This window comes from Sinorhizobium sojae CCBAU 05684, assembly GCF_002288525.1.
GTDB classification, from domain to species: Bacteria; Pseudomonadota; Alphaproteobacteria; order Rhizobiales; family Rhizobiaceae; genus Sinorhizobium; species Sinorhizobium sojae.
In genome coordinates this window covers 1,265,740-1,379,322 of record NZ_CP023068.1, presented here as the reverse complement: position 1 = coordinate 1,379,322, position 113,583 = coordinate 1,265,740, and the positions used below count along the sequence as shown (strand labels likewise).

Below are 113,583 nucleotides of genomic sequence, written 5' to 3'. Positions count from 1 at the left end.
GCGGACGTATTCCGATCGCTTCGGTGTGGACGCAGCCGCCATTCCGCGCTCGGAAGCATTCGGCGTCACCGTTCAACTGCGTGACTTCGGTTCCCAGAGGCTGTGGCGAGGTGGCGAGTTGGTGCATGACGGCGGCGGTGCCAAGGCCTCGCTTGCGATCACCGATCTTCGCGATCGATGGCAATGCCATTCACTCTCTCCGTTCGACAACGTTCGCTTCCAGATTCCATTTGCTCGCCTACGCGCCTTTGCTGAGGAGGCCGGGCGCAGCGCATACGTGGCGCTTTCTTGCTTCGCGGGCCGCATCGATCCGGTGATGCACGGGCTCGCGCAGGCATTGCTGCCGTCGCTCGACAACCCGGAACAGGCCAATCCTCTGTTTCTGGAGCAAATCAATCTAGCCATGCTGGCGCATCTCAGCCAGACCTATGGCGGTCTGCACTTCCCGGTGGACAAGAAAGGCACCTTGGCGCCTTGGCAGGAACGGCTCGCTACCGAATTTCTAGCTGCTCATTTCAATAAGCCGTTCTCGATCGGAGATCTGGCTTCTCGCTGCGAATTGTCGCGCAGCTATTTCAACAAGGCTTTCAAAGAGAGCTTTGGGCGTACCCCATCGAAATGGCTTGCCGAGTACCGGGTCTCGCGGGTCAAGGAACTGTTGTTGCATGACCTGTCGATTGCGGAGGTCGCGATCAGTTGCGGCTTCGCCGATCAGAGCCACATGACACGGGTCTTCACAAGTCTCACGGGTGAGCCACCGGCACGCTTCAGACGAAAGAACAAGACTTTCAGCGTGGCCTTGGATCTGCTCAGGGTCTAATCGCCTCCATCGGCTCACATCGTTCAAAACGCGTGAGTTTCGTACAAGAACGTTATCCAGGTCGCGGCGATGATGCGGCGATTCAGGGCGGCTCCGCGCGCCGGCGTGGAGGCTGCCTCTTGGAACCGCGATCCGTACAGGGCCTCGGTCCTATGCCGATGTTTGTGGTCGAGAGGTTCTCGCTACAGGTAAGCTCAAAGTACGGGACCCAAGGCATGACGGACTTCTCTTCCATCGCAGCAACCAACAGACATGACAGTCTCGGTTGCTCCATGGACAGGCTCGACGACGACCGAACGATCGAGGGCCGCGACATGACGTTCTATCGCAAGAGGTCGGCTTCGGCGCCGCCAGACAGGGTCACGACACCAGCGACCGGGCGCGGATATCTGCTCGGGCTATCCGCAGCAGGCGGACACAGTCGCCGGATCTTCAGAGAGCATCATTCGACCGTCCATGAATTCGAGCAAAGCGCCGTCTACCTGCGGAATTTCGCCGATGATTATCGCGCCGATCTCAGCGGTTCCTTCGACTTCATGCTGCTCGAAATCAATCACAACGCGCTCGAGCGGATCGCCGACGCGGCGGACTTGAGAAGTGTCAGCGAATTGCGCCCGGTTGCCGCGCACGCAGATCCTGTACTCGGTGGCATGCTCGGCGCTTTGTTTGCCACAGTGGATGGGAGCGCGGACAGGAGCGCCTTGTTTGTTGACCAGCTCTCGGTCGCAATCGGAGTTCATGTTGTTCAGCAGTACGGTAACGGTCGCGGCGGTGCGGCCGCCAGCGGACGTCGGCTCTCCTCGCGTTGCCAGGCCAAAGTCAAGGACCTCGTCCAGAGCCAGTTGAATGGTGACCTGACCGTCGAACAGCTCGCTTCGGCCTGCAATCTGTCGCAGGCGACGTTTCTTCGGGCCTTCCGCGAAACCATGGGGAAGACGCCGCAACGGTGGTTGCAGCAAAAACGCATCGAAAAGGCCGTTGATTTGCTGCAGTTCTCACAAACCCCGTTGAGCGAGATCGCCATCATCTGCGGCTTCTCCGACCAAAGCCACTTCACACGTGCGTTTGTACAGGCGATGGGCGCCACTCCCGGCGCCTGGAGACGAAGCCGGCAGTCCTGAGCAAGGCTCGACAACAAACAGCAGATCAAACAACGAGTGCCTCGGGGAAGGGCCAAGAGCGCCCTCTGCCACCGTGCGGTTGAAGCGTGTCTCGCTGGCTCAACGCCGGCACGTGATCTCGCATCGGCCTCAGTCTTAGCGGCGATTAAAAAATACAAAAATCCGTCGTTGGCTACAAGAACCGCGCCCTCATCATCGGCATAGTGGCGAACATCGGCAACCAACAGAAAGAGGCCAGTACCATGACGCTGAACGCAACTCCGACCCCCGGCAACCTTCTCGTCTCGCCCAAGGACCACGCGCTGATCATGATCGACTTCCAATCGCAAATGTCGTTTGCGACAAAGTCGATCGACGCTGTGCAACTGCGCAACAATGCGGCGCTGGTCGCCAACGCGGCCGCCGGCTTCAAGGTCCCCACGATCCTGACGACGGTCGCGGAAAAGAGCTTCTCCGGCCCCATGTTCGCCGAGATCACCGATGCCTTCCCCGGACAGCCGCTTCTCGACCGCACCTCCATGAACACCTGGGAAGACGCCGCCGTGATCGAAGAGGTCAACCGCATCGGCAAGAAGCGCCTCGTGCTCTGCGGGCTTTGGACATCGGTCTGCATTGTCGGTCCGACCCTGTCGGCGCTCGATCAAGGCTTCGAGGTCTATGTAATCGCCGACGCCTGTGGCGATGTGTCCGACGAGGCGCACGAGCGCGCAATGGACCGTATGGTGCAGGCCGGCGTTCGGCCAATGACCTCGCTGCAGTACATGCTCGAGCTGCAGCGCGACTGGGCACGCACTGAGACCTACGACATGACGACTGGCATCGCCAAGAAGTTCGGTGGCGCCTATGGCCTCGGCATCATCTACGCCAAGACCATGTTCGGCGCTTCCGAAGGCCACTGACATCCACTGGGCTTGCTCAGCCGAGCACCCGCTCCGGCCGCTCGCATGCGGTCGGAGCGGCGACGACCATTCGTTAAAGGGATTGACGATGAAGATGTATCTCCTCTCGCTCGGGGCCGGCCTTCTCGTCGGCGTTATCTACAGCCTGCTCAACGTTCGCTCCCCGGCTCCGCCGGTGATCGCGCTGGTGGGGCTCCTAGGCATCCTCGTCGGCGAACAGGCGGTGCCCCTCGTCAAGCGCCTGTTGTCAGGCAATCCGGTCACCGTTTCCTGGTTCCATAGCCGCTGTGTCCCGCACGTCTTCGGGGAACTGCCGACCGGGGCCGTTCATGACCATGCTGGTGTGCCCGACCGGACTTCGACGCGGGAGATCAGCTAATGCCGACCCGCCGCGGTTTTCTAGGAGCGGCGTCTGCCCTGGCGCTCCCAAACCTGTTTTCACCGGCGCGCGCCGCCAATTCCGCTTCGACCTTAGGAGACAAGCCAATGAGCGCTGATCTGATCCTACACCATGGTCTGCTGACAACGCTCGACCGCACGAATCCGAACGCGACGGCCGTCGCCATCAAGGACGGCAAGTTCCTCGCGGTTGGGCAGGATCAGGAGATCATGGCTCTTGTCGGGCCCGACACCAAGGTCGTTGACCTCAAGGGAAAGCGCGTCCTGCCGGGCCTCAACGACAACCACACCCACGTCGTCCGTGGCGGGCTGAACTTCAACATGGAGCTGCGCTGGGACGGCCTGGGCTCGCTTGCCGACGCGATGGATATGCTGAAGCGTCAGGTCGCGATCACGCCGCCGCCGCAGTGGGTGCGCGTCGTCGGCGGCTTCACCGAGCACCAGTTCGCCGAAAAGCGGCTGCCGACGATCGAGGAGATCAACGCGGTCGCTCCCGATACGCCGGTGTTCCTGCTGCATCTCTACGACCGGGCGCTGCTCAACGCCGCCGCACTTCGCGCTGTTGGCTTTACCAAGGAAACTCCGAACCCTCCCGGCGGCGAGATCACTCGCGATGCCGAGGGCAACCCGACGGGGCTCCTGCTTGCCAAGCCGAATGCGGGCATTCTCTACTCGACGCTTGCCAAGGGGCCGAAGCTCCCCTTCGAGTACCAGGTCAATTCGACGCGTCACTTCATGCGCGAGCTCAATCGCCTCGGGGTCACCAGCGTCATCGATGCGGGCGGCGGCTTCCAGAACTACCCGGACGACTACGCCGTCATCCAGAAGCTCGCCGATGAAGGGCAGATGACCGTCAGGCTTGCCTACAATCTTTTCACGCAGAAGCCGAAGGAGGAGAAGGAGGATTTCCTCAAGTGGACCTCCTCGGTCAAATACAAGCAGGGCGACGATTTCTTCCGGCACAATGGTGCCGGCGAGATGCTGGTCTTCTCGGCCGCCGACTTTGAGGACTTCCGCGAGCCGCGCCCCGATTTGGCGCCGGAAATGGAAGGTGAGCTCGAGGAGGTGGTGCGCATGCTCGCCGAGAACCGCTGGCCCTGGCGCCTGCACGCCACCTATGACGAGACGATCAGCCGTGCGCTCGACGTCTTCGAGAAGGTGAACCAGGATATCCCGCTTTCCGGCATCAACTGGTTCTTCGACCATGCCGAGACGATCTCCGACCAATCGATCGACCGGATCGCCGCGCTCGGGGGCGGCATCGCCGTGCAGCACCGCATGGCCTATCAGGGCGAATATTTCGTCGAGCGCTACGGTCATGGCGTCGCCGAGGCGACGCCGCCAGTCGCACGCATGCTGGAGAAGGGCGTGAATGTCTCCGCGGGCACCGATGCTACGCGCGTCGCGTCCTATAACCCCTGGGTCTCGCTTTCCTGGCTGGTGACCGGCAAGACGGTGGGCGGCATGCAGCTCTATCCGCGCGCCAATTGCCTCGACCGCGAAACGGCGCTGCGCATGTGGACCGAAAAGGTGCAGTGGTTCTCCAACGAGGAGGGCAAGAAGGGGCGCATCGAGAAGGGCCAGCTCGCCGACCTGATCGTTCCCAGCAAGGACTACTTCGCCTGCGCCGAGGACGAGATCTCGTTCCTGACGTCCGACCTTACGATGGTTGGCGGCAGGATCGTCTATGCGGCGAACGATTTCGCCAGCCTCGATGAAAATCCGTTGCCGCCGGCAATGCCGGACTGGTCGCCGGTCAGAACCTATGGCGGATACGCCGCCTGGGGCGAGCCGGAAGGGGCCGGCCGGCATTCGCTTCGGCGAACCGCGATCGCGTCCTGCGGTTGCTCCAGCAGTTGCGGCATGCATGGTCATGACCATGCCGCGGCCTGGACGTCACGCCTGCCGATCGCCGATCTCAAGGGCTTCTTCGGCGCGCTCGGCTGCTCGTGCTGGGCCGTGTGAAGACAGCGGAAAGGGACTTCATCGACAGCCGAAGCTCTCGGTAAGGATCAAGAAATGAAAAAGATGACTGTCGCAGCCGCGATAACGGTAGTCTCAAGCTTAATCAGCTCGTCGTTCGTTCTCGGCCAAGACCTGGGCCAATCAACGGCTAGTCCCCGCCACCCGTGGGCGATAGTCGTTGTGAACCACCCACTGCCGAAGCATAGCGCCTATTACAAAGGGGTATCCCGGACAGCCCTACGCAAAGTTGAAAGGCCGCCTGAGAAAGAGCCAAGATGATGAGCCTGTTTTCCCTCGAGAAGCATCTAGCCGGCCGCTTTCGGCCGGGCCTCGCCGACAGACGCATTCTGTTCATCGGCCTGCTGGCGCTCTGCTCGGCCTATATCCAGGGACCGCTGACGAAGATATTCGACTTTCCGGGTGCGATCGCCGAAATGGAGCATTTCGGCCTGCATCCGGCGCCGATCTTCGCCGTCGGCGTGATCGTTTTCGAGCTTTCGATGTCCGCACTCATCCTTGCCGGCATCTTCCGCTGGGCGGCCGCGCTTGCGCTTGCCGTCTTCACGCTCGCCGCGACTTTCATCGCGCTTCGCTTCTGGGAATTGCCGCCTGGAATGGAGCGATCAATGGCCATGAACGGCTTCTTCGAACATGTAGGCCTCGTTGGCGCGTTCACTCTGGTGGCATGGCACGAGCTGCGTGAACATGGCGCATCCGGAAAGGGACGGACTTCATGAGTTCTCTATCTGAAACCCCGGCGGCTTCCGGCGGGTTCGCACCGCTTCGCCAGAAGACCTTCGCCATTCTTTGGGTGGCGACCATAATCGGCAATACCGGCAGCTTCATCCGCGATGTCGCAAGCTCGTGGCTTGTCACCGACCTCTCGAACGCACCTGCAGCAGTCGCGGCGGTTCAGGCCGCGGCGACGCTCCCGATCTTTCTCCTCGCGATACCTGCAGGTGTACTGTCGGACATTCTGGACCGCCGCAAGTTCCTGCTCGCCATACAGCTTCTGCTTGTCGCGGCCAGCGTTTGCCTCATGTTGCTGTCTGCCATGGAGTTGCAGACCATCACGTCCCTGATTGCGCTCACTTTCGTCGGCGGCATTGGAGCGGCGCTGATGGCCCCGACCTGGCAGGCCATCGTTCCCGAACTCGTCCCAAAGCAGGATCTCAAAGGTGCCGTGGCGCTCAACTCGCTGGGCATCAATATCTCCCGAGCGATCGGCCCGGCAGTCGGTGGCCTGCTGCTTGCCTGGTTCGGCGCGGCCTTTACCTATGGCGTGGACGTCATCAGCTATGTTTTCGTCATCGCTGCCCTCATCTGGTGGAGGCGCGCGCCAGATGCAGACGATGGCTTGTCCGAACGCTTCTTCGGAGCCTTCCGCGCTGGTCTGCGCTATGCGAGGGCGAGCCGCGAACTGCATGTCGTGCTTCTCCGGGCGGCCGCCTTCTTCGCTTTTTCGAGTTCTGTCTGGGCGCTTCTGCCCCTGGTCGCCCGCAATCTTCTCGGCGGTGACGCCGGTTTTTACGGGATCTTGCTGGGCGCGGTCGGCGCGGGGGCGATCGGCGGCGCACTGGTCATGCCGAAGCTTCGTGCACGGCTCGATGCGGACGCGCTGTTGCTCGGTTCGGCGCTTGTCACGGCTGCCGTGATGGCTGGGCTGTCCTTCGCGCCGCCTCGATGGCTCGCCATTCTGGCTCTGCTTGCGCTAGGGGCCGCCTGGATCACTGCGCTCACAACACTGAACGGGGCCGCACAATCGATCCTGCCAAATTGGGTTCGGGGACGTTCGCTCGCCGTCTATCTCACGGTGTTCAACGGTGCGATGACTGCCGGCAGCCTCGCCTGGGGCGTCGTCGCCGAGGTCGCCGGAGTTCCGACGACACTTGTCCTCGGCGCCGTCGGACTTGCTCTGGCAGGCCTCATATTCCATCTCGTCAAGCTGCCAAAGGGTGAGGCGGACCTGATTGCATCCAACCACTGGCCGGAACCCCTGACGGCTGCGCCCGTCGAACATGATCGCGGTCCCGTGCTCGTTACGATCGAATACCGGGTCGACAAAAACAACCACAGCGATTTTCTGAAGGCGCTCGCCAGGCTTTCCGGGGAGCGTCGCCGTGATGGCGCGTATGGCTGGGGCGTCACCGAGGACGCCGCCGATCCGGAGAGGATCGTCGAGTGGTTCATGGTCGAATCCTGGGCCGAGCACCTTCGCCAGCACCGGCGTGTCTCGAAGGCCGACGCCGACGTTCAGCAGCAAGTCCGCCGCTTCCACAAGGGTCCGGAGGCGCCGGTGGTGAACCATCTCTTGTCGATAAATCTCCCCCATCTCGGCCGTAACTGAACGCAAGCATCCGCACGCGGCGCGGGCGCTTTTATCCAAAACACAACGGGAACCGACAAGACTTATCCGGGGGCGTCCTTAGGCTTCAAGGTGGGGCGGCGAGGAGGCGCAGAGCAAGCTTCGCCCACCCAGCGTCTCAGACGACTCTACTTTCCGGCGCATCTGTTGTGCCGGATCAAGGTGCAGTCGGTCCCGCGGCGGCAACCTCCATTTCGAACCAAAGCAAAGGAACGGTTCCCATGACCCAGAACTTCATCAAGACCGAAGACGGCGTCGAGATCTTCTACAAGGATTGGGGCTCGGGCCAGCCGATCGTGTTCCACCACGGTTGGCCGCTTTCCTCGGACGACTGGGACGCGCAGATGCTCTACTTCCTGAGCACGGGCTACCGCGTGATCGCCCACGACCGGCGCGGGCACGGCCGCTCGACTCAGGTCAGCGACGGCCACGACATCGCCCACTATGCGGCGGATGTCGCCGCGCTTGCGAAACAGCTCGATCTCCGCGACGCCATCCATATCGGCCACTCCACGGGCGGCGGCGAGGCACTCGCTTATGTCGCCCGCCACGGTGCCGGCCGCGTCGCCAAGCTCGTGATGGTCGGCGCCGTTCCTCCAATCATGCTCAAGACGGAACCTTATTCGGGCGGTCTTCCGATGGAAGTGTTCGACGGCCTGCGCGCCCAGCTCGCGGCCAACCGCGCCCAGTTCTTCCTCGATCTGCCCAGCGGGCCTTTCTATGGATTCAACCGCCCCGATGCGAAGGTCTCGACCGTCGCGATCCAGAACTGGTGGCGGCAGGGCATGATGGGCAGCGCCAAGGCTCATTACGAGGGGATCAAGGCCTTCTCCGAAACCGACTTCACCGAGGACCTGAAAAAGGTCGAAGTGCCGACGCTGGTGATGCACGGAGACGACGACCAGATCGTGCCGATCGACAGTTCCGCGCGATTGGCCGTCAAGCTTCTGAAGAACGGCACGCTCAAAGTCTATGAGGGCTACTCGCATGGCATGCTGACGACCCATGCCGATGTGATCAACCCTGACCTGCTCGCGTTCATCGAGGCCTAGCAACAAGGGCCGGCGGCGGTCAGCGCCGCCGGCTCCCGAAGCAGCGCTGCCTGGCATTCGCGACCACGCGAACCGTTGCGGAGTCGAGGAATCATGTTACCCCATCTCTTGATCTCCTTGAGTGCGCTTACGAGAGATCGCCGGCAACGTTGCAATGGACCGAGTGGCTGCAATGGGGCTGAACGAGCCATTCCTGCGCCTGTTTTCAAATGACTGCATTGGGTCGTGACCGGAAGTTCACTGCGATGCGACTGGATTGCCGCTTTGCGGAAGGAAGCGGTCATCGGCGGTATCCTTCGCTCCGTAGGCGGCCGTCAATGCAGAACAGCGCGCATTCGGAGGGCAGGACGCTGATCTAAGCCGTTCGTTGGCTTCGACGTGGGGGACTGAACCGCTCCTTCTGAGACTTTTCGCGAGGCTGCAGCGATGGCAGCCTTCTCAATCCGAATTGGTCTGAGAAGAATGCCAGGTTCACAGCGTGCGCACACTGTCGGGGCTCGATTCGGTTCACTCGGACTGGTTGCCCTACGACATGATCAAGCCGCCATCGACATTAATGGTCTGGCCGGTGATGTAGGCGGCATCGTTCGACGCGAGAAAGGCGACAAGCGCGCCGACTTCGGCGGGGGTGCCGGCGCGGCCCATGGGGATGCCTTCGACCCATTCGGCCATGAGTTCGCCGGGGCCGTATTCACCGAGCATCTTCCCCCAAACACGGTCGTTGTAGTCCCACATCTCGGTGTGGATGATGCCGGGGCAGATTGCATTCACTGTTATGCCCTCGCGCGCGAGTTCTTTGGCAAGGCTCTGTGTCAACCCGACGACACCGAATTTCGAGGCGGCGTAGTGCGGCGTGTAGATGAAGCCCTGACGCGCCTGGCCGGAAGCGGTGTTGATCAGGCGACCCTTCGTGCCACTGGCACGGAAGCGGCGGATTGCCTCCTGGCAGCAGAGGAAGACTCCCTTGGTGTTGACGTCGAGGTTGAGGTCCCATTCGCTCTCGGTGAGGTCCGCGACCTTGGCGATGGTGATGACGCCGGCATTCTGCACAGAGACGGAAATGGCGCCGAGCTTCGCCTCGGCCTCGCCGTACGCCCCCTGAACGGCCTTTGCGTCCGTCACATCCAGTGTAAGGCCCAGCACCTCGGCGCCCGTTTCCTGTGCCAGCGTTTCGGCGGCCGCTGGCGTGTCCTTCTCGATCGCGGCGATAGCGATCTTTGCCCCCTCTTCGGCAAATCGCTTGGCAATGCCGCGCCCGATGCCCTTGTTTCCCCCGGTGACAAAAACCGTCTGGCCTGCGAAACGTCTCATGTCTGTCTTCTCCATAATACGCAGCAGGCCGAGGGCTGATCTCGGGTAAGATCAGGCCGTGAGCCGAGCTGCAGTGAACTTGTCGGTGACAAGCACATCGATGATGCCCAGCTTCAGGGCGCCGGCGATGGCCTGGGTTTTCGATTCGCCGCCCGCCAGTGCGATAACCCGGTCAGTCTTGCGCAGGTCCTCCAGCGAAATACCGATGACGCGCTCGTTGAGGGGCGTTTCGACCGGTTTTCCGTCCTTGTCGTAGAACCGGTAGGAGATCTCGCCAACCGCGCCCGCCTCGTGCAGCATCGCCATTTCCTGACGGGAGAAGACGTTGCCGGAGCGGGCGAGGAGTTCGGACGGTTCGACCGCGCCGATACCGACGATGGCAAGGCTGAGACGTCCGAACAGGTCCATCGTCTCACGTACAACAGGGTCGGCCAGCATGACGAGCTTTGCCTCGCGCGAGGAGGTGATGCCCTGGACGAGGAGGAGCCGCGGCTCACCGCCGGTGAGCCGTCCCAGTCGCGCCATGAGCTGTGTGGCATGGGTCTGTACCGAGGCGTCGCCCATCCCCCCGAGGATCTGGACGATATACTTGGCCTTTGCGTTCTTGAGCGGGTGGATATTGTCCACCATGCGCAGAATGGTCTGGCTCCAGCTCGAGACGCCGACAATCTCGTCCTGCTGCAGGGTGACTTCGAGGAAGTGGGCTGCGGCCTCGCCGATGCGGGCCATGATCGCCCCGTCGCGGTCCTCGGAACAGTCGATGACAATGGCTTCCGTTAGGCCATAGCGTTCGCGCAGCGCCGATTCGAGCTCGGTAAATGTTCCCGGCGGCGGGATGACTGTCGTGCGCACGATGTCTTCCTGCTCGGCCCGCTTTAGCATGCGTGAAACGGTGGCCTGCGACATGCGCATGCCCTCGGCGATTTCCGCCTGCCGCTTGCCTTCGATATGGTACATCTGCGCAACTCGGGCGATCAGTCGCAGCTCGTTGAGCCGTCCCATGGGGTCCTCCGGGGTGAATTTTTATTCACTCATAGTTGAAGAACCCGGAGCGGTCGAGCGGTAGATCGCGTCCTGCCAAACCAGAAGGCGATCTGTAGCATCGCAAGCACGCGGCACGATGGGATTGCCGGGGCGGGGCAGGGCCGCAATCGCGGCAAGATCGGACCAGATACCAAGCGAGAGGCCAGCGAGGTACGCTGCACCAAGGGCGGAGGCCTCGGGCGCGTCGCATTGGATGATGACGTGGTTCAGCGTGTCGGCCACGCATTGCATGAGGAAAGTATTCTGACTTGGCCCGCCATCGACATAGAGGCGGCCGAGCGGCGTCGGCGATTGATCGGACATCGCCTTGAAGACATCATGGACCTGGAAGGCCATGGAATCGGTTACCGCTCGGGCCATCTGGGCGCGGGTCGTGTTGAAGGTGATGCCGGAAAACAGTGCTCGTGCATCAGCATGCCAGTAGGGCGCACCGAGGCCGACAAAGGCCGGCACGAAGCCCGGCCCGCCGGGCTCAGCGGTTGCGGCGAGATCGGTGAGGGCCTGTATATCCGGGAGGCCCAGCATCTCGGCCATCCAGGGCAGGGCGGCGGCCGAGACGAGGATGTTGCCCTCGAACGCATAGGTTGGTTTTCCGGCGATCGACCAAGCGATCGTCGTAGTAATGCCCTGCTCTGGGGCGATGAACCGGGGCAGGGTCGTCATGACCGACGAGCCGGTGCCAAAGGTCACCTTGCTATCGCCGGGATTGAACGCACCGTGGCCGAAGAGGGCGGCATGGCTGTCGCCGATGGCCGAGGCGATCGGAATTCCGTCGCGAAGGCCCGGCACGTTCTTCGTCGTTCCGAAACGCGCGGCGCTGTCGCGTACTACGGGCAGGGCGGATTGCGGCACACCGAAAAGGCAACACAGTTCGTCACTCCAGACCTGTGCGTTGAGGTCGTAGAGCTGGCTGCGGGCGGCGTTCGCGGCATCGCATGCATGGACCGCGCCGTCCGTGAAGCAATGAATCAGCCAAGCGTCGATCGTTCCGAGCCGGACCCTGTGACCGGCGGGCACGCGGTCGAGCAGCCACTTCATCTTCGGGCCTGGGAACATCGGGTCGATGGGAAGCCCGGTAAGCGCCTGAACGCGCGCGCCATGACCCGCCGCCATCAGTTCGGCGCAGGCCGGCGCGCTGCGGCGGCACTGCCAGCTCACCACCGGGCCGAGCGGTTCCCCCGTGGCGGCATCCCACACCGTGACGGACTCGCGTTGATTGGAGATTGCAATGCCGAGGACATCCACAACAGGGCCGGCTTGCAGGCAGGAAGCGATCGCCTCCTGCACCGATTCCCAAATGCGCAGCGGACTCTGTTCGACCCAGCCGGGCTGGGGATGTTCGATGCCAACAGGAGAGGAGCCGCGTGACAGGATTTCCCCGCTGGTGGAAACGAGCACGGCCTTGGAATTCGTGGTCCCCTGGTCGATGGCGAGAATGGCGGTTGTCATGGTGGCTCCGGCAGGCAGAAATTGGGGGCGCGGCGACAGGGAGGGTTGGCCGCGCCCGGCACGAAATCTAAACCCGCACAATCATGCGCGGGAAGATTTGCGTGCAATCAATGCGACGGCCGCCTTGGCGATGGCGGCGGGGGACATGCCGAATTCGTCAAGCAGGAACTCGGCCGAACCGGTGGGGGCAAAGATGCCCGGAACGCCGAGGATCTTCATCGGCACCGGGGCTTCGGCCACCACGAATTCTGCAATTGCCGAGCCAAGGCCGCCAAAGGTGGAGTGTTCTTCGGCTGTCAGGATGGCGCCGGTTTCGCGCGCGGCACCCACCACGGCATCGACATCAATCGGCCGGACTGTCGCCATGTTGAGGACGCGAGCCTCGAATCCCTGTTCGGCCAAGATATCGGCCGCCTTGAGCATGCGGTGGGTCAGTGTCCCGTTGGCGACAAGGGTGATGTCGTCGCCGTCGCGTAGCAGGTTGGCCTTGCCCAGCTCGAACTTGTGGTCCGGCGGAAGCAGATCCGGGACGCCGACGCGCGACAGGCGCAGGAAGACCGGACCCTCGTAATGAGCCGCCCATTCCACGGCCGCGGCCGTTTCGATTGAATCACAGGGCGCAATCACGGGCAGATTCGGCAGCACGCGGGTCCAGGCGAAATCCTCGATGGAATGGTGCGTCGGGCCGAGTTCGCCATAGGCCATGCCGGAAGAAATGCCGATGAGCTTCACGTTTGCGTTGGAATAGGCGATGTCGGCCTTGATCTGCTCCAGCGACCGGCCAGTCAGGAAGCAGGCGGCGCCGCAGACGAAGGGCAGCAGCCCGCCATTGGCAAGGCCCGCGCCGACGCCGACCATGTTCTGTTCGGCGATGCCGACATTAACCAGCCGCTCCGGCCATTTGGACTTGAAGCCGCCGAGCTTGGACGAGCCGACGGAGTCGTTGCAGACGGCGACGACCTTGGGATTGTCCGCGCCGAGGCGCTCCAGCACGGCAACGAAGGCGTCTCGGCAATCGTGCAGCTTGGGGGAGGTTATCACGTCCTTCATCACAGGACCTCCGAAAGCTCAGCCACGGCTATTTCGTATTGTTCCGCATTGGGCACCTTGTGGTGCCAGTCGACCTTGTCCTGCATGAAGGAAATGCCGTGGCCCTTGTTGGTATGGGCGACGATGCAGTGCGGGCGTTCGCCGCGGCGCTCCAGCGCGGGCACGATCTCGTCCATGGCGTTGCCGTTGATCTCGGTGACGTCCCAGCCGAAGGCTTCGAGCTTGGCGGGGAAGGGAGCAAGGTTGTTGGTGTCCTTCAGCGCCGCGCCCTGCTGGAAGCGGTTGTGGTCGATGATCAGGGTCAGGTTGTCGAGACCGAACTGCGCGGCGGATGCGATCGCCTCCCAGTTCGATCCTTCCTGCATCTCGCCGTCGCCGGTCATGACATAGGTGCGGTAATTCGCGCCGGTCAGCTTCGCGGCCTTCGCCATGCCGACTGCAACCGGCAGGCCATGCCCGAGCGGGCCTGTGTTGGTCTCGACGCCCGGAACCTTGTTGCAGTTCGGATGCCCGTTCAGGCGGGAATGTGGCTTCAGGAATGTGCCGATTTCTTCTTCCGATATGAAGCCGCGCTTGGCGAGCGTCACATAGAGCGCCAGCGCCACATGGCCCTTCGACAGCACGAAACGGTCACGCTCCGGATGCTTCGGCTGGTCAGGCCAGATGCGCAGCACGCGGAAATAGAGCGCCGTCAGAATGTCGATGGCGGACATTTCCCCGCCGATATGGCCGGCGCCGGCTTCGAAAACCGCTTGCAGATCGCGAAGGCGTATCTGTCGTGCGATCCGGTCGAGATCGTTCGGCTGCATGTTACCTCTCATGAATATTTATGCGATATCAAATATGTTTGCAGATTGAGCGGCATTGTCAAGCATCAAACCCCGCCGGCAGCCATTTCCCTCCGCAAACAAATCTCCGTTGACACGCCGATTAAGGCTCATGTATGAATTTGAACACATGAGTGAATATTTATGCTCGCCTCAGCGGGAGGAGCCTGCAGATAGCTGGAGAAGGAGGATTTATGGCGGCGCTAGCGAAAACACACGATGTGGTCGGCCGAAGGATGCTGCCCTCGCTGCGGGGTGCAACCGGGCCCTTGATTGGTCTCATCGTCCTGTGCGTCTTCCTGACCTTCGCAAGTGACAAGTTCCTGTCGGTCCGGAACTTCCTCAATGTGCTCGATCAGATCACGGTGCTTGGCGTCATGGCCGTAGGCATGACACTGGTCATCCTGATCGGCGGGATCGATCTTGCGGTCGGCTCCGTCATGGCGTTGGCGATGATGGTCCTCGGCTATTTGAACATCATGGCCGGCGTGCCGATGTGGTTGGCCATCCCACTCGCGCTGCTCGTTGCCTCGCTTAACGGCCTTGTCGCGGGGCTGCTCATAACGCGCTTCAACGTGCCGGCGTTTATCGCGACGCTCGCCATGATGTCGATTGCGCGCGGCCTTGCAAACATGATCACCGACGGACAGCAGCTCATCGGCTTTCCCGCCTGGTTTAATACAATGGCGATCGTTCGTTTTGGCGGCTTTCTGACGCTGACCGTAGCCGTGATGCTGGTGGTCTTTATCGTCGGATTGCTCTATCTCCGCTACCGCCATGGCGGGCGCTCGCTTTATGCGATCGGCGGCAACGCCGAAGTTGCTCGACTCGCGGGCATTAATGTGAACCGCGCAACCGTGCTCGTCTATGTCGTGTCGAGCTTGCTCGCCGGCCTTTCCGGCATGGTGCTCGCGGCGCGACTCGACTCGGTGCAACCGTCTTCGGGCGTCTCCTATGAACTCGACGCCATCGCGGCGGTTGTCATCGGTGGCACCTCTCTCTCAGGCGGCACTGGGGGCATCGGCGGCACCATCATCGGCGTGCTGATCATCGGCGTTTTGCGCAATGGTCTCAACCTACTCAGCGTTTCCCCGTTCATGCAGCAAGTCATTATCGGTGGCGTCATCGTCCTCGCCGTGACCGCCGAGACCTACCGCAAACGGAAGTAGCGATACTCGCCCCGCCTGCGCGCATGCGGCTGGGCATCGAAAACGGTCAGCAATGGTGCGGGCCGACAAAAAGGGTAGGTGGTCCCCTCTGCCAGGACAGGAAGCCACCAAACAACTCGGAGGAGAAACTATGAAGTTGTCCAAATTACTGATGGCAGCAACCACGGCTGTGGTGCTTGCGTCTCCAGCCGCCGCTGCGGAGGTAAAAACGATCGGCCTTGCCGTTCCGAACCTCCAGGCTGACTTCTTCAACCAGATCAAGCTCGGCGTCGAAAAGCACGCCAAGGACAAGGGCATTGATGTGGTCGTCGTCGACGCGAAGAACGACACGAACACCCAGGTCAGCCAGGTGCAGGACCTGATGACCCAGGACATCGACGCGTTCATCTACATCCCGGCCGGTGCCGCTGCCGCTGCCGTGCCGACCCGCCTTGCCCGCGAGGCTGGCATTCCGGTGATCAACGTCGACCGCGTTCCGGAAGGCGCGCCGGGTGATACCTTCATTGCCGGCGAAAGCGTCGAATCCGCCTACGCCGTCTGCAAGTACATCATCGAGAAGGCCGGCGGCTCGGGCAAGATGGCGATCATCCACGGCCAGAAGGGCACGACGCCGGAAGTCGACCGCTTCACCGGCTGCAAGCGCGCAATCGACGAGAACAAAGGCGTCGAGCTTGTAGCCCAGCAGTGGAGCAACATGTGGTCGGCAGACGAGGGCTTCTCGATCGCGCAGAATATGCTGCAGGCCAATCCGGACATCACGATCATCTTCGGCCAGGCCGACGGTCTCGCCATGGGTGCGGCCAAAGCCGTGGACGTCGCCAACCTCTCTGACAAGGTAATCATCGGCGGTTATGACGGCGACGTCTCGGCTCTCGAATATCTCGCCAAGTGCAAGGGTCCGTTCATCGCCACCGCGACGCAGAGCACGCAGAAGATGGGCGTTCTCGCCGTCGAATCCGCGCTTGCCGTCGCCGCCGGCCAGAAGGTCGAGGAGCGCCAGACGCCGAACGCCGTTCTGACGACCTGTGAGAACGCGCCGGAATTCGTGAAGAGCCATCCGTAACCCGGATTCAGCCCCGAAAGGCAGCAGCGCCATGACGACCCGCTCTCCCATCCTGTCGCTCCGTGGAATCCAGAAGTCCTACGGCCCGATCAAGGTTCTTCACGGTGTCGATCTCGACATCTATCCGGGAGAAGTCGTGGCGCTGCTCGGTGAAAACGGTGCCGGAAAATCGACCCTGTCGAATATCATTTCCGGCGCCGTACAGCCCTCGGCCGGAGAAATGACCTGGCTCGGCAAAAGTTACACCCCCGCCGATCCCCGCGCCGCCATGGACGAGGGAGTGGGCATGATCCATCAGGAACTGAAACTGCTTCCGAAGCTCTCCATAGCGGAGAACGTGTTTGTCGGCCGCTACCCGATGAAGGTGGGCCGGATCGACCGCAAGGCGATGGAAGATCGGGCACGCAGCGGCCTTCACCGGCTCGGCCTCGACATCTCGCCTGATCGGCTCGTCGAAGGGCTTTCGACCGGCAAGCAGCAGCTCATCGAAATCGCCAAGGCGCTGACGCTCAATGCGCGCCTCCTCATCCTCGACGAACCGACCGCTGCGCTCGGTGGCGAGGAGACTCACCTTCTCTTCCAGCAGATCGAACGGCTGAGGGCGGAAGGGGTCGGCATCATCTACATTTCACACCGACTCGAGGAAATCCGCCAGATTGCTGACCGCATTGTCGTCATGCGTGACGGCGCTAAGGTGCAGGAGTTCGACAGCGGCGATGTGCCGATCCGCACCATCGTCGAGGCGATGGTCGGTCGCTCCCTGGAGCGCATGTTCCCGGCGCTTCCGACACCCACGGATGAGGTGACACTGGAGGTGCGGAGCCTTTCCTCGCCCTCCAAGGCTTTCCGCGACATCAATTTTTTCGTACGCAAGGGCGAAGTCTTCGGCATTGCCGGCCTCATGGGCGCCGGTCGCACCGAATTGGTGCGCGCCATCACCGGCGCCGACGCCATTTCCGGCGGGGAAGTGCTCCTGCGCGGCAAGGCCATTACGCCTCGCTCCCCCATCGACGCGATCCGCAATGGCATCGTTCTCGTGCCGGAGGACCGCAAGCTTCAGGGAGTGGTGCTCGATCATTCGATTGCCGAGAATATCGGCTACGCCAATCTCGGCGAGATCGCCCCCAGCGGCTGGCTCTCCTCCCGCCGCATCCAACAGTTCGCCGAGGGCTATATCAGAAGGTTCGGCGTCAAGGGCCGCGGCGGGCAGAATGCGAGCGAGCTCTCCGGGGGCAACCAGCAGAAGGTAGTGCTTGCCAAGTGGCTGGCCCGCAAGCCGCAGGTCGTCGTGCTGGACGAGCCGACGCGCGGCATCGATGTGGGCGCCCGCTCGTCGATCTACGACCTCATCATGGACCTCGCCCGGCAGGGTGTCGCCGTGATCGTGGTCAGTTCGGACCTAGAGGAGATACTCGGTGTGTCCAGCCGTATCATGGTCATGGCCAAGGGAAAGCAGGCGGGCGTCCTGAACCGCGAGGATGCAAACGACGTCTCGGTCATGGAACTGGCGACGATCTGAACAGGGAAGAATGTTATGTCTGAAATTACTCTCAACGCGCCGAAATTGTTCGATCTTTTCGGAAATGTCGCCTTGGTGACCGGTGCCGGCAGCGGCATCGGCCAGCGCATCGCCATGGGCCTCGCACAATGCGGATCGGACGTCGCGTTGCTCGACCGTCGTACCGACGGTGGCCTCGCGACGACCGCCGATTTCATCGCGAAGACAGGACGGCGCAGCATCCAGATCGCCGCGGACGTGACCAGTGGCACGGCACTCAACGAAGCGGTCGCCCGCACCGAGGCGGAACTTGGGCCGCTCAGCCTCGCCGTTAACGCGGCCGGCATCGCCAATGCCAACCCGGCGGAGGAGATGGAGGAAAGCCAATTCCAGACGATGATGGACATTAATCTGAAGGGCGTTTTCCTCTCCTGCCAGGCGGAGGCGCGCGCCATGCTTAAGAACGGCCGCGGGTCGATCGTCAATATCGCCTCGATGTCCGGCGTGATCGTCAATCGTGGTCTCAGCCAGTGCCATTATAACGCCTCAAAGGCCGGCGTGATCCACCTGACGAAGTCGATGGCGATGGAATGGGTCGGGCGCGGCATCCGTGTCAACACGATCAGTCCCGGCTATACGGCCACGCCGATGAACACCCGACCGGAAATGGTGCACCAGACCAAGCTGTTCGAGGAGCAGACGCCGATGCAGCGCATGGCGACGGTCGATGAAATGGTTGGACCAGCAATATTTCTGCTCTCGAACGCTGCAAGCTTCGTCACCGGTGTTGATCTGCTGGTCGACGGCGGCTTCTGCTGCTGGTGATCCCAATGCGCAGGAAGCTGGTTGCGGGAAACTGCTAAATGAATGGCCATCATTTCCGTCGGGGAGACCCAATACGACCGAGATGCGAACCAAACCTCGCGGTCGTCGAGCGCAAGCTCGACGGTTCGGTACCGCGTACCGCTATGCCATCATCACGAGAGCAAAGGCCGTTATGGCCAGCAAGGAGACTATCCAGTGCAGTTTTTCGTAGACACCGCCGTTGTTGCCGAGATCAAGGAGTTGAATGACTACGGACTTCTGGACGGGGTGACGACCAATCCTACTCTGATCGCCAAGTCTGGCCGGGAGTTCAAGGAAGTCATTGCCGAAATTTGCTCGATCATCGACGGACCTGTTTCTGCGGAGGTCGCTTCGACGCAGTCTGAGGGCATGATCAAGGAAGGTGAGCTGCTTGCCAAAATCGGCGCAAACGTCGTGATCAAGCTTCCGCTGACCCTCGATGGTCTAAAGGCGTGCAGGCACTTCTTCCAGACGGGCATCCGTACCAACGTTACGCTCTGCTTCTCGGCAAACCAGGCGCTCCTGGCTGCCAAGGCGGGAGCTACCTACATCTCGCCGTTCGTCGGCCGCCTCGATGACATCAACATCGACGGAATGGAACTGATCCGCGACATTCGCCAGATTTACGACAACTACGATTTCGAGACGAAGATCCTCGCTGCATCGATCCGATCTGCCAACCACGTCAAGGACGCTGCCTTGGCGGGCGCTGACATTGCGACGATTCCTGCCACCGTCATTAAGGGCCTCGCGAACCACGTACTGACGGACAAGGGCCTTGAGCAGTTCACAAAGGACTGGACCGCCACCGGGCAGTCGATTGTGTAAGCCATCTATCGGCATCCGGGATAGGCGGGCGAGATCGACGCAATGGTTTCGATTTCCGCCGAGCAAATGAACTCCGCCTACATCACCGGTCAGACCATAAATGTCGACGCGGACTGCTCCGTGAGTTGTCGACCTATCCGGGATGCTTTTGCGCATTCTGGATACTTGTTGGCGGATTCATTCTTGAAATTCTATGCGCGTCGCGCTTATTTTCGACTTGTTCTCAGGGCGGGGCGAAATTCCCCACCGGCGGTATCAGGAAGTTTCCTGGAGCCCGCGAGCGCTTTCGTCGCCAGACGAAAGGTCAGCAGACCCGGTGAGATGCCGGGGCCGACGGTATAGTCCGGATGGAAGAGGACAACGTGGCTCGTGCCCCGCTATGGGGCAATGTCACTTGTTCGCCCAAGGGAAAATTGCGCGCATTTCCGAATGCGCTGACCAGTGCCTCGAAAGCGGCATACCCTTGAAAGGCAGAAGAATGACCTTTGCGAAAATTGAAGATGCAGTTCAGGCAATCGCCCGAGGTGAAATGGTCGTCGTGGTTGATGATCAGGATCGCGAGAACGAAGGCGACATCGTTGTTGCTTCGCAGGCCGTCACACCCCAGCATATCGCCTTCATGATGAACCACGCTCGTGGACTTGTCTGTGTGGCCATGGAGGGTGAACAGTTGGATGCTTTGGACATCCCTCTGATGGTCGGCAACAACACAGACTCGTTGAAGACTGCTTTTACGGTTTCGGTCGATTACATCCCCGGCACAACGACTGGCATCTCCGCAGCCGACCGCGCTGCCACCGTTCAAGCTCTCCTGAACGAAAAATCCCGTCCTGAAGACTTCGCGCGTCCAGGACATATTTTTCCGCTGCGTGCTCACCCTAGGGGTGTTGTCGCGCGTCCTGGGCACACCGAGGCGGCTGTAGAACTTGCACGACTTGCGGGATTGAAGCCTTCTGGTGTCATCTGTGAGGTCGCAAATGACGACGGTACAATGTCGCGTTTGCCCGATCTGGTCCGGTTCGCGGAGAAGCACAATCTGCTGCTCGTGACCATCGAAGACCTGATCAGCTACGTGAGCCTTGAAAAGGCCGCGTGACTACCCTGACCAACAACTTATCGCTGATCGACATTTCGAACGAAAAGAGAGGCGGCTCGAAGCCGCCTCTCTCATGAATCGCGGTCAGCCGCCGCAGAGTCCTGCAGACACGCTGCTGCCAACGTCTTGAAAGGGAGCTCAATCAGGCCATTTGTGCTCCGGACGCCAATGACAACAATGGGTGGTGACCGGTCGTCTGCTGCGCTTAGCCGAATGGCCGAAACGCGGACTTTCGGACGCTTGGGGACACCACGTCGAACGTCGTGAGTGGGGCCGGAAGGAGAGGGTCCGCTTCTGGGCAATAGACCAGCCAAAGCAGACCTCCCCTACGCCGCACACAACCGCGAGACCAGGAGTCCTGCACGATCGAGCAGACGCGCCCCGTGCACAAGTTCGTTGAGGTTCTCGGCTTTTCTCTTTTCAGGCGGTTCAGCCGAAGGCGGTCACGATCAGGCCTTCGGGCAGGCGGAGGGACATGGCAGTGGTGATGCTGTAGATGAACGCCAGCGCCGAGGCGGTGAGGATCGCGGCCCGAATCGGCGAAGCCTTTCCGGCGATGATCAGGAAGGCCGGAAGGAAGAGCGCCATAGCGCCGAGGAACCCGATCATCCAGATGCCCAGGACCACGCCGATGAAGACGCTGAGGTAGAGCTCCCGCCCGGACCAGCGCCCCTCGAGGGCGAGGGCCGCGTCGTCGTCGTGGACCGCCGATGCATGCGATCCGTAGAGATGAGTCAGGACCCAGAGCGCGCCCCCGGCTGCCAGAAGCCCGACCGTGAGCGGGAAGACCTGGCCCAGGAAGCTGAGGCCAAGCGCCGTTGCTATGCAGGCAACGGCGGCCGAAAGGAACAGCGCGGCGAAGGCGAACTGGCGGGGACGCGTTGCAGCGGCGGCCGGGTCAGTGTGCCCCTCGCTCGAAATCTCCGAGCCGTACCGCAGCCCGAGCACGACCGAGGCCGCAGTGATGCCTGCGATGATCAGAACGCCCGGCCGCCAGATCCAGCCCCAGTCATAGAATTGGACGGCTTGATAGAGATAGTTTTCCGCCCCCGGCGCCAGAACGAAGCCGATCAGCAGCGCCGGGCGCGGCCAGCCGAAGCGACGCATGTAGAGCCCGACCGCACCCATGACGATGAGCGCGACCAGATCGGCGATCGACCGGGTCGCCTGATAGGCGGCGAACATAGTGATCATGATCATGAACGGCGCAAGATAGACAAAGGGGATCTGCGTCAGCCGCGCGACGTAGCGGGCCAGAAGGACGCACAGCCCGGCGCCGACGATGTTGGCGAGGGCGAGCGACCAGATGATCGTATAGGTGAGGTCGAGCCGCGTCTCGACCAGCGTAATGCCGGGCTGGATGCCCAGCAGCACCATCCCGCCCAAGAACACCGCCATGGACCCCGAGCCCGGCACGCCGAACAGCAGCGTCGGCACCAGCGCCCCGCCCTGGCAGGCATTGTTGGCCGATTCCGGCGCGATCACGCCGCGGATGTCGCCCTTACCGAACTGCGACCTGTCGCGGCTGGTCTGCACGGCATGGCTATAAGCGATCCAGTCGACGACCGCTCCTCCCAGACCCGGCAGCGCGCCGATGACACAGCCCAGCCCCGCGCAACGGGTGACGAGCCAGGGGTGGCGCAACACGTCGCGAAGGCCCTTGCCCCAGCCGCCGCCGAGGCCCGTGGTCTCGGAAATGGCGGCGCCGCGTTTCAGGAGGTCGATGATTTCCGGGATGGCGAAGAGCCCCATCGCCACGACGACAAGGGGAATGCCGTCGTAAAGGTAGTCGATGCCGAGCGTCATGCGCGGCTCGCCGGTCGCAGGCGCGGTTCCGACGATGCCGATGATCAGCCCGAGGCCCGCGGCCGCCATCCCCTTGGCGAGGCTGCGGCCCGACAGGACCGCCACCATGGAAAGACCGAAGAGCGTCAGCATGAAAAGCTCTGCCGAGGAGAACGACAGAACGAGGGGACGCGCCATGACGATGGCGACGGACAGCACCAGCGCCCCGATCACACCGCCGAGGAGGGAGCTTGCGAAGGCCGCCGAAAGCGCTCGCGCCGCCTCGCCCTTCTTGGCAAGCGGAAACCCGTCGAGTACCGTCGCCTGGCTCGCGCTCGACCCCGGTATCCCCATCATCACCGAGGTGAAGGTGTCCCCCGTCGGGATCACCGCAACCATGCCGATCAGCATGCCGAGCGCAGAGGTCGGGTCCATGCCGTAGAGAAATGGCAAGAGGATCGACATGCCGGCGATCCCGCCAAGTCCGGGCAAGATACCGACGATTAGGCCGATAAGGACGCCGACCACCAGAAACGCGATATGGTGGCCGGTAAAGACGTGGCCTAGCGCAAGAAGTGCTGCGTCGAGCATGTTTTTCCTCCCGTTGGATAGATGTCGGCGGGACCTCCTCGAGGACCCGCCGATGGGATGTCAGAGGCTGACGTCGAACTCTTCTCTCAACCAATTGACGAGGTATTCCCGGACCGCAGGGTCGATCTGCAGCGCCTTGGTCAGGGCGGCGTCGGCCTCTGCCCCCACCAGCTGGACGTAGACGCCGAGTTCCTCGCCCGCCCGTTCACGGAAATCGGGGGCGTCGACGATCGCTTGGGCGGCGGCACCATAGGCGGCGATGATGTCTGCCGGGACATCCCGCGGCAGGACCATCATCTTCTGCAGCGAGAAGCCGGCGAGCATCAGCGACTGCCAAGCTTCGTAGGACTGACCCTCCGGGGCAGCCCCCGTCGCCTGTTCAAAGAACTCAACGAAGGTCGGCAGGTCCGGGAAGGACGGATCGCGCGAAACGCTGCCATCGGCACTGACCACGCCGAGCGCGAAGAGCGGCACCGCCTTGCCCGCCTCAACCAGCGGAGCCACGCTGCTAAGGTAGGCGGGCGTGGTTTGGAAATCGATCCCGGCCTCGCCGCGCTCGAAAGCGAGCCGCCCGGCGCCACGGCTTTCCATGCCAAAGACCGGCCGGATGTTCAGGCCCAGCATCTCGAAGGCCAGGAGAACCGGCATCTCGAGCCCTGTCGCGCTTTGTGCCGCGAAGCGGATCTCGGCGGTCCGCAGAGCCTCGATGTCGGCCGGGCCGGTCACGCCGTATTGTGGCGAGACATAGACCACCCCGCCGGTGGGCGAGGCGAGGACAGCAGTCCATTTCGCATAGTCGTACCGGACGCGCGGGTCGCCGAGGATCGCCGGGAACTGGGTCGATGCCGAGGTGCCGAGGACCTCGAGCCCGTCCGACCCGGCACGGGCGGCAAACTGGTTCGCGCCGGTGATCGAGCCGCCGCCGGGCACGTTCAGCACGACGACGTTGGGGTTGCCTGGAAGGCTTTTGCTGAACTGCGGAGCGAAGAAGCGCGCCCAGACGTCGGTTCCGCCGCCGACGCCGAACGGGATCGTCCATTCGATGTTCTTGCCGCTGAAGTCCTGCGCGAATACCGGCGCTGCGACGAGGCCGAGGGCGGTCGCGCAGACAAGCGCGGCGCGAAGGGTAATTGTTTTCAGAATGCTCACAGTTTTCTCCTCCTTGGTAGGCATGGGTCAGGCAGCGGTATCGCGGACATGCACGATACCTTCAAAGATCCGCCTTGCGGTACGGATTAACGAGACACGGGCAATCTCGCCCGTGACGAGGTCCTGCTCGATCTCGATCGGCGTGGAGCCCGAGGGATGCTCGATCTGAAGCATCCGCCGTCCGCTGGCGTCGGGCCCGGGCAGATCGGCGACGGCATGGGCAACCGTTCCGGGGGTGCAGCAGGCCGCGGCGATGCAAACGGCGCCGGTCACGGCGACCGCCGTGTGGCAGGCGTGCGGCACAAAATAGCGGGCACGGATCGTCCCCCCGGCCTCAGGCGGCGACACCAGGATCGGCTTCGGCACCACGAGGCCCGAGACATCGCCAAGACCCATGGCTTTGCCGGAAAGGAGTCTGACCTGCTCGAGCCGGGCCATGAAGGCGCGGTCGGCGTCGAGTTCGGCCGGGCGTTCGCCGCCGCTCTTGCCGAAGCTCTGCGCATCGGCAAGCATCGCCGCGACGGCCATGTCGATCAGGCTGACCTCTTGGCCGTCGAGCACATCCCGGGCCCGACCGCTGGGCAGGAACTTCCCCGTCTTGGACCCGGCGGCATCGAGGAACGCGAGCCGGATCGGCGCGGCGGTCCCCGGCACACCCGCGATGGTCGTTGCGCCGTCATACGTGACCCGCCTGTTTGGGGTTTCTACCGTGGCCTCGATCAGCTTGCCGGTGTTGACGTTGTGGATGACAAGCCGTGTCAGGGGATCGGCCACGGCGACGAGGCCGCATTCGATCGCGAAGGGCCCGACGGCAGCAAGCATGTTTCCGCAATTCGGTGCGGTATCGACGAGCGCCCGCTCCACGTTCACTTGGGCGAAGAGATAATCGACATCGGCACCCGGTACCGAGCCCGGGCCGACGACAGCTACTTTGCTGGTCAGGGGATTGCCGCCGCCAATGCCGTCGATCTGCAGGGGATGTCCCGAACCGAGGGCCGAGATCAGGGTCGCATCGCGCACAGCAGGATCGGCCGGAAGGTCAGAGGCGAGAAAGAATGGACCGCGAGATGTGCCGCCGCGCATCAGGACGCAAGGAATCTTGTTCATCGGTGGTCCTCCTCCTATCGGCCGGTGTGCCGACCGTTGGAAAGAGGCTTGCCATTCGAGTTCTATTGTGTGAAATGCATTTTTCACACTTATTAATGCGTGGTGAACATGAACATTGATTTAGAGGACCTTAGCGCCTTCGTTGCGACCGCCGAGATGCGCAATTTCGGAGCCGCAGCCGAGAGCATCCACCTCTCGCAGCCCGCGCTAACTCGCCGAATACAGAAACTGGAGGCCGCACTTGGCGTCACGCTGCTCGAGCGGACCACCCGCCGGGTCGAGCTCACGGTGGTCGGTCGCGACTTTCTAGGCCGGGCACGGCGGCTCCTTGACGACTTCGAGTCCTCGCTCCTGTCAGTGCGCGAGATCGCCGAGAGGCGGTCGGGACTCGTCAGTATCGCCTGTATCCCCACGGCCGCGTACTACTTCCTGCCCGACGTGGTGCGCGCCTTCAACCAGGCCTATCCGGCTATCCGCATCCGCATCGTTGACGACGGCGCGAACGAGGTGCTGCAAAGCGTGCTGAAGCGCGAGGTAGATTTCGGGATCACCTTGCTTGGCGCCGACGATCCCGATGTCATGTTCGCGCCTTTGGTCGAAGAACCGTTCATGCTCGCCTGCCGCACGGACCACGAGCTTGCGACGCGCCCATCGGTCACCTGGCGAGACCTGGCAAGCCATCGCTTCATCACGGTCGGACGATCGAGCGGCAACCGTCTAATCATCGACCTCGGCCTCGGCCGAGCCGGCATCCGGCCAAAATGGTTCTACGAGGTCCAACACCTATCGACATCGCTGGGTCTAGTCGAAGCGGGTCTTGGAATTGCGGCACTGCCGCGCATGTCCCTGCCGCTCGGAGACCACCCAACAATTGCAATTAGGCCGTTAGTCGATCCGGTCGTGACCCGAACGGTGGGACTCGTTCGACGCGTAGGGGCAACCCTCTCCCCATCGGCAGAACGCTTCTACACGATGATGATGGAGCGGTGGCAGGACAGGTAGCCTGTATTCTGGTCCTTGCAATCCATTCCACCAGGAGCCGAAGTAGAACATCCGCTTTCAAGCATTACCAACTATTGTTTCAACGTCCACCACCGGGCGCACAGCGGTCGTGATCGTGTCCCATCCGGTGGTGTAGGTCCCGAGGTTTAGGCGGCCATCAGTGTTTTCCATTTAAGGGTCGGGTTGTTCAAGACCAGCCTGATGGAAAGATCATCGATGACCAATGACATGATGAACGTGCGCTCGCTTGTTGAGAAGAGCGCCGATGCGGATTTGTTGCGCGAGATGATCGGCTTTGCGGCCGAGCGGTTGATGGAGCTGGAGGTTGGCGGCGCGACCGGTGCTGGTTTCGTGAGAAGAGCCCGATGCGGCTCGCCCAGCGCAACGGCTACCGTGACCGCGATTGGGAGACGCGCGCCGGAACCGTCGAGCTGCGCATTCCGAAGCTGCGCAAGGGCAGCTATTTCCCAAGCTTTCTAGAGCCGCGTCGAATGGCGGAGAAGGCTCTGACGGCCGTCATTCAGGAAGCCTACATTCAGGGCATCTCGACGCGCTCGGTTGATGATCTGGTCAAGGCCATGGGCATGAGCGGTATCTCCAAGAGCCAGGTGTCGCGGCTATGCGAGGAGATCGACGTCAAGGTGAAGGCGTTCCTCGACAGGCTGATTGAAGGTGACTGGCCCTACATCTGGATCGATGCCACCTATCTGAAGGTCCGCCGCGGCGGGCGCATCGTTTCCGTTGCCGTCATCATCGCCGTCGGCGTCAACAGCGACGGCCGGCGTGAGGTTCTGGGCATGGAAGTCGGCACGTCCGAAGCCGAGCCGATCTGGACGGAGTTCCTGCGCCGGCTGACCCGCCGAGGATTGCGCGGTGTGAAGCTCGTCGTTGCGATGAAGGCGGAGACGACCCGCCGGCCGCTCTTGCCGGCATGCGCCAGAACGTTTCTCATGAAGTGGACCCGGGGGCTGTTGAAGAAGTGCTATGTATCTGATTCAATTGAGCAGTCGTTGATTCTCTGGAGCCTCCACGATGCTCGGCCGTAAGGAACGCGATCAGCTTGAACTGTACATGTGCGGCTCGCTTCGGGATCTGGTCCCTGACGATCACGTATTGGTAAAGGTCGATCGAGTTCTCGACCTCTCCTGGCTACACGAGGAGGTGGCTGAGCTTTATGCGGCGGGCTTCGGCCGACCCGGCATCGACCCGGAAGTAGCAGTCCGGCTGATGCTTGCAGGCTTTCTTCTCGGAATTGTCCATGACCGTCGGCTGATGCGCGAGGCTCAGGTAAACATCGCTATTCGCTGGTTTATCGGCTTCGGTCTGCACGAAGCTCTCCCGGACCATTCGTCGTTGACCCGTATCCGTCAGCGCTGGGGTGCAGAACGTTTCCGAACTATCTTTGAGCGGACGGTAAAGGTCTGCGTAGCGGCCAAAGTCGCCAAGGGTGAGGTCGTTCATGTCGACGCCTCACTCATTCGGGCCGACGTCAGTTGGGAAAGTCTTGCGGTCCGCCATATAGATGCGGTCACCGACGCCAACGAAGCCGCTGAGAGCGAACGAAAAAGCCGCAAAACAGGCAAATACAAGAAAGTCTGCGTCACCGACCCTGACGCGTCCATGGCGACCAACGGGCGTAATCGGAGACTGGAGCCGGCCTACAAGCAACATGCCGTGGTGGATGATGCTTGCGGCGTAATTTTAGATGTGGAGGTCACCACAGGCGAGATTAATGAGGGGCAAGTCATACTCAGTCGTCTCGACGCGGTCGCCGCGATGACCGGCACGATAATCAAAACGGCAACGGCCGACGCCGGCTATGCGTATGCTAAGGTGTTCGCAGGAATGGAGCAACGCGCGATCGAAGCGGTTATTCCGGCAAAGGCAGAGCCAATCCGTAGCCCTGTGCCTATGCGCCGCTTTCGTTATGACGCCAAGCACGACACCCTTAAATGTCCGCGTGGCAAGATGCTGAAGGCGGGCCGTGCCGTTAAACATGGGCGCTTCTTTACATCTCGCGCGGCCGACTGTCGGCACTGCGATCTGGCGCGACTTTGCCTTTCCAATGGCCGTGTGAACAAGGCGGTAGTGCTCGGCGATGACTATCCGGCACTCCTGCGAGCTCGTCGCCGAAGAGAACGATGGTCGGACGAGGACCGAGCTTTGTACCAGCGTCACCGCTGGCGCTCAGAGGGATATCACGGCGAAGCGAAGACTTGGCACGGGCTATCGAGAGCGATCCGGCGCGGCCTCATAAATATGAAAATCCAAGCCTATCTGACGGCTGCGGCAGTCAACTTGAAACGACTGGCGAGTGCTTTTCTGTCAATTTTGCTGTTCGTGTACAGCCAAGAAGCTACCAGTTCAGCCCGACATCCCTTCAGGCAAAGGAAAGTTTTTGGAATTGGCTTGTCGGTGGCTTCCGCATAGCTCCGCCGACGATTGGTTCTTCAACAGCCCCACCCGGCATCTTTGCCAGGTGGCGCTGAGAACCTTGGTGACAGCCGCCTTGAGGCCTTCATGCGCATCGGAAAGCGACGCACCGAGGTCGTTTGCATCTTTCCCAACGACGAAGCCATCGTCCGTCTCGTCGGCGCACTGCTGCTCGAACAGAATGACGAATTGGCCGTCCAACGCGCCCGGTACCTGACACTTGAGACCATGGCGCAAATGAGCGATGATCCGCAAATCAGTCTGCCCGCTGTGGCCCGCTGATATCCCTCCGGCTCTATGTCGGAAAGCACGGCCATCAGCCGCGACCTACACCACCTCACGGGACACGATCGCGGTCGTTCGTGAACCGTGGCTGGAAAGTCGTTTTCGGGCTCAATCGAGCCATTCCCGGTCCTCGTCCCCTATGACCGCAAGGGGTGGAGAGCTTAATTTCGCTGCGGGATGCATGAACGAAAGAAAGCGCCGGATGCCGTCGTTGGGCCGCCGAGACGAACCCCCACCATAGGCAAGATGCGTTCAGACAGTAAAGACGCCCCGGATATGGTCGAAAGCGCGGGCGACGGCCGGCCGCGGCGGGGCTAGTGCAGGGTCCTGCTCGGCTTCGACCACCAGCCACCCGCGGTAGCCGTTTTCCCGGACAAAGCGGGCAATCGGGTCGAAATGGACAATGCCGTCGCCGGGCACAGTGAACATGCCGCTTCGCACGCCGACATTGAAGCTCAGGTCACACGCCCGAACGTTTTGGAAGCACCGGGCCACGGACGTCCTTCAGATGGATGTGGACGATGCGATCCCCGAAGCGCTCGATCAAGCGGGTATAATCAAAGCCGCCGGCGACAGCATGTCCAGTGTCGAGAAGCAGGCCGGCTTCCTCCCCCGTTCTGCCAAAAATGTCCGAAATCTCATCGAATGTCTCTGCCACCATCATCAGGTGATGGTGATAGGCAAGTTTGAGATCGTACTCGCCCGCCAGACGCTTGGCGAACTCGGTGAGCCGGGCGGCATAGGCGACTACCTCCGTCTTCGGCATGGTCAACCGCTCAGACATCGGTGCATCGAGCGGCGATCCTGGTGTCATCATCGCGACCTCGCCATAGGCCATGACCTTGCACTCCATCTCGCGCAGAAGTTCGGCATGGCGGGCAACGGCTTTCATTTCTTCGCCGACGCCGCGTTCAGCCAGTTCTCCCGAATGCCAGACGGACGCCAAGGCGAGGCCATGGCTTGCAAGAAGCGGTCGCAATGTTGCGGCATCTCGTGGGAATTTCCGTCCGAGTTCGACGCCTTGGTAACCGGTCTCGGCTGCGTCGCTCAGGCATGTCTCGAGCGAGATGTCGGCGCCAGGGTCCTCAAGCACGTCGTTGGCCCATGACAGCGGACCGACGGCAAGACGCAAGCCGGCGGGCAAAGTGATGGCTTTCTGGGGGATCATGTTGTTCTCCGGATGGTGGATTTCTTTGAGCGGCAGCGTGTTCGCCGTGCCCAAGAGATGACGGTCTCGCCAATGACGGCAGCTCATGTGGACTTGCGCACGATAAGGGTGCCCGGCAGTGTCACGGTCTCGGGCTCCAGCCGTCCCGTGATCATCCCGACGATTATCTGAACCATCTCGTGCCGCGGCTGATCATATGTTGTGAGGCTGTAGGCGGACGACCCGCAGAGCTCGTAGTTGTCGAAGCCGACGACGGCCATGTCTTCCGGGACCCGCAAGCCGAAACGGCCGCGGATTTCATCCATCGCTCCGAGCGCCAGAATGTCGTTTTCGCACATCAGGACGTCGACCCGGTCTGCGGCGTCGGTCTGCTCGAGATAGCTGCGGATGGCTTCGGCTCCGGCTTCGGCACTGTATTTCTCAGCCGAGAACACCGAGACGTCATTCACACCCTTATGTTTCCAGAAATCGACGAAATGTTGCCGACGTCTAAGCGCTGTCGACAGGACGGTCGCACCTGTCATGAAGCCCGGACGCCGGTAACCTCTTTCGAAGAGGTGATCGACGATCTCCCGTAGCGCCAGTTCGGCATCACATGTGACTGCCGGCACGCCTTCGATCTGGCTGTCTCTCGCCAGAACGAACATGGGGGGCGTTCCCCGGCCCAATTGCAGATCGCTCAGCGTCTCGCTGCGAAACGCCGTTCCGAACAGGATGACGGCATCGACCTGGCGCTGGTCAGCGTGAAGCAATGCGTGCACATGGTCGAAGTGCGTGTTGATATTGATGAGCACGGCGACCAGCCCCTCGGCCTGCAGTCGTTCGGTCAATTTCTCCAGGAACGGTAATTTCTGAGGATTGGCGAAATCATCGACGAACACAGCCACCTGATGGGTGGAGTTGGTCGCGAGGCTGCGGGCAAGCAGGTTCGGAGTGTAGTTGAGCGCCGCAGCCGCTTCGAGAACCTTGCGTTTGCTTTCCTCCGCGATCGAGGCGCCCGGCGTGAAGGCCCGTATGACCGTCCACTTCGAGACACCGGCGACATCCGCCACTTCCCTCGCTGTCGCCCGCTTGCGCTACAGCGTTGGGTCGCGAATTCGCCTTCATCCGCGTCGTGGGTGGGTGGGGAGCGGAAGTTCGAGCGAACGAGCGAATCGGCCGCTAAGCGGGACCTTTCGGCCATTCGTGCCGGCCCGTACTAGCTCGCGGCGGCGGCGGGGCGTGGCCGACGCGCGGGCACATCCCACGCGGTCGTCAGGACGCCGAATGGCAACGACTGCGGCAAGGACTTGCTGCGCCAGCACCACGAAGCCCACGCCCATGAACCAGGGCACGGCCACCGCCAACCCTTAGGAATAAGAGTTGCTTGACATTGTACCCAAAGGCTCAACGAAACATGAACTTCCGAGTCGGTACGCATGAGAGGGAAGAGGATTCCAATTGACTATTCGGGGAAGTGTCGCGTCCCCTCGACCTGGCTCCCCCCCATGTCCCGCCAACTGCTTCAATTGCTCGGCTTACCCGCACTGCAATGCTGCTGGATGAAGTCCGACAGGAAGGTTGAAGCGTGAACGCACCTCCGATGCACAGCGATCGCCTGAGGCACTTTCGAGAATGTCCCCTCAACAACGCGGAAACCTGGATTCTCTTCGCAGAAACGTGACAGGGACTCGGTCAAGCCCGCAGCCGCATCGCACTGGGAGGATACAAGCATGTCCAGGGCGGATGCGGGATTCTCGGTATGGAGGAGGATTGCATTTCTAACCTGTCGCTCAAGCTGCTTTGTATACGCAGCGGTTCTGGCGGCGGCAATGCGTACCCCTTCGACGTCGATATGCTCGACGCTGCCCAGCGGGCTACTGTCTGACACCAGAAAGCTGGCGGTCACCATGGTATAGGGGGGCGAGAAGGAGAACCTGTCGGCACGTGACGGATCAGAAGCAATGAACGCAACGTCCCACTCGTTGCCTTCGGCAGCCGCAAGAATGTCAGCGGCCGATCCGTATCGAACCAGCGACAAACCGCAGTCGAGTTCTGCCGCAAGTGCGATCGCGATCTGCGCGCTCGGCCCTGTTAGAACGCCTGTCACTTGATCGAGTTGGACAAGTGCGGCATTCGACATGTTGACCGCCGCTCGGACGACTCCCGTCGGTGCGATTTCAGTGAGGAGCTCATCACGTTCCGGCATTGCGGTCACGCTCCCTGAGATGCAAATCGTGCCGCGAGTGCTTCCGATCCCCTTGCCAGAACAGCGACATCGACACCAACAGCAGTAAACAGCGTTCCCAGCGAGAGGCACCGTGCCGCGAACGTCTCATCCGGGGTAAGAATGCCCGCGGGCTTGCCCAACGCTTTCAGCCGTTCAATCGCGTCGATAATGGCATCGACCACCTCGGGGTGGCTCGGTTGGCCCCTGTGTCCGAAACTCGCAGCCAGGTCTGCCGGTCCTACGAATACGCCATCCACTCCCTCTACCGACGCAATCGACTCGAGGTTGCCAAGCGCTTCCCGCGTCTCAACTTGCAGCAACAGGCAGATTTCCCGTTCCGCATTTTGCGCATAGTTCGCAACTCGGCCGAACCGAGTGGCGCGCGTCAGGGCCGAAACACCACGAATTCCATCCGGAGGATATCGCACTGCCGCGGCTGCGGCTTTCGCCTCTTCCGCGTTCTGAACGTAGGGAATGAGCAGTGTCTGAACGCCGATATCCAGGAAACGTTTGATGAGAACGGGGTCGTTGCTGGCCGGGCGGACGACTGCGGAAACGTCGTATGGTGCGACCGCTTGCAATTGTGGCAGGACGGTTAGAACGTCACCTGGAGAATGTTCCGTGTCGAACAGGAGCCAATCGAAACCTGAAGGCGCGACGATTTCCGCGGCGTAGTTTCCCGGCAGGCCACACCACAAGCCGATCTGACTTTGACCAGCAAGAAGCTTCTGCTTGAACCGATTGACAGGATGTTCCATCGAGCACCTCACACGAACGACACGCCGATGGAGCCAACAGGGCCATAGTCGGCCTGAATGACATCACCTTTCGCGATATCGACAGGACGCGTGAAGGAGCCGGCCAGGACTATTTGTCCCTTCTTCAGGCCACCGCCCACAGCATGAAGTTTGTTGACCAGCCACGCGATGCCGGCTGCCGGATGTCCCATGATCGCCGCCGACACGCCCGACTCCTCGATGATGCCGTTCTTGGAAAGAGTCGCTCCGACCCAACGTATATCAATGTCCATCGGGCGAATTATACGGCCACCCACGACGAGGGCGCCGAAAGCCGCGTTGTCCGCAATGGTATCGGTGATCGCTCGAGGGACTTCGGTCCGGTAGTCGATAATCTCGAGCGCCGGGACAACGAACTCGGTCGCACGCATGACGTCATAGATCCTGGTGCCGGGCCCGACGAGATCCTCACCCATAACAAAGGCCAGCTCGACCTCGAGGCGCGGCTTGATAAACAAGTCAGCCCTGATCTGCGCTCCGTCATTGTAAAGCGCATCGTCAAGAATGCAGCCGTAGTCCGGCTCCGTCATCTTCGACGCCATCTGCATTGCGCGTGACGTCAGGCCAATCTTATGCCCGACGATCCGTGCGCCCTTGGCTACCCTCGCCTCCGCCCACAAAGCCTGAATTCGGTAGGCGTCCTCGAGTTCAAGGTTCGAGTAGGTCTCGCTAGGCTGTATGATCGGCTTGCGCTCGATTTCAGCTTTGAGCAGCGCGTCTGCCGCGGCCCGGCGTTCTTCTTCGGTGATCATATCGTTTGCTCTGCTGATCGTGATTTATTTGATCGGGGGACGCGGCAAAACGGCTTCGCCGGGCTCCATGACATAGGTGTAGTCGAGCGAGAACCAGGGACCAGGAATATCCGTTTCGGTCGGATGGGGCTCCTCATGACGAATGAAGTCGCCGATCAGCGCTGCCGTGACACCGAACTGAACATCGGAGTCGATGTTCGGGTCGCTGGGGTCGAAGACCTGGGAAATCAGCGTCTTGTATCCGTGCTTGAAGATCAGTGCGTGCAGGTGCGCTGGTCGGTACGGATGGCGTCCCTGAACTTTGAGCAGGCGTCCGACTACGCCGTCGACCGGTATCGGATACCCGACCATCTTGACGGTCCTGAACCAGAACCGACCTTGCTCGTCGGTCATGAATTTACCGCGCAAGTTCATCTCGGCCTGGTCCGGGTCCTGGTTTTCATAAAGACCGACGGGAGATGCATGCCACACATCCACTTCGGCGCCGGCGATTGGCTTACCGTCGCGGTCAACGACCTTGGCGTGCACGAACAAGGGAGTGCCCGGCGTCTCGGATCGGATGATCGACCCGCCATTTTCGACACGCGGAGAGTTGAGGCGCCAGAATGGGCCCAACAGCGACTGGGAGGTCTCAGTCTGTCCTCTGTCGCCATTGTTCAGCAGGCAGACAAGTGAAGACACGCCAAGAGAACCGGCCATCAGCACAAACTCGTTGTGGTGATCGGTATGCAGCTTCCCGATCTCGTTCAGAATGGCTGTCGCCTCCCGAAATTCGACCTCGGTCAGTCGAACGTCGCGCACGAAGGCATGAAGATGCTTGACCATCGCGACAAGGATTTCTCGCAGGCGGGGGTCTTCAGTGCGATTCATCGCAGCGAGAACGGCTGGCGTCAGATCGCTTTCAGTTTTGATCACCATGTGGGCTACCTCCCGATTTCCCCGACTATCAGGATAATCGATTATCTGTCAAGGCCGCCGAACATTCTCGCGGCGCCAATAAGCCAAATGAAACAGGATGGCGGAATGTAACGTGTTGATTTAAGTTACATACCGCTTGCGGAGAGGGAGCTGAGGCTTAACTTTGTGCAGATTTCAGCGCTCTGAAGTTGACACGAATAATCGTTTATTGTATCGATCATCGACAACCAGTTGGGGAGCCTTGGGAGGAACAATGGTACCGGATGACGACGGCGCATTTGCTCCGACGACAGAAGATGCTCCATCGTCTTCTGGCTTTCTCGATGATGGCAAAAACACAATTGGGAGCCAGCTTGCATCCCGCCTTCGTGAGGCGATCATCTCCGGCGAGCTTCAGGCCGGCAGCAAGATCAATCTCGACAAGGCGCGCAAGACGTTCAACGTAAGCCTCAGCCCGCTGCGAGAAGGGTTGGCGCGGTTGATATCGGACGGTCTAGTAGAGTTCGAGGACAATCGCGGCTACCGCGTTTCATCAATTTCCTTGGCCAATCTCGAAGAGATCACCACCCTGCGCGAAGAATTTGAAGTCTTCGCGCTTCGCGAGTCGATGCGGCTCGGCGATGTGGAGTGGGAGGGCAACGTCATGCGCGCGCTGCATCGCCTTAACCGCACCGAGCGTGACGCGGCTCGGCCGGAGACGCTGGAGCGCTGGGAAGAGCTTCACCGCGAATTTCATCTGACACTCATATCTGGCTGCGGGAAGCCGATCCTGCTCCATTTCTGCAGATTGCTTCTTAATCTCAACGACCGGTATCGCCGGGTGTTTCTGACTCGCACGTCGGGTGACCGCAACGTCAGCCAGGAGCACAGTGAGATTGCTCAGGGAGCCGTCGCGCGGGATCTGGACTATGCGTGCGACATGTTGCGTCAGCATATTCACCGCACGGGAACCAATCTGCGCAAACACCTGGCGACAAAGGGGATCTTGTGATGACCGTCGCGACGCCAAGACCGGGGCTTGAGCTGGGCGTGGCGCATTTTTCATCCATCGCGCTGCCGCCCAAGGAATTCGCCGTGATAGCTGCTCGGTCGGGTTTTGCGTCGATAGGTCTGCGTCTGCACCCCGCCTTTTCCGGAGCCCCTTTCTACGAGTTGCCGGTGGGCAGCCAGAATGCCCAGGAGTTCAAGACAGTTGCCGATGGCGAAGGCATCAAGGTGTTCGATATCGAGTTCTTCGTGATTGACGAGAACTTCGTTGCGGCCTCACATGAGGCGACCGTGGCAGCGGCTGCGAACATAGGGGCGCGCCGGCTGAGTGTTTGCGGCGATGATCGAGACGGCGGCCGTCTTGCTACGAACCTCTCGGAGTTTTGCGCCTTGGCGGCGCTATATGGCATGTCAGTCGACATCGAAAACATGGGCTGGCGGACGGTAAGAACCTTTGGCGACAGCGTTTCGGTCGTGAATTCCTGTGGAGCAGAGAACGCCGGTGCCCTCGTTGACGGGATTCACTTCTTTCGAAACGGCGCCTCCATCGACGAGCTTCGCGGACATGCAGATAAGGTAAAACACCTCCAGCTTTGCGACGTCCGCGGGCCTGCTCCCAAAACATCGGACGCAATGATCGCCGAGGCAAGAAGCGGTAGGCTCGCGCCTGGAGAAGGCGAATTGCCGCTGAAGGACCTCTGGGCGGCAACCGAATACGGCGCCGCTATCTCGGTTGAAGTGCCACTCGTCGGGCCGGTGGACCCGGAGGCACATCTAAAACATCTGCATGAAAGCGTACTGCGGATTTTGAAACCGGATCATTGATCCGGCGCCGACCCGGCGTAGGCCGGTCGGAGGGAGGAAGTCATACATGACTTATACGCTTGATTTCGGTGCGGTCCTCGACCGCGCCCCGGAATTGCTATGGGGTTCGCTTGGAACGCTTGGCCTTGCGTTGGCTGGGATGCTTCTCGCACTCGTGATCGGACTCCTGGGCGTTGTTGCAAGGACTTCCAAGAGCGAGATCACGCGCACTCTCGTGATGGTCTTCGTCGAGGTCGTGCGTAATACGCCATTCCTGGTGCAGATCTTCTTCATATATTTTGCGCTTCCTCTCATGGGCATTCGCCTCAATCCGACCGTTACGGCAATCATTGCCCTCGGCATCAATGGTGGGGCGTACGCAATCGAGATTATCCGAGGTGGGGTCGAGAGCGTGTCGCGCGGCCAGATCGAGGCAGGTTTCGCACTTGGACTGTACAAGGCGGACGTCTTCCGGCTCATCGTGCTCAAGCCGGCGCTGCGGGCGATATATCCCTCGCTCACAAGCCAGTTCATCATGCTGACACTGACAACGTCTGTCTGCACGTCAATAGCCGCCTACGAACTGACCTCGGCCGCTCAGCGCATTGAGTCTGACACCTTCCGCAGCTTCGAAGTCTATTTCACGGTGACGGCTATCTATCTGGTTATCTCGACCCTGATGATGGGCCTCTTTGCCCTCATTTCTCGCCACTACTTCAACTACCCGACGCGATAGGAGGCAGCCATGGGTCCCATCGGCGAAAATGAATTCTTCTTTTTGATGCAGGGTTTGAAGTGGACCGTGCTGCTCGCGATCGTGGGCTTCATCGGTGGGGGGATATTCGGAATCCTGATCGCGCTGCTGCGCACCTCGAAGACGAAGGCCGCCCGGAGGATCACCGCAGGCTATATCGGCGTCTTCCAGGGCACGCCCCTTCTGATGCAGCTCTTCGTTGTCTATTACGGCGTTGCGCTGTTGGGCATCGAGGTCAATGCGTGGATCGCGGTCGCAATCGCCTTCACGCTCCATGCCAGTGCTTTCCTGGGAGAGATCTGGCGCGGCTCCATCGAGGCAGTGCCGAAGGGCCAGACGGAAGCCGCCAACGCCCTCGGTCTGCATTATGTCTCGCGGATGAAAGACGTCATCCTGCCGCAGGCCCTGAAAATCTCGATGCCGGCCACGATCGGCTTCCTTGTCCAGCTCATCAAGGGCACGTCGCTGGCAGCAATCGTCGGCTTCATTGAACTCACTCGCGCCGGCCAGATCATTTCAAACCAGACCTATCGTCCGCTGCTCGTCTTCGGGATCGTCGGCGCAATCTACTTCATCATTTGCTGGCCGCTCTCCCATGCCGGAAGTGGCCTCGAAAAACGGATGGCGAAAGCTGCCCGCTAATCGCTTCGCTCGAAGCAAAACTCTTGAGGAGGAGAATAAGCATGCATAACAATCGTAGGAATTTTCTCGGACTTGCACTGGCAACCGTTGCCTTCGCTACCGTTGGCGCTGCCACCGCCTCTGCGGCAAGTGTGGAGGAAATCAAGGCAAAGGGCACGCTTGTGGTCGGCATCCAGGGCGACAATGCCCCATGGGGGTTCGTCAACACAAGCGGCGTGCAGGACGGCTTCGACGCTGACGTCGCCAACCTTTTTGCCAAGGAATTAGGCGTGAAGGTTCAATTCCAGCCGCTCGCCGTTGCCAACCGAATTCCGGCGCTTACGACCGGCAAAGTCGACATCCTGTTCGCAACGATGGCGATGACGGAAGAACGCGCGAAATCGATTCAATACAGCAAGCCCTACGCCGCCAACGCGATTTCGCTTTATGCCGCGAAGTCCGACACGGTTACGAAGCCTGAAGACGTTGCGGGATGGGAGATCGGCGTTCCGAAGTCCAGTTCGCAGGATAAGGCAGTAACGGACGCCGTCGGGTCCACCGCAACGGTTCGCCGCTTTGATGACGACGCCGCAACCATCCAGGCGCTCATCTCCGGACAGGTAAAGGCAATTGGCGGCAACCAGTTCTATGGCCAGCGTCTGGACGCGGCGAGTCCCGGCACCTATGAGCCCAAGATTAACTTTCTGACGACCTACAACGGCGTCGGGACCCGGCTCGGCGAGAAGGACTGGAACGAAGCCGTCAACGCCTTCATCGACAAGATCAAGGCCAATGGTGAGCTCGCCGCCATCACGAAGAAGTGGATGGCGATCGATTTGCCGCAGTTCCCTGAATCCATTCCGAACATCCCGTTCACCGTCAATTAGAGCGCGTGTCGATCTGACTGGATCAGATCGGCGCTCTAACGCTTTCTTTCTGACGCATGATCTTATCGATCCTCGTTTCACTCCGGTCGGATCATGCTCTAAAGCCCCATATGGAGAGTTCCGTGCTCAATTCCGCAAACGATCAATCGACGCTGATTTCCCTTGAGGACGTGCAGAAGTGGTACGGCGCTTTCCATGCCTTGAAATCCATCAGTCTGTCGGTTCGCAAGGGCGAAAAAATCGTCCTCTGCGGGCCGTCAGGCTCCGGGAAATCAACGTTAATCCGCTGCATCAACGCCCTCGAAACGATCGAGGACGGCAAGATCGTCGTCGAGGGTCAGGTACTGGACGGAAGCACCAAATCCGTCGATGCGATACGTCGCGAGGTGGGAATGGTCTTCCAGAGCTTCAATCTCTTCCCGCACATGACCGTACTTCAGAACTGTACACTCGCCCCGATGCGTGTTCGAGGCACAAGCCACACTGACGCAGAGCGACTGGCTCGAAAATATCTCGAGCGCGTTCGAATCCTGGATCAGGCGGAAAAGTATCCTGCGCAGCTATCCGGCGGACAACAGCAACGCGTTGCCATCGCTCGCGCGCTCTGCATGGAGCCGAAGGTCATGCTCTTCGACGAACCGACCTCTGCCCTCGATCCTGAAATGGTGAAGGAGGTGCTCGACACCATGATCGGGCTCGCCCGTGACGGCATGACGATGATCTGTGTCACGCACGAAATGGGGTTTGCCCGTCAGGTCGCTGATCGCGTCATCTTCATGGCCTCCGGAGAAATCGTCGAAGAGGCCGAACCGGAGGTCTTCTTCAAGTCTCCCAAGCACCAACGCACGAAAACCTTCCTCGGCGAAATCCTGGCCCACCACTGACGTTCGAAAGCGATGCAATGCACGACAAGAAATTCCTCGTGGGACTGATCGGTGCCGACATCCAAATGTCAAAGTCGCCCGCCCTCCACGAAACGGAGGCTCGACACCAGGGCCTCGATTACCGTTACGAGCTTCTCGATCTGGCCGAGCGAGGCCTTCGCGCCTCGGCGCTACCGGACCTCCTCGACGAGGAAGAGCGGCGCGGTTTTGCCGGGAGCAACATTACACATCCGTGCAAGCAGACGGTGATCGCCCACCTCAATCGCCTTTCCGAGGATGCAGAGATGCTCGGTGCGGTCAACACCGTGGTCTTTCGTAACGGCGAGAGGATCGGCCACAACACTGATTGGTACGGTTTCTACGAGAATTTCCAGCGCGGCCTTCCTGACGTCGCGACGTCGCATGCCGTCCTGCTTGGCGCCGGCGGCGCCGGTGTCGCCGTGGCGCATGCCGCAATCAAGCTCGGTATTGAGAGATTATCGATCTTTGACCAGGAATCGAAACGGGCAGAAACCTTGGCTGGGCATTTGAACGATCGGTTCTCAAGGGATTGTGCTCGTGCCACGACGGATGTCGGCAGCGCCCTGCGCTCCGCGGACGGCCTCATCCACGCGACGCCGACGGGTATGAAGAGCCATCCTGGTTTGCCGATCGACGCGGAATGGCTTCTGCCACGGCATTGGGCCGCCGACATCGTCTATATGCCACTCGTCACAGAGCTCCTTGCTCTCGCCGAAAGAAAAGGCTGCCGGACCCTTCGTGGCGGCGGCATGACCGTCTACCAGGCAGCAGCGGCTTTCGAATTGTTCACCGGGATAGCACCCGACGCAGAGCGCATGTCCCGTCACTTTATGGACTTGTGCCGCCTGTCGGCTTGATGGGGAGATCCCAAATGCCGCATATCATCATCGATTATAGCCGGGGCGCAGGCGAGCATGTGGCCATCGACCGGCTGACGCTCACCGTGCATCGCTGCGTTCGCGATGGCGGCCTTGTGAAACCGTCCGCCGTGCGCACGCTTGCGCGGGAGGCGACATACTCCTGCGTGGGCGATGAGCATGTCGACAATCATTTCATCCAAATCATCGTGCGAATGGCACCGGGTCGTACTGCAGAGACCAAGCAGAAGCTTCTCACTGCCGTTCTCGAGGCCGCGCGGGCGATCGCCGCGCCTGCTCTCGAAGGGGGAAGGCTCGGCTTGCGCGCAGATCTTTACGAGTCGGACCCTGATTTTGCTGTTCAAGCAATCGCGTTCGTCTGACCAGGACGACGTGCTCAAGAAGGACACTATGCCATGAGCCTGATCTACGTTCTCAATGGACCAAACCTCAACCTGCTTGGCAAACGCCAGCCGCACATCTACGGGCATGAAACGCTCGCAGACGTGGAGGCGGACTGCCGCAAACTGGCAGCCGAACTCGGCCATGAAATCCGCTTTCATCAGAGCAACCGGGAATACGAGATCATCGATTGGATTCATGAGGCGCGCGAGGACGGTGCGGGCATCGTCATCAATCCTGCGGCCTTTACCCATACCTCACTCGCCATTCTCGACGCTCTGAACACATTTGAAGGGCCTGTGATCGAGATCCACATCTCCAATGTGCACAAGCGCGAAAGCTTCCGACACAATTCGTTCGTTTCTCACCGCGCGGACGGGGTGATCTGCGGCCTTGGAACAGAAGGATACCAGCTTGGCATCCGACGCGCGGCGACAATGATCAAGGCGGCGGGCAAGGGCTGAGGGAGCATGACCCAACGGGCTGGCCGTAGTTGGGGCAGGCCTCATCGGTAAGCGCCATATTCAGCACGTCCTGGCCGAGCCCTCGGCGCAACTCAGTGCCGTGGTCGATCCCACGTCGGTTGGCGAGAATATTGCCAAGGAAGCCAGCGTGAAGTGGTTTCCAATCTTCGCGGACATGATTGCCGCAGACCAAGCCTGAGGGGATCATCGTGGCTACGCCCAACCAGGCTCACGTCCAGAACGGGTTGGAAGCCGTTGAAGCCGGCGTTCCCGCGCTGATCGAGAAGCCTATCGCCGACGACATTATATCCGGGGAAAAGCTGATCGCAGCGGCTGAGGCAAAAGGTGTTCCTCTTTGACCGGCCATCACCGCCGACACAATCCGGTGATGCATAAGGCAAAGGAAATCATCGAAAGCGGGAAGCTCGGCCGCGTTCTTGTTGTCAATGCGATGTTCTGGCTATTCAAGCCCGACGATTACTTCGACATCTCGTGGCGTCGTGAGCGCGGTGCGGGGCCGGTTTTCCTCAATCTCATCCACGATGTCGATAATCTGCGCTACCTTTTCGGCGATGTGGCCGCCGTTCAGGCACGCGAGTCCAACGCGGTGCGCGGCAACGCAGTTGAGGAAACAGCAAGGGGTCGACAGCAGCCGCACCTTGCTAACATCTGGTGCAGCTTAGCGGTCGAGTGTTCCCGCTCTGGGCTTAAGAGATCGCATAACTGGAATCGCAAAGAATGACAGGGTCGCAACTGCGGCCGACGCGGGCAGCTTATCGCTGATGCACATAAGTGCCGGGCGCATCCCCGATCGGGGGATAGCCTTTCTTCCGGGCGCCGATAGCTGGAGGAGCCACCCGTTCCCGCGCAGAGTGACTGGCGAGCCACTCGACCCAATCCGGCCACCATGAGCCGTCCTTCGATAAGGCTGCCACGGCCCATTCCTCGGCACTGACGCCAGAATCGACCTCGCGCGTCAATGCGATGCGAAAACGTCTGCCGGGGTGGTCTGGTTCGGAGATGATGCCGGCGTTGTGGCCCCCGCTTGTCAGCACAAAGGTGACGTCGGTATCGGTGAGATAATGTATCTTGTAGACCGAGGGCCATGGTGCGACATGATCTCGCTCCGTCCCGACGACGAACATGGGAAGCCGGATGTTTTGGAGGTGAGCCGGGCGCCCGTCAACGATGAAACGGCCGGAGGCAAGTTCGTTGTCGAGATAGAGGCGCTGCAGATATTCCGCATGCATCCTGTAGGGCATGTGGGTCGAGTCTGCGTTCCATGCCATGAGATCGCTCATGGGGGTGCGCCCACCGATCAGGTAGTCGTGGACGAGGCGCGACCACACGAGATCGTTGGTGCGCAGCAGTTGAAATGCGCCCGCCATCTGATCGGCGGAGAGACAGCCGCTATGCCACATCATGCTCTCGAGATAGTGCATCTGGCTGTGGTCGATGAAGCGCGCCAGTTCGCCAGGTTCGGAGAAGTCCGTCTGAGCGGCAAACAGCGTAACGGATGCCAATCGCTTGTCTTCGGCGCGCGCCATCGCGGCCGCCGCGATTGCCAAAAGCGTCCCTCCAAGGCAGTAGCCCGTTGCGTGGATCTTGCGTTCAGGAACGATGGCGCTGACGGCATCGAGCGCGGCCATGATTCCCAGCCGCCGGTAATCGTCGAGAGTAAGGTCGCGGTCGTTCGCGGTCGGATTGCGCCAGGAAATGCAAAAGACTGTATGGCCTCGAGACACGAGATAACGGACGAGCGAATTACGGGGTGAAAGGTCGAGAATGTAGTATTTCATGATCCAGGCCGGCACGATCAGGATCGGCTCGGCCAAGACGTTCTCCGTCGCAGGCGAATACTGGATCAGCTCGATCAGGTTATTTCGGTAGACGACCTTTCCGGGCGTCGCCGCGATATCCCGTCCTACCCGGAACGCCTCCATCCCGACCGGGGGCTGTCTCATGGCCAGCCGACTGGTGTCTTCGAGCCAGTTGCGGAATCCCTGCGCGAAGTTCGCCCCGCCCGTCTCCATTGCCTTGTGGATCACTTCTGGGTTGGCGAAGGGAATGTTGGACGGCGAGAACACGTCCAACAGCTGCCGCGTCGTGAAGGAGACGACGTCCTCGTGGTGCGGTGTCATTCCGGGGATATTGTGCGTTAGATTGTGCCACCACTGCTGGCACAGCAAGAACGCCTGAGCCCAGACGGTGTAGGGTTGCTTTTGCCAGCCCTCCGCACGAAACCGGTTGTCTCCCGGCAGCGCATCGATGCAGGCCGGCGTGTCTGGACGAGTAGCGGCTGCAGCCATGTAAGTCAGCAATTGGCCCCAATTCTGCGCGGCCTTGTTCGCAAGTTCCATGCGCTTGCCCGGAGCCGACGCGAGGTGAATCGACCAGTCGAAGAAGGCGAGCGCCAATGCGGCAGGTGAAAGACCTCCCGTCGCCATTGCACTCAGAGCCTCACGCATCCGATCGATCGCCCGGAAAGCTTCGCTCCCCAAGTCCTCGTCCTCGTGCGGCAACGCCGATTGCGCCGCTACCGAGATAACCGGCCCAAATTCCGTTGGGCGGTCTGCAACCAAGGCTTGTCTGTCACGCGTAAGCGTCTCCATCGCGAAACTCCATTCAGCCCCTGCCGCGTTGATGCCGATCAATGCCCGATCGCCGGTGGGGAAGTGTCCTCGATCGGAGCAAGTAGACGGAAGTTTTACTATTTGTGATGGTGCGCTGCTTCTCTGGTCTGTGCAAGTCAGCCTTTTGGGAGTCGCTTAACCAACGAAGGGCAGGTTCGGGCCGCCTTGCGCTGTAGGAAGGCACATCAACTTGCACAGAAGAGCTCAAACTCGTCAGTGTTCGGGAGGCGCACGGCGCTGTCTGGCTATGGTGCGAATGTCTCAGAAGCCATATCGAACCATTCGCCCCATACGACAGGGGGGCAGGATGGTCCTGAAGAGCTGCAGTGCAATCTGGGCGGGCGGTGACATTCGCGCAACCTGTCCGGTGTCCCAATCCGAATTGTCGTCCATGAGCTTTAGCCCGGGTACCTGCCGCTCCATCTCTGCCGGGTCGTCGAGCGCCCAATGGACACAGGCATCGGTGGCGCGGATCGCCGGATTGAAGCGCAGCAGTGGGATTGCGAAACTGCTATAGGCATCGAACGCTATCTCGCCCGACGGAAAGTGCTCGACGATCCGTCGCAGAACCTGCACGACCTGGTATTCCTTCAGATAAGGCAGAACGCCCTCGGCGACGATCATGGCCGGCCTATTGGCGGGAAGTTTCGCAATCCACCCGTGCTCGACGATCGAGCATGCAATCATCGCGCAGTCCGCACGGGCGGGGTAGATCTGCTGACGCAAGGAGATGACATCGGGAAAATCCAGTTCAAACCAACGAACTCCCGGCCCAGGATCTATCCGGAAGATGCGACTGTCGAGACCACAGCCGAGATGGAGAACAGTCGCTTCCGGGCAGCGCTGAAGGAATGCCTCGGTCCAGCGATCAAGCATATAGGCGCGCAGCGCAATGCCAATCGTCATGTCGTGGCCGACCGTAAGGTGCCCACTGACCTGATCGATACGGTGTAATGCATCTGCGGCGAAGCGGTCGCGAAGCAGCGAATCCGGCATTCCACTTTCGGTTGCCTTGGCTTGGAGCGTAATCAGCAGGGTTTCCCTTGCGCCGGTGAGGCGGATTTGCTCCGGTTGCATGGCTTTCTCCGAGGTGCGGCATCAGGAGGGTACTCTCTCTGTCGCATCAGCAGCAACGATTTCTTATCCGCGCATCCAATCCTCCTGGAGCGCTTCAAGAATATTGCTCATCTCTCCGAGGACGACCGTTTGAGACACGAGGAAATCCAAAGCTGCGTCGCGCCAGGGGTTTCGATTCAAGTTGTCCATGCTGCGACCTTCAAAATCTTGGTTCCTAGGCTTCAATCAGGGGGACTGGACGCCATTGGTCTTTTGGGCATTCTCATGGACCCTCTCGGATGCCAGCCGCAACTGACACGATTGTCTCAACAGACGAGAGCCGAGCTCTGCGGCCGCGGCGATGTCGCCGAAGAGCAGGCCGGCTTCAGCGATTATGCTCTGGTCGATTGCCCCGGCGTCTTTCGGGTTGAAATCACGGAGCAGCACGAGCAGCGCCTCGATTCTTCGCCGCTGCTCGTCGGCAGCGGTCAGCAGGCGGTGCACGATCCGGTGGCGTTCAAGCCTTTCCAGGTCGTGTAGCGCCCCGTCCACACGGTCGCGGCAATCGCTATCGATGGCGCTGCTCAGGACCGCGCCTCGCATCCGACCGACTGCGCGGCTGACCACCCGACGCCTCCACGCGCTCACGGATCGCTGCGCTGAAGTCGATAAGATGTTGAAAGGTGATTGCGGAGACTTCCTCGAAGTTCTGCAGGATGAGCTTGCCCATGTCGCTGTCGAGCAGGGCTTGCGACGACATGTGGCGGGGACCGCGTCCCTTGTAGATTCGGTTGGCGACGACCAGGAAAACCTTAGCCTTCGGGATGCCGCCGGCCATTGTGTGGGCGAAGAAGACATTGCGGCCGTCGGCAATCATTCCGTCGAGAACGGCCATGACCTGCGAAAGCGAATTCGTAAACCGTGCGGTGGCGATGTCCCGGCACTGTTTGATGTAGTCCCAATCGAGCGTGTCCTGTTCCCAGCTCTCCAGCGTCATGGCTGCGAGGAGATCCGTCGGAGTGGGGCCCCTGCCGGACCGTCGCTTTGCGCCGGCATGGACGCTGGACTGCCAATCGCTCTGGCACTTGCGGGAGACCGTCGCAGGCGGAGAGAAACTGATCAAAATCAACGACCATCGCTTCCTCGAATGCAGCCTCCATGCTTGCTCTAGCGCGCGATGCCCGTGCGCCGGCATCGGCGACGTCCTTATCGGCCAGGATCTTCTCGATAGCTTCTGAGTCTCATCAAGAACAATTGCGGACCAGCGGAGGCGGAAAAATTCTGCTTCCGCAAGGGTCAGCAGCAAGTTTCGCTTTAGTGCACTTGCGAGCGTGCAGGCGTCGACGAAGGCGGTGAAGCGATTAGCGAACAAGCTTACACCCGACCGCCTCCAAGAACTATGCCGCTTCAGCTGCCGGTTCGCCGGTTCGAACGTACGTGCCGCAGCGAAACAAACCAGAGGAAGATCTCTGCATTAGGCGCGCGCGAATTCCAGCAGCGGCCCGATGTCATGATTGTCCGCTGCGCGTAGTGCGGCGACATAACGGGCGCGCAGTTCGCCGACGTCGGCCAGACTGCCGCCGCCCCAACTGAAAGGCTCGCCTCCAAGGCGCTCAATTAGAAGATCAGCCGCCAGTCGCGCATGACGACCGTTTCCGTTCGGAAATGGGTGGACCGCGACCAGCCGATAATGGAACCGGATCGCGATCTCATCCCGCAGAAAAGTCTCATGCTCGATCCAGTAGCGAATGTCGCCCAATAGACTCGCGAGCTCGATTCCGATGCGGTAGGCCTGAACTCCAATGTTGCGCTCCGACGTCCGGAACATGCCGGCCCATCGCCAAACGTCCCCGAACATTCGCTTGTGCAGTGTCCGCACGAAGTCTTCAGTGAGCATCTGCTCAAGGGGGAAACGCCGGCGGCCGCGCGCCCAGGCCGCACCCTCAACGATGTTTTCCTGCTCGGCCTCGTTGAGGTCGCTACGGTGGGTGATCCAGGTTTGTAGCAAGCCCTCTCGCTCGTGCGGTTCAAGCGGCGTTGCGTCATCAGGCTTTTGGAAGAGATCCGTCATGTATCGTTCCAGAGATCGCGTTCAGAGAGCTTGTCGCGAATGTAGGCTTGGACGCGAGCTTCGAAATCTACATTCTCCGTTCCCTGAGCTTCCAACCTCATCGTGTGCGCAACGCGCTGCAGCTCGCGTATCGCGATCTTGCGTGCCCGAGCCTCGACGACAGCTTGAAGCGAGCTGTTTGGAACGAGGGCGTAGACAAGCGTGCAATCGAGAGCCTCGGCGGCCCGGCGCAGTGTGTTGAGCTGGATCGTCCCTGCTGTTTCTGACTTCTCAATCGATTCGATGGTTTGGGGTCGAACGCCGATGCGCGCGCCGAGCTGCGCACCCGTCATGCCGAGAGCGTCGCGCAGCGCGCGTACCCATCCCTTCGGGGGCGCCCTGAACCGATCACTGGGCTGTAGTGCCTGAAGCCTTTCGTCGAGGCGCAGCCGGGCTCTTCTGCGAATATCGCTCTTCATCGGAATTCTCAGGCTATAGCTTGATTTCAAGCACGACTGTATCGGCCCATAGATTGATTTTCAATGAAAATTTTCAGCCTAAAAACTGTTTGTTTGAATGCGGTATCAGACTATAGACTGATGAGCGTCGTCGAAAATCAATCCACAGTTTGAGCATTGAACCACGCGACGTTGAGCTCAGTTGAAAAACAACGATGGATCCACGGTTCTATTCTCCTCAAGGCGAGGGATAGGAGTCGAGATTCGGGACTGGCAGCATGTTGCCGGTTTACGATCGTCTCGGGTGGAAAGTTCGCGTTTACGCTTCCTGGCTCGAATGAGCAAAAGGCGCAGCGTAGTTGACGTTCGCCAAGATCGGAAACGGCTGGTGGACTGGTTGCTCGACGTGTCCCGCACATTGGCACCCACGAGAAGCGCAGATAGTTTGGCAATTTCGAGATGCGCTGAGCCGGCACTCCAACAGAAGCGCGCACCGGCTCAGCGTAGCTGCGTCAGCCGAGGGCCTGCCGGCGCTGATGCCTCAGCCCCATATATTCGAGGTCGGTGATGATCAGGACGGCGACTGCCTGACCCACGACAAGTAGCGCCCCAACAACATTCGGAGCGATTGTGCCAGTCAACAACAAGGCCACGGATGCGACCCCCCATGCGAGATTGCCGGCGATGACAATCCAGACACCGATAGCGGGAATGGGACGTTGCGCCGCCACGATGGCGATGAACAGCGCCACTGGCAGCAGTACAAGGCCGGCGACGGTCATGAGCGTGCTGGAGAGGGCGGTGATCTTGGCAATGGCACGGGCGTCGGCAACCAGTCCCAGCCCCATGATGGCGCAGCTTGCTGCGTCGATGCCGAGAACGATACGCAAAAAATTGGGACGGTCGAATATGGTCATGGTCGTCTCCTTCAATTGGCGGCTTCCGCTCAGTCCGGGATCTTGTCGATAAAGCCGACAACATCATGCAGACGGCCGTTCCTGATGGTGCAAAAATCGGTGCCCTCGACGACCGGTTCAGCGCCCCCTGGTCCCAAACCCCAGGCAAAGCGCATAACCTCGCCGCAGCCGTCGGGCGTATTGAGGAGTTGGAAGACGAAGCCGGGAAACTGCCGGTGGACTCCGGCGATGAGGGCGTCGATCTCCTCATGGCCGGCGCCTCTCGTCAGTGGATCGGCATAAGCGCCATCCGTGGTCCAGAGATCGTCCAGCTTTTCGCGGCGTGCCTGCGGCTCCGTTTCATTCCAGAGAGCGATATAGAGATTAGCTAGGGTGTCCGTGGTGCGCATTTGTCTCTCCTTCGGGTCAATGCGTCTGGATGACGCTGAGACCCTGCCGAATCGCGAGACTGAAAGCGATTTCCCACGAGGTAATAGATGCGTGGTTTTTCCTGCTTGCTATGACCTGGAAGGTAATTGAACCGGCGCTGTCTTCTGGTTAGCCTTCGGTATGATACAGCCCCAGACGCCCTTCGGTTCCCTTTTTCGTTCGTGGCGCGAGCAGCGGCGCATCAGCCAGTTGGCGCTGGCTGCTGAAGCGGAGATTTCGCAAAAGCATCTGAGCTTCATAGAGAGTGGGCGTTCGGTACCCTCGCGCGATATGGTGTTGAGATTGTGCGAAAATCTCGATATTCCCTTGCGCGAACGCAATACGCTGTTGCTGGCAGCAGGGTATGCCCCCTTCTATCCGGAGCGTTCCCTCGACGATCCTTCGCTCGAGTCCGCGCTCAGGACCATTGAGACAATTCTCGAGGCCAGTGCACCCAATCCGGCACTGGCGATCGACCGGCACTGGAACATGGTGATCGGCAGTTCAGCCCTCAATCCGCTGATCGTGGGCGCGGACCCGGATCTGTTGAAGCCACCGGTTAATGTCATGCGGCTCAGTCTGCATCCCCGCGGTCTTGCGTCACGGATAATCAACTTGCGGGAATGGCGGCGACACCTTCTGCACAGGCTGGAGCGGCAGTTCCGGTTGAGTTGCGATCCAGAGATCGGCCGACTTCTCGATGAAGTGTCGCTTTATCAGCGGGACAGTGACGACGCGGACCGGAGGCTGGGTGGAGGCGGCAACGAGATCGCCGTGCCCTTACGCTTGCGCACGCAAGCCGGGGTGATCTCGTTCATCAGCACGGTGACCGTTTTCGGGACACCGGCCGAAATCAGCCTGTCGGAGGTGTCCATCGAGACCTTCTATCCTGCCGACGACGTATCGGCGGGGTTGCTCATGAAGTTGAGCGGCAACTGAGAGAACTGCTGATTCCTGACTCTACTTCATCAGCGAGAGTGTGAAATCCGGGAGCGTCCATATACTGCGGTAGCCATGCTACTGCGATGAAGATCGGCGCAAGCGCCACACAGATGAGCAAGATGAGGTCAATTATTCCTGCGAGGATGCGTTTGAAGATCATTATTTCTCCATAGAAGAACGTTCACGGTGCCAATTACACGGCAGTCTGATTTGGACGACAATCGGTCCTTCAAAATCAAGTTCTTCCAGCCAAAAAATCTTCTGGGCCCTGCTCACCAAGGGCGGCGTCTATCGGAGCCCGGCCGATATCATAGCCTGATCTCCGGGTTATGTAAGTTCACCGGCCACTGCGGATGGTCGGCGACGAGGCAAGGTGCCATGAGACGATGAACCAACGGGAGGGATCCCGGCGATGCACTTCGCCATGGTCTTCCTCGCCGCTAGCCGTGGTTTACCACGGCTAGCAGCGCAACTACAGTTGGCGTCATCGGTGAGTGGTACGCGTTGCCTGCCCTCGATCACGTAGATTGATGCCGACGTCAAAGAGCGCGCCACGGCGGTTCTAGAAAACATGGACCTCACGGATGCCGTTCGAATCCTGTTAACCCGGACGGCGAATGAAGGTGCTCTGCCGCTGGAACTTGTCAGCCATAGCGAGGCTTACGATGCCTGGTTCCGCGCTAAGGTGTTGCAGGCGCTCGAGGACACCCGACCGGACGTCGACGATGCTGACGCCGACGCGCACTTTCGGGTGCGTCGGGCAGCCGCCCTGCGTAAGGCCATGGCGGGTGACCGATGAGGCTTGTTTGGGCGCGATACGCCCTTGATGATGGGGACAACATCTTCGGTCACATTGAAAGCGAGAATCCGAAGGCGGCGGCCCACGTGGACGAGGAGATCGTCCGCGCAGCGCGTCGCCTTCTTGACTTTCCCGAAAGTGGTCGGCTGGCCGGATTGCCGGAAAGCGCAAGCTTGTCATCCCGCGCACGCCTTGCGTTGCAGCCTATGTGGTGATGTCCGAAAGGATCCGTATTCTGCCGCATGGCGCCCAGATGTGTCCCGACGAGCTTGACGACAGTAGCCCGCTTCCGCGTAGCTGGCCGCGCTGACGTTTCACGACGTCGCTGATCTCAAGCTTTCCATAGATCACGGCGACAGCGAGGGGCGCACCGCGATGAGTGAACTGTCCATCGACCGGGTTGCTCGGGAGCGTTTGGTGCGCCCATTCGCGTTTTGGCGTTGGACCGTCAGCTTGAACGCTTGAACTCACCTCCGACCGGCAAGATCGCGTTCTGTGCAAGCGGGTACTCCCAAATGCTTCGGGCCGATCGCCGGCTAGTAAGCGAGCAGCGTCTACCCCGCGGCGAGCGCTCTTGAGGCCCTCAACTGCCATCAAGTCCTCGCGACGAGACCTTCGCGATCTTTTTGTCGACCCATGCAGACAGATCGGCCCAAAGCTGCTGATCCAGCCCCACGCGGCGCGCAATCTCGATAACCCCTTGATACGAGATTGGCGTGACAGCGGCTTTACCGCTGCTATATCTCGGGTCGATCAGACCCAGCTTCGCCTTCCGTGCCGTGGGAAAACTTGGGTGGTCGGCAAAGGCGGCGACGGCGGCGGCCTGAAGCTCACGGTGCTCGCCTATCGCAGCCGCCAATACGGCATTTCGCATCCATTGATAAGCGTCGCCGGCGAAAGGGCAGGGCGCATAGTCTTCCGCCGGGTCGAGCGCGAAAACCTTGGGGATGTAATCCCAATAGCGGATCCGCTTGCCCGCAAGGGCACAGCGGGAACCCACGCCGCTTTTCGGATTGACCTGGTCTACATAGCTGCCATTGCACTGCGGTTGCCCGGATCGCGACACGGTGGTCTGACTGCATTTCCCGCCGGGCTCGGTAAACTTGCATTCAATAACCAGCGCGGCCTTCGAACCAACGGCAAGAGCGTCGACCTGCGTGGGCCGCGGTTCGCCCAAGTGCCGATCGGCATCTGTCCACTCGAGCGTTATCGACCAAGGGCCGCCGGGTGCCACGCCCACTTGCCGAGCGATGGCATCGAGGACGCGATCGCGGTCGATGCTCATCTTGAGTGTGCCGAACACATCAATGGCGATGGCCTGCGATGAATGAGGCTTGTGCGCCTGAATTCTGTTGGCGCTGTCACGATGCCAGGGAAATGTGAGCCAATCGCCGATGGCGGCGTGACTGGCTGGAAACAGGTTCTCCCGAACTGCCGTCAAATCATCTGTCATCAACAACCAGCCATTCAGATGCGGTCAGGCTATCCGTGGGCGTCAGCCTCATGGAGGCGAGTCGACGCGTGGCGGCGCTTGGGAGCACGTCAGCGGAGAGGCAGGGAGAGCGGAACCCCATCTTCAGCGCGAACCGCATTTCGGGAGTTTCGGCTTATCCACCAACTTTTCGACCAATCGCTTTAGGTCCGAGGGAGTGGTCTGCCCCGCCACGACCTCGTAATAGCCGATTCCTGCCCGCCGCAGCGCCTCTTTCTTGACGGCATCGCGCGCGGCCGCAGCGCCTTGATGATGTGCTCCACCCTGATACTCGATGGCGTGCCGAGGCTGGCAGTTACCGTCAACCAGCAGGAGGTCGACCCGCTTCGCGTTGATGCAACTGAACGCGTTCGCATCTTTGCTGCGGAGGATTTCGCCCAACGAGACTTGTGCCATCACCTGCCAAGTCGGGTTGCAGCCGATCACCAGGCGATCGAGCTCCCTAAATACGCGCGCCTCGCTTTTGTTGAGTAGCGGCTGGATCGTGAAGCTCGAGCCCATGACAATCCGCAGTTGTTCGGCAGCGTCGGGCCGTTTCGGCGTGTCCGGAATACTCGTGGGTACCAACGGCCCTGAAGCGATGTTCGCCCGGGGACCTTCCTGCCAGCGTGAGCGGTTTCTTGCCCGCCATGCGTGCCTCCGCATCCGGCACAATGCTTGCTCAACCGTGATGCCAGCGAAGGCGCCGACGAACAGAACGGCGACGAGCAGGTGAGGCTTTTCGGTGAGCGCAATGATCTCGGCCAGGTTTACACTGATGCCGCCCGCAGCGCCTACCGCGAGCGCACCGATAACAAGTCCCGGTGCCGTGAACAGCACCGACTTCCTTTGCGAGCGATAGTGCATGCTCCTCTCCGCAATTTCGCGCTTAGATGGTAACCGCGCGAGCCTGGCGAGGAAAAGCTACACAAAAGAGTTAGTGCCGCGGCCTCAGCGCCGCACAACGTCGGCCAACCGGGTAGAGAATGGACGACACACCGAGGCACGGCTCCTCTCGCCCATTCGGACATTCGCCGGGACTATGCCGCCTCCCACACCTGGTTCAGGATTTTGGCGGCCAGCGCCGCCTTGTCCTGGGGTAAGAAGCGACCATAGTGACTGGCGACCACTTCGGCGGTGTCTTGGATGGCATAGCTTGCCTGCTCGTAGGACCCCGTCTGCTTGAATATGGGTGGCGAGCACATCACGGACATTGTGCGGCCCATGTGGCAGCAGCCCTTTGATCGCGCCGCGGCCTGTCAGGCGCCAGGCTTCGTAGAAAGTCGTCGAGTTATAAGCGGCGTCCTTGCTGTTAGATTTCACCGTTTTCACGAAAAGAGTGCCCAGATCGTCGGCACCGGCCAGGAGTACACCGCGATGCCGCTCGATATAGAGGTTGAGGTATTTGTAGAGGTCCAAGAGATCCGGCAGGACTAGCCGGGAGGGTTTTGAGCGGCCATGTGCCGCGCGCAAAGGCCGGAGATATGATCCGCACCGTTCCAATGTGTGAAATCGACTAAAAAAACTCTTGCCATGCGGGCCGTTCCACATACGGGGGCAAGGTCAGGGTGGTGTCTCGCCGTTCGCTCAAGCCACATGAGTGATAGCGTTTCGCCATTGCGGACGTTTTGAGCACTTCAACAATGAGCTGCATTGTGGCGCGCGCGGGACCTTGCCATCTGAAGGCGGATCAATTGCCTGAGCTGACTTGATCGCTTGCGGTGGGCTCGCCATTGACGAACGTACCCGCGCTCGCGGCCGGCGTTTTCGGCGCCCATCCGGTCTCCGGGGTGACGGCTGTCGTATCGTTGCGCTCCTGCCAGCCGCTTACACCCGCGGGGAGCCAGTGGACGGAGCTGTAGCCTGCCTGCACTAGGCGTTTGCCGATGTTCCAACTGCCCCAGCATTTCGGACGACAGAACGTGACCACCGGCGCGGATTTGTCCCCGTTCGTCAGTTCCGCGATGCGCCGGAGCAGCGCGTCGACCTTTTCGTCCGGCAGGTCTGCGCTACCCGCCCCCGGGAACCAGACTGCCCCGGGAATGGACCGGTGCGCCGGCTTCCAGATCGTCGATGAGGGAAGGCCGTCCGGCTTCCGGTCTGCCGGACCAACGTCGATCAGCAGCGGCTTTTGCGGCATCAACACCTCCAGGCCCGGGATGTCGATCACTCGTGCACCTTTGAGTGTTGCCGGCGTGTCACTCACCATGGGGCCGGCCCAGAGCCCCGGCGGCTCGGGGATAAAAGCCGGGCCATCCGCGGCCGCAACGGGCGAGATCATCAGCATCGCCAAGATCGCGCCCGGCAATGCCCGGCTTCCGACGCGGATCACTCGTTCATCCTCGCGGGCACTGCAAATGATTGCTCCCAGCTGGCGCCTCTTGTATCCCTCGCGTGAATCGTGAATTCGCCCTGTTCGGACTGAGCGTAGGTAAACCCGATCACGGGGTCCGACGAGAGCGAGATGTCGCCCGTAAGTTCGAAAACGGTCTCCTCGCCGTAGCTGATTCTGATCCGGTCGAGATACCGGGCCGACGTGTGAAGCCGGGTTACCTGGTTCATCTGCATGCCGCTGAAGTTTGGATGGCGGATCATCAGCGTTGCCTCCTTCGGATGGTCGCGGTCGCCGAACTTCATCTTCATGCGACCGACGTCCTTCAGGGCTTCCGCGTCACTCACTCCGATGGGAGCCGTACAACCGCCTGACGCCTTCACGAATATCCTCGTCTGATAGAGCTTGCCATCGCTGGTCTCGGCAACCGCATGGACGTTCGTATAGTCGTTAACCCTAACTCTGAGCTTGATCTCGCTGGGATCCCCCGCCGGACCGAAGCTGATCTTCGCTGCGTATGGTGACGGATTGTCGTCAATCACCAGATGGACGGCGCGCACCTCATCCTTCCTCAAAACCTTTACAGTAATCGGAACGAGCGCCGGGTCCTGAGCGCGGGTCGGCGCCTCGATCGTGATCAGGTCGCCTCCCGCCTCGATAGGGCGATCGCCGAAAATATGCGCGCTAATCTCCTGCCAGCGAGCCTGCCGTTCCGGCTCGCTGCCGTCGATCGCCGAAACGCCGGCCGACACCGCGGCGGGATATGCTCCGGCAATCAAAGCAGCCGTTATGAGGTCTCGCAGAAGTTTCATCTCGCAATCCTCCAATCGCCGGCAATCGCCGGATCTCGTCCTCTATTCCCACTCAAGTTCCTTGTAGGCCCGGGTCACGTTGCGGCCATTGTAATCGTCAAACAGCGCCCATCGGCCGCGCTCCGATTGCGCCACCGTCTGGACGGCCTCTTCGATCGTCATGCCGTCCCTGATCGCCTTGCGGGTATCGTCCCGAAGCGCCTCCAGATAGCGCTTCAGGTCGGCAAATGCGGCAGCGGGTTCCACCAGCGCTGGACCATGCCCCGGCACCGCCCTTGTTGCGCCAAGGGAGCGCAGCCTCTGCGTCTCGTCGAGCCAGCCGAGCAGGCTGCCATCCAGCGAAGGCACGCGTCCCACAAAAAGCAGGTCGCCGGCGAACAGAAGGCCGGTAGTCGAATCGATGAGGGAGAGGTCGCAATCGGTATGTGCGATTCCGTGGGCAGTGAGTCGGATGACTCGGTGGCCGAGTTCTATCTCGTAGCCATCGCCGTCGACCTCATGGGTTGGCAGCACAACATGCCCCACTTCTTGCGGGCTGAGAATTTCGACGAGCCGCTGACGATAGAATTCGCCCCTCGCCTGCAGGGCGGCACGCAGCCTGTGATGGCCGATGATGGCGGGCATGTCCTCTTTGAACGCGGCCGCGCCGAAACAATGGTCGGGGTGCACGTGCGTCACCACGACATGCCTGATCGGCCTTTCGGTTCGTTTCTTGATCTCCGACCGCAGCCACCGGCCGTCGGAAAGACTGCCGCCGGGATCGGTCACAAGAACCGCGTCCCGTCCGATGATGAAGCCGATATTGGCAATGCCATTGTGGTTGCCTGGGGTTACTTCCACGTCAGGCCCGCGCCGGACGAAAACACCGTCCGCAATCTCCTCCAGGCCCGCTGCTTCAGCGGCAAACCCAACTTGCGGCATGCAGCAGAGGCAGAAGCCTGCAAGCAGCAGGTTGCGCCGCAATATCGAGGGTGGCCGGAGCCCGTCTAGCGGCGAGAGCAATGGCTCCTTCATGGCGCCTCCACAATGCAGGGCTGTCTCCCTTGTCAACCTGCAGGTAAGTTGATGCGATTGTCAATGTGCAGGGGCTCGAGCATTGGTACTGCGAACGTGTGGCTCCGGTGTCTGCCGGGCCATGGCACTGCTGTACCGTCCAACGGGATTTGCGCAATAAGTGCCTTGCTGACCGGGCCGTTCCACATATGAGCAAGACCCCAATTAAATGCCAATCGACAGCTACGGCGGCTTCGGGATACAATCTTTACCTATTGTCGCCGAGGCCAGCTGCCGGATCGGGTCGGAGCTGGACCGGGATGTCTCCGATGGGTGGACTGCGGAAGTTCGGCTGTATCGGCCGTTGAGACAGGAATGTGGCCAACAGCGGCCATCGCCACCAAGATTCCCAAGCGGCCAGCCTCACATTTCACCCGCGGATCCGTGTGGAGGCGCTATTCGGCTAGCCCCGTCGCTGAGCCGGATGCCGACGCTCGTGCGGCACGCCGCCTCAAGTGCTCCCGAAACAGAGTTCGAAGATCTCGAAAGTTCTCGAAGCCGAGGAAGCCAGCGAGCCGGACCACGGTCGTCGGTGACACCGAACAGGCAAGTGCCACCGAATTGGAGCTACCAAAGGCGATTAGTTCCGGCGTGACGAGGGCGCAGCGGACAACCCGTTCAAGCTGATCTGGGAATTCGAGCTGTCTCGAGGCGATCATCGACTTCAGTTCCGAAAGACTGCTTGGTGGTGCATCTTCATTCGGGCCTCGCATTCTCTACTGTCCTCCAGATGTGAGCGGCAATTACAGATGTCCATGTGAATTCGGGCGCACCGTCGTTCGACCGTCAAATTGCCTGCGGCTTGAAGTCACTCGGCGCGACGGGCATCACCCCCTTGAGCAGCGCAACGGATTTCTCCAACCCCTCGAGGCCATTGAGCAACACGTCCTCGTGCTCGATCGACAGCCAGCCATCATAGTCTGCCATCTTCAGCCGATAGCAAAACTGTCGCCACCACTCCTCGCCGTGGCCGAAACCGAGGGTGATGTAGGACCAGCTTCGCGCCGGAATGTCCATCAGCGAACCATTCTCGAGGAGCGAAGTTGTCGCTTGAACAGGCGCGTTGAGCATCGTGTCCTTGGCATGGACGTGATAGACGGCCTCGCCGAGTGCTTCGGCGGCGACGAGGGGATCCGCCCCCATCCAGAACAGATGCGATGGATCGAGATTGGCGCCGACAATCGGGCCGACGGCCGCCCGGAGCTTCAGAAGCGAGGGAACGTTGTAGACGCACTGGTTGCCGTGAAGCTCGAGTGCGATGCGTTCGACACCGCAGTCTTTCGCGAGAACGACGATCTCCGTCCAGAAGGGTAGGAGCTTCTCCTCCCACTGGTAACGCAGGATCTCCTGCGTTTCCGGCGGCCAGGAAGAGACGACCCAGTTCGGCATCCGATCGCCGTTACGTCCTGCCGGCAGTCCGGACATAGTGCAGACGGTCTTGATCCCCATCTCGCCGGCGATGCGGATCGTGTCCTTGAGGCACTCGCCCTGCTCGGGCTGGGTTGGATGCAAGGGATTGCCGTTGGCGTTCAACGCAATGATCTCGAGCCCGCGGGTTTCGAAGGCGCGAGTGAAGGCCCGGCGAGCATCGGCGCTTGCCTTCATCGTCTTCAGGTCGAAGTGGGGAGCTGTCGACCAGCCGCCCGTGTTGACCTCCACGCCCGAGACTCCAAGCCGCGCGGCGCTGTCGAGAAGCCCATCGAAGGTCATTCCGCCGAGGCTGTCGGAAACGAAGCCGAGTTTCATCTCTTTAATCCTTTAATGTTTGTAGAGGGACGGCTTTTCCGCTCTCGCAAGGGTGGCGCGCGCGCCCTTCTGAAGGGCTTCGACGCCCGCTTCCGCAACGCGCGCGGCGCAGTAGCCGTCCCAAGCGTCCGCCGCGATTGGAGGGAATTCCCCGGTTCGGACGAAATTGAGAAAGGCCTTGTTCTGAAGCCGATAGGCTTCCGCAAATCGCGGCCTCCAGTCCGGCGCATAAAGCTCGTAGGACATGAGCCGGCCGTTCTGTCGCGTATGGATCGGCGCGTTGAGAAAGACTGACCCCTTTTCGCCGACGAGCTCACCGCGGACGTCATAGCCGTAGGCGGCGTTGTTGTTGATCTCGATGTTGACCAACTGGCCCTTGTCGGTCTCCAGGACCATGAAGACCGGCGCTCCCGTCCTGGAAGCGTCTATCCCGGCTGGCTGGAAGACGGAGATCGCCTTGTAATCGGCGCCGAGGACGAACCGGGCGACATCGAACTCGTGGGGGGCAGAGTTGGTGATAGCCATCTGGCCCGTGAAGTTTGCAGGCGCTTCCACGTTCCGGTGGAAATTGTGCATCATGATCGCGGCCCCGAGTGAGCCGTCGTCCAAGGCCGCTTTCATGTCTCGATAGGACGGGTCGAAGCGGCGCATGAAGCCCAGTTGGACGAACTGCCGGCCGCGGGACACTTCCGCCTCGATGACGTCCTGGCACTCCTTCGAGCTTTGCGAAAGTGGCTTCTCGCAAAGGACGGGCTTTCCGGCTTCGATGGCTGCTAGTGCAAGCGGCGCATGGGTTTCGTCCGGGCTGGCAATCAGAATGGCATCGACGTCACCGCGTCTTATGGTGGCAAGCGGATCGTCCGAGGCGTCACCTGCCCCGTATTCGTCGGCCGCCTTGCGCGCACGCTCCTGCGAGGCGTCGCACACAACCTGCAGCGAGACCCCCGGAAGATCTTCGGCGACAATGCGGGCGTGGTCGGCCCCCATGATACCCGCGCCTATGATCGCTATTCTGACAGACATTTTAAATCCTTTATTTGCGAAGCGCCCATTGCCGCAGCGATCGGTCGCCGTAGGCGGCGAGTACCACAATCAGACCAAGGACGAGGATGAACCATTGAGGACGGACGCCCGTAACCACGAGATAGGATTGAATGGAGGACAGAACGAAGGCCCCCATCAGTGCACCTGGCAGCGAGATCCTGCCGCCGGCGAGCAGGCAGCCGCCAAGCACGCAGGAAGCAATCGCCTGCAGTTCCATCAGGCGCCCCATCGAGCCGTCTGCGAAGCCAAGCTTGCCGGCCTCGAGCGTGCCAGCGAAACCCGCCAACATGCCGCACAGGACAAAAGCGGACAGTTTGATGTGATCAACGCGAACGCCACGCGAATGCGCGCTTTCGGCAGACCCGCCAACGGCGAGTAGGCGGTTGCCGAAAGGCGTTGCTTTCAACGCCACCAGGAGAATAACGGTCAAGGTCATGAGCCAGTAGAGCGCGGTGTTAAAGCCCAGGAAGTCACCGCCGCCGAGGACGAAGTAGGTCCAGCCCTTGCGCGCTGCATAGGGAATAGAGAATGAAAATCCCTCGGTCAGAGCGATGGCGATGCCGCGGAAGATCATCAGCGTCCCAAGCGTGATGATGAGGGATGGCGTGCCGGTTCGGGTTACCAGCAAGCCGTTGAACAGTCCGATCGCGGCGCCGGCCAACACCGCAGCACCTGCCGCGATCAACGGGTCAACCTGAGCCGCAAGCCAGAGGTAGGCCAGCGCGCCTATGCCGAAGGTCGAACCGACCGAGATGTCGATCTCGCCCGTCCCGATCACCAGAGCGACGCCGAGACTCATCAAACCCAGCGTTGCCGTCACCTGCAGGATGGTGCCGATATTGTAGAGATTGGCCCATCGACCGTCCGATGTTGAGGCGAAGATGACGATCAGAACGACGCCGATCAGGAAGATCCCGATCTCCGAGTGACGCCGAATGAGAGGCTTGGCGGAGGAGAGAGCCATCAGACCGCCTCCCGCTTTTCCACGACGCGCCCGCCCTGGCGGATAACCTCTTCGAGTTCTTCCGCCGTCATGGAATCCGTCGTTGCGTCCGCGACCTTTTCGCCATTCTCCATGATCACAATTCGGTCGGCGAGCTTGTGCACCTGGAAGATGTCGTGGGTAATGTAGATGACGAGCAGGCCCTGCTCCTTGAGCTGGACGGCGAGCTCGTTGACGTGCTCGCGTTCGCGTACCGACAGATGGTTGGTCGGCTCGTCCATGATGACGACCCTGTTCTTGAATTCGACCGCGCGACCGATCTTCACCGACTGACGTTCTCCGCCTGACAGGCGTTCCACCTCGTCGTCCGCGGAGACATTTGCACGCAAGCCGAATTGCCGGATCACGCGTGTAGACTTCTCTCGCATCTTGCCCATATCGAGGAAGGGGATGCCGAAAACACGCCTGACCGGCTCGCGTCCAAGATAGAAATTGCGCGCGATCGACAGGTTGTCGCAGAGGCCGACGGACTGCTGGATCGTCTCGATCCCCTGGTCGATCGCAAGCTTCGGGTGAAATTTCTCCACCTTGTTGCCATCGAAAAAGACTTCGCCCGACGTCGGGGCGTAAATGCCGCAAAGGACGCGGATCAGGGTCGTCTTGCCCGCGCCGTTGTCGCCGACAAGGCCAATCAGTTCGCCGGCGTGAAAGTCCACCGAGACGTTCTTGAGGGCGTGGAAAGCTCCGAAGTGGAGATCAAGGTTCTTTACCTGAATGAGGGGGTTGCTGTTCGCCATTTTTTTGATCTCCTCCCGCCTCAAACGCTGTGTCCGAGGAAACGGGCCAGTTTCTGATTGAAGATGACCGCCACAATGAGCACGACACCGACGAAGGTGACGTACCAGGACGAGGGCGCGCCAAGAGCGATGAGTTCGTAGCGGAAGCTGACGACGATGAGAGCTCCGAGTACAGCTCCAATGATCGAGCCGCGTCCGCCAGTCAGCAGGCAGCCGCCGATGACTGCGGCAGAAATGGCCTCGAGTTCCATATTTTCGCCGAGCGTGACATGGGTTTGAGGTTGGTTGCATAGGGTCAGGATGCCGGCGAACCCCGCGAGCAGCGAGCAAAGAACGAAGGCACAGATCTTCACTCGGTCGGTGCGGACGCCGCGCGATTCCGCGCTTTCACGGCTTCCGCCGGTGGCCAGAAGGCGATTTCCGAAGGGTGTGGCCCAGAGGACGAGACCAAGAAGGGACGCGGCCACGACAAGCCAGAATATGGCCGCTTCGACACCGAACAGTTCGCCGCCGAACAGACGGGTCACCGGATGGATGCGTGCATCGGCTGAGAAATTGTGGACCGAGCCACCCGTCCAGACATAGATGATCCCGCGGACCGCGAAGAGTCCGCCGAGCGTCACGATCATCGACGGCAAGTGCCCCTTCACCACGGTTAACGCCTGAAGAAACCCGACGAAGGCAGCCATGACCAGCGCTATGACGAGCGATCCGGGCACGCCGAAACTCGGTTCCAGCGTGATGAAGGCAACGCCAGCCAGTCCGTAAACCGAGCCGACGGACAGGTCGATTTCCTTCGTCATGATGACAAGGGCCTGGCCCATGGCGACGAAGGACAGGATGGCTGTGAACTGCGTGACGTTGGTGATGGTCTGGGCGGTCCACCAGCCGGAAAAGTCGATCAGGGAAAACACGACCAGCATGACGACGACGCCGATGATCGCGCCGAAGCCCTGGCTTCGCACAAGCTGTTTCATGACACTCTGCTCGCTGGTTTCAATGTGCGATATCAGGCGCACAAATGGGTCGGGGCAGTCGGCGCTCCTCGTCGCAGCCGGCCGCCCCTCCGGGAGGAACCCTTACCAGGTGTTCTGCTCGTCGTAGGCCTTGTCGCCAAAGACGCCGCGAACCAGTTCGGCCCACTTGTCGGCGTTGTCCTTGTTGATGATCACGGGACCGGTCAGGATATTCGACTGCGGCGCGTAACCGAACTCCTTGTTCCAGTAGAGCCATTCCATCGGCGCGTAGCCCTGCAGCCAGAAGCCCTGGCTGTTCGTCGCCAGAACATGTCCTGCGCGCACGCCCTCGATCGAAACCGGACCCTCGTCAACCGTCAGGACCGTCACGCCCTTGTCGTCGACATCCGGGTCGAGCTTCATCTCATTGGCGACACCCCATGCCCAGGGTGAAGACCAGCCTGCAACCGTGAAGATATAGTTGGTGTCGGGGTTGGCCTGCAGGAAGGACTGCAAGGTATTGCGTGCCGTCGCCGGTTCGGCGCCGATGAAGAGTTCATCAACCTTGGCGCCGGCCTTCTCCATTGCGTCCTTCATGCCGGCGCAACGAGCCTTGAGACCCTGGTGGGCGGAGTCATGGCTTGCGCAGACGACATGGGTCGGCTTCGGAATTTCGCCGGCCTCGGCCTTTTCGAGCGCGTATTCGCCGAGCTTCTTGCCGGTCAGATATTCATCGCCGCCGACATAGGTCAGGTAGGGAATGCGCTCGCCCTCGGGCCGGCCGTCCGGAATATTGAAGGCAACGACCGGAATGCCGGCTTCGATGGCCTTGCGCAGCGGCCCTTCGAAGGCATCGGAACTGACGATCGGGACGGCAATGCCATCAGGTTGCGTCGAGATGGCCTGCTCGAGAAGGCGAACGTGTTCCTGGACCGAATAGTTGTTGGTGGAGATGTATTCGGTTTTGACGTTCGGATATTTCTTCTCGAACTCCTCCATAGACTTCGTCAGCCAACCCATGTTCGGATCGTTCGATCCGATGTGAGAGACCATGACGAAACGATATTGCTTTTCGCCGTCCTGCGCATGGGCTATGCCTCCAAGTGCGGTGGCGGCCATCAAGGCAGAGAGCAGAATCGAGTTTCCGAATTTCATGGGGTTCCTCCTCCGTTAACGATGTGATTATCTGGATTGAAATCACATCAGACAAGGTCGATGGAGGCCAATTTATGATGGAAAATACATCAGTAGATCGATGTCGCACAACATAGTGGCAAGCCGTTTAAAAATTTGGCGTTGCGATGAGTAATGACTTCCAGGATGATGTTTTTACCATCAGTTTTAGGCGGAAACTGGAGAAAGCTGTGATCGATCACCTGCAAAATCGGACATGGAAAGGCCCCAAGGTCCAGGAAATTGCCAAGCTCGCAGGAGTCGGTCCTGCGACGGTCGACAGGGTCCTTAACAACCGCAGCGGCGTCCGAGAACGAACGAGAGCCCGCGTCCTGGGGGCGCTCGAAAAGCTGAAGAACGAAAGCGCGGACCGCGACATCCCTTTGCATATTCGTCTATTTTGTGACTCCGGCGAAACCTTCAATGCAGCAATGGCGGCCGCTGTAACTGAGGTCAACCGAACCCTTGCCGGCATCGAGATCGAGGGAGATTACCTAACCACCAGCGAAGTCGAGCCTTCATCGTTTGCGCGCCGGATTGAGCAGGAAGGTAGCGCCGCGGATGGTGTCGTAGTCATCGCTCGCGAGCATCCGGCGATCAACCGCGCGATACGCAAGCTTCGGTCCATTGAAATTCCCGTCATCTGCCTGACGACCGATCTGCCGAGTTCCCGTCGCAGCGCTTATATTGGCAATGATCAGTATGCCGCTGGCAGCGTGGCGGCGCTTCTGATCGGCAATGCTCTCCCAAAGGAACGTAGCAATATTCTGATCGTCATGAGCGTGGCGTTCCGCTGCCAGCAAGAGCGTGAGATGGGCTTCCGGAGGGTGCTCCGCTCCGACTTTTCATATTTGAAGATCGAGGAACGTGTGATTTCCGACGACAGGCCGGAGAGCACTTGTGAGCAGTTAACCCGCTATTTCGAGGCACATGGTTACCCGGCCGCGATCTACAATGTCGCCGGCGCCAACCGGGGCGTGGCAAAGGCACTGGAGGACGCCGGAAAGGCCCGAGACACGGTCTTCGTCGGCCACGAGTTGACCAACCACTCACGAAACCTGCTGGAATCCGGCGTCATGGACTATGTCATTTCACACGACTTCAGTGGCGAGCTGACGGCGGCCGCTAAATGGATCCGTGAAAACGTCAGCGGCGTAACGGTCGAGCCGTCCTATTCGCAGATCCTGGTGCACACCCGATACAATTGCGGTCTGTGACGAAAAAGCCACCAGTCATGGCGGAAATCTGGGCAGGGGTGGAGTCGCCTTTCAGCTGCGCATCGCCTGAGGGAACGTCTCCGAAGAACTCCACTCGCGCCATTTATGGCATCTGCCTTCGCTGACCGTAGACACCCACCTTTCGACCACCCTGCTATATTGCCGCGTCGATAGATGCGGCAATGTGTGCACGCGGCTCGGAAACAGGTCCCGTTCACCGAGCCTGCGACTTCCAATCCATGCAGCGACAGCTTCCCGCGTTTGATCGGTCAGTTCGAATTGCGGGTCGGCCGGTCTTCCTCTGAATGATGATCGCCCGGTCGCGAACGCTTCCGGAAATCGAAACATCCGCAACTGAGATCGCGACCAGATCACAAGCTCGCAATTTTCTGTCAATCGCGAGATTGAACAGCGCCAGGTCGCGCACTGCACCCAACATCTGGAGGCGGGTTCGGATGGCCCAGATCCTTCGGCTTCAATGGGGGCTTCTGACCGATGATGCGGCCTGAGTTCCAGCTAGACATAGCCTTCCTCCAAAAGCCCCCATACCGCGCTCAACCTTCAAGCGGACGGATCGTACTTCGAGAAGCGAGGTGGCAAGCGGTTAAGCTGATCGCCGAATGACGTGTTCAGCGCCTCATTCCGAACCGGCAGATTCCTGGCGATGAGGATCGCAGACGTTCAACTGCGATCGGGGTGGTGAACTGACCGAAGCTGGAACTGATTACCCCGCGACATTGTATATCTCGGCAAGGTCCCGTAGATCCCAGTTCCCGCCAGACAACACCGCACAGACTTTTTCATTGGGCTTGACGTCTATGCTGCCCGCCAACAGTGCTCCGACGCCAATCGAAGCAGCCGGTTCAGCGATCAATTTCGCGTCCTTGGCAAGAGCGCGCATCCCGGCGATGATATGCTCGTCTTCAACAAGAACAATCTCGTCCACATACTTTTCGATAATCGGATACGGGTTTTGACCCGGAACACTTATCCTCAAGCCATCCGCAATTGTGTTCTTCAAGGGAAGCGATGTGCGCTCCTTGTTTATCCGGCTATGAAAATACTTCGGTGTCAAGGCAGGCTCCGCCCCGATTACGCGCACGGATGGTTTCGATTCCTTTATGGCGGTAGCGATTCCCGAGATCAGGCCTCCGCCGCCTACGGGAACGATGACCGTATCTACATCGTCCAGGTCCTGCAGTATTTCACACCCGATCGTTCCCTGACCGGCCATCACGATGGGATCCTCAAAAGCGTGAACAGCCGCGTATTTGTTTTCTTCAGCGATTTCATACACCCTTTTCCATCTGGCGGCGGTGTCGCCATCGAAAAGAATGACTTCTGCCCCGAGGGCTTTTGTGTTTTCGATCTTGATTTTGGGCGTGGTGACCGGAAGGACCAATATCGCTTTTACGCCCAGCATCCTGGCGGCATAAGCAAGCCCTTGGGCATGATTGCCCGACGACGTCGCAATAATGCCGTTTGCGATCTCTTCTCTCGAGAGCGAGAGAACCTTGTTCAGGGCGCCGCGGATTTTGAATGCGCCAGTAATCTGCAGGGTTTCCGGTTTGAGATAAAGCTGACAGCCAGCGGCTTTCTCGATCTTGTCAGCACGCAAGAGCGGCGTGTGCCTGACGTGCGGTTTCAGCCGTTCCTGAGCTTCACGGATGTCCTGGATGGTGGGGTAGTTGCGCATGGTCATCACCCAAAAAACTGAAAGAAAGTGCCGACGTTGTTGGCGATGGCGTTCTGATAGATTTTGCTGGCTGTCGTATTGTCTTGTATGGCCATCCCCGTGGAATCGAAAATCGTGATCTCGTCATCACTTTCTCGTCCCGGCTTCCTTCCCAACAATACCTCGCCGATTTCGCCATGGATGTCGTCTTTGGTGATGATGTTTTTATTCAGCGGGTGCCAGGTCTCGCCCTTTTCTGTGCATTGCGAGATCGAGTCGACGATGATTTTCGCGTTCCTGAAGAGCTCCGGATCCAGCTCCTGCTTGCCGCGTTGATCTGTGCCGATTGCAACGATGTGTGTACCGCGCTTCACCCAATCCGCTTCCACAAGCTCTCCTTTTCCCCGGGTCGTCGTAATCAAGATATCGGCCTGCTCAACCGCTTCCTTCTTGGAATTTGCGACGATGACGGGAATGCCGAATTCGCGTTCGATGTCCGTCTTGTATTTGGAAAGCGTTTCCGGGGTGCGGCTCCAGGCGTGGATCTCTTCGATCTTCATGATCTCGTTGATCGCCCGGATTTGCATTCTCGCCTGATTACCTGTGCCGATCGATGCGATCGTCCTGGCGCTCTTTCTCGCCAGTGCTTTGACGGAGACGGCTCCAGACGCCCCCGTTCTGAGGCCCGTGATCAAGCTTCCATCCATAATGCAAATCAACGCACAGCTCCTGGCATCAAACAGGAGAATGGTGCCCATGCTATTCGGCACGCCATGTTCTGCCGGGTTGTTGGTGAACCCTCCAGAGTGCGCTTTCATGGAGATGATTTCATTGGCTTTGTAATAGCCAAGCTTGAAGTCGATTTCTCCACGGAGAGAGGGGAGATGTATCCCGATATAGGCAGGTTGTTCCACCTGATCGCTGCTGAAGGCCTTGTAAGCCTCTTCCACCGCGCCGATGACTTCCGTCATACCGATTAGCCGTCTTACTTCATCCTTCTTAAGCAGCAGCGTTTTCATGCATGACCTCCCTATTTTTCGTAGTTATGGGATACATCGACACAGCACGGCCTATGCCGCAATCACCATAGTGGGCGAGCGGGGAGAATAGTGGCCGCATTCGCCGCGACCTGAAGCAGATTGTTTTGTATAGCATAGCGGCTTTGGCAGAGAGTTGCGGCAGGCGTCTTTCCGAGTTAGGCGCAGCGCGCGTAGCCTCCGCCAGGGTCGGCAAAAGCTGCGGCGCGACCATCATGATGACTCCCTATGGCGATGACACCGCCACCATCAACTTGGTCATCGTCGATGCCGCCATGCGCGGCCGCGGTCTCGGCCGGAAGATGTTGGAAGAGGCGCTTGCCGAGGCGGGAGAGCGTATCTGCTATCTGGTGTCGACCCAGGAAGATCTTCCGCTCTATGAGAAGGTGGGTTTCGCTGCGACCGGCGAGACCGTGCAGCACCAGGGCGAGCCGTTGCTGGTTGAGGCGCCGGGTCACGTAACATGGAGCGAGAGCGGCGATCATGCCCACTTGGTGACGCTGGATCGCGCGGCATACGGCCATGACCGCTCGGCAGTGATAGAGATTCTGCGCGAGCGGGCGAAGTTCGCTGTCATTCGCGATGCGGGCGAGATCCAAGCCTTCGCGGCGATCCGGTCTTTCGGCCGTGGGCTGGTCATCGGCCCGGTCATGGCGAGGAACGATTCCGAAGCCCGGGCCCTGATCGACTTCCTGCTCGTCCATCACCAGGGCGGGTTCGTCCGTATCGACACGGATGTCTCCACGAATCTTGCAGGATGGCTCACCAGGCGCGGGCTCTATCGCGCCGGCGGCGGGATCACGATGCGACGTTCCGGGGCCGCGCGCAAGGAAGGCAAGCCCGCGGATCACCGCAGCTACGCGCTGGTCAGCCAGGCACTCGGTTGATGTCGGTAGAAAAATGCGGGGACTCGCTAGTCGAACTCGACGGTGCCCATCCCCTCGTCCTCCTATCGCGGCCATGAGGCGGCGGGCGGGTGCTGAAATCGGCCAAGGGCGCGACTGTCACCGACGCGACCGGATATAAGCTGCGACGGGTTCGCGGGTCTCGGGGATACGGGGCAGGACGGCATCGTCGTCCTAGGTCGCGAACGCCAACTTCGTCTATAGCGCTTGATACATGACGAAGGCGTCAACATAGCCATGGGTCGGGTGCCTGAACGCGCCGAGCAACGTGCCCACGACTTCAAAACCCATTTTCTGCCATAGCGAAATGGCTCGCTGGTTGGTGCTCACCACGAAGTTGAACTGCATTGCCCGATACCCGTGGACGCGGGCGGTTACCATTGAGTGTTCGCACATACCGCGTGCGACGCCACGACCCGTCGCATCAGGCGCTGTGACGTATCCACAGTTGCAAACATGCCGACCACCGCCGGCCTGATTGGAACGCATGTAATAGGTGCCGAGGATGGCGCCCGCTTCCTCGGCAACGAAGACTTCCTTATCTGCTCCCATCCAGTAGGCAAGAGCCTCTGCCCGGCTCAGATTACGATCAAGCGCATAGGTTTCTCCCGCTCGGATCATGGGCTCGATGATTGACCAGACGGCAGGAGCGTCTGCGGGTGAGGCGGGGCGAATATGCATGGCGGCATGATTAGCGTTTGCAGCAGGTGCTGAAAAGCGGGTCATGGTGTTTTTATCCTTTTCTGACTGAGAAACGGCGGCCCCGCCCTCGGCGCCTCGGCGGTGGCATTACCCTCTACGCGAAATCGAAAGAGCCAACCTGACCTTTAGTCCAGAATTTTCTGCTGACGAGCCTAGGAATCCGGCCAGAACGGCGGCGGAGGGGAACCTATCATTGCTCATAACGGAAACAGATCCCCGCCAAGAAAAGGACGAAGCGCATGGCCACTTTCCGCCCGAAATACATCACCTTCGACTGCCACGGCACGCTGATCAACTTTCAGATGGCGGAGGCGGCACGCGATCTTTACGGCGACCGCATGAGCGAGCAGAAAATGCTGCAATTCATCGCGGACTTCTCTGCGTACCGGCTCGATGAAGTCATGGCCGACTGGAAGCCTTATGCAGAGGTGGTCCATAACGCACTGGCGAGGACCTGCAAACGTAACGGCATCGACTTCAGGGACGAAGACGCCCGGATGGTATACGAACGCGTTCCCACCTGGGGGCCGCATCCGGACGTTCCGGCTGGTCTTGCCAAGGTCGCCAAGGAGATTCCGCTGGTCATCCTGTCAAATGCAATGAACTCGCAGATCATGTCCAACGTCGAGAAGCTCGGCGCGCCGTTCCACGCCGTTTACACCGCTGAAGAGGCTCAGGCCTACAAGCCGCACTTCCGGGCCTTCGAATATATGCTCGACATGCTTGGTTGCGGTCCGGAGGACATACTGCATTGCTCCTCCTCGTTCCGCTACGATCTGATGTCCGCACATGACCTCGGGATCAAGAACAAGGTTTGGGTCAATCGCGGTCACGAGCCGGCCAATCCCTATTACGGCTATACCGAGATCGCCGGCATCTCGGAATTGCCAGGCGTCGTCGGGCTCTGAAAAGTCTCTCTTCCGGCGGCCCGATAACGACACTCGGTTCGCCGAGTGTCGAGGGACTGATGGAGGGTCATCGCGGTGCCGCCGTCTTCGGCGGTGGCATCATGGACCCCGGCGCGGGTGAGGTAATTTCCAAAGCCGGGACCGACACAATCGTGCTGAAGGCGGGGGCGGTGGTTCCGGCGCCTTCAGCAGCAAACGCCCGACCTTTATCATCGAGGCTGGGCGCAGCGGACTGGATGCCATCTCAACTGTCGCTTTTTCGGATGAGCATGCCACCCGGCTCCAAACAGTGCGAGGGTCTCAATCTTGGGTGCTTGTAACGATGCGGTCCCAGACGACGACGACGACGGTCATCTCGACGGCGCCCAGTCGGTCGGCACGCCTTTCACCGAAGTGTATTTTCGGGCCGCCGCCGCCATTCTGGCGACAAAGCCAAGCGCTCCGGAAGCACGAGTGTCGGGTGAGCTGCTACTGCGCCACTACGGTCTGACGGGAACGGTCAGGGTTCTGTCCTCGGAAGTCGAGTGTACCGCGGACGTCACCCTATTGAACGGCGATCGGTTGATCCTCAAAACGTCAGCACGGCCGGAAGGACGAGACAGTTTCCGCTTCCAGGTTGCGGCGCTCGCAGGGCTGGAAGGCGCTTCCGGTTTCGCATCACCTCAGATCGTGCGTACCAGCGGCGGCACGCTGATGTTCGAAGAGGAGGAGATTTGCGGCTACCTGCAGACCCGACTTTCAGGGGTGCCGCTACACCAGGCGAACGCAACTGCGGACGTCCTTTACCGGGTCGGCCAGGCGCTTGGCAGGCTCAGTTTGGCTCTCGAGCCTCTGAAGGTGCCCGCCATGCGCCGCCCAGTCCTTTGGCATGTCGGATGCTGGCCGAGGCTAATGGAACTGGAGGAGCATCTGCCTTCAGGGCCCGTTGCAGATTGCGTGCGTCTTGCCATTAGCAATTACGTCGAGCTCATCGAGCCGCAGCTGCGCGAGATAGCATGGCAGGTCACGCACAATGACCCCAGCCCGTTCAATACACTCCTGACGGATAATGGTGTCGCGTTCATTGATTTCGGCGACGGCTGCTGGGGGCCACGGATTGAGGATCTCGCGGTTGCGGCAAGCCACGTGGTGACGGACCCGTCTCTGGCTCTGGGCGGCGCAGAAAATCTCATCGCTGGCTATGCTTCGGTGATCCCGCTTCCCGCGCTCGAGGCAAAACTGCTCGTCGGGCTGATAAAGGCGCGGCAAAGCGCTCTCATCCTGATCAACTACTGGCGAGCCGAACTGTTTCCCTCCGAGGCAGCCTATATCAAGAAGAACGTGGCCCGAGCCGAACGCGGGCTCTCTATCCTTTCGGCGTTAGGCGTCGGGGAGGCGGAGATGGCTGTGCGTCGCGCGGTGCCTTAGCCCGGCGTTGCTGGAGGCACGCCAAGTGTTTCGTCAATCGCCTTGGTAATCAGTACGGTAACTCGCGACCTTCTCGCGGATGGAAACCCTAAGCAGGATCAAAGCTATGTCCACCGATCTCATGCCCAACCGCTTTACCCCCGGGGAAGCCACAATTCCCCCCCGCGAATCTAAGTTGATCGCCCGGCGCGACAGCGTACTGGGAGCCTCCTACAGGCTCCAATACCGCCGACCGGTCCATTTCGTTCGGGGCGAGGGCATATGGCTCTACGACCCCGACGGACGTCGCTATCTGGATTTCTATAACAATGTGCCCTCTCTCGGGCATTGCAATCCAGAGATCAACGCTGCCATGGCGGAACAAGCCAACCGAATTAGCGCCAATACGCGCTATCTTGAACCGAGGCTTGTCGATTATGCCGAACGGCTTGTGGCCACCTTTCCCGAGGAGCTGAACCGCGTTGTCTTCACCTGCACGGGTAGCGAGTCGAACGATCTGGCGCTCCGGATCGCCCGGCTGACCAGCGGCAGCGAGGGCGTGATCGTCTCTTCCCATGCCTATCACGGGACCAGCGCGGCCACGGCGATGGTGTCGCCTAATCTGGGCGACGCCGTCAAGCTCAGTCCGGCCGTCCGTATGGTGTCGCTGCACGGGCCTGCGGGCGTACCGGACCGGCAGGCTGCCACGTTCTTTGAAGAACAGGTTCGCTCCGCTATTGCCGATTTGAATCGACGTGGCATTGGCATCGCGGCCCTGCTCATCGACAGCATTTTCTCCAGCGACGGCGTCTGGGTGGACCCGCCTGGCTTCATCGCCGGCGGAATCAAGGCGGTGCGGGAGGCGGGTGGCCTCGTAATTGCCGATGAAGTTCAGCCGGGATTCGGACGGACGGGCACACACATGTGGGGTTTTGAGCGGCACGAAGTTGTTCCGGACCTCGTTACCCTCGGTAAGCCCATGGGCAATGGATTCCCAATCGGCGCAGTCGTTGGCCGCAAGGCGCCGATGGACCACTTTGGCGCTACGGCCCGGTACTCAAACACCTTCGGCGGCAATACCGTCGGAATCGCGGCAGCCGACGCCGTCCTGACTATTTTGCATAGGGATCGGATCCCCGAGCATGCGCATGCCATGAGCGAGCGCCTGCGGGTGGGGCTGGAGCATCTTGCCACGCTGCATCCCGGTATTCGCGGCATTCGAAATGCCGGGCTGTTCTTCGGCATCGACATCGGGTTGGACGGAACGGGAGCGGTCGGCCGGCGTGCCATGGCATTGGAGATCGTAAACCTGATGCGTGACGATGGCGTTCTGATCAGTACGACGGGCGCCAACGAGGATACGCTGAAGGTGCGCCCCCCGCTTATTTGCCAGGCGGAGCATGTGGATCGGTTCCTCGAAGCCATGGAATGCGCGCTCAAGAAGGTCGTCGCGCAGGTGTAACGTCGGCTGCCCCGGTAGCCGAATAGGCTCGCGCCATTTTTCATCAGCGAAAGCTAAGTCCATGAAACTAGATCGGATCGACATCAAGATCCTGCACGTGCTGCAGCAGTATGGCCGAATGACGAATGTGGAGCTTTCGGAGGTGGTGAATCTATCGCCGAGCCCCTGCCTCATGCGCGTGAAGAAGCTGCAGTCGGAGGGCTATATCGAGGGCTATTCGGCGCAGATCAACGTCGCCAAGTTGGGGCAGACGTTAACGGTGTTCACCGAGGTCACGCTCAAGAACCACCGGCAGACCGACTTTGCACGCTTCCTCGCGGCCGTTGAGAAGATCGATCAACTAATCGAGTGCCATGTGGTCTCCGGCGGCTACGACTACCTGTTGAAATTCGTGACCACCGGGATCGGCGAATATCAAGAGATCATGGAGCGGCTGGTCGAGTTGGACGTCGGCATCGATAAGTATTTCAGCTTCGTCGTGCTGAAATCGCCGGTCGTGAAGGGGCACCTGCCGCTGACGAACCTGTTTCAGCCATAGACTCTCATCAACATCGCCCTTTGCTTCGACCGACGGCGGGCGTTTTGATCTCAAGCGAGAAGGCGCATTGCCATGAAATTCCTCTCCTACTGGCACGACAACGCCCCGGCCTTCGCAGGGGCCGCGGAGGGTCCGGTCGATGGCCACTACGACGTTGCAGTGATCGGCGGCGGCTTCACCGGCCTCGGCGCCGCCCGCCAACTCGCCAGGGCCGGGGCGAAGGTCGTCGTGCTGGAGGCGGAGAGGGTTGGCTGGGGCGCCTCCGGCCGCAATGGCGGACACCTGAACAACGGGCTCGCGCACAGCTATCTGGCGGCAAGGGCGGAGCTAGGCAAGGAGCGGGCGATTGCGCTCTACAAAGCCTTGGACGATTCGATCGACACGATCGAGGCCCTGATCGAGGAGGAGGGCATCGACTGCAGCTTCCGCCGCGCCGGCAAGCTGAAGCTCGCTTCCAAGCCACAGCATTTCCAAACGATCGCCCGCAACTTCGAAGCGGTCAATGCAGAGGTCGATCCCGACACGGCGTTGCTCAGCGCAGACGACCTGAAGCAGGAAATCGGCTCGCCCTTCTATGGCGCGATGCTCTCGAAAAAGAGCGCGATGATGCATATGGGCCGCTACGTCGTAGGGCTCGCCGAGGCCGCCAAGCGTCACGGCGCGACGATCTTCGAGAAGGCATCCGTCACGGAACATCGGCAGGCGGGCACCCGCCATCATCTGAAAACACAGCGCGGCAGTGTCACCGCCGATGCGGTGCTTGTCGCCACCGGCGCCTACACGCCGTCGACATTCGGCCATTTCCGCCGTCGGATCATCGCCGTCGGCAGCTTCATCATCGCCACGCGGCCGCTGACCGAAGCGGAGATCGCGGCGACGATGCCGGGCAATCGCACCTGCGTCACATCGATGAATATCGGCAATTACTTCCGGCTCTCGCCGGACAATCGGCTGATCTTCGGCGGCCGCGCCCGCTTCTCGGCAACCTCCGACCAGCGTTCGGACGCGAATATCGGCGCAATTCTCCAGGCGCGCCTCGCAGAGATCTTCCCGCAACTTGCCAATGTCGACATCGACTATTGCTGGGGTGGCCTCGTCGACATAACCAAGGACCGCTTTCCGCGCGCCGGCTATCATGACGGCGTCTGGTACGCCATGGGCTATTCCGGCCATGGCGCCCAGCTTTCGACCCATCTCGGCATGATCATGGCGGATGCAATCCTCGGCCGGCCGGACCGCAACCCGCTGAAAGGTCTCGAATGGCGGGCGGTGCCGGGACACTTCGGCAAGCCCTGGTTCCTGCCGCTGGTCGGCATGTACTACAAGATGCTGGACAAGTTTTGGTAGGATACTTCGGGTCCCTGTTTATGGAAACCGTCGAGGGCGAGGTGTGCAAAACGTCACCCATATCTCAGGCCGGTCAGGCCCGACGGGCTGTGTGAAAACGCCGAACATGGCCGCTTTGACATGAGTCACGGGGCTTCATGACATGACACTGGACAAGCCAACAGGTGCTCAGGTAGCCGGGCCGAGTATATTTGCCCTCGCTTCGACGATGTGATCGTACATGTTTCGCTCGGCTTCTCTGCTGTCCCGATCATTGATGGCGTCAAGAATGGCCTGATGCTTGGCGATATAAGCCTTCCTGCGCTCAGGGGTTAGTGAATGCTCCTTCATTTTCCCCCAGAGATTTCCGGCCCGCACGGCGTGAATGCCTTCATAGAGCGAGGCGAGAAGACCATTGCGGGCGGCTCCGACGATGATGCGGTGAAAGACAGCGTCCCATTTTTCGAATTCGGCTAGGCTTTCCGCCGCGCTGCCCCGATCGATCGATTTCTGCATCTCATCGATCTCCTGCCTCGTCGCCCGTAATGCCGCCAATGCGGTGATCTTGGGTTCTATGATAAGCCGAGCCTCGAACACTTCCGCCGGATAGGTGCGCAATGCGTCTCCCGGACTGCTTAGCGGGCGGCGAAGGGCCGTCGAGCTTACGCCGCTGCCGGCGATAAACGTTCCTCTGCCAACATGCCTGACAAGCCGGCCCTCCTTCTCCAATGAAGCGAGCATCCGTCGAAGTGCGGTACGGGGAAGGCCAAGTTTCACTGCCAGGTCGCGCTCAGGAGGCAATCGATCCCCCGGTTCCAAACCTTCCGCCTCAATGAAGTCCTTCAATACGACGCTCATGAGCCCTCGCAAAAATAATTTTCGCAACCAAATTGATCTATATTGACGCCAATGGCAAGACCAATCTTATATTGATCGGGAGTAAAGCCCTGATTGGTAGCGAATGGCGTTGAGCGTGAGGAGAGTGCCGACTGCGCGCTGCCTCCAGGGGACAAATTTTCTGGTGGTGACGCGCAATTGAGCAGCGACGAGTCCACCAGTTGCGTTGACGAGGGAGGAATCTCGATGGCCGCCAGCATCCAAGCTGTTACCGTAGACGAGGCAGCGCTTTCGGTGCGCGGCCTGACGGTCGACCTGCCGAAAGGCATGGAACGGGCTCACGCCGTCGAGAACATCTCGTTTGATCTCAAGCGGGGTCAGATCCTGTGCATTATCGGCGAGTCCGGCTCAGGCAAGTCGGTGACGGCTAACACGATCATGGGGCTCTTGCCGAAGCTGATCCCCGTCTCGTCCGGTGCCATTCATCTCGACGGCACGGCCGTCATCGGCGCATCGCCAAAGGAGCTGCGCGGCCTGCGCGGCCGCGTCGTGTCGATGATCTTCCAGGATCCGCTCTCGGCGCTCAACCCTCTGATGACCGTCGGTGAGCAGATCACCGAAGTCCTAATGGCGCATGGCGTGGGCACGAAAGCGTCGCGGCGCAGCCGCGCCATCGAGCTGCTAACCGAAGTCGGTCTGCCCGATCCGGAGCTCATGTACTACCAGTATCCGTTCCGGCTGTCGGGTGGGCAACGCCAGCGCGTGATGATCGCCATGGCGCTGGCACTCGAACCTACGGTCCTGATCGCGGACGAGCCGACCACGGCCCTCGACGTCACCACGCAGGCGCAGATCCTGAAACTGATCCGGGACATTCAGCGCCGCAAGGGCATGAGCGTGATGTTCATCACCCATGACTTCGGTGTCGTGGCGGAGATCGCCGACAGCGTCGTCGTGATGGAGAAAGGCCGCGTTGTCGAGCAGGGCAGCGCCGAGCAGGTTCTCAAATCCCCCACCCACCCCTACACGCAGCGCCTGATCGCAGCCGTTCCGCACCTGACGGGAGAGGATCGCGCAGTTCAGTCGAAGGCGGGTAACGAGACGATCCTGAAGGTGGAGGGGCTGTCCAAGACCTATCGCAGCGGCAGTGCCCTGTTCGGCAGCCAGCGCATCGTGCCGGCGGTGAAGGACGTCTCATTCGACCTGGCTCAAGGGCGCACGCTCGGTGTTGTCGGCGAAAGCGGCTCCGGCAAATCATCGCTGGGACGGCTTCTGATCAAGCTGCAGGACAGCGATGGCGGTCGGATTCTGTTCGAAGGCCGCGACATCGCCATGCTTTCCGAATCCGAGTTTCGGCCGCTGCGGCCACAAATTCAGATGATCTTCCAGGATCCCTTCGCGTCGCTGAACCCGCGTGCGACCATCGGGCAGATCCTGACCGTCGGCCCCGTCGCGCACGGCATGCCCTATGCCCAGGCGCGTGAGGAGGCGCGAGCCTTGCTGGCCCATGTCGGTCTCGATGCGGGCGCCTTCGGCCGCTATCCGCACGAGTTTTCCGGTGGCCAGCGCCAGCGCATCGGCATCGCCCGGGCCTTGATGTTCAAGCCCAAGCTGCTGATTGCCGACGAGGCCGTCTCTGCGCTCGACGTGTCCATCCAGGCGCAGATCCTCAAGCTGCTCGACCAGATCCAGCGGGAAACCGGCGTATCGATGATCTTCATCACCCATGATCTGCGCGTCGCCAGCCAGATTTGCGACGAAATCGCGGTGATGCAGAAAGGGCGGATCGTTGAGCGCGGCCCGCCGTCACAAATCTTTCTGAACCCGCAATCGGCCTACACGCGCGAGCTGGTGGCCGCGATTCCGGGGGAGCGGCCGAGGAGCACGCGGCCGGCTGCCGTAAACATTTGATAGCCACGGCGAACATCGCCACAGGGAGGAGACATCATGGCTAAAGATCCTACAACCGCATCGACCTATTCTCGACGCGACGCGCTACGCCTCATGGCAGCGGGCGGCATCGCCTGCTTTGCCGCACCCAACCTGCTCGGCAAGCCGGCCTTTGCCGACACTGCTAACCCGACCGGCCGCGTCGTCGTCGGACTTTCGCAAGAACCCACCGTCTTCAACCCGCTTATGGCACATATCGAGGTCGACGACGCTGTCCATTTCTCCGTCTTCGACGCCCTCTTCCGCATGGATCCGAAGGGTGTTCTCCAACCCAATCTTGCCGCCGAAGTGCCCACACAGAAGAATGGCGGCATTTCGGAGGACGGCCTGAACTGGCGCATCCGCTTGCGTGACGACGTGCGCTGGCACGACGGAGAGCCCTTCACCGCCGAGGATGTGAAGTTCACTCTCGAGCTGATCACCAATCCGAACTTCCGCGCGTGGCGCACGGGTGGGCATTCCCTGGTGCGTGACATCACGGTGGTCTCGCCGACTGAGCTGACCTGGCGCATGGAGGAGGCCTTCGCCCCTTATCTGTCGTTCCTCGCCGAAACGTTCATGGTGCCCAAGCATATTCTCGAGAAGGAGGCCGATCCCAACACCGCCGCCTTCAACCAGGCGCCCGTCGGCACCGGCGCCTTCAAGTGGGCGCAGCGCGTTGCCGGCGACCATCTCGAACTCGTCGCGAACCCGCAATACTTCGGCGACGGCCCCTATATCGAGCGGCTCGTCTTCAAATACATTCCCGACATGACGGTGCTCTACACCCAGTTCAAGAGCGGCGACATCGACCTTGTCGACCAGGCATACATCACCGCCGACCACTACGAGGAAGCCAGGACATTGCCGGGGCGTGTGGTGACCCTGGAGCCGGGGGCATCAGTCGAGTCGATCTTTCTCAACCTAGAGAAGCCGCAATTCAAGGACCCGGCGGTGCGCCAGGCGCTCTATGCCGCAATGGACAGAGGGGCCATTATCGACGCGATCTATTACGGCGTCGGCACCCTCACCGAGACGTTCATGCCGAAGGAGTCCTACTATCACAACCCGAACCTGCCGGCGCAGGAGTTCAACCTCGACCGGGCGCGACAGATCCTCGATGATGCCGGCTGGGTTCCGGGACCGGATGGGATACGTGCCAAGGACGGGGTCCGACTTTCGTTCGCCAATTCGACGACTTCGGGCAACAATCTGCGTGAACAGGTGCAGCAGTTCCTGCAGCAGACATTTGCCGAGATCGGCGTCGAGATGACGATCTCGAATATGCCGGCCGCCGTCATGTGGGGCGAGTTCTGGCTCAAGTCACAGTTCGACTCGGCGATCGCGGGTGTCACCTATCTCATCGCGGCGGACCCGGACGCCACCAACCGCCTCCACACCAGCGCCATTGGCGCGAAGGGCGGGAAGGGCTCAAACACCGGCCAATACTCCAATCCGGAAGTCGATGCGCTGCTCGAAAAAGGTGCGCGCACCTTTGATCCGGAGGCACGCCGCGAGATCTACTATCGCGTCCAGGAAATCGTCCGTGAGGACCTGCCTTTCCTGCCGCTGTTTGCCTACACAAACGTGATTGGGCGCAAGGAAGGTCTCGAGGGCTTCGAGCCCAATGCCAACACCCGCACGGCCTCCTGGCATGCCGCAGCATGGCGCTGGCAGAGCTGACATACGCGGCCGCCGCCGTCCGCGGCGGCGGCCATTCATTTACGCTGTCATGAAGGAGGAGAGCCAATGCGCGGCTTCCTGCTCAATCGCCTTTCACAGAGCCTCGTCCTGCTCCTGATCGTTTCGGTCATCGGCTTCGTCGTCCTCAACCTCCTTCCGGGCGGTCCGCTGGCGCAATTCGGGCTCGATCCCAGCATGACCCAGGACGATCTCAATCGCCTGAAGGAGCAGCTGGGGCTCAACCGTCCGCTGTGGGTGCAATATCTGGACTGGGCCTGGCGCCTCGTCCAGGGTGACTGGGGTCACTCCTTCCGCGACGGTGCTCCCGTGCTGGACGTGATTGGCCGCCACCTTGTTGCGACGCTGTTGTTGATGGGGTCCTCCACCGTCATCGCCATCGCCGTCGGCACCTGGATCGGCATTCACGGTGCCACGCACCGCTATTCGGCTTTTGACTACCTGGCAACAGTCGGCGCGATGGTGGCGTTGTCAATCCCGACCTTCTGGTTCGGGCTGGTCGGCATCTATGTGTTTTCGCTGCGGCTCGGCTGGCTGCCGGCCGGCAACATGTACACGATCGGCGACGGCTCGGTCCTGAACTACCTTCATCACCTGATCATGCCGAGCATCGTGCTGGCGCTGGTCCATGTCGCCATCTGGAGCCGCTACATGCGATCCGCGACGCTTGACGTTATCAGCCAGGAATTCGTCAAGACCGCCCGCGCGAAGGGACTAAGCGAGCGCCGGATATTGATGAAGCATGTCGTCGGCAATGCCTTGCTGCCGATGATCACGCTCGCGGGAATGCAGCTTCCCAGCGTCCTGACCGGCGCCCTGGTCACCGAGACGGTGTTTACCTGGCCGGGAATGGGCCGGCTGTTCCTCGACAGTCTCGGCTACAGCGACTACCCGGTGGTGATGGGGCTGCTCATGTTCTCGGCGATACTCGTGGTGCTGTGCAACCTGATCGCCGACATCGTCGTCGCCATCATAGATCCCCGTATCCGTCTGAGCTAAGCGCCTCATGGACGCTCAACAGGAGGCCACCATTATGACCGCCATTGTCGCAAATTCACGCCAGGAGCGTTGGTGGAACAGCCGAACTGCACACCGCTTCATGAACCACCATCTGGCCCTGCTCGGGATGGTAATGATCGCCGTCCTGACGCTCGCGTGCGTCTTGGGCCCGTACCTCCTTCCGTATGATTCACTCTACATCGATCTGCGCGCCCGCTTTGCTCCGCCCTTCACCGGCCACCATTATCTGGGCACCGATCCGCTGGGACGGGACTTGGCGGCACGGCTCTTCATGGCGGGGCGGATTTCCCTGCTGGTCGGCTTCTCCGCGATGCTGTTGTCGACGCTGATCGGAACCCTCGTCGGCGTACTCGCGGGCTATCGGGGCGGTTGGATCGGAACGACCCTGATGCGTACGGTGGATGGGTTCCTGTCCTTCCCGTCGATCTTCCTGGTGCTGGCGCTTGCCGCGGCGCTGAAGCCAAGCCCAATGATGATTACCGTCGTCATCGCTGCCACCAGCTGGATGGAGGTTGCCCGGATCGTCGAGGCCGAGGTCCGCTCGCTTCGCGAGCGGGAATTCGTCCAGGCCGGGCGCATGCTGGGCTTAAGCGGAACCCATATCATGTTCCGCGAGATCCTTCCCAATGCCATTGGTCCGATCATTGTCGCGGCCACCCTGACCGTCGCCCGCGCGATCCTCATGGAGGCCTATATCAGCTTCCTCGGCTATGGAATTCAGCCGCCGCTGCCCAGTTGGGGCAATATGCTGAACGGCGCGCAGCAGTATCTGGGTAGCGCACCGTGGCTGGCGATCATTCCGGGTGCGGCCATAACCATCGCGGTAACCAGCTTCAACTTCATCGGCGACGGGCTGCGCGATGCGCTCGATGTACGCGGTGATCACACCTGACCGGAACGCGCCCGTCCGGGCGAGGTCTGTAGCTCAGAGAAAGACACACCCGCACCTTTATGGTTTTAGGCTGTGAACCGTAGCTGCTTCGCTCGAACGCCGCCTCTGATCTTGTAGCAATCCGAAGAGCCTTGGTGGCACTCAACGAGAAGTTAACCCAATGGAAGAATCCACAATCGCAGACAAGAACTCGCCGTACTGGTGGGAAGAGGCACCCGTCAAACCGCTGTCGCGGCAGCCGCTGGCCAAGAAGGTCGACGTGGCGATCATAGGGGCCGGGTACACCGGGTTATCGGCGGGGCTCGTTCTGGCGCGCGAGGGCCGTTCGGTCGCAGCCTTCGATGCGTTGAACCCGGGCGAGGGGGCTTCAACGCGTAACGGCGGGATCACTAGCGGAAGCATTCGGCCTGATTACGCCACGATTACCCGGCGCTTCGGCGAAGAGAAGGCAATTGCAATCGAGGCCGAGGGCAAGATCGCCCGTGAATTCCTTTATGACTTCATCAGGACCGAGGGGCTCGAGTGCGACTTTCGGCTGGTTGGCCAATTCAAGGGCGTAATCGGATATGACGATTACGAGAAGACGGCCCGGAGCGCTGAAGTGCTGGCGAAGAGACTGGGGATCGAGGCCTATGCGGTGCCATACACTGAACAGCGCAATTACATCGGCACGGATTTCTATCGCGGCGGCATGGCGCGGATGGATATTGGGGGGCTGCACCCGGCCAAGTTCCACGCTGAGCTCCTGCGGGTGGCGCTGGCTGCGGGACTGACCGTCCATGCAAGCACGCGCGTGACTTCGGTAGAAAGGGATGGCTCCGAGTTCCGTGTCCTGACGGAGGCAGGCACGGTGCAGGCCCGCCAGGTTCTGGTCTGCACAGACGGCTATACCGATGGCGCGGTTCCCTTCTTGCGCCGCCGGCTAGTCCCGGTTCGCAGCCGGATCATTGTCACCGAGGAGCTTGCGCCAGAAGTTATGGAGCGGCTGATGCCGAAGCGGATGATGATGGTCGAGGGCAGGCAGCTGGGGTTCTACTACCGCCCGACGCCCGACGGCAAGCGCATTCTGTTGGGGGGGCGCGACAGCTCTCGCGTAGGCGATCCCGCCGCTCCGAAGCTGTTTCTGCGGCGGGGCCTGGTGAACCTTTTCCCGGAACTGGAGAACGTGCGCCTGTCGCACACCTGGTTTGGCAATGTGGCGATGCACCGCGACATGCTGCCGCGCATCTTCGAAAAGGACGGCGTGGTCTATGCGACCGGCTTCTGCGGTTCGGGCGTAGTCTGGGCGCCATGGATCGGAACGCGCGCGGCTCATAGGCTGCTGGGACATGCCGAGCAAGCGCGCACAGCCTTCGACTTCCGTCCGCCTGCCTTCATCCCCTTTTACCGTGGTAATCCCTGGTTTATGCCGGCCATCATCCAGGCCTATCGGATGCAGGACCGCCTCGCCCTGTACCGCGCCCGACGATAGATTTCCGCCCTCTGGCGGGAGCCAGTGTCCGGGGGTCTTCATCACAGCCTCGTCGACCGTCCTCTGTTTACACAAGGGCGCATTCGAGATCGTAGCGCTTGCGCTCATGAGCCCACGCAAATTATTGCGCAACCAATTTGATCTATATTGACACCAAATGCAAAACCAATCTTATATTGATCGCAATCAAACCTGATTGGTAGCGAAGGTGCTGAACGTGAAACCAACTCTCGCGCAAGAAACAACGCCGCTTGTCTCTCCGGCCTCGGCTGCCGTGGTCCGCGGCGCTCCTACGCAACTGTTCATCGGCGGCGAATGGGTCTCTGCAAAAGAGGACCGCACCTTTGAGGTGGTCGATCCCTCGACCGCAGGTGTGATCGCCACCGTCTCCAATGGCGACATCGCCGATGGAATATCCGCGGTCGACGCGGCGGAAAAGGCCTCTGCGGCTTGGAAGGCAACCTCGCCACGACGTCGCTCGGACGTTTTGATGAGGTGCTTTCACCTTGTGCTCGAACAAGCGGAATGGTTGGCGCAACTGATCACCGTCGAAAACGGCAAGGCACTTGCGGACGCCAGGTCGGAGGTTGCCTACGCTGCCGAGTTTTTCCGCTGGTACGCGGAAGAAGCTGTACGGGCCCCAGGCGAATTCGGATCTGCACCTTCGGGCGCCAATCAGATCATTGTGAACCACGAGCCGATTGGTATCGCCGTATTGGTGACGCCCTGGAACTTCCCGGCAGCAATGGCGACACGGAAGATCGCTCCCGCATTGGCCGCGGGCTGTACATGCATCCTGAAGCCCGCAGCGGAGACCCCGCTGACGGCGCTGGCAATCGGCGAAATTATGCGGCAGGCAGGCGTTCCGGCCGGGGTGGTCAACATCGTGACAACGAAGAAGGCCGGCCCCGTGGTCGGCGCCATGCTGCATGACAAGCGGGTACGGAAGTTGTCGTTTACTGGCTCGACTGGCGTCGGCCGGACACTGCTTCGCGAGGCTGCGGACCAGGTTGTCAGCTGCTCAATGGAACTGGGCGGCAATGCGCCCTTCATTGTATTCGACGATGCCGACCTGGAGACGGCTGTCGCTGGAGCAATGGTTGCCAAGATGCGCAATGGCGGCGAGGCCTGCACTGCTGCGAACCGCTTCTATGTCCAGAAGGGGATTCTGGCGGACTTCACGCGGCGGTTCGCGGAAGAGATGGCCGCACTCAAGGTCGGACCAGGACTTGTTCCGAGCACGCAGCTCGGGCCACTGATCACCGAGGCCGCGGTCGCTAAGGTGGAACGCCTGGTCGACGATGCCGTTGCCAAGGGAGCCCGACTGGTTACTGGTGGCAGCCGGTTGAACGGCGACGGCTTCTATTATCCGCCTACCGTATTGGCAGACGTTTCTCCCGATGCCGAGATTCTTGGCGAAGAAATCTTCGGGCCGGTTGCGCCAATCATTGCATTTGAGACGGAAGACGAGGTCGTCCAGATGGCCAACGACACCGAATATGGACTGGTATCATATGTGTTCAGCGGGGACCTCAAGCGGGCACTTGCGGTCGCCGGACGGCTGGAAAGTGGCATGGTTGGAATCAACCGAGGCGTCGTCTCCGACGCTGCCGCACCGTTCGGCGGCATGAAGCAGAGCGGTCTGGGCCGCGAGGGAAGCCACCACGGCATGCTCGAATATCTCGAAACAAAATACATCGCGGCAAGCTGGTAGGCACCAGGGCAATTCGCGCAGGTATTGGCTCCACAGTCTTGTGTAGGGCCGGGGAAGTCTTCTGCTCAACACAGCGTCGGCACTTTCCAGTGCAGGAAGTCCGCCGTTGCGACGTCGCGCCCAATACCGGGCCTCGAAGACCGTCACCTCCTTGCCCAATGATTAGGAAGCTAACGCATGGAACTACCGCTGCTTAAAAATGAGGAAGTGAGCAGATAAAATCTGCATGAACGAAGTCATGGGTACGGTGGAAGGAGCATAACAAGCCCGTGGCGCGCGCCTCTCTAGTTATTTCGCCCCGAGCAGGAACCGACCCCTTAATGCCTTTTCGTGATCCGGTAGCCGCGCGCTCGCTTCTGGCGAACCAGGAAAAGGAAGCGACCTATCGCTTGACGGTCTCAATAGATGGACACGCTTCTGGCTGCGGGTGCCGATACGGCCCCAACGGCGGACGAGCGCCGAGCCACCCAAGAGATCCGGCTCGATCGATATCTCATAAAAGCGTGCCATGTTTCTGGTTGCATCGATGCGCTGAACATAAAGGCGGAACCAATGCTGGGTCGTGGCCAAGATTTGGCCGGACAAAGCTCAGGGCGTCCAACGACATTTATGAATCGATCAGCTCTGATCGATTCAAGATGTTGATGGACGGTGACGTGTCTGTCCGTCATCCGTCGAAAGCGTGAGCCGAAGAAGCCGACGAGCGGCGCGGCGAAACAGATCGCACGCTGTAGCGCTCGGCGTCTGGCCGATTACCAGTCAGGTGCCGCAGGGCGCAGCCATTCGGCGGCGACAAGAAGGAGTTCCGACCCGCTCCCGTTTTCCACTCCGCCTTTGGCGGAGCGACGCAGGCGAAGGCCTGAACGCGCTTTCCATTGCGCCGAAGAGAAGGCCGAAGCCTGTGGTAAACGGGAGTGGGGCGGCGGCCGTTTCGCAACCTTTTGCAACAGGGCATTCCAACCACGCCGCCATACGGGACCGGCGCCGTTGCTTCGGGTCGCGCTTGCGCCGCTCACCCTCCGCCGCGTCCCCTTGCGGATTGCGAGCGCGGTCCAGACAAGGCGGGTCCCAGGCTCCTTTGCGTTGCAGCCCCTCCGGTTTCTTGTTTCTTGCGCTTCTGCCGGACAGCGCCTTGCCATCTATGGCCTGCCCGCGCCAGCCTTCGTAGAAGGCCCGTGTTGGCCATGACGGCGGCGACCGACGCCGCCCGGCCTTTCACGCTGCGTCCTTCGGGACAGAGCGACGAAAGGAGAAAATCATGGGACTCGACATGTACGCCTGCAGCCTTCGCGAACCGCCCGCCACGCCGGTCGACTTTGAAGTGGAAGAGGCCGCGACGGCGCTCCACTAATGGCGCAAGCATCCGAACCTTCACGGCTGGATGGAACGGCTCTACCGCGAGAAGGGCGGTATCCATCCGAGCAGGGCCGCGGGATTTTGGGCGCCGCGCGTGGTAACGTCGGTCCATGGAGATCGATGAGGACAAGATCGACGATGCCGTTTTGGCGCTGTTATGGCTGACGCTGCATAACGAGCGTTGTGCCTGGAAAGGCTTCGACTGGGCAACGACGGATAGGCTTCACAAGAAGGGCATGATCGGCGACCCAGTCAACAAGTCGAAGTCATTGATCCTGACCGATGAAGGCTTGGAGCGTTCGGAAGCGTTGTTCCGGGAGCTGTTTACGCGGCCGCCGCAATAGCCGTCCCTTTGTGTGTCTTCCATTGCCAAGGCAGCAGTTCGTGCAGGCGGGAGACGGGAAGATCGGCGATGCGGGCGAACACATCGGCGAGCCACGCCTTTGGGTCGACGTCGTTGAGACGGCAGGTCGTGATGACGGAGAGCATGATGGCGGCACGATCGGCGCCACGCTGGGAACCGGCAAAGGTCCAGTTTCGACGCCCGAGTGCAATACCTCTCAGAGCGCGCTCGGCGGCATTGTTCGTGAGACAAATCCGGCCATCTTCGAGGAAACGGGCAAAACCATCCCACCGCTTCAGCATGTAATCGATCGGCTCGATCGCCTCGGACGATTTGCTGAGCATGGCGCGCTCCCGTTTTAGCCACTCGTGCATGTCATCGAACAGCGGCTTGCTCTTTTCCTGCCGCGCGGCCAGTCGTTCTTCGGCGCTCAATCCATTGATCTCGCGCTCGATCTCAAACAACGCATCGTACCGTTGGACGGCCTCCAGGGCGATCGGCGAGATCGGCTTGCCTTTGCGTTTGCGGTCGCGGGCATTTTTCTGGATGTCGGCCAGTTCAAAGAATTTGCGCCGCGCATGCGCATGACAAAAGGCGAAGGTGATCGGTACCGCTTTCTTTTCGGCGACACTGAGCGGCTCGAAGCCATTGTAACAATCACTCTGCAGAATGCCGCCATACCCGGCCAGGTGCTTCTGCGGATGCTCGCCGCGGCGGTCGCTCGAAGCATAGTATATGGCCGCCGGCGCTGCCGCTCCGCCGTAGGGCCGGTCATCGCACACGTAGGTCCATATGCGCCCGGTCGTGCATTTGTCTTTGGCCTGAATGGGAATGGTGGTGTCGTCGCCAAAAAGGCGCTCGGCCGCGAAGACATGCGCCTCGATCAGATCAAAGATCGGCAGGAGCGCGGCCGTTCCATACCCGACCTGGTCGGCCAGCGTCGAGGTCGAAAGCTCGATGCCCTCGCATTTGAACCGGGTGCTCTGGCGGTTCAGCGGACTATGCATGCCGAACTTATCGAACAGGATCGTCGCCAGCAGATGAGGACCGATGAAGCCGCGCGGCGTGGCATGGAACGGCGCCGGCGGCTGGCTGATCGCTTCGCAGTCACGGCAGGTAAATTTCTCCCGCACCGTCTCGATCACTTTGAACCGGCGCGGAACCTCCTCGAGCGTCTCAGTGACGTCCTCGCCCAGTTTCGACAGGCGCGACCCGCCGCAGCATGCACAGGTGACTGGGGGATCGATCACCACGCGCTCGCGTTCGATATCCTCCGGCCACGGCTTTCGGACCGGCCGTTTGCGCGTGAACGAACGCACGCTCGAGGTCTTGGCGGCAGCCGCCTGCGCTGCGGCTTCATCCTCCGTCGCTGCCATCACCAGTTCTTCGAGCTGCAATTCCATCTGGTCGATCAGGCGCGCCGTGCGCTCGGATCGCCGGCCGCGCAGTTCGCGCTTCAGCTTTTCGATCGCCAGCTCCAGACTGGCAATCAAGGCCTCACTGTCCGACAGCATGGCCTGCGCATTGGCGGCTTGCGCCACCGCAATGTCCCGCTCGGCGACGACGGTATCGCGCTCGGCAACAACGACATCACGTTCAGCCTGTAACATCTCACGCTCGGAAAGCAGCGCCAGATAGGCGCTCGCAAGGTCCGCAGGAAGGTCCACAGGCTTCGAAGTCATGAAGCCATTCGATCAGATTCACTCAATATTTTCAATGCAATAATGCTATCCGACCCGTGTCGGACGCCAGGTTTCCTGCGGATTGCGCCAGTCGATCCCGGACAACAAATAAGACAATTGCGCCGGTGAGATCGCTACCGCGCCGCCCTCCATATTCGGCCAGATGAACCGGCCCTTCTCCAGCCGCCGGGTAAAAAGGCAGGCGCCCAGACCATCATGCCAGATGATCTTCAAAATATCCGATCTGCGGCCCCTGAAGACGAAGAGATGCCCTGACAACGGATCACGTTTCAGAACCTCCTGCACCCGAAGCGCCAGGGAGGGAAAGCCACAGCGCATGTCCGTATACCCCGTTGAAAGCCAGACCTTGACGCCTGTTCCCATCGGAAACGGATTCACCGCAGCGCCTCCAGTCCGCGCATGATCCGAAGCAGCGCTTCAACGTCGACATCGCGGTCCACGATCACACGGCGACCATTCGCGCTGACAACCTCCATCCGGCCGGCGTTCGGCAATGACCCTGCTGCCGGCTCTACCTCTGGAACAAGCAGCGCCGGGACAAAGCCGCCCACAGGCGACGCAACATCCAGTTGCCACGCTCGTGCGAGCCGGCGCCATTCATATAACTGCGAACGCGATATACCATGTCGCCGCGCCGTCGTCGCACACAAGCCAGGTTCCAAATAACTCTCCGCGACAATCTGGAGCTTCATCTCTTTGCTAAAACGACGACGCCGACCCGTGTCGACAATCTCAACTCGATCCATAGCCGCACTGTCCTTTTTGACGTCAATAAGGACAGTCAGTGCCAAATCCGACAATTCCTACAAGGCGGCCCACCTCGGATGCGTACGAAGGGCGGCACGCACGCGAATTTCAATTGCATCAATCTTCAGCTATCCGCCGACGATCTCGATCGCCTGGAAACGGCGATCCGCGATCGCACCCTGCCGGCGACTGAAGGCTTCTTCTTCGGTGTGTCCGATGGCAGCGTTTTAGTATGCCGCCCCTTCAGCGGTTACTATGCACCAATTGAAGCAATTTGGAGCACGCTTCTCGGAAGAATCACAGCGATTTACTCTACGCCGATTTTCGAGTGCTCCACTATCAAATTAAGTGCAACGGTCGCGGTGCCATTATCAAATTAAGTGCTCAATCTCAAATTACGGGCAAAGCTAAGCCTCTGAAATCACTTATCACGGGTCTTTCAATTAACTGCAAAGCGACATGTGCTTCTCGCGTGAACCAGTACGTGAGCGCCCGTCCATTTATGTCGACAATCAAATGCCCAAACTGCCAAGGGGAAGTTCTGAGCAACTTGCGACATTGCCCATCCTAGAGACGCTTCTCTCCCGGGGGGAGCCCCTGCTCGATCAACCTGTCGAGGTAGTCGCAGTAAGGACTGCCTTCATAGAATGGGTGGGCCGCCTCTCGGACGTATTCCGCATTTAGGTTTGGAAATTTCTTCAAAGCATCAGAGATCCAGATCCTCACTTCATCGGTATTGCCCGCCCTGAGGGCGAGCAACGCTGCCCCAATGAATGGATAATAGGTTGTGCGTTCGAAGGACGCGCCTTCCCGTAGATGCATCCGGGCCGTTGAGAGGTCATCGGGCTCGCCTCTTAGCATCAGGCCAATACCGAAAAGTGTCTTGAACGCAAACATAGACGGATCGTGAGGACTGAGATCGATGGCATTTTGTGCGGCTCTAATCGTCGTATCGGCGTCCCTGAGCCGCACGGCTGCCATTCCATGTGCAAAGTGAAGAAACGCGTAGTTGGGATTTAATGCAAGGCCCTGTTCAGCGACAGGCATGGCCTCAGCCGCTCGCCCGTCCACCGTAAGAAGGAGCGACATCATCGCGTACGCGATATCGCTCCGCCTGTCGATTTCTAAGGCCTTCGTGGCGAACGATAGTCCTTCCTTGATAGCGACAGGCACGTCTGCGGCACGCCCCCAAAGGACGAGTGCGTATCGGTGACGAGCTAAATAGGCGTAGGGAAGTGCGAAATTCGGATCGTGTTCGAGCGCTTGTCGAAGGAACTTCTCGGCAGTGGCTTGAGAACCTGCTTCGAAGGAAAGCAATTCAGCAAGGCCGCGGTGACAAAGTTCCCAAGCAGTAAGGTTGTCCGTGGATTTGGCGAGGGCGAGGCCCCGTTCGTGCGCTCCCAGTTCTGGTTCGATGCCCGCGATAATCCGGCGCGTTATCTCATCCTGCACATCAAAAAAATCGGCGATCGGACGATCCCACCGCTCGGCCCAGATGTGTGCTCCGGACAGCGCGTCGATTAGCTGTACAGTGATCCTCAACCGATCACCTGACCGCCGAACCGATCCTTCCACGACATAGCGCACACCAAGTTCCCGGGCGATCTTGCGTACGTCCTTGGCTGTTCCCTTGTAGGCGAAAGTCGAGTTGCGAGCGATCACGAACAACCATCGAAAGCGACCTAGTTCCGTGATGACGTCTTCGACCAGTCCGTCGACAAAGAAGTCCTGATCGGGCGTGGCAGAAAAATTCTGGAATGGGAGAACCGCGATCGAAGCACGTTCCTGGCCAGAGAGCCGAACCGGGCTGGGCGCCGTGCCGTCCACCTCGACCTGCCACACATCAATTGGTTCGGGGATGTTCTTAACGGACTGTGGCCCGAGCCACGTCATCCCAGCCTCTATCTTGCCTTGCACATGATCGTAGGTTGCACGAGATATGCAGATGCCTCCGGCGGGTGCGATGGTTTCCAAACGCGCAGTGATGTTGACGCAGTCGCCGAGGATGTCGTCCCCATCGATCACCACGTCTCCCAGATGAATACCGATCCGGAAGCGCAGACGTCGGTCTTCCCCTTGAGAAGACTCGCGCGAGATCAAGTTGCGCTGCATTAGAAGAGCCGCTCTTACCGCCAACACTGGCGATGGGAAATCGACTAGGAGCCCGTCGCCCATGGTTTTGACGATGCGGCCACCGCCTTCCATAATCGCCGGGTCAATCACGTAGGTTCGCGCATCGCGCAGCCGCGAAATGGTGCCTTCCTCGTCCGCCGCCATGAGGCGAGAATAGCCGACCAAATCGGCAGCCATTATTGTGGTAAGACGACGTTCCACGGTTGCCCCTCCGCCAAGAGAATACAGTATCGCCTGATAAGCAAATGCGAAAGCGCTCTTGAACCGCGCCAATCAGGATAGGAACGAAAAATCCAGAGCGAATGCGCTGATGTCGCACCGAAGGGATCCGCTTCTACGCTTCTTTCTCGTTCCGATCGAGGGAAGGTTTCATCAGGTCGCTGATCCTGAACCGCTCTTCTTCCATGTGCTGCAAACAATCAGCCGGCCCCGGGTGTCGCGGGCGATTTAAATGTTCAGGGGCCGCGCTTGCACGGTTGATATGTTCCGTCCGTTTCACCGCCTCCGAGTTCTTGAGGTCCGACAATTTAATCTTGAAGGGCTTCTTGCTTTTGACCGGCTCTTCTTCGTTCACTGAATTCCCCTATGGCGTGTGCTGATGCAGACGCCTGTTAATAAAGGTGTATTCCTCGACGCATCTCAAGCCGCACTACAAGGTAGTGTAGCTACGCCCGCACGCGATGACGCAGGCGTTCGTACAATCGGACTTCTGCTTTCTGAAGCAGCTCTACGACGACAGCGAACGGCTGGCGATCAACGTGGGTCGCCCAGCCGCCTTCGCACTGGGGCAGCGAGAGCATATCTGATTGACGAGCAGGCGAAGATCATCGCAGGAATACTTCCCATTCCATTCTCTATGAGATCGATGCGTCCGACATACGGCCGGCCAATTACGATTCTGAGTGCTTATGTGGGCGCACAGCTCATCCGGCGCCTGGGGTCGCCTTGTCGGGTTGCCGGTGCGAATCCACCCGGTTCAGTAAGCCGGCTGCTTGTCGAGCTTGATGATGGCCGCTTCAAACTGCGCCGACGGAACCTCGCTTACTAGGCGACAAAGGCAGCATGACGTGCTTTGGCGCGAGGTCTTCGCCTTCGAGAAGGCGCTCCAGCAGATCGGCTCAACAATATCCCAGGCGGCTGGAAGCTGCAGTTCGCGCACCGGACTCGGCCCGCCGAAGGATTCAAGGCTGGGGTTGGGCAAGCGCCTCCCGTTATCAAATCCCAGAGCATTTAGTCCTGGCAAAAAAATTGGCCGGAGACAGCGAGGTCGTCCGGCCGGATCAGGTATTCAATCCCACGTTTTATTCCGCGAACGCGGTACGCAGTGCGGTGCTTGCCTGGGCAATCGCGGCCTTGGCGGGCGCGCTGTCGGCAAGGGCGTTCAGCATCACGAAATCATGAATGGTCCCGATATACCGCGTCGATGTGACGGCGACGCCGGCCTGCAGCAGCTTGCGGGCATAAGCCTCGCCCTCGTCGCGAAGCAGATCGTTCTCCGCAACGATCACCGTCGCGCTCGGCAACCCCTCGAGCTGCTCTACCGTTGCCTTCAGCGGGAAGGCCAGCACATCGTTCCGGTACTCGTCGGGGAAGTTCGCTTCCAGGAAATAGTCCATTGCCTTGCGGGTCAGGAACGGCCCCTCTACAAATGCCCGGTAGGACGCGTTGTCCGAGATATCGTCGGTGACCGGGTAGAACAACACCTGATGAAGGATCCTGGGGCCTTGCCGCTGCTTGGAAAGCAGCGTGACGGCTGCCGCCATGTTGCCGCCTGCGCTGTCGCCGGCAACGGCAATGCGGGCGGCATCGAGGTCGAGCGCCTCGGCATGCTTGCCGACATATTCGAGCGCAGCATAGGCCTGCTCGTTGTTTTCGGGATACTTCACATCAGGGGCATTGTCGTATTCGACAAAGACGACCGCAGCGTGGGCTTGGGCCGACAGTTCGCGGATCAGATGATCATGCGTGTTCCGATCGCCCATGACCCAGCCGCCCCCGTGAAAGTACATGACGGCGGGCAGTAAGCCGCGCGCATGTTCCGGGCGGACGATGCGCACGCGCACCTTGCCGGTCGGGCCGATCGGCCAGACTTCGTCCTTGATGACCGTAGCGGGGATCGCCACAGTGGAGCTCTGCACGGATGAAAGTACCTGGCGCGCCTCTTCATAAGGCAAGGTGTAAAGTGGGGTGGCCTTGGCGGCCGCAGTGGCAAAAGCCTGGGCGTGCGGTTCGAGAACCGGAGCAGCGAGTGCTGCGGTGGAGGCGAATGCGGACAGAACCGCCGTAGCAAATACCTTATTCATGTCATCGCTCCTTCATTCGTATTGTGTTGATCGACTTCGTTGGATGATTGCTCTGTGGACTTCAGGCGGCTTTCATGCTCGCGGACGGGTCTACCGAGCCGGGCTTGGCTGCGCCGTGTGCCGCGCGGTCGATGACGCCGGCAACCGCCGAGGGCTGGGTGAGGAACACGACATGGCTGCCTGCCAGTTCGGTCGTGTCGGCACCGATGCGCCGGGCCGTGCTGCGAAGAAGCTTGGGGGCAATTGCCCCGTCCTCGGTCGCCACAACGTACCAGCTCGGCTTGACCTTCCACGCCACCTTGCTGACCTTTGCCTCGAGCGCCTTCATCGCGATCGGAACCTGGGCGTCGCGAAGGAATGCGCCGTCGCTTTCGCTGGTGTCGGCGGCAAAGCCTGCATGAAACGTCTCCGATTTGAGATAGGCGAAGCCGTCCGGCTGAACGTCGGGCTCAAAGTTGGGCGGCGGTGGCACTTCGCCGTATTGGTCAAGGGTGGACTGACCGAGGTCAGGCGCGAAGGCGGCCACATAGACGAGGCCGGCGACCTGGGGATCGTCACCCGCCTCGGTGATCACCGTGCCGCCGTAGGAGTGTCCGACGAGGATGACCGGGCCATTCTGCCGCGCGATGACGCGGCGAGTGGCGGCCACGTCGTCCTCGAACGAGGTCAGCGGGTTCTGGACGATGGCGACCGTGTAGCCGCCGGCGGTCAACTCGTCGTATACGCCACGCCAGCCTGAACCATCGGCGAAGGCCCCGTGCACGAGGACGACGTTCTTCACCCGCTCGGTGCCGTCTCTTGAGGGGTTCTCGGCAGTGCTTGCGTTGATATCGGGACTGGTCCCGTTCAGGTTTGCCATTTCTTTTCTCCTTCTGTCTTCATCCCGATTGGGACAATCGACAGATAGAAGAAATGAGGTGGCTTGATTATCTGGCGAAATCGGTCTTCATTGTCCCGAATTTAAGGACAATGCGAGGAGAGCATATGCTGCGCGACTTCAGCGATACGGTGGCATTCGTAAAGGTCGTGCAGGAGGGCAGTTTCACCGGCGCGGCGCGGGCACTGCGAACGCCGAAGACGCGGATCAGCCGCAAGGTACAGGAATTGGAGGCGCGGTTGGGGGCCCAGCTTCTCCACAGGACAACGCGCAGCCTCAAGCTCACCGAGGCTGGTGCGATCTACTTTCAGCACTGCGAGGGTCTGGTCAAGGATATCGAAGATGCCGAAAGCGCCGTGGCCGAGCTTCAACAACATCCCAAGGGCTGGCTCAGGATCACATCTCCGTACTGGTTGTCGACGCGCATTCTAGCGCCGGTGCTCAGCGAATTCCGAAGGTTTTACCCCGATGTCTATCCGCAGTTGCTTCTGGCCCATGAGGTGCTGGATGTCGTTGCCAAGGAGATCGATATCGCGCTTCGGCTCTGGGATGGACCTTTGCCGGATTCCTCGCTCAGTGCCCGCCGGCTTGGTGATCTGCCAATGGGCATATATGCGGCTCCTGCCTATCTTGACCGGCACACAGCCCCTTCGGACCCGGCAGAGCTCATCAATCATGCCTGCCTGCTGACACAGTTCTATTACGACAAGCCGGTCCATGCCTGGCCTCTGACGCGCGAGGGGCAGCGCAACGAGTTCCCGGTCCGCCCCGTTGCGGTGGCCAGCGATCCTGAAGGGTTGCACGGCTTTCTGTTGGCCGGCGAGGGTCTTCACATGACCAATCATGTCCGCGTCAGGGCGGATGTCGCCGCGGGACGTCTCGTCCGCGTCCTCCCCGAATGGTCCGGGCCGGCCCCCACGCTTTACGCGATGAGGGCCGGCGGACGTATCCAGCCGCCAAAGGTCAGGGCATTCCTCGACTTTCTGGTGCCGCGGCTGAACCTCACAGAGATCCGCAATGAGAATGTGGCCGCTTCGCATTGATCGGCGTCTGCTGGAGGGGCATGACGAAGTGGGGGCTTTTCGTTCCGGGTTGCCGCACTCAGTTGGGTCGCACGCGGCCTCGTGTGCCCCTAATGTCAAGGCTGGCGATTGGTGCCGCTCAGATATGAAACCGGCGCAACGGACTCCGCTCGTTGCGCCAGGATGGTCGCCCTCAAGAGGCATAGTTGACAGGAACCCAGTCGAAATTTGTCGCGTCGCGGCGAACATGGCCGATGCCGGGAAAGGCAATGTGAGCGCCGGCCACCAGGTATTTGCCATCGGCGGCATGCTCGAAGGCTGCGGCTCTCGCACGAACGGCCTCGGCCTGGTCCGTATCGAACTGGATCGCCACGCCCGGCTCGTCGAACTGCAGCACGTTTCCATGGGTGATGTCGCCCCAGAAAACGATCTTGTCGCCTGCGCTTTCGACGACGACCGAGCTGTGTCCCGGCGTGTGCCCGGCCCGCAGGATCGAGCCGACGCCCGGCAAGATTCCCGCATTATCGGCAAAGGTCCGAATTCTGCCGGCCTCGGCATAGGGCTTCAGGCTCGCATGCGCCTCGACGAAATGGCTCGGCGGCACATTGGCCGGTCGACTCTCCACAGGCGTTGTCATCCAGAAATCGTATTCGCGCTTGTTGACGTAGACAGTCGCGTTGGCGAACACCGGCTTGCCTTCGATCGTCAGCCCGCCGGAATGGTCTGTGTGGATATGGGTCAGGATGATGTCGTCAACCTGGTCCGCTTTGTAGCCGGCTGCCTCGAGATTGGCGACGAGCTTGCCGAGCGCACCATCGAGGTAGGTGCCCGTACCAGCGTCGATCAGCACCAACCTGTCCCCTGTGTTGACGAGGAAGGCGTTGACCGATGTATCTGTCGGCGTGCCCATGAATGCCGCGCCCAGCGCTTTCCGCGCTTCGTCGGCGTCCGTATTTGTGTAAAGTTCCGGGAGAGACAAAGGAATTGTACCGTCCGAAAGCGCCGTCAGTTCGAAGCGACCCAGCTTCATTCTGTAGAAGCCGGGAGCCTGGGAAGGTCGAAAAGGTGCCTTTGCAAAGACCGGGTTGAACCCGCCCGATACCGATCCGGCTGCGAAAAGCGCTGCTGCGCTCTTGATGAGTCCTCTACGAGTGAGCATGCAGTTCTCCGATGTTTGAAGTTTCGTCCACCGTTTCCGTGTTGATGGCCAACTGGTGTACGTAGGAACCTAATCGGGAACAGATGGTCACAGTAGGCTATGAATATGAGCCAAATTGTCTCGGAAAAAGATACAATAGGCATGAGCCAGTCGCATCAGATGTGGGGTTGCAGTGTCCCCAATTGCGATTGGCACAGCACCGACAGATTTTCCAAGGACGAAGCTGCCAAGACAGGTGAACGTCCGCTTCGCGCCCCATCACGGACAACTTAGCGGCACCGGCGCGGCAGCTATGGTCGAGGGCAGCCGTAGGGGAAAATGGCCCGGAGCGACCGAACTAAACTGCTGTTCTCGGGTGCGCGCGCCAGATTTTTTGAGTCCTATTAGGCGTCGCTCGATTCGCCAAGAAAAGTTCTGAAAATGACGCAGGGCTAACGCTCGCCTGTCGGTGCTATAACACTGGCTGTCGCATGGTCCCTCCCGCTCACCTCGTTCGGTGAGGACAAAAGGAAGAGGAGAAAGATCATGCCAGTTGAAACCGAAAAGAAAGAACGTGTCCGCGCCCTGCTGAAAAAGGCCAATATCGAGATCGGTGCCGCCTTACCCGCTTCGCCTTATCCTACCGCTCCATTCTGTGTGTGCGATCGCCAGTCCGAGCCTTGGCGCCCGGAAAATCGTTCGACCCGGAAGTCGTCCAGCGGCGTATCTGTTTTTCCTGTGGCGATCATCTCCGCCATAACGTCTCCCACGCCCGGCCCGAGCTGAAACCCGTGGCCGCAGAAGCCAAAAGCGTGGAAAAGCCCCGGCGTCGTGGCCGATGGGCTCATCACCGGCAGGCCATCGCCGACATAGCCCTCACAGCCCGACCAGGTGCGTATGACGGTGAGGTTCGCGAGCGCTGGAAGGATCGGCAACAACGACAGGAGCTGCCTCGGCAAGCGGGCCGGGTCAGCCTTGGCATAACCGGTCTCCAGCGAAACGTCCGTGCGCTCCGCGCCGCCGCCAAAGACGATGTTGCCGCGCTCCACCTGACGGAGATAGCCGCCACCATAGTCGTGCCCCCAGACGCCCACGACGGGAGAGATCCGATGGGACAGCGGCTCGGTCACCCCCAACTGCGGACCCTTGGCGACGATGGGGACGCTTTCGCCGAACTGTTCGGCGATCCGGGCGCCCCACGCGCCGGCCGCATTGAGCAGGACCTGCGCCGCGTGGCGGCTTTTCGACGTCGTAACTTCGAATCCGGCAGCTTTCTTCGTGATCGCGCCGACGCCGGCCTCCTCCACGATGGTGGCCCCGAGGCGGCGGGCCGCGTCGGCGAAGGCAGGAGCAATAAGGCGGGGATTTCCGCTGCCGTCCTGCGGGGAAAAGGATGCAGCGACGGCCGTGCTTCCGAGGCCCGGGAATCGCGTCTTGAAGTCTCTTGGCTCCAGTTCCTCGAGATCAAGGCCCCAGGGCTTCGCGGCCTTTGCGAATGTCCGCATTTCGTTCACGGCTTTTTCCGTGAATGCAAAGCGCAGGTGACCCGTCGCGCGGAACTCGACATCGCGGCCGAGCAGATTCGCCGCCTGTCCCCACAGTTGCAGCGACCGGGAGGCGAGGGGAAGCTGCGGAAGGTAGCGGCCGCTGCGGCGGATGTTCCCGAAGGAAGCGATCGTCGCCCCCGTACCGACCCGGTTGCGTTCGATCAGCGTCACCCGGATGCCGCGCCGGGCCAGAAAAAATGCGGACGCGGCTCCCATGAGCCCACCGCCCAGAACAATTGCATCCATTCGATATGTCCAGTCCTGCGCTTGTCAAGTGGCCGAGCCTCCACGATTTTTGCGCCGGGTGTCAAAGTCGAGTTCGACGCATTCCCATAAGTCCGGCCTATGGAATAGGCGCCGCCCGGGGGACATAAGCGTACCTTATGGGGTACGGTTTTATCGCTCTTGGACCTCGCAGCCGCATCCGTGCCAGCCTTGTAGCAATCGAATGAAAGGATACGACATGGCACGTGCGGCGCCGCTCAAGGAGCATGAGCGCGAACAGCAAGACTGGAAGATCGGCGTCGATATCGGCGGAACGTTTATCGACTTCTGTGCACTGGAAACGAAAAGCGGGCGCGTCGCGTCCCTCAAGGTTCTCACGACGCCGGACGATCCAGGCGCGGAATTGATGAAGGGCCTCTCCCTCCTCACCGAGCGCGAGGGGCTCGACCCCGCTGCGGTAAGTCGGTTCGTGCACGGCACGACCGTGGGCATCAATACGGTGATCCAGCGGCGCGGCGTGTCGCTCGCCCTCCTTACGAATGCCGGTTTCGAAGATGTGTTGGAGCTGGCACGGCTCCGCATGGCCGACGTGTATTCGCTCTTTTGCTCTCGTCCGGATCAGCTGATCGCGCGTGACATGATCTTCGGCATTCCGGCCCGTCTGCGGGCGGATGGAAGCGAGGCGTTGGCGCCCGATCTTTCGGCCGTCGCCCGCGCTGCCGCCGATGCCAAGTCCAAGGGCGCGGCAGGTGTGATCGTTTCCTTTCTCCATTCCTGGCGCAACGACGCGCAGGAAGCGGCCGTCCGAGCGGAAATCGAGAGGGTTGCGCCCGAGCTCTTCGTCTTCACCTCCTCGGAGGTCTGGCCGGTCATCCGTGAGTATGAACGGACAACAACCGCCATTCTCAACGGTTATGTCCATCCGCGGGTGGCAGGTTACCTGACTGCGCTTGAAGATAAGCTCGCCTCGCGCGGCGTGACGGCGCCGGCACTGCTGACCAAGTCAAACGGCGGCGTGATGAACGCGGCCGAGGGCAAGCGCTCCTGCGTTCAGATGCTTCTGTCAGGAACCGCTTCCGGCGTGATTGGCGCCGCCTGGCTTGCCCGCCGCGCAGGAGAAAAACATGTCCTGACGCTGGACATCGGCGGAACGTCCGCCGACTTCGCCCTCATCATCGACGGCCAACCGCAATTCGGTACGGGCGAGTTGATCGGCGAGTTCCCGCTGCACATTCCCTCGGTATCTGTCAGCTCTATCGGAATCGGCGGCGGTTCGATCGCCAGTGTAGATGCCCATGGCGTGCTCCGCGTCGGGCCGGAATCGGCCGGATCGACACCCGGGCCTGCGTGCTACGGGCGGGGTGGCCAACATGCGACCGTCACGGACGCGATGGCGGTCTGCGGTTGGCTGGGACACAGTCAGATGGCCTATGGACAGCTGCAGATCGACGTTTCGCTCGCCAGGGCTGCCGTCGCGTCGCTCGCCGAAAAGATTGGCCGAACGCCCGAGCAGGCAGCCCAGGCAATCCTCGACGTGGCGATCTCCGAAATGTTTGTCGAGGTGGAAAAGCTCGCCTCGCGTGCGGGCGTCGATCTGCGAGAGTTCACCCTGATGCCCTTCGGCGGCGGAGGTCCGATGCTCGGCGCTTTCCTTGCCCGGGAGTTCCGTATGGCGAACGTTATCGGCCCGCCGCGGCCGGGCGTCGTTTCCGCGCTTGGCGGTCTGGTGGCTGACCTGCGCGGCGATTTCATCCGGACCGTCTTTACCGAACTCACGCCCGACGCCCTGCCGCTCCTGCAAGGTTCGCTCGATTCCCTGTCGGTCGAGGGACGGAGCTGGCTGGCCAAGCAGGAGCATGTCGGATCGGCGACGCTCAATCTGTCCGCCGACATGCGTTATGTCGGGCAGAGCTTCGAGATCGAAGTGCCCATCCTGGCTAGGTGGCTTGAAGAGGCTGATCTCGACGCCATTGAACAGGCATTCCACGCGATGCATGAGAGGCTATATGACTTCCACGATCCGGATGGCGAAATCGAGATCGTCAACCTGCGCCTTGCCGCGATCGGTGCGGGACCCACGCTGGAGCTTGCGGTCGAGGCTCACGTCGAAGGCGCGGAAATGAAGCCGGAGAGGCACATTCCAGTCTTCATAGGCAACGCCGTCGAGGACATTGGGCTCTACCGGCGCGACCTTCTACGTCCGGGCGGGCACTTTTCAGGCCCGGCCATCGTGGCGCAGGAAGACACGACGTTCGCAATACCGCCAGGCACCGAGGTCAAAGTCGACAAGCACCTCAACCTGCAACTGACCTTTTCGGAGTGACAGTCCATGTTCCACCCTATGAACCTTCAGGTGTTCGCCAACCACACCCGTGCGGCGGCCGAGAACATGGCCTACACCCTTCAAAGGACTGCCCATTCGGCCTTCGTCAAGGAGACCGAAGACTTTACCGTCATGCTGATCAATCATCGTGGCGATACGTTCGGCGTCCCGATGGGGCTGGGCGCGACCTGGTACCCGGGCCTCACCTATACCCGCGCAATCGACATGGTCGATAGCTACAAGCCGGGCGACGTTGCCTTCACCAACGATCCCTATTCCTGCTACGTGGCGACCCATGCGCCCGACACGCATCTCTGGAAGCCCGTCTTCTACGACGGCGAGATCATCGCCTGGACAGGTGGACACATCCACAACACCGATATGGGGGGTGCCGTCCCGGCATCGCTGTCGCGGGCGCTTACCGAAGTCCACCAGGAGGGCATTCGCTTCCCGCCGATGAAGCTTGTCAACGAGGGCGTCTTTGACGAGGACATCCTCAAGATCATCACGACCAATGTCCGGAAGCCCGACCTTAATATCGGTGACATCAAGGCGCTGGTCGGCGCTCTCAATACCGGCGAGCGCAAGATCATCGCGATGGTCGACAAGTTCGGCAAGGACGCCTTCCTCGCCGGAACCGAAATGCTACTCGACCATGCCGAGGCCCAGGCCCGCGCGCTGCTCCGCTCAATGCCCGATGGCACCTGGGAATTCGTGGATTATGCCGACGAGGACTCCGTCGAGGCCAATCCTTGCCGACTGAAACTCACCCTGACAATCAAGGGTGACGAGGCGATCCTTGATTTCACCGGCTCGGATCCACAGCTTGGCTCGTCGCTCAATGTGCCGTCGGGAGGCGATCCTCGGCACACGATTTTGCTCGTCGGCGTCTACTACGTTCTCTACACGCTGAACCCGAAGATCCTGCTCAACACCGGGCTGACACGACCCTTTACCTGCATCACGCCGAGAGGCAGCGTCCTCAATCCGGTCTCCCCCGCCGCCGTCGGTATGCGCTCGCTGACATGCGCGCGTCTGCGCTCGGTCGTTTTCGGCGCCTTTTGCCAGGCCGTGCCGGACAAGCTGCCGGCAGCGCCGGCCGGCAACAACTGCATCGTGAACGTCATGACGACGGACGAACGGACGGGACGTACCGTGATCGCCGCTGTGAATCCGGTTGTGGGCGGCGGAGGCGGCATGCCGCATCGCGACGGCACGAATGGCTCCGGTGCCGACGCGGCCTATCTGAAGAACACGCCGATCGAAATCACCGAGACCGAAATCCCGATCGAATTCGTCAAGTATGGCCTTGCACAGGATAGCGGTGGGGCCGGGCGCTGGCGCGGCGGGCTTGCGACCGAAATGGCGTTCCGCGTCTTTTCACCCGGCAGCCGCATCACGGCCCGCAACCGTGATCGCAGCCTCTTTCGCCCCTGGGGCTTCCTCGGCGGCCGAGCGGCTGGCCTTTCCGACATGGTGCTCAATCCGGGGCGTGACGACTATCGCAGGCTCGGCAATATCGACACGGCGATCCTGCAGCCCGGCGACGTGCTAGAAATCCGCTCTGCCGGTGGCGGCGGTCGAGGTGATCCGCTCGAGCGCGAAATCTGGCGCGTCGTCCAGGATGTGGCGCGCGGTTATGTCTCGCAGGAGGCGGCCGAACGGGACTATGGCGTCGTGATCCAGGATGGTGTGGCCGACGAAGCGGCGACGCAGGCGCTCAGGAAGAAGATGCGTCAGCCCACAAGTCAGTTCCATTATGGTCCCGAGCGCGACACCTATGAAGCGCGGTGGACGCGCGCCGCCTACGATCTGTTGACCGATATACTGGCGGGTCTTCCCATCCATTGGCGCTTCTTCACGAAGACGGAGATTTTCCGCCGCATGTGTGGCCGCTCCGGACCCGCCGGCGTGGCGGCAGCCTTCTCCGAAGTGAGGGCGCGATTCAGGGAAATGCCTCAGCCTGTGCCCATAGTGAAGGAGGCGGCAGAATGACATCGGCGCGACAGCTCTACCCGGGTGGCGGGCGGCTCGTCCGGCTCGCGGAGCTGGGAAGGCCGCGCATCGGGTTCCGCCTCGACGGGGTCGACTGCGAGGCTCTGGCCGGAGATACGGTCCTGACGGCCGTTCTCTCCGTCAAGGCTGCAGTCAGACAATCGGAGTTCGGTCCGGAGAAGCGGGCCGGGTTCTGTCTCATGGGCGCCTGTCAGGATTGCTGGCTCTGGCAGGAGGATGGTGCGCGTCTCCGGGCCTGCTCTACCTTTCTCACCGAAGGAATGCGGCTCATGACGTCGGAGCCCGAAGGATGGCTGTCGTGACGGGACTTAACGAGCGCATCGTCATCGTTGGCGCCGGTCCTGCCGGCATTCGGGCAGCGGAGACGCTGGTTGCGGCAGGCTTAAAGCCTGTGGTGATCGATGAAGGCATTCGGGCCGGCGGCCAGATCTATCGCCGTCCCCCGGATGGCTTCGTGCGCAAGCCCGTGGAGCTCTACGGGTCCGAGGCAAGGAAGGCGGTTGGCCTGCATGGTGTTTTCGATGGCATGGTGGCCTCAGACGATATCGAATTCCTGCCGCAGAGCTCCGTTCTCTCCTGTGCCGGACGGGTACTTTATGTGCTCACGCCGATGGGCCGCCGTGAAATCGGCTACGACCGGCTGATCCTCGCGATGGGTGCGATGGATCGCGTGGCGCCCGTTCCCGGCTGGCAAGCGCCCGGTGTCTATAGTCTCGGTGCGACCCAGATCGCTCTGAAGGCGCAGGGTGTGGCGCTCGGCAAGAACATCGTCCTTGCAGGGTCTGGACCCCTTCTGACGCTTGTGGCCTACCAACTCCTCAAGGCCGGCGCGGGCGTGGCTGCCGTTCTCGATACGTCCGGAATGCGGAATCAACTTGCCGGCCTCCCGGGGATGATGAGCCGGCCGGCGCTCGTCTTGCGCGGACTGGTCATGCGAGCAAATCTTGGTCGGCTCTATCGGGCCGGGGTTACCATCACCGGCATCGATTCGGATGACAGCGGGCCCGTCAGTCTTCGATGGAGCGACGCGGGCGGCAAGTCTTACAGAACCGCCTGCGACATGGTCGGCTTAGGCTGGCACCTTCGGGCCGAGACACAGCTGGCCGCCTTGGCAGGCTGCCAGTTCGATTACGATCGCGATTGGGCGCAATGGCTACCGCGCGCCGACCGCATGGGGCGTGCGGGCGACAACGTATACCTTGCTGGGGACGGCCTTCGTATCCTTGGAGCCGACGGGGCCGAATTGGCAGGTCGCCTCGCGGCAAACGCCTGCCTTTCGGACATGAGATTGACCCGAGCGGACAGCACGGAAGATCTTCGCCATTTGGCCCGCTACGAACGTTTCGCGCGGGCCATGACTCGGGCCTTTCCCTGGCCGGCGCAGATGATCCGGCAGCTCGACGATGAAACGATAGTGTGTCGGTGTGAAAGTGTGACCGCAGCGCAACTGAGGGAGGGCGTTACGCTGGGAGGGGCGGACGCCAATCGCGTGAAATCGCTTGCCCGGGTGGGCATGGGCCGGTGCCAGGGACGCTGTTGCCAGCTTGCGGCCGCAGAAATCATTGCCGAATCCGCAGCGATCGATCCCGCAGAGGCGGGGCGATTTCGCGACCAAGCGCCCGTGCGCCCCTTGCCGGTCGCGGCGTGGACACGGGACGCCTGACGCGGCAGTCAATCCCGAGAATCAGGTTCAGGCCACGTGTCCATCTGCATCCAGCACGGCGGCAAAGGCATCGCGAAGATTGTCGCGCATGTCGCGGTGGCTACCTGTCAGGGGCCGATCCCTGCTCGTCAGCAGCGCAATCGGAACGGTGGTGCGCTGCTTCAAGGGCCGGCGCACTAGGCCGGGAAACTGTTCCCATGGAAGCAGTCCGTCAACGATCGCAACGCCGAAGCCATCGCGGACGAAGGGGAGAGCCGTGATCGATATATCGATCTCGATAGCGGGATTGAACATCTGCTTTTCGGCTGCCGCAGCGCTTAGAAGAAGGCGCCCAGGAAGCGTGCCGGCACGATAGGAAATCAGCGTCTCGTTCTGCAGATCGGCGAAGCCGATCTCAGCGCTCTCCGACAGCCGGTGGCTCTCCGGCACGACACAGACCAGATCGGCATGGCCGAGCGTTTCCACCTCGATACCCGGCCTCGCTCCGTCGTTCATCACGACACCCAGCGGTGCATCGCCGTTCTGGATCATGTCGACGATGTTTGTGAGTGGTGCGATCAGGCATCGCACCACGACATCGGGATGCGCGGCGCGGAACGCGAGAAGTGCCTTCGGAACGATCGACATGGCGGGTGGCGCCGAAGCAGCGATCCGGATCAGGCCGGTGCGACCAAAGCGCATATCCGTTGTCCGCCTTCGAAGCGCACCAAGCTCGGCAAAAATCCGCTCACATTCTGGATAGAGCTCCTCGGCCTCCCTTGTCGGCACGAGTTTGCCGCGGACGCGGCTGAAGAGCTTGAAACCGAGCTGGTCTTCGGCGTGGAGAAGGATTTGGCTGAGAGCAGGTTGCGAGATGTTGAGCATAGAGGCCGCGCTCGTCACTGTCCCGCACCGCATGAGCATACAAAAGACTTCGAGCTGACGGGCCTGCATCTGTCCAACCTTATCACACGAACGACGATATGGTCGCGCCACACATCTCTTTCGCTTGCATACTGCCAGAGAGCTTCGTTATCAACCAGAATGGCCAGATCAATGTCGCGTCGGTGGGTGAGGCAGAGTTTAATACGCCGACTGGGCTAGAGCTTGCTTGAAAGCCAAACAACAGGACCGATAAGAAGACTGAATTAGTGCTTCAGGACTGTTTCAAGCCGACTTTTTGAACACGATCGGTCGTAAGCCGAATTTCGGACGCCTCGCGGCGGAGGTCGGGTCCCGACCCACAAGTGATCATTGTTCTATCTTCCGAAGCTGCTTGCCTTAACCGCATTGCAATACCACTGGGAGCAGTTCAAGCTGTTGTAGCCGCTCGTGGCGGTCTAATGAGCCGCTTCATCTGGCCTTTTGTTCTCGAGATCTAGTACTCGTGCCGATATGCTCTCGGCGATGTCCCGGTCATGGTGACCAAAACAGGACAGCGAAGCCGGTTTCCCTGACGAAGCCCGAAATACATCACCTTCGACTGCCATGGCACGCTGATCAACTTTCAGATGGCGGAGGCGGCACGCGATCTCTACGGCAATCGAATGAGGGAGAAGAAGATGTTGCAATTCCCCGCTTCCGCCGCTTGAAATGGCGGGTGCATCTATTCTACACCCCGCCGGTCCTTCGGTTGTCGTCTCTCATCAATCTACCGGCACGAGATGCCGGCTGCTCATCAACGCCGCACGGCCGCCACACCGCCCGCATCGAGGTCTTCTACGAGTTTACTGCTGGAACAGGCTTGTCAGCGGCAAATGCGCTTTGACCAGGGGCGATTTCAGCACGACGAAGCTGAAGTACTTGTCAATGCCGATTTCCGAATCGAGGAGCCGCTCCATCAGCGTCTGATACTCTTCGATTCCGGCGGTAACGAATTTTACGAGATAATCGTAGCCTCCCGAAACCAGATGGCACTCGATGACCTGATCGACCTTCTCGATCGCAGTAAGAAATCTCGCGAAGTCGAATTGACGGTGGTTCTTCAGCGTGATTTCGGTGAACACCGTCAACGTCTGGCCCAGTTTTCCGATATTGATCTGCGCAGAATAGCCCTCGATATAGCCCTCCGCCTGCAGCTTTTTCACGCGCAGCAAACAGGGACTTGGCGAGAGATCGACCATTTCCGAAAGCTCGACATTCGTCATTCGGCCATTCTTCTGCAATGCGTTAAGTATCTTGACGTCGATCCGATCAAGTTTCATTGGCTAGCTCCCGCTGATGAGGATGGCGTTGATGTTGGTGAGAGTTGGGCCGGTGACCACGAGATCCCGATGGCCTGAACGCCGTATAACTATCGTGGCGCGCGAGCATCTCCTTCGGATCAAAACCGCACTTGTTCATGCGCGCGAGTGTGTTTGGTGCCACGAGAGCGCCCGCGGCACGCCATCGTTACCATCGCTATCACCTGCGATCCCCCATATTCCGTCGCGCGCCTTCAAGGCGAGCGCCAAGCTCAATAGGAGCTCGGTGTCACGTCCACCTTTGCCGGTTGGACCGGGCCCGATTGATACCGTCGTTTCGCCTCCGGAGAGCAGGACAGCCGGGCCGCCTACAGGCAGGCCCCAGGACCGCGACGATAGTGCCATTCCGCCCATGACCTTACCCACTTTGCGCGCTTCGCCTTCGAGCGCGTCGCCGAGGATGAGCGGCTTCATCCCAAGGCTCGTCGGAGCTTCGCCAGCGGCTGCAAGCGCCAGAGCGGGCGCCGCCACGACACGTGCTTCTGCTGGCGGCTCCAAGGCCTTCGGCGTTTCTTCCCCTTACTCGAGCACCCGAAGGGCTGCCGCCGGATGCCTTTCCGGCGCCGATCACGACACATCTGCCTTTCGCCGGGGCCGCAGATGCCGCGGGACGATCAACGCGGGGTCCCGCCGACAGCAGCGTCAAAGGTCCGGCGCAATGCCTTCCGTGCTTTCTGATCGTCCCAGATCATAGTCTGCCACGTGTCGCTAGACGTTAGAGGAGTGGATCGCGTCGCAGACGGCCTCGGTAACCTCCCGGGTAGTGGCGGAACCGCCCACGTCAGGGGTAAGGATCCCGGCGCCGGTCACCCGCGCGACAGCGCGCATGAGGCGGGCCGAAGCCTCCTGCTCGCCGAGGTGGTCGAGCATCTGGGCAGCAGTCCAGAAGGCGGCAACCGGGTTAGCGATGCCTTTGCCGGTAATGTCGAAGGCGGAGCCGTGGATCGGCTCGAACATCGAGGGAAAGCGGCGCTCCGGATCGATGTTCGCCGTCGGTGCAACCCCTAGGCTACCGGCAAGCGCGCCAGCAAGGTCAGAGAGAATGTCGGCGTGCAGGTTGGTTGCCACGATGGTATCGAGGCTCTGCGGCTTGAGCGTCATCCTGACCGTCATGGCATCGACCAGCATCTTGTCCCACGTCACCTCGGGAAATTCCTCCGCCACCTCAGCAGCGATCTCGTCCCACATGACCATGCCATGGCGCTGGGCATTCGATTTCGTGACGACCGTGAGCAACTTGCGCGGGCGGGATTGGGCCAACCTGAAGGCGTAGCGCATGATGCGGGAGACGCCGACGCGGGTGAAGATGGCCACCTCGGTGCCGACCTCTTCGGGCAGGCCGCGGTGGGCGCGGCCGCCATGGCCAGAATATTCGCCTTCGGAGTTCTCACGCACGATCACCCAGTCGAGGTCGCCGGCACCGCACTTGCGCAGCGGGGAAGTGATGCCAGGCAGGATCTTGGTTGGCCGGACATTGGCGTACTGGTCGAAGCCCTGGCAGATCGGCAATCTGAGCCCCCAAAGGGTGATATGGTCCGGAACATCCGGCGCTCCTACCGCGCCGAAATAGATCGCGTCGAATTTCTTGAGCTGCTCCAGCCCATCCGACGGCATCATCACACCATGTTTCTTGTAGTAGTCAGATCCCCAGTCGAAATTTTCGACGGTGAATTTTACGTCGCCGAGTTGCTTCTCGAGGTGCGCAAGAACCGTCCGGCCGGCGGCGATCACCTCAGGTCCGATGCCGTCGGCGGGTATGGTTGCGATGGAATATTCACGCATCAAACTTCTCCGTGGCGTTATTCGCTCAAATTGGCTGGCAGCGGCCGTTACTGCGCCTTCGGCGCCATGCGATTGGCGTCGACGCCGCGACTCCGCCGAAAAGCAGGCTCTGGCGGAGCCGAGAGGAAGCACCCGAGATGGTGCTTGCTCCGCGTCGAACCGGGGCACCGGCATCCTCAGCGCCGCCTGGCATGTTATGGGAGCGCTGGTCAGCGTTGATCGAGCAATTTGATCTGGAGATCTTCCCAGTGCTCCTGGAACGCCTCTCGCGCCGTATCGTAGTGGCGGCTTCTCAAGCTGTTGATGAGCCGCTCGTGTTCTTCCGCCATTTCTTCGGCAGTGGCGTAGAAATCCTGCCGCTGTGCGAGGAGAAGCTCGATCTCGCCCTCGAGGTCTGAATAGGTTCGCTTCAGCCGAGCGCTGCCGCTAGCGGCGATGATCGCGCGGTGGAAGTCACGGTCCGCACCAACTAGCAGGGATCTGTCGGAGGATAGAGTCGACCTGTGCATAACCTCGACCGCCTCCAGCGCCTGAGATGGGATGACGCCGGTCAGCACAATCAGACGAATGGCCTCGCCTTCGATGGCGCCGCGCACGCGTGTGATATCGACAATATCGTCGGGCCCGAATTCAGGCACCACAAAGCCTCTGTTCGGTATCTGACGCAGCAGGCCCTGCGTGACGAGCACCTGGGCTGCTGTACGGAATGTGTGCCGCGAGGTCGAATGCTCCTCGCACATCTTCACGTCGCGAAGGAACTCGCCCGGTTGGAAATCTCCCGACAAGATGCGCCGTCGCAAGGCGTGGGTCAGGATTTCCACCGCGCTAGCGGGCAAGGGCTCGACATTCATCTCAAGATCTTCGGCTTGATTCTTGGCGTGCAGCGTCGGCATGGCTTTGGCTTTGCTCGTTGATTTGTTTTGCATACCTACGCCACATGCGGCGGCGTAGGGCAAGGGTGATGATATTGTGCGGCCCGGCTGCATGGTGGCGGGTCCTAGATCTGCACGGACCGAAGCGCCTCGTCGACGCCCTCGAGCAGACGCGCCGCGTTGGCCGATGTGAAGATGAGTGGGGGCCTAATCTTCAGGATGTGCGCGTCCGCTCCCGTCGCGGAAATGAGGATGCGCCGGTCGCGCAAGGCATTGACGGCTGCAAGCGCACGGTCCATGTCCGGCGTTTTCCGGTTCCTATCCGTAACGAGTTCGACAGCGAAATAGAGGCCGGCCCCGCGAACATCGCCGACGAATTCATATTCCTTCTGTAGGTCCCGAAGGCCGTCGAGGATTTCGCCGCCGACCTTGGCGGCGTTGTCCATCAGGCTCTCTTCGAGGATCGTGTCGAGCACGGCCCTTGCGGCGGCGATAGCGACGGAGTTGCCGCCAAACGTGTTGAAGTAGCGCATGCTGGATCCGAATTCGGCAACGAGTTCGGGCCGCAGGACGACGCCGGCAACGGGATAGCCGTTGCCCATGGGCTTGCCCATTGTTACGATGTCCGGATCGACCTTGTGACGGGAGTGACCCCAAAAATGAGTGCCGGTCCGCCCGAATCCGGATTGCACCTCGTCGGCGATGAAAAGGCCGCCTGCCTTGCGAACCACTTCCGCCACCGGCGCCAATACGTCCGTCGGATCGACGTAGAGACCATCGGAGGAGAAGACGGAGTCGGCGATGAAGGCCGCTAGGCCGCCGCCATGCCGCTCCATGTCGGCGATCTGCCGCGCGACATCCTCTGCCATCCGCCGGCCGATTTCCTCGACGGGCAGGCGGTAGGAATCAGGCGCGGCGACCGTGCGGACATAGGGATCCAGAGCCGACTTCTTGCCGAGCGACGGCGAGATTGCCGCTACCGCGCCGCTGTTGCCGTGATAGGCTTCGGCCGTGACGATGACGCCGGTCTTGCGTGTGTGGTAACGCGCGATACGCAAGGCGAGATCGTTGGCTTCCGAGCCGGTGCATGTGAACATCGCGCATCCGGTCCGGCCGAGTTCGCCACCGAACGTATTGATCAGGGCTTCGGCATAGTCCAGCAGGGGCTCCTGCATGTAACGCGTGTGGGTGCAGAGTAACTCGAGCTGCTTCTGGATCGCCTCGACGACGCGCGGATGAGAGTGACCCAGCGATACCACGTTGTTGTAGGCGTCGAGATATTCGTTGCCGTGCCTGTCATAGAGGAAGACGCCCTTGGCGCGGGAGACCTCAACTGGCGACTTGTAGAAGAGCCGATAAGCGGGCCCGAGCAGCCTTTGCCGTCTGGCGATATGCGCCAGATCTTCACTTGTGAGATGAGACGTGTCCTGAGGATTGAAGCCATTTGGCATGTCGCCACGGAAGCCCTTGGGCAGGATAGTCGCTTGCTTGGACATTACGGTTCCTATCGTGTCAGAAGATCGGAAATCTGTGCGGTCGAAATCGAGTGGAACCACTCGAGGTGGGCCCAGCCGGCTTCGGTATTGCGCAGGATATAGCGGCTATTCTCGGGGAAGATTTCGGCGCGCCAGCACGTTAGAAGCGCACGGACCGCAAGGCGGCCCATCGACAGGAAGGGGATGAGCCGGAGTTCCTCGTCCGTCAGTTCGGCGTGGCGGAGATAGCCGCGCAGAACGTCGCGCGGTTCGTCGAACAGGTCACGCCGGTTCCCATGGTCGAAAGTTTTTGGCATCTGATTCATCAGCGCCGTGGAGACATCGACGGCGATGGCGGTACGGACCGCATCGCCGAAGTCGATGACGCCGGTCAGGAACTGCGGGCTGGCGTGATCGACGACCAGGTTCGACGTATTGAAGTCGTTGTGGAGCACCTGCCGCCGGCACAGGTCGAGCCTCGCCTTGATTTCGGCAAACCGCTCAAGCGCGCGGACGGTCCAGGCCCGCTTGCCGCCCCCGGGGATGAACCTCAACAGATCGGTGAGATCGAGCAGATGGGTGACGTCCCATGCCACCGCCCGGACGTCTGCGGGATGCGAGAAATCGGCCATAGAATGACGCAGCTTTGCCAGGATTTCGCCGATCCGTTCGCGCTGTGGGGCTGTGGCAGATGTCCGGTCGAGCGGAGTACCGGGGAGGAAGGTGATGAGCCGCACCACCCGCCGCTCGCCGGCACTGGTAGTGACTATGGGCAAATCCGCGCCGTCAACGTCGCGAAGTGCACGGGGGATGGGTAGATCAGGGGCCCGCTGCTCGAGATGACGCATCAGCGCGACCTGGAAATCGAGCTCCTCCATCCGCTCGGAAGGATGAGCGATCTTTAGCACGAACTTCCCCCGGGCCGCGCAGTTGAGGAGGAACGTGTCGTCTTTCTCGGTTTCAAAGCGCGTGGCTCGGCCACGCGCGCCATATAGCCGTTCGGCAATATCTTCGGCTTCCGCAGCGCCCACGGGATGGCACGCTTCGGAAAGCTCACGGACGCAGGCTGGCCCGCACTGATGCTTGTGACCCATCTTCAACTCATTCAGATCCTGCCTCGAGAATGGGCAGCTCGATGGCCTCAGTATCTCACATTCCAATTTTTGTACAACAATTTATTATTCTGGCGGAGATTTCTTGTCGTTGAGGCTGGTCTTTTCTGCCGCTGACGGTGGACGGCAGCGCGGGAAATCCTGGGCATCTAGCTGAATATTTGAGCAATTTTATGTTAGTCGAATAGCGACGTACTCAAGCTGTCGGAAAGTGGCAGGACGAATGACGATCCAAAATCGTTGGACAATAAGTTGCCATCGCCACAAAGTTATGCTTTTGTGCTCCCACTGGCCGGAATGCAGCAAGCAAGTTGGAGTGCTCCGCCTGGGTGGATTGGCCCGATATCAAGAAAGGCAAAGGAAATGATCACATACGGATTCTCAAAGGTAACTGGGCCGCTGCCGCGTTGCGGTCTGTCGGCACCGCGACCTCTTTAGACAGGCCGCATGCCCGCTACGATGACCTTGTATAGGCACACCGTGCCGCGAAAATTGGAAGGAATACCGTCATGACTCAATTTCGACCGAAGTACGTCACCTTCGACTGCTACGGCACGCTCACCAATTTCGATATGGCCGGCGCTGCGCGACGCGTCTACGGAGAGCGTCTCTCCCCAGAAGCGATGGCCGGCTTCGTCGAGGCTTTTAGAGGCTATCGCCTTGACGAGGTGCTAGGGCCATGGAAACCTTTCCTTCAAGTGGTGCACAATTCCGTCTCACGCAGCTGCAAACGCATCGGTATCCCGTTCAAACCCGAAGACGCGCAACGCATCTATGACGAAGTGCCAACCTGGGGTCCGCACCCGGACGTCCCGGCTGGCCTGTCCAGGGTGGCCAAGGAAATTCCGCTGGTCATCCTGTCGAATTCCATGAACAGCCTGATCATGTCGAACGTGGAAAAGCTGGGAGCGCCCATCCATATGGTAATCACGGCAGAAGAAGTCGGGGCATACAAACCTCTGATGAAGGGTTTCGAATACATGCTCGACAAGCTCGGCTGCGGGCCCGAAGACATTACTCATGTGTCCTCATCCTTCCGCTACGACCTGATGACCGCCTATGACCTGGGCATCAAGAGCAAGGTCTGGGTCAACCGCGGCCATGAGCCCGCCAATCCCTATTACGAATACACCGAGATCAAGGATATCGGCGGGTTAGCCGGCGCCGTTGGCCTGGAGCCAGCCCTCAAGCCCGCCTGAAAAACTAGCGCTCATGCGCTGTTACTACCGATGAGACCGGGGCGGTTCATTCGCCCCTTCTCTTTATGTTCCAAGGGGAGCAAGCAGGCCTTATCGGGGACCCCTTCCGCACGAGTGACCTGCTGGCGTTAGAGGACGGTGTGATGCGAAGGTCACGCAACGGCACCTTGGGCTCGGGACGCGTTTGTTACGCGACCGCTATCGATGTCCGCTTTCGAGTAACCGGGGCTGTTCCTCGACGACCGATATGGGTCGCACAGCGGTCGTCCGCGAAGCGTGCGGGAGTGACTGGACTGGGTCGATCTTGATTCCCACCTGTCGCGATCGGCCGGAGGAGCAATCGCTATTCAAGGTCCTCTTGCTCAAATCTGCCTGTGATATGGAGATCTGTCGTCTCCAGGCGGCCCGGACCTAGGTTTATAAATTTGTGTGGGGTGTTGGCAGGCCCGAAGACGATCTGCCCCGCAGTGGCTTCTAACTGCTGGTCTCCAACGGGAAATAAAGCTCGGCCTTTGGCGAACGATAAACTTCATCATACGGATGCTTACCGGAGAACATCGATGACCACCCGCTCCGCCGTTCGCTCGCTACGGCCGCTGTTGGCGCAAAGGGTCGGGTTGCTGACACCAACCTGATTCGAAGGAACGATCGAAGACCAACGACATGATGAACCTGCGTGCGCTCGTGGAGAAGACCCCCGAGATGCGACTTAATGAAAACTGAATGCGTAATGCCGAAGGTTTGGCTGTGGGGATAGTGGGCTGATTGCGGTTCCGCTTCTTGTTACTGTCAAGGCTGGTTCGCCGATCACGTTGCAGGCCTGTCGGCCTGAGGGGAATTCCTGGAATGACGCGACGTGCCGCAGGGGCAGGAAGACGAGGAGAGCAAGCCAGCCGAATTGTCTTAGGCTCCCGCATTCAAGCGGTGCTAAGCTTATGATCCGTTCAACCTGGAGCGCCCTACGGGGGGATTCTCAAGAGAGATGAAATCCATTTTCGTCGCTTCCGGATGCCTGCTCATTGTCTTGACGTTACTGTCGCTCGTGAATAGCGCGAGGTGGTGGATTCGCGCTGCAGACTTTCCGCGCCTGCAGATCGCGGTCGCGATCGCCCTTGTGCTATGCGTGTACCTGTTCCTCTATAGAGCGGAAGGCACATGGGACGCCATTTTCCTGATCACTCTCGCAGGCGCCCTCGGCTACCAGGGTTTCCGGATATTTCCATATACGATCGTGGCGCCTCGGGAGGTTGCGAAGGCCCCTAACAATGCAGATCCGGCAAGCTCGATCCGCCTCCTGATCGCGAATGTCTTGATGGAGAACCGGGACGCCCACAGACTACTGGCTCTCGTGCAGAAAACCCGACCGGATATCATCCTGGCCGTGGAAACCGATGCCTGGTGGGACGAGCAGTTGAGCGACCTGAATGGCGATTATCCGCATTCGCTCAAGCAGCCGCAAGAAAACCACTACGGCATGCATTTCTTTTCCAAACTGGAACTGGCTTCGCCCAAAGTGAGATTCCTGGTGGATGAGGA

General features: G+C 60.6%; 101 protein-coding genes, 14 pseudogenes and 1 riboswitch (2 of these 116 cut by a window edge). Of the genes and pseudogenes, 57 read left to right on the top strand and 58 right to left on the bottom strand.

Annotated features, from left to right (window positions below; genetic code table 11):
* From SJ05684_RS24065 to SJ05684_RS24030, 8 genes are all read left to right on the top strand, one after another.
* On the top strand, window positions 1-820 hold the 3' portion of the coding sequence (locus tag SJ05684_RS24065; RefSeq protein WP_034858428.1) for a helix-turn-helix domain-containing protein. It extends 86 nt beyond the left edge of the window; the window shows 820 of its 906 coding nt (coding positions 87-906); the start codon falls outside the window, past its left edge; the stop codon is at window positions 818-820.
* Between the two features lie 215 nt (window positions 821-1,035).
* Window positions 1,036-1,941 carry a helix-turn-helix domain-containing protein gene (locus SJ05684_RS24060; protein ID WP_085939149.1) on the top strand — a complete coding sequence of 302 codons (906 nt, stop codon included), beginning with the start codon at window positions 1,036-1,038 and terminating at the stop codon, window positions 1,939-1,941.
* Window positions 1,942-2,183: 242 nt separating this feature from the next.
* Entirely contained in the window at window positions 2,184-2,840 is a 657-nt protein-coding gene (locus tag SJ05684_RS24055) for a hydrolase (protein WP_034858431.1), read from the top strand.
* An 88-nt stretch (window positions 2,841-2,928) separates the two neighbouring features.
* On the top strand, window positions 2,929-3,219 hold the full coding sequence (locus SJ05684_RS24050) for a XapX domain-containing protein (protein ID WP_034858434.1): 291 nt from the start codon (window positions 2,929-2,931) through the stop codon (window positions 3,217-3,219).
* A complete protein-coding gene (locus SJ05684_RS24045; protein WP_085939150.1) occupies window positions 3,219-5,204 on the top strand; it encodes an amidohydrolase in 1,986 nt (661 codons plus the stop codon). Before SJ05684_RS24050 ends, SJ05684_RS24045 begins: the two co-directional genes overlap by 1 nt.
* Window positions 5,205-5,482: 278 nt before the next feature.
* Complete coding sequence (locus SJ05684_RS24040; protein WP_034858474.1) at window positions 5,483-5,941, top strand: DoxX family protein; 459 nt, start codon at window positions 5,483-5,485, stop codon at window positions 5,939-5,941.
* Window positions 5,938-7,551, top strand: coding sequence for an MFS transporter (locus tag SJ05684_RS24035; RefSeq protein WP_034858437.1), 1,614 nt, complete (start codon window positions 5,938-5,940; stop codon window positions 7,549-7,551). The genes SJ05684_RS24040 and SJ05684_RS24035 overlap by 4 nt, the downstream gene beginning before the upstream one ends.
* A gap of 239 nt (window positions 7,552-7,790) precedes the next feature.
* Complete coding sequence (locus SJ05684_RS24030) at window positions 7,791-8,621, top strand: alpha/beta fold hydrolase (RefSeq protein WP_034858439.1); 831 nt, start codon at window positions 7,791-7,793, stop codon at window positions 8,619-8,621.
* A gap of 525 nt (window positions 8,622-9,146) precedes the next feature.
* Here the strand turns inward: SJ05684_RS24030 and SJ05684_RS24025 are convergent.
* The 5 genes from SJ05684_RS24025 to SJ05684_RS24005 all read right to left on the bottom strand — a co-directional run bounded on the left by SJ05684_RS24025 (window position 9,147) and on the right by SJ05684_RS24005 (window position 14,284).
* Complete coding sequence (locus tag SJ05684_RS24025; RefSeq protein WP_034858441.1) at window positions 9,147-9,932, bottom strand: SDR family oxidoreductase; 786 nt, start codon at window positions 9,930-9,932, stop codon at window positions 9,147-9,149.
* Between the two features lie 51 nt (window positions 9,933-9,983).
* Entirely contained in the window at window positions 9,984-10,934 is a 951-nt protein-coding gene (locus tag SJ05684_RS24020; protein WP_034858444.1) for a sugar-binding transcriptional regulator, read from the bottom strand.
* A 21-nt stretch (window positions 10,935-10,955) separates the two neighbouring features.
* On the bottom strand, window positions 10,956-12,425 hold the full coding sequence (locus tag SJ05684_RS24015) for an FGGY family carbohydrate kinase (protein ID WP_034858446.1): 1,470 nt from the start codon (window positions 12,423-12,425) through the stop codon (window positions 10,956-10,958).
* Between the two features lie 81 nt (window positions 12,426-12,506).
* On the bottom strand, window positions 12,507-13,475 hold the full coding sequence (locus SJ05684_RS24010) for a transketolase family protein (protein ID WP_034858447.1): 969 nt from the start codon (window positions 13,473-13,475) through the stop codon (window positions 12,507-12,509).
* Window positions 13,475-14,284, bottom strand: coding sequence for a transketolase (locus SJ05684_RS24005; protein ID WP_034858449.1), 810 nt, complete (start codon window positions 14,282-14,284; stop codon window positions 13,475-13,477). The genes SJ05684_RS24010 and SJ05684_RS24005 overlap by 1 nt, the downstream gene beginning before the upstream one ends.
* 212 nt (window positions 14,285-14,496) lie before the next feature.
* On the opposite strand from SJ05684_RS24005, the gene SJ05684_RS24000 reads away from it, so the two are divergent.
* From SJ05684_RS24000 to ribB, 6 genes are all read left to right on the top strand, one after another.
* Entirely contained in the window at window positions 14,497-15,471 is a 975-nt protein-coding gene (locus tag SJ05684_RS24000; RefSeq protein ID WP_034858452.1) for an ABC transporter permease, read from the top strand.
* A gap of 130 nt (window positions 15,472-15,601) precedes the next feature.
* Window positions 15,602-16,534, top strand: coding sequence for a substrate-binding domain-containing protein (locus SJ05684_RS23995; protein WP_034858454.1), 933 nt, complete (start codon window positions 15,602-15,604; stop codon window positions 16,532-16,534).
* Window positions 16,535-16,565: 31 nt separating this feature from the next.
* Window positions 16,566-18,053, top strand: a complete 1,488-nt coding sequence (locus SJ05684_RS23990; RefSeq protein WP_034858457.1) for a sugar ABC transporter ATP-binding protein — start codon at window positions 16,566-16,568, stop codon at window positions 18,051-18,053.
* 15 nt (window positions 18,054-18,068) lie between these two features.
* Entirely contained in the window at window positions 18,069-18,857 is a 789-nt protein-coding gene (locus tag SJ05684_RS23985; protein WP_034858459.1) for an SDR family oxidoreductase, read from the top strand.
* 195 nt (window positions 18,858-19,052) lie between these two features.
* Window positions 19,053-19,706, top strand: a complete 654-nt coding sequence (gene fsa, locus SJ05684_RS23980; protein WP_034858460.1) for a fructose-6-phosphate aldolase — start codon at window positions 19,053-19,055, stop codon at window positions 19,704-19,706.
* Between the two features lie 215 nt (window positions 19,707-19,921).
* Window positions 19,922-20,069: riboswitch (FMN riboswitch) on the top strand.
* A gap of 115 nt (window positions 20,070-20,184) precedes the next feature.
* Window positions 20,185-20,802 (top strand): 3,4-dihydroxy-2-butanone-4-phosphate synthase, encoded by a 618-nt coding sequence (gene ribB / locus SJ05684_RS23975; protein WP_034858476.1) that lies wholly within the window; start codon window positions 20,185-20,187, stop codon window positions 20,800-20,802.
* Between the two features lie 429 nt (window positions 20,803-21,231).
* Here the strand turns inward: ribB and SJ05684_RS23970 are convergent, their stop codons facing one another.
* From SJ05684_RS23970 to SJ05684_RS23960, 3 genes are read right to left on the bottom strand one after another with little or no spacing between them, the layout of a single operon-like run.
* Window positions 21,232-23,178 carry a tripartite tricarboxylate transporter permease gene (locus SJ05684_RS23970; protein ID WP_034858462.1) on the bottom strand — a complete coding sequence of 649 codons (1,947 nt, stop codon included), beginning with the start codon at window positions 23,176-23,178 and terminating at the stop codon, window positions 21,232-21,234.
* Between the two features lie 60 nt (window positions 23,179-23,238).
* The gene (locus SJ05684_RS23965) at window positions 23,239-24,351 is read right to left on the bottom strand and encodes a Bug family tripartite tricarboxylate transporter substrate binding protein (protein ID WP_050980169.1); all 1,113 of its coding nucleotides are present in this window, start codon (window positions 24,349-24,351) and stop codon (window positions 23,239-23,241) included.
* 3 nt (window positions 24,352-24,354) lie between these two features.
* Window positions 24,355-25,434, bottom strand: coding sequence for a 4-oxalomesaconate tautomerase (locus tag SJ05684_RS23960; protein ID WP_034858464.1), 1,080 nt, complete (start codon window positions 25,432-25,434; stop codon window positions 24,355-24,357).
* A 108-nt stretch (window positions 25,435-25,542) separates the two neighbouring features.
* Between SJ05684_RS23960 and SJ05684_RS23955 the strand changes: the two genes are divergently transcribed.
* The 3 genes and pseudogenes from SJ05684_RS23955 (at window position 25,543) to SJ05684_RS23945 (ending at window position 28,866) form a co-directional block, all read left to right on the top strand.
* Window positions 25,543-26,436 carry a LysR family transcriptional regulator gene (locus SJ05684_RS23955; RefSeq protein WP_034858465.1) on the top strand — a complete coding sequence of 298 codons (894 nt, stop codon included), beginning with the start codon at window positions 25,543-25,545 and terminating at the stop codon, window positions 26,434-26,436.
* 216 nt (window positions 26,437-26,652) lie between these two features.
* A pseudogene (locus SJ05684_RS23950) lies at window positions 26,653-27,329 on the top strand (IS256 family transposase); the annotation flags it as partial.
* Window positions 27,330-27,468: 139 nt separating this feature from the next.
* Window positions 27,469-28,866, top strand: a complete 1,398-nt coding sequence (locus SJ05684_RS23945; protein ID WP_014328799.1) for an IS1182 family transposase — start codon at window positions 27,469-27,471, stop codon at window positions 28,864-28,866.
* 15 nt (window positions 28,867-28,881) lie between these two features.
* Here the strand turns inward: SJ05684_RS23945 and SJ05684_RS29785 are convergent.
* Window positions 28,882-28,971: pseudogene (locus SJ05684_RS29785) on the bottom strand (transposase); the annotation flags it as partial.
* On the opposite strand from SJ05684_RS29785, the pseudogene SJ05684_RS23940 reads away from it, so the two are divergent.
* Window positions 28,969-29,151: pseudogene (locus SJ05684_RS23940) on the top strand (transposase); the annotation flags it as partial. The pseudogenes SJ05684_RS29785 and SJ05684_RS23940 overlap by 3 nt on opposite strands.
* 255 nt (window positions 29,152-29,406) lie before the next feature.
* On the opposite strand, the pseudogene iolE reads toward SJ05684_RS23940, so the two are convergent.
* The 6 genes and pseudogenes from iolE to SJ05684_RS23910 all read right to left on the bottom strand — a co-directional run bounded on the left by iolE (window position 29,407) and on the right by SJ05684_RS23910 (window position 34,998).
* Window positions 29,407-30,322, bottom strand: a pseudogene (gene iolE, locus SJ05684_RS23935) (myo-inosose-2 dehydratase).
* An 83-nt stretch (window positions 30,323-30,405) separates the two neighbouring features.
* Window positions 30,406-31,374 (bottom strand): LacI family DNA-binding transcriptional regulator, encoded by a 969-nt coding sequence (locus tag SJ05684_RS23930; RefSeq protein WP_095694364.1) that lies wholly within the window; start codon window positions 31,372-31,374, stop codon window positions 30,406-30,408.
* A gap of 452 nt (window positions 31,375-31,826) precedes the next feature.
* Window positions 31,827-32,510 (bottom strand): transporter substrate-binding domain-containing protein, encoded by a 684-nt coding sequence (locus tag SJ05684_RS23925; RefSeq protein ID WP_034859589.1) that lies wholly within the window; start codon window positions 32,508-32,510, stop codon window positions 31,827-31,829.
* A gap of 5 nt (window positions 32,511-32,515) precedes the next feature.
* On the bottom strand, window positions 32,516-33,289 hold the full coding sequence (hpaI, locus tag SJ05684_RS23920) for a 4-hydroxy-2-oxoheptanedioate aldolase (protein WP_034859588.1): 774 nt from the start codon (window positions 33,287-33,289) through the stop codon (window positions 32,516-32,518).
* A gap of 8 nt (window positions 33,290-33,297) precedes the next feature.
* A complete protein-coding gene (locus SJ05684_RS23915; RefSeq protein WP_034859587.1) occupies window positions 33,298-34,080 on the bottom strand; it encodes a fumarylacetoacetate hydrolase family protein in 783 nt (260 codons plus the stop codon).
* A gap of 24 nt (window positions 34,081-34,104) precedes the next feature.
* Window positions 34,105-34,998, bottom strand: a complete 894-nt coding sequence (locus SJ05684_RS23910) for an intradiol ring-cleavage dioxygenase (protein WP_034859586.1) — start codon at window positions 34,996-34,998, stop codon at window positions 34,105-34,107.
* 253 nt (window positions 34,999-35,251) lie between these two features.
* On the opposite strand from SJ05684_RS23910, the gene SJ05684_RS23905 reads away from it, so the two are divergent.
* The 10 genes and pseudogenes from SJ05684_RS23905 to SJ05684_RS23860 form a co-directional block, all read left to right on the top strand.
* Entirely contained in the window at window positions 35,252-35,989 is a 738-nt protein-coding gene (locus SJ05684_RS23905) for a GntR family transcriptional regulator (protein ID WP_034859584.1), read from the top strand.
* Window positions 35,989-36,810, top strand: a complete 822-nt coding sequence (locus tag SJ05684_RS23900) for a sugar phosphate isomerase/epimerase family protein (protein ID WP_034859583.1) — start codon at window positions 35,989-35,991, stop codon at window positions 36,808-36,810. Before SJ05684_RS23905 ends, SJ05684_RS23900 begins: the two co-directional genes overlap by 1 nt.
* Before the next feature lie 46 nt (window positions 36,811-36,856).
* Window positions 36,857-37,525: an amino acid ABC transporter permease gene (locus SJ05684_RS23895; protein ID WP_034859582.1), complete on the top strand. Its 669-nt coding sequence runs from the start codon at window positions 36,857-36,859 to the stop codon at window positions 37,523-37,525.
* Between the two features lie 9 nt (window positions 37,526-37,534).
* On the top strand, window positions 37,535-38,185 hold the full coding sequence (locus SJ05684_RS23890; RefSeq protein ID WP_034859580.1) for an amino acid ABC transporter permease: 651 nt from the start codon (window positions 37,535-37,537) through the stop codon (window positions 38,183-38,185).
* Window positions 38,186-38,226: 41 nt separating this feature from the next.
* On the top strand, window positions 38,227-39,051 hold the full coding sequence (locus SJ05684_RS23885; protein WP_034859578.1) for a transporter substrate-binding domain-containing protein: 825 nt from the start codon (window positions 38,227-38,229) through the stop codon (window positions 39,049-39,051).
* A gap of 110 nt (window positions 39,052-39,161) precedes the next feature.
* Window positions 39,162-39,935, top strand: a complete 774-nt coding sequence (locus tag SJ05684_RS23880; RefSeq protein WP_034859577.1) for an amino acid ABC transporter ATP-binding protein — start codon at window positions 39,162-39,164, stop codon at window positions 39,933-39,935.
* Window positions 39,936-39,952: 17 nt separating this feature from the next.
* Entirely contained in the window at window positions 39,953-40,813 is an 861-nt protein-coding gene (locus SJ05684_RS23875; protein WP_034859576.1) for a shikimate dehydrogenase, read from the top strand.
* Window positions 40,814-40,827: 14 nt separating this feature from the next.
* Window positions 40,828-41,196, top strand: a complete 369-nt coding sequence (locus tag SJ05684_RS23870) for a 5-carboxymethyl-2-hydroxymuconate Delta-isomerase (RefSeq protein WP_034859575.1) — start codon at window positions 40,828-40,830, stop codon at window positions 41,194-41,196.
* Between the two features lie 33 nt (window positions 41,197-41,229).
* Entirely contained in the window at window positions 41,230-41,679 is a 450-nt protein-coding gene (gene aroQ, locus SJ05684_RS23865) for a type II 3-dehydroquinate dehydratase (protein ID WP_034859574.1), read from the top strand.
* A 19-nt stretch (window positions 41,680-41,698) separates the two neighbouring features.
* A pseudogene (locus SJ05684_RS23860) lies at window positions 41,699-42,316 on the top strand (Gfo/Idh/MocA family protein); the annotation flags it as partial.
* 136 nt (window positions 42,317-42,452) lie between these two features.
* On the opposite strand, the gene SJ05684_RS23855 reads toward SJ05684_RS23860, so the two are convergent.
* Together SJ05684_RS23855 and SJ05684_RS23850 are read right to left on the bottom strand one after the other, a co-directional pair.
* Window positions 42,453-44,291, bottom strand: a complete 1,839-nt coding sequence (locus SJ05684_RS23855; protein WP_034859591.1) for a PHA/PHB synthase family protein — start codon at window positions 44,289-44,291, stop codon at window positions 42,453-42,455.
* Window positions 44,292-44,573: 282 nt separating this feature from the next.
* Complete coding sequence (locus tag SJ05684_RS23850; RefSeq protein WP_034859573.1) at window positions 44,574-45,389, bottom strand: class I SAM-dependent methyltransferase; 816 nt, start codon at window positions 45,387-45,389, stop codon at window positions 44,574-44,576.
* Between SJ05684_RS23850 and SJ05684_RS30090 the strand changes: the two genes are divergently transcribed.
* A complete protein-coding gene (locus SJ05684_RS30090; protein ID WP_162098830.1) occupies window positions 45,384-45,908 on the top strand; it encodes a hypothetical protein in 525 nt (174 codons plus the stop codon). The genes SJ05684_RS23850 and SJ05684_RS30090 overlap by 6 nt on opposite strands.
* Before the next feature lie 73 nt (window positions 45,909-45,981).
* Here SJ05684_RS30090 and SJ05684_RS23840 read toward each other — a convergent pair.
* The 5 genes and pseudogenes from SJ05684_RS23840 to SJ05684_RS23815 form a co-directional block, all read right to left on the bottom strand.
* A pseudogene (locus tag SJ05684_RS23840) lies at window positions 45,982-46,395 on the bottom strand (enoyl ACP reductase FabMG family protein); the annotation flags it as partial.
* Between the two features lie 447 nt (window positions 46,396-46,842).
* Window positions 46,843-47,439: a mobile mystery protein B gene (locus SJ05684_RS23830; RefSeq protein WP_034859245.1), complete on the bottom strand. Its 597-nt coding sequence runs from the start codon at window positions 47,437-47,439 to the stop codon at window positions 46,843-46,845.
* Entirely contained in the window at window positions 47,436-47,897 is a 462-nt protein-coding gene (locus SJ05684_RS23825; protein ID WP_034859244.1) for a mobile mystery protein A, read from the bottom strand. The genes SJ05684_RS23830 and SJ05684_RS23825 overlap by 4 nt, the downstream gene beginning before the upstream one ends.
* Window positions 47,898-48,388: 491 nt before the next feature.
* A complete protein-coding gene (locus SJ05684_RS23820; RefSeq protein ID WP_034859262.1) occupies window positions 48,389-48,793 on the bottom strand; it encodes a hypothetical protein in 405 nt (134 codons plus the stop codon).
* A 29-nt stretch (window positions 48,794-48,822) separates the two neighbouring features.
* Window positions 48,823-49,182, bottom strand: a complete 360-nt coding sequence (locus SJ05684_RS23815) for a nuclear transport factor 2 family protein (RefSeq protein WP_034859241.1) — start codon at window positions 49,180-49,182, stop codon at window positions 48,823-48,825.
* A gap of 160 nt (window positions 49,183-49,342) precedes the next feature.
* Between SJ05684_RS23815 and SJ05684_RS23810 the strand changes: the two genes are divergently transcribed.
* The 3 genes and pseudogenes from SJ05684_RS23810 (at window position 49,343) to SJ05684_RS23795 (ending at window position 51,252) form a co-directional block, all read left to right on the top strand.
* On the top strand, window positions 49,343-50,140 hold the full coding sequence (locus SJ05684_RS23810) for a helix-turn-helix domain-containing protein (protein ID WP_034859239.1): 798 nt from the start codon (window positions 49,343-49,345) through the stop codon (window positions 50,138-50,140).
* Window positions 50,141-50,669: 529 nt separating this feature from the next.
* Window positions 50,670-50,942, top strand: a complete 273-nt coding sequence (locus SJ05684_RS23800; protein WP_085939157.1) for a type II toxin-antitoxin system RelB/DinJ family antitoxin — start codon at window positions 50,670-50,672, stop codon at window positions 50,940-50,942.
* A pseudogene (locus SJ05684_RS23795) lies at window positions 50,939-51,252 on the top strand (type II toxin-antitoxin system RelE/ParE family toxin). The gene SJ05684_RS23800 and the pseudogene SJ05684_RS23795 overlap by 4 nt, the downstream one beginning before the upstream one ends.
* Window positions 51,253-51,525: 273 nt before the next feature.
* Here the strand turns inward: SJ05684_RS23795 and SJ05684_RS23790 are convergent.
* From SJ05684_RS23790 to SJ05684_RS23730, 13 genes and pseudogenes are all read right to left on the bottom strand, one after another.
* Entirely contained in the window at window positions 51,526-52,395 is an 870-nt protein-coding gene (locus tag SJ05684_RS23790; protein ID WP_034859237.1) for a PGN_0703 family putative restriction endonuclease, read from the bottom strand.
* A 123-nt stretch (window positions 52,396-52,518) separates the two neighbouring features.
* Complete coding sequence (locus SJ05684_RS23785; protein WP_034859234.1) at window positions 52,519-53,280, bottom strand: DUF2726 domain-containing protein; 762 nt, start codon at window positions 53,278-53,280, stop codon at window positions 52,519-52,521.
* 173 nt (window positions 53,281-53,453) lie between these two features.
* A pseudogene (locus SJ05684_RS23780) lies at window positions 53,454-53,862 on the bottom strand (hypothetical protein); the annotation flags it as partial.
* Window positions 53,863-54,103: 241 nt separating this feature from the next.
* Window positions 54,104-54,742, bottom strand: a complete 639-nt coding sequence (locus SJ05684_RS23775; RefSeq protein ID WP_083846278.1) for a rhodanese-like domain-containing protein — start codon at window positions 54,740-54,742, stop codon at window positions 54,104-54,106.
* The gene (locus SJ05684_RS23770) at window positions 54,742-55,557 is read right to left on the bottom strand and encodes a quinoprotein dehydrogenase-associated SoxYZ-like carrier (protein WP_034859226.1); all 816 of its coding nucleotides are present in this window, start codon (window positions 55,555-55,557) and stop codon (window positions 54,742-54,744) included. The genes SJ05684_RS23775 and SJ05684_RS23770 overlap by 1 nt, the downstream gene beginning before the upstream one ends.
* Before the next feature lie 42 nt (window positions 55,558-55,599).
* On the bottom strand, window positions 55,600-56,571 hold the full coding sequence (locus tag SJ05684_RS23765) for a quinoprotein relay system zinc metallohydrolase 2 (protein WP_050980212.1): 972 nt from the start codon (window positions 56,569-56,571) through the stop codon (window positions 55,600-55,602).
* Window positions 56,572-57,005: 434 nt separating this feature from the next.
* Window positions 57,006-57,269 carry a MurR/RpiR family transcriptional regulator gene (locus SJ05684_RS23760; protein WP_083846277.1) on the bottom strand — a complete coding sequence of 88 codons (264 nt, stop codon included), beginning with the start codon at window positions 57,267-57,269 and terminating at the stop codon, window positions 57,006-57,008.
* Window positions 57,270-57,396: 127 nt separating this feature from the next.
* Entirely contained in the window at window positions 57,397-58,356 is a 960-nt protein-coding gene (locus tag SJ05684_RS23755; RefSeq protein WP_034859223.1) for a sugar phosphate isomerase/epimerase family protein, read from the bottom strand.
* A 12-nt stretch (window positions 58,357-58,368) separates the two neighbouring features.
* Window positions 58,369-59,379, bottom strand: coding sequence for a Gfo/Idh/MocA family oxidoreductase (locus tag SJ05684_RS23750; RefSeq protein WP_034859221.1), 1,011 nt, complete (start codon window positions 59,377-59,379; stop codon window positions 58,369-58,371).
* Window positions 59,380-59,389: 10 nt separating this feature from the next.
* Complete coding sequence (locus SJ05684_RS23745; RefSeq protein ID WP_034859218.1) at window positions 59,390-60,364, bottom strand: ABC transporter permease; 975 nt, start codon at window positions 60,362-60,364, stop codon at window positions 59,390-59,392.
* The gene (locus SJ05684_RS23740) at window positions 60,364-61,140 is read right to left on the bottom strand and encodes an ATP-binding cassette domain-containing protein (RefSeq protein ID WP_034859215.1); all 777 of its coding nucleotides are present in this window, start codon (window positions 61,138-61,140) and stop codon (window positions 60,364-60,366) included. Before SJ05684_RS23740 ends, SJ05684_RS23745 begins: the two co-directional genes overlap by 1 nt.
* Window positions 61,141-61,160: 20 nt before the next feature.
* Window positions 61,161-62,117 carry an ABC transporter permease gene (locus SJ05684_RS23735; RefSeq protein WP_034859212.1) on the bottom strand — a complete coding sequence of 319 codons (957 nt, stop codon included), beginning with the start codon at window positions 62,115-62,117 and terminating at the stop codon, window positions 61,161-61,163.
* A 102-nt stretch (window positions 62,118-62,219) separates the two neighbouring features.
* Window positions 62,220-63,251, bottom strand: a complete 1,032-nt coding sequence (locus SJ05684_RS23730) for a sugar ABC transporter substrate-binding protein (RefSeq protein ID WP_034859210.1) — start codon at window positions 63,249-63,251, stop codon at window positions 62,220-62,222.
* 146 nt (window positions 63,252-63,397) lie between these two features.
* Between SJ05684_RS23730 and SJ05684_RS23725 the strand changes: the two genes are divergently transcribed.
* The gene (locus SJ05684_RS23725; protein ID WP_244426730.1) at window positions 63,398-64,486 is read left to right on the top strand and encodes a LacI family DNA-binding transcriptional regulator; all 1,089 of its coding nucleotides are present in this window, start codon (window positions 63,398-63,400) and stop codon (window positions 64,484-64,486) included.
* A gap of 123 nt (window positions 64,487-64,609) precedes the next feature.
* Here SJ05684_RS23725 and SJ05684_RS30625 read toward each other — a convergent pair.
* From SJ05684_RS30625 to SJ05684_RS23710, 3 genes and pseudogenes are all read right to left on the bottom strand, one after another.
* A pseudogene (locus tag SJ05684_RS30625) lies at window positions 64,610-65,010 on the bottom strand (site-specific integrase); the annotation flags it as partial.
* Window positions 65,011-65,210: 200 nt separating this feature from the next.
* Window positions 65,211-66,188 (bottom strand): threonine/serine dehydratase family protein, encoded by a 978-nt coding sequence (locus tag SJ05684_RS23715; RefSeq protein ID WP_172901135.1) that lies wholly within the window; start codon window positions 66,186-66,188, stop codon window positions 65,211-65,213.
* Window positions 66,188-67,180, bottom strand: a complete 993-nt coding sequence (locus SJ05684_RS23710; protein ID WP_034859208.1) for an ornithine cyclodeaminase family protein — start codon at window positions 67,178-67,180, stop codon at window positions 66,188-66,190. Before SJ05684_RS23710 ends, SJ05684_RS23715 begins: the two co-directional genes overlap by 1 nt.
* A gap of 125 nt (window positions 67,181-67,305) precedes the next feature.
* Here SJ05684_RS23710 and SJ05684_RS23705 point away from each other — a divergent pair, with 125 nt between their 5' ends.
* Both SJ05684_RS23705 and SJ05684_RS31070 read left to right on the top strand, forming a co-directional pair.
* Window positions 67,306-68,085, top strand: coding sequence for a GNAT family N-acetyltransferase (locus SJ05684_RS23705; RefSeq protein WP_374188722.1), 780 nt, complete (start codon window positions 67,306-67,308; stop codon window positions 68,083-68,085).
* Window positions 68,085-68,247, top strand: a pseudogene (locus SJ05684_RS31070) (aspartate aminotransferase family protein); the annotation flags it as partial. The gene SJ05684_RS23705 and the pseudogene SJ05684_RS31070, both read left to right, overlap by 1 nt.
* A 54-nt stretch (window positions 68,248-68,301) precedes the next feature.
* Here the strand turns inward: SJ05684_RS31070 and SJ05684_RS23700 are convergent.
* Entirely contained in the window at window positions 68,302-68,784 is a 483-nt protein-coding gene (locus tag SJ05684_RS23700) for a GNAT family N-acetyltransferase (RefSeq protein ID WP_034859206.1), read from the bottom strand.
* Between the two features lie 260 nt (window positions 68,785-69,044).
* On the opposite strand from SJ05684_RS23700, the gene SJ05684_RS23695 reads away from it, so the two are divergent.
* The 5 genes from SJ05684_RS23695 (at window position 69,045) to SJ05684_RS23675 (ending at window position 74,446) form a co-directional block, all read left to right on the top strand.
* Window positions 69,045-69,713 (top strand): haloacid dehalogenase type II, encoded by a 669-nt coding sequence (locus SJ05684_RS23695; protein ID WP_034859202.1) that lies wholly within the window; start codon window positions 69,045-69,047, stop codon window positions 69,711-69,713.
* Between the two features lie 306 nt (window positions 69,714-70,019).
* A complete protein-coding gene (locus SJ05684_RS23690) occupies window positions 70,020-71,120 on the top strand; it encodes a phosphotransferase enzyme family protein (protein WP_034859200.1) in 1,101 nt (366 codons plus the stop codon).
* Between the two features lie 106 nt (window positions 71,121-71,226).
* Entirely contained in the window at window positions 71,227-72,561 is a 1,335-nt protein-coding gene (locus SJ05684_RS23685; protein WP_034859198.1) for an aspartate aminotransferase family protein, read from the top strand.
* 61 nt (window positions 72,562-72,622) lie between these two features.
* Entirely contained in the window at window positions 72,623-73,099 is a 477-nt protein-coding gene (locus SJ05684_RS23680) for an Lrp/AsnC family transcriptional regulator (protein WP_034859196.1), read from the top strand.
* A gap of 72 nt (window positions 73,100-73,171) precedes the next feature.
* Window positions 73,172-74,446: an NAD(P)/FAD-dependent oxidoreductase gene (locus SJ05684_RS23675; protein ID WP_034859194.1), complete on the top strand. Its 1,275-nt coding sequence runs from the start codon at window positions 73,172-73,174 to the stop codon at window positions 74,444-74,446.
* A gap of 168 nt (window positions 74,447-74,614) precedes the next feature.
* Here the strand turns inward: SJ05684_RS23675 and SJ05684_RS30980 are convergent, their stop codons facing one another.
* A complete protein-coding gene (locus SJ05684_RS30980; RefSeq protein WP_034859192.1) occupies window positions 74,615-75,283 on the bottom strand; it encodes a FadR/GntR family transcriptional regulator in 669 nt (222 codons plus the stop codon).
* A 225-nt stretch (window positions 75,284-75,508) separates the two neighbouring features.
* Between SJ05684_RS30980 and SJ05684_RS23665 the strand changes: the two genes are divergently transcribed.
* The 6 genes from SJ05684_RS23665 (at window position 75,509) to SJ05684_RS23640 (ending at window position 83,989) form a co-directional block, all read left to right on the top strand.
* Complete coding sequence (locus SJ05684_RS23665; protein WP_034859190.1) at window positions 75,509-77,173, top strand: ABC transporter ATP-binding protein; 1,665 nt, start codon at window positions 75,509-75,511, stop codon at window positions 77,171-77,173.
* A gap of 36 nt (window positions 77,174-77,209) precedes the next feature.
* Window positions 77,210-78,874, top strand: a complete 1,665-nt coding sequence (locus SJ05684_RS23660; RefSeq protein WP_034859188.1) for a peptide ABC transporter substrate-binding protein — start codon at window positions 77,210-77,212, stop codon at window positions 78,872-78,874.
* Between the two features lie 66 nt (window positions 78,875-78,940).
* Window positions 78,941-79,891: an ABC transporter permease gene (locus tag SJ05684_RS23655; protein WP_034859185.1), complete on the top strand. Its 951-nt coding sequence runs from the start codon at window positions 78,941-78,943 to the stop codon at window positions 79,889-79,891.
* A 34-nt stretch (window positions 79,892-79,925) separates the two neighbouring features.
* A complete protein-coding gene (locus tag SJ05684_RS23650) occupies window positions 79,926-80,804 on the top strand; it encodes an ABC transporter permease (RefSeq protein ID WP_034859183.1) in 879 nt (292 codons plus the stop codon).
* Between the two features lie 160 nt (window positions 80,805-80,964).
* A complete protein-coding gene (locus SJ05684_RS23645) occupies window positions 80,965-82,275 on the top strand; it encodes an NAD(P)/FAD-dependent oxidoreductase (RefSeq protein WP_095694363.1) in 1,311 nt (436 codons plus the stop codon).
* Window positions 82,276-82,492: 217 nt separating this feature from the next.
* Window positions 82,493-83,989, top strand: a complete 1,497-nt coding sequence (locus SJ05684_RS23640; RefSeq protein WP_034859249.1) for an NAD-dependent succinate-semialdehyde dehydrogenase — start codon at window positions 82,493-82,495, stop codon at window positions 83,987-83,989.
* A gap of 317 nt (window positions 83,990-84,306) precedes the next feature.
* On the opposite strand, the pseudogene SJ05684_RS23635 reads toward SJ05684_RS23640, so the two are convergent.
* Window positions 84,307-84,499 (bottom strand): annotated as a pseudogene (locus SJ05684_RS23635) (WGR domain-containing protein).
* Between the two features lie 956 nt (window positions 84,500-85,455).
* Between SJ05684_RS23635 and SJ05684_RS23630 the strand changes: the two are divergent.
* Window positions 85,456-85,689 carry a DUF6429 family protein gene (locus tag SJ05684_RS23630; RefSeq protein ID WP_014330863.1) on the top strand — a complete coding sequence of 78 codons (234 nt, stop codon included), beginning with the start codon at window positions 85,456-85,458 and terminating at the stop codon, window positions 85,687-85,689.
* On the opposite strand, the gene tnpC is transcribed toward SJ05684_RS23630, so the two are convergent.
* The 3 genes from tnpC to tnpA are packed head-to-tail and all read right to left on the bottom strand — an operon-like array spanning window position 85,670 to window position 88,137.
* On the bottom strand, window positions 85,670-87,370 hold the full coding sequence (gene tnpC / locus SJ05684_RS23625; protein ID WP_014330862.1) for an IS66 family transposase: 1,701 nt from the start codon (window positions 87,368-87,370) through the stop codon (window positions 85,670-85,672). The two genes, SJ05684_RS23630 and tnpC, sit on opposite strands and share 20 nt — an antisense overlap.
* A 45-nt stretch (window positions 87,371-87,415) precedes the next feature.
* A complete protein-coding gene (tnpB, locus tag SJ05684_RS23620; RefSeq protein ID WP_080577875.1) occupies window positions 87,416-87,754 on the bottom strand; it encodes an IS66 family insertion sequence element accessory protein TnpB in 339 nt (112 codons plus the stop codon).
* A gap of 11 nt (window positions 87,755-87,765) precedes the next feature.
* Entirely contained in the window at window positions 87,766-88,137 is a 372-nt protein-coding gene (gene tnpA / locus SJ05684_RS23615; protein ID WP_014330860.1) for an IS66-like element accessory protein TnpA, read from the bottom strand.
* Window positions 88,138-88,215: 78 nt separating this feature from the next.
* On the opposite strand from tnpA, the gene SJ05684_RS23610 reads away from it, so the two are divergent.
* Window positions 88,216-88,518: a hypothetical protein gene (locus SJ05684_RS23610; protein WP_034858250.1), complete on the top strand. Its 303-nt coding sequence runs from the start codon at window positions 88,216-88,218 to the stop codon at window positions 88,516-88,518.
* Window positions 88,519-88,705: 187 nt separating this feature from the next.
* On the opposite strand, the gene SJ05684_RS23605 is transcribed toward SJ05684_RS23610, so the two are convergent.
* Window positions 88,706-90,472, bottom strand: coding sequence for an adenylate/guanylate cyclase domain-containing protein (locus SJ05684_RS23605; RefSeq protein ID WP_034858248.1), 1,767 nt, complete (start codon window positions 90,470-90,472; stop codon window positions 88,706-88,708).
* Window positions 90,473-90,605: 133 nt separating this feature from the next.
* Window positions 90,606-90,845, bottom strand: a complete 240-nt coding sequence (locus SJ05684_RS29780) for a hypothetical protein (RefSeq protein ID WP_157212006.1) — start codon at window positions 90,843-90,845, stop codon at window positions 90,606-90,608.
* Between the two features lie 106 nt (window positions 90,846-90,951).
* On the opposite strand from SJ05684_RS29780, the gene SJ05684_RS30860 reads away from it, so the two are divergent.
* On the top strand, window positions 90,952-91,077 hold the full coding sequence (locus tag SJ05684_RS30860; protein ID WP_280109817.1) for a hypothetical protein: 126 nt from the start codon (window positions 90,952-90,954) through the stop codon (window positions 91,075-91,077).
* A 495-nt stretch (window positions 91,078-91,572) separates the two neighbouring features.
* Here the strand turns inward: SJ05684_RS30860 and SJ05684_RS23590 are convergent, their stop codons facing one another.
* Together SJ05684_RS23590 and SJ05684_RS23585 are read right to left on the bottom strand one after the other, a co-directional pair.
* Complete coding sequence (locus tag SJ05684_RS23590) at window positions 91,573-92,574, bottom strand: alpha/beta hydrolase (protein ID WP_034858241.1); 1,002 nt, start codon at window positions 92,572-92,574, stop codon at window positions 91,573-91,575.
* A gap of 61 nt (window positions 92,575-92,635) precedes the next feature.
* Window positions 92,636-93,433, bottom strand: coding sequence for an alpha/beta fold hydrolase (locus tag SJ05684_RS23585; protein ID WP_034858238.1), 798 nt, complete (start codon window positions 93,431-93,433; stop codon window positions 92,636-92,638).
* 125 nt (window positions 93,434-93,558) lie between these two features.
* Here SJ05684_RS23585 and SJ05684_RS23580 point away from each other — a divergent pair, with 125 nt between their 5' ends.
* Window positions 93,559-94,494, top strand: coding sequence for a LysR family transcriptional regulator (locus tag SJ05684_RS23580; protein WP_034858237.1), 936 nt, complete (start codon window positions 93,559-93,561; stop codon window positions 94,492-94,494).
* A gap of 172 nt (window positions 94,495-94,666) precedes the next feature.
* Here SJ05684_RS23580 and SJ05684_RS23575 read toward each other — a convergent pair whose 3' ends face one another.
* Window positions 94,667-95,632 carry an MBL fold metallo-hydrolase gene (locus SJ05684_RS23575; protein ID WP_034858234.1) on the bottom strand — a complete coding sequence of 322 codons (966 nt, stop codon included), beginning with the start codon at window positions 95,630-95,632 and terminating at the stop codon, window positions 94,667-94,669.
* A gap of 614 nt (window positions 95,633-96,246) precedes the next feature.
* Window positions 96,247-97,404, bottom strand: coding sequence for an NAD(P)/FAD-dependent oxidoreductase (locus tag SJ05684_RS23570; protein WP_050980159.1), 1,158 nt, complete (start codon window positions 97,402-97,404; stop codon window positions 96,247-96,249).
* 217 nt (window positions 97,405-97,621) lie between these two features.
* Between SJ05684_RS23570 and SJ05684_RS23565 the strand changes: the two genes are divergently transcribed.
* The 4 genes from SJ05684_RS23565 to SJ05684_RS23550 are packed head-to-tail and all read left to right on the top strand — an operon-like array spanning window position 97,622 to window position 103,385.
* Window positions 97,622-99,706, top strand: coding sequence for a hydantoinase/oxoprolinase family protein (locus SJ05684_RS23565; RefSeq protein WP_034858231.1), 2,085 nt, complete (start codon window positions 97,622-97,624; stop codon window positions 99,704-99,706).
* 6 nt (window positions 99,707-99,712) lie between these two features.
* Window positions 99,713-101,701 (top strand): hydantoinase B/oxoprolinase family protein, encoded by a 1,989-nt coding sequence (locus tag SJ05684_RS23560; protein ID WP_034858230.1) that lies wholly within the window; start codon window positions 99,713-99,715, stop codon window positions 101,699-101,701.
* A complete protein-coding gene (locus SJ05684_RS23555; protein WP_034858227.1) occupies window positions 101,698-102,024 on the top strand; it encodes a (2Fe-2S)-binding protein in 327 nt (108 codons plus the stop codon). Before SJ05684_RS23560 ends, SJ05684_RS23555 begins: the two co-directional genes overlap by 4 nt.
* Entirely contained in the window at window positions 102,012-103,385 is a 1,374-nt protein-coding gene (locus tag SJ05684_RS23550) for an FAD/NAD(P)-dependent oxidoreductase (protein ID WP_034858225.1), read from the top strand. Before SJ05684_RS23555 ends, SJ05684_RS23550 begins: the two co-directional genes overlap by 13 nt.
* A 27-nt stretch (window positions 103,386-103,412) precedes the next feature.
* Here SJ05684_RS23550 and SJ05684_RS23545 read toward each other — a convergent pair whose 3' ends face one another.
* Complete coding sequence (locus SJ05684_RS23545) at window positions 103,413-104,318, bottom strand: LysR family transcriptional regulator (RefSeq protein ID WP_034858222.1); 906 nt, start codon at window positions 104,316-104,318, stop codon at window positions 103,413-103,415.
* Between the two features lie 518 nt (window positions 104,319-104,836).
* Here SJ05684_RS23545 and SJ05684_RS23540 point away from each other — a divergent pair.
* Window positions 104,837-104,938: pseudogene (locus tag SJ05684_RS23540) on the top strand (haloacid dehalogenase type II); the annotation flags it as partial.
* Window positions 104,939-105,091: 153 nt separating this feature from the next.
* Here the strand turns inward: SJ05684_RS23540 and SJ05684_RS23535 are convergent.
* From SJ05684_RS23535 to SJ05684_RS23510, 6 genes and pseudogenes are all read right to left on the bottom strand, one after another.
* The gene (locus SJ05684_RS23535; protein WP_034858221.1) at window positions 105,092-105,568 is read right to left on the bottom strand and encodes an Lrp/AsnC family transcriptional regulator; all 477 of its coding nucleotides are present in this window, start codon (window positions 105,566-105,568) and stop codon (window positions 105,092-105,094) included.
* A 3-nt stretch (window positions 105,569-105,571) separates the two neighbouring features.
* Window positions 105,572-106,156: pseudogene (locus SJ05684_RS23530) on the bottom strand (MOFRL family protein); the annotation flags it as partial.
* A gap of 159 nt (window positions 106,157-106,315) precedes the next feature.
* Window positions 106,316-107,389, bottom strand: a complete 1,074-nt coding sequence (locus tag SJ05684_RS23525) for a tartrate dehydrogenase (protein ID WP_034858219.1) — start codon at window positions 107,387-107,389, stop codon at window positions 106,316-106,318.
* Window positions 107,390-107,598: 209 nt separating this feature from the next.
* Window positions 107,599-108,282, bottom strand: coding sequence for a GntR family transcriptional regulator (locus SJ05684_RS23520; RefSeq protein ID WP_034858217.1), 684 nt, complete (start codon window positions 108,280-108,282; stop codon window positions 107,599-107,601).
* Between the two features lie 104 nt (window positions 108,283-108,386).
* Window positions 108,387-109,757 (bottom strand): aspartate aminotransferase family protein, encoded by a 1,371-nt coding sequence (locus SJ05684_RS23515; RefSeq protein WP_034858215.1) that lies wholly within the window; start codon window positions 109,755-109,757, stop codon window positions 108,387-108,389.
* Window positions 109,758-109,765: 8 nt separating this feature from the next.
* Entirely contained in the window at window positions 109,766-110,830 is a 1,065-nt protein-coding gene (locus SJ05684_RS23510; protein WP_034858212.1) for a phosphotransferase, read from the bottom strand.
* A 527-nt stretch (window positions 110,831-111,357) separates the two neighbouring features.
* Between SJ05684_RS23510 and SJ05684_RS23505 the strand changes: the two genes are divergently transcribed.
* Complete coding sequence (locus tag SJ05684_RS23505; protein ID WP_034858211.1) at window positions 111,358-112,047, top strand: haloacid dehalogenase type II; 690 nt, start codon at window positions 111,358-111,360, stop codon at window positions 112,045-112,047.
* A 343-nt stretch (window positions 112,048-112,390) separates the two neighbouring features.
* Here the strand turns inward: SJ05684_RS23505 and SJ05684_RS30975 are convergent.
* Window positions 112,391-112,593: pseudogene (locus tag SJ05684_RS30975) on the bottom strand (cupin domain-containing protein); the annotation flags it as partial.
* Window positions 112,594-113,029: 436 nt separating this feature from the next.
* Between SJ05684_RS30975 and SJ05684_RS23495 the strand changes: the two are divergent.
* On the top strand, window positions 113,030-113,583 hold the 5' portion of the coding sequence (locus tag SJ05684_RS23495; RefSeq protein ID WP_034858209.1) for an endonuclease/exonuclease/phosphatase family protein. 502 nt of this gene lie beyond the right edge of the window; the window shows 554 of its 1,056 coding nt (coding positions 1-554); its start codon is at window positions 113,030-113,032; its stop codon lies beyond the right edge, outside the window.

Bases quoted from the DNA above. Each gene is read 5' to 3' on its own strand.
- SJ05684_RS23790 (WP_034859237.1), bottom strand. From the start codon at position 52,395: ATGACAGATGATTTGACGGCAGTTCGGGAGAACCTGTTTCCAGCCAGT.
- SJ05684_RS23580 (WP_034858237.1), top strand. From the start codon at position 93,559: ATGCTGCGCGACTTCAGCGATACGGTGGCATTCGTAAAGGTCGTGCAG.
- SJ05684_RS23700 (WP_034859206.1), bottom strand. From the start codon at position 68,784: ATGCATATTCGCCCCGCCTCACCCGCAGACGCTCCTGCCGTCTGGTCA.
- aroQ (WP_034859574.1), top strand. From the start codon at position 41,230: ATGAGCCTGATCTACGTTCTCAATGGACCAAACCTCAACCTGCTTGGC.
- SJ05684_RS23850 (WP_034859573.1), bottom strand. From the start codon at position 45,389: ATGCAACCGGAGCAAATCCGCCTCACCGGCGCAAGGGAAACCCTGCTG.
- SJ05684_RS23730 (WP_034859210.1), bottom strand. From the start codon at position 63,251: ATGAAATTCGGAAACTCGATTCTGCTCTCTGCCTTGATGGCCGCCACC.
- SJ05684_RS23880 (WP_034859577.1), top strand. From the start codon at position 39,162: ATGGAGAGTTCCGTGCTCAATTCCGCAAACGATCAATCGACGCTGATT.
- SJ05684_RS23825 (WP_034859244.1), bottom strand. From the start codon at position 47,897: ATGAAGAGCGATATTCGCAGAAGAGCCCGGCTGCGCCTCGACGAAAGG.
- SJ05684_RS23740 (WP_034859215.1), bottom strand. From the start codon at position 61,140: ATGGCGAACAGCAACCCCCTCATTCAGGTAAAGAACCTTGATCTCCAC.
- SJ05684_RS24050 (WP_034858434.1), top strand. From the start codon at position 2,929: ATGAAGATGTATCTCCTCTCGCTCGGGGCCGGCCTTCTCGTCGGCGTT.
- SJ05684_RS23985 (WP_034858459.1), top strand. From the start codon at position 18,069: ATGTCTGAAATTACTCTCAACGCGCCGAAATTGTTCGATCTTTTCGGA.
- SJ05684_RS23660 (WP_034859188.1), top strand. From the start codon at position 77,210: ATGGCTAAAGATCCTACAACCGCATCGACCTATTCTCGACGCGACGCG.
- SJ05684_RS23560 (WP_034858230.1), top strand. From the start codon at position 99,713: ATGTTCCACCCTATGAACCTTCAGGTGTTCGCCAACCACACCCGTGCG.
- SJ05684_RS23575 (WP_034858234.1), bottom strand. From the start codon at position 95,632: ATGCTCACTCGTAGAGGACTCATCAAGAGCGCAGCAGCGCTTTTCGCA.
- SJ05684_RS23550 (WP_034858225.1), top strand. From the start codon at position 102,012: ATGGCTGTCGTGACGGGACTTAACGAGCGCATCGTCATCGTTGGCGCC.
- SJ05684_RS23855 (WP_034859591.1), bottom strand. From the start codon at position 44,291: ATGGAGACGCTTACGCGTGACAGACAAGCCTTGGTTGCAGACCGCCCA.
- SJ05684_RS23745 (WP_034859218.1), bottom strand. From the start codon at position 60,364: ATGGCTCTCTCCTCCGCCAAGCCTCTCATTCGGCGTCACTCGGAGATC.
- SJ05684_RS30860 (WP_280109817.1), top strand. From the start codon at position 90,952: ATGACGCAGGCGTTCGTACAATCGGACTTCTGCTTTCTGAAGCAGCTC.
- SJ05684_RS23535 (WP_034858221.1), bottom strand. From the start codon at position 105,568: ATGAAACTTGATCGGATCGACGTCAAGATACTTAACGCATTGCAGAAG.
- SJ05684_RS23900 (WP_034859583.1), top strand. From the start codon at position 35,989: ATGACCGTCGCGACGCCAAGACCGGGGCTTGAGCTGGGCGTGGCGCAT.
- SJ05684_RS23630 (WP_014330863.1), top strand. From the start codon at position 85,456: ATGGAGATCGATGAGGACAAGATCGACGATGCCGTTTTGGCGCTGTTA.
- SJ05684_RS23610 (WP_034858250.1), top strand. From the start codon at position 88,216: ATGCGTACGAAGGGCGGCACGCACGCGAATTTCAATTGCATCAATCTT.
- SJ05684_RS23785 (WP_034859234.1), bottom strand. From the start codon at position 53,280: ATGCACTATCGCTCGCAAAGGAAGTCGGTGCTGTTCACGGCACCGGGA.
- SJ05684_RS23875 (WP_034859576.1), top strand. From the start codon at position 39,953: ATGCACGACAAGAAATTCCTCGTGGGACTGATCGGTGCCGACATCCAA.
- SJ05684_RS23890 (WP_034859580.1), top strand. From the start codon at position 37,535: ATGGGTCCCATCGGCGAAAATGAATTCTTCTTTTTGATGCAGGGTTTG.
- SJ05684_RS23675 (WP_034859194.1), top strand. From the start codon at position 73,172: ATGAAATTCCTCTCCTACTGGCACGACAACGCCCCGGCCTTCGCAGGG.
- SJ05684_RS23505 (WP_034858211.1), top strand. From the start codon at position 111,358: ATGACTCAATTTCGACCGAAGTACGTCACCTTCGACTGCTACGGCACG.
- ribB (WP_034858476.1), top strand. From the start codon at position 20,185: ATGACCTTTGCGAAAATTGAAGATGCAGTTCAGGCAATCGCCCGAGGT.
- SJ05684_RS23655 (WP_034859185.1), top strand. From the start codon at position 78,941: ATGCGCGGCTTCCTGCTCAATCGCCTTTCACAGAGCCTCGTCCTGCTC.
- SJ05684_RS23685 (WP_034859198.1), top strand. From the start codon at position 71,227: ATGTCCACCGATCTCATGCCCAACCGCTTTACCCCCGGGGAAGCCACA.
- SJ05684_RS23905 (WP_034859584.1), top strand. From the start codon at position 35,252: ATGGTACCGGATGACGACGGCGCATTTGCTCCGACGACAGAAGATGCT.
- SJ05684_RS23820 (WP_034859262.1), bottom strand. From the start codon at position 48,793: ATGACCATATTCGACCGTCCCAATTTTTTGCGTATCGTTCTCGGCATC.
- SJ05684_RS24055 (WP_034858431.1), top strand. From the start codon at position 2,184: ATGACGCTGAACGCAACTCCGACCCCCGGCAACCTTCTCGTCTCGCCC.
- SJ05684_RS23815 (WP_034859241.1), bottom strand. From the start codon at position 49,182: ATGCGCACCACGGACACCCTAGCTAATCTCTATATCGCTCTCTGGAAT.
- SJ05684_RS24020 (WP_034858444.1), bottom strand. From the start codon at position 10,934: ATGGGACGGCTCAACGAGCTGCGACTGATCGCCCGAGTTGCGCAGATG.
- SJ05684_RS23585 (WP_034858238.1), bottom strand. From the start codon at position 93,433: ATGGCAAACCTGAACGGGACCAGTCCCGATATCAACGCAAGCACTGCC.
- SJ05684_RS24045 (WP_085939150.1), top strand. From the start codon at position 3,219: ATGCCGACCCGCCGCGGTTTTCTAGGAGCGGCGTCTGCCCTGGCGCTC.
- SJ05684_RS23960 (WP_034858464.1), bottom strand. From the start codon at position 25,434: ATGAACAAGATTCCTTGCGTCCTGATGCGCGGCGGCACATCTCGCGGT.
- SJ05684_RS23715 (WP_172901135.1), bottom strand. From the start codon at position 66,188: ATGACCATGCGCAACTACCCCACCATCCAGGACATCCGTGAAGCTCAG.
- SJ05684_RS23590 (WP_034858241.1), bottom strand. From the start codon at position 92,574: ATGAATAAGGTATTTGCTACGGCGGTTCTGTCCGCATTCGCCTCCACC.
- SJ05684_RS24005 (WP_034858449.1), bottom strand. From the start codon at position 14,284: ATGCAGCCGAACGATCTCGACCGGATCGCACGACAGATACGCCTTCGC.
- SJ05684_RS23830 (WP_034859245.1), bottom strand. From the start codon at position 47,439: ATGACGGATCTCTTCCAAAAGCCTGATGACGCAACGCCGCTTGAACCG.
- SJ05684_RS23995 (WP_034858454.1), top strand. From the start codon at position 15,602: ATGAAGTTGTCCAAATTACTGATGGCAGCAACCACGGCTGTGGTGCTT.
- SJ05684_RS23645 (WP_095694363.1), top strand. From the start codon at position 80,965: ATGGAAGAATCCACAATCGCAGACAAGAACTCGCCGTACTGGTGGGAA.
- SJ05684_RS23755 (WP_034859223.1), bottom strand. From the start codon at position 58,356: ATGAAACTCGGCTTCGTTTCCGACAGCCTCGGCGGAATGACCTTCGAT.
- SJ05684_RS23870 (WP_034859575.1), top strand. From the start codon at position 40,828: ATGCCGCATATCATCATCGATTATAGCCGGGGCGCAGGCGAGCATGTG.
- SJ05684_RS23970 (WP_034858462.1), bottom strand. From the start codon at position 23,178: ATGCTCGACGCAGCACTTCTTGCGCTAGGCCACGTCTTTACCGGCCAC.
- SJ05684_RS23965 (WP_050980169.1), bottom strand. From the start codon at position 24,351: ATGCCTACCAAGGAGGAGAAAACTGTGAGCATTCTGAAAACAATTACC.
- SJ05684_RS23525 (WP_034858219.1), bottom strand. From the start codon at position 107,389: ATGCGTGAATATTCCATCGCAACCATACCCGCCGACGGCATCGGACCT.
- SJ05684_RS23750 (WP_034859221.1), bottom strand. From the start codon at position 59,379: ATGTCTGTCAGAATAGCGATCATAGGCGCGGGTATCATGGGGGCCGAC.
- SJ05684_RS23955 (WP_034858465.1), top strand. From the start codon at position 25,543: ATGAACATTGATTTAGAGGACCTTAGCGCCTTCGTTGCGACCGCCGAG.
- SJ05684_RS24010 (WP_034858447.1), bottom strand. From the start codon at position 13,475: ATGAAGGACGTGATAACCTCCCCCAAGCTGCACGATTGCCGAGACGCC.
- SJ05684_RS23710 (WP_034859208.1), bottom strand. From the start codon at position 67,180: ATGAAAACGCTGCTGCTTAAGAAGGATGAAGTAAGACGGCTAATCGGT.
- SJ05684_RS24025 (WP_034858441.1), bottom strand. From the start codon at position 9,932: ATGAGACGTTTCGCAGGCCAGACGGTTTTTGTCACCGGGGGAAACAAG.
- SJ05684_RS23760 (WP_083846277.1), bottom strand. From the start codon at position 57,269: ATGATCGCCTCGAGACAGCTCGAATTCCCAGATCAGCTTGAACGGGTT.
- SJ05684_RS24000 (WP_034858452.1), top strand. From the start codon at position 14,497: ATGGCGGCGCTAGCGAAAACACACGATGTGGTCGGCCGAAGGATGCTG.
- SJ05684_RS24040 (WP_034858474.1), top strand. From the start codon at position 5,483: ATGAGCCTGTTTTCCCTCGAGAAGCATCTAGCCGGCCGCTTTCGGCCG.
- SJ05684_RS24035 (WP_034858437.1), top strand. From the start codon at position 5,938: ATGAGTTCTCTATCTGAAACCCCGGCGGCTTCCGGCGGGTTCGCACCG.
- SJ05684_RS30980 (WP_034859192.1), bottom strand. From the start codon at position 75,283: ATGAGCGTCGTATTGAAGGACTTCATTGAGGCGGAAGGTTTGGAACCG.
- SJ05684_RS23510 (WP_034858212.1), bottom strand. From the start codon at position 110,830: ATGGGTCACAAGCATCAGTGCGGGCCAGCCTGCGTCCGTGAGCTTTCC.
- SJ05684_RS23735 (WP_034859212.1), bottom strand. From the start codon at position 62,117: ATGAAACAGCTTGTGCGAAGCCAGGGCTTCGGCGCGATCATCGGCGTC.
- SJ05684_RS23770 (WP_034859226.1), bottom strand. From the start codon at position 55,557: ATGAAACTTCTGCGAGACCTCATAACGGCTGCTTTGATTGCCGGAGCA.
- tnpC (WP_014330862.1), bottom strand. From the start codon at position 87,370: ATGACTTCGAAGCCTGTGGACCTTCCTGCGGACCTTGCGAGCGCCTAT.
- SJ05684_RS23555 (WP_034858227.1), top strand. From the start codon at position 101,698: ATGACATCGGCGCGACAGCTCTACCCGGGTGGCGGGCGGCTCGTCCGG.
- SJ05684_RS23915 (WP_034859587.1), bottom strand. From the start codon at position 34,080: ATGATCACCGAAGAAGAACGCCGGGCCGCGGCAGACGCGCTGCTCAAA.
- SJ05684_RS23895 (WP_034859582.1), top strand. From the start codon at position 36,857: ATGACTTATACGCTTGATTTCGGTGCGGTCCTCGACCGCGCCCCGGAA.
- SJ05684_RS23765 (WP_050980212.1), bottom strand. From the start codon at position 56,571: ATGAAGGAGCCATTGCTCTCGCCGCTAGACGGGCTCCGGCCACCCTCG.
- SJ05684_RS23545 (WP_034858222.1), bottom strand. From the start codon at position 104,318: ATGCAGGCCCGTCAGCTCGAAGTCTTTTGTATGCTCATGCGGTGCGGG.
- tnpB (WP_080577875.1), bottom strand. From the start codon at position 87,754: ATGGGAACAGGCGTCAAGGTCTGGCTTTCAACGGGGTATACGGACATG.
- SJ05684_RS23810 (WP_034859239.1), top strand. From the start codon at position 49,343: ATGATACAGCCCCAGACGCCCTTCGGTTCCCTTTTTCGTTCGTGGCGC.
- SJ05684_RS23520 (WP_034858217.1), bottom strand. From the start codon at position 108,282: ATGCCGACGCTGCACGCCAAGAATCAAGCCGAAGATCTTGAGATGAAT.
- SJ05684_RS23910 (WP_034859586.1), bottom strand. From the start codon at position 34,998: ATGGTGATCAAAACTGAAAGCGATCTGACGCCAGCCGTTCTCGCTGCG.
- SJ05684_RS23565 (WP_034858231.1), top strand. From the start codon at position 97,622: ATGGCACGTGCGGCGCCGCTCAAGGAGCATGAGCGCGAACAGCAAGAC.
- SJ05684_RS23695 (WP_034859202.1), top strand. From the start codon at position 69,045: ATGGCCACTTTCCGCCCGAAATACATCACCTTCGACTGCCACGGCACG.
- SJ05684_RS23945 (WP_014328799.1), top strand. From the start codon at position 27,469: ATGCTCGGCCGTAAGGAACGCGATCAGCTTGAACTGTACATGTGCGGC.
- SJ05684_RS23515 (WP_034858215.1), bottom strand. From the start codon at position 109,757: ATGTCCAAGCAAGCGACTATCCTGCCCAAGGGCTTCCGTGGCGACATG.
- SJ05684_RS23885 (WP_034859578.1), top strand. From the start codon at position 38,227: ATGCATAACAATCGTAGGAATTTTCTCGGACTTGCACTGGCAACCGTT.
- SJ05684_RS24015 (WP_034858446.1), bottom strand. From the start codon at position 12,425: ATGACAACCGCCATTCTCGCCATCGACCAGGGGACCACGAATTCCAAG.
- SJ05684_RS23990 (WP_034858457.1), top strand. From the start codon at position 16,566: ATGACGACCCGCTCTCCCATCCTGTCGCTCCGTGGAATCCAGAAGTCC.
- tnpA (WP_014330860.1), bottom strand. From the start codon at position 88,137: ATGGATCGAGTTGAGATTGTCGACACGGGTCGGCGTCGTCGTTTTAGC.
- hpaI (WP_034859588.1), bottom strand. From the start codon at position 33,289: ATGGAACATCCTGTCAATCGGTTCAAGCAGAAGCTTCTTGCTGGTCAA.
- SJ05684_RS23925 (WP_034859589.1), bottom strand. From the start codon at position 32,510: ATGCCGGAACGTGATGAGCTCCTCACTGAAATCGCACCGACGGGAGTC.
- SJ05684_RS24060 (WP_085939149.1), top strand. From the start codon at position 1,036: ATGACGGACTTCTCTTCCATCGCAGCAACCAACAGACATGACAGTCTC.
- SJ05684_RS23680 (WP_034859196.1), top strand. From the start codon at position 72,623: ATGAAACTAGATCGGATCGACATCAAGATCCTGCACGTGCTGCAGCAG.
- SJ05684_RS23665 (WP_034859190.1), top strand. From the start codon at position 75,509: ATGGCCGCCAGCATCCAAGCTGTTACCGTAGACGAGGCAGCGCTTTCG.
- SJ05684_RS23570 (WP_050980159.1), bottom strand. From the start codon at position 97,404: ATGGATGCAATTGTTCTGGGCGGTGGGCTCATGGGAGCCGCGTCCGCA.
- SJ05684_RS24030 (WP_034858439.1), top strand. From the start codon at position 7,791: ATGACCCAGAACTTCATCAAGACCGAAGACGGCGTCGAGATCTTCTAC.
- SJ05684_RS23650 (WP_034859183.1), top strand. From the start codon at position 79,926: ATGACCGCCATTGTCGCAAATTCACGCCAGGAGCGTTGGTGGAACAGC.
- SJ05684_RS23725 (WP_244426730.1), top strand. From the start codon at position 63,398: ATGAGTAATGACTTCCAGGATGATGTTTTTACCATCAGTTTTAGGCGG.